Source organism: Thermoplasmata archaeon (assembly GCA_038729465.1).
GTDB lineage: Archaea > Thermoplasmatota > Thermoplasmata > Thermoplasmatales > ARK-15 > JAVRLB01.
Genome location: JAVYRZ010000004.1, coordinates 1 through 94,207, shown reverse-complemented (window position 1 = coordinate 94,207; position 94,207 = coordinate 1). Strand labels below are relative to the sequence as shown.

The window sequence follows — 94,207 nt, the reverse complement described above, 5'->3', positions numbered from 1 at the left end:
GAGATGAATGATACGAAAAAGTATCCCATACCACCTCTCTGTATGCATATAAGCCTTATCGTTTTCAAGTTCGTTCTTTCATGGCGTCAAATGCCTGTTCCATCTCTCCTCTATTGTTGTACATCTCATACACAATCTTTGGATCAGCATCCATGTTAGAAAGTATTGAAAACTTCCCCAACACGGATCTCTCTTCTTCTAAATCGATCTGTTTAAGATCACCATTTTCTATCTTTTTTATGATATTAGTCTCTTCTCTGCAATCATTGAAGTGTCCTCGTATATATACAGATATTTCCCGTTTATTTCATTCTTTACAGAATTTATACCACAGTCACGGTATATGAATGATCTGTTAAGTTTCATGGAATAGTCGATAATCTTGAAGTTTCTCTTTATTGCAACAATCATGTATATGCCCTTTCTCTCAGGCATATCATATGATGCCAGACCACGATCAGATATGATTATGCATTTTCTTATATCATACTCCCTGGAGATGTGCTTAAAGGCCTTATAATCCCTGACAGATCCAGGCTATACTTACAAACCGTTTTGGATCTTTTGTCACAAAGTAGATAAATGCACAGGCTTACGGTATTACCAGCATTTCATTGATTATTGCTGCTTTAGTTTGGATGATCTTACTTTTGTAGCTGCATATTTGCTTGCAGTAAAGAGAAATTAATTTTTTTATTTTTGTCAAAATTCACGGTTTGACTTGAATATTTTTAAATCTGCATTGTCAGAAAAAAGAGCTCTTAAAGTTAACTTTATATGTATTTATTGTTTTATGTTTTCATAATGGTAAATATCAGTACAAAAATAGCAAATATATACTTTTCAAACCCGGTGATTTTAGCATCTGGCATACTTGATGAAACTGGGGAGTCTATGTTAAGAGCTATCAAAAATGGAGCTGGAGGAATAGTGACAAAGTCTTTAGGATTAGACAAGAGGGATGGATATGATACTCCTAATATAGTAGAGATGAGCCAGGGATTATTAAATGCCATGGGGCTTCCTAACCCTGGAATTGATAATTTCAAGAATGAGATAGAGATTGCTAAATCTGGAAATGCACCAGTTATTGGCAGCATTTTTGGTACAGTGGAAGAGTTTTCAAAAGTAGCTAAAAAGATGGAATCCTATGGTGTTGATGCACTCGAGCTAAATGTTTCATGCCCCCATGCCAAAAAATACGGTTCTGAAATTGGAACAGATCCCAATCTCGTTGAAGAAGTATTACGTGACGTTAAAAAAGCAGTTAATATACCAGTATTTGTAAAGCTCACTCCGAATGTAAAAGATATAGTAGAGATCGCTAAAAGTGCTGATAAGGCAGATGGTTTGGTGCTCATAAACACTGTAAAGGGCATAGCCATTGATATTTATGCAAAAAAGCCGGTACTTTCTTATAAAATCGGGGGATATTCTGGTCCAGGAATAAAACCGATTGGCGTGCGCGCAGTCTATGATGTTGCGTCAGCTATGAAAATACCAATTATGGGTGTAGGCGGAATAATGAATGGAAAAGATGCAATAGAGTATCTATTGGCTGGTGCTTCTGCAGTTCAAATAGGCACTGCTCTATACTATTATGGTTATGATGTCTTCAGGATGATCAATAATGAGATAATAGAATATTTAAAATCTGAAAAATATGATAAAATTGACGAAATCATAGGACTGGCACTGAGGTAATAAAGATGTATGCGGTTACAAAAATAGAAGAAACAAAAAATGAAACTTTTAACATAAAGACGATTCGTTTCAAACTTGAAAATACAGTTTATCCAGGACAGTTTTTGATGGTATGGATACCTAGCATAAGGGAGATGCCTATGAGTCTTTCCTATGTCGGCGATTTGAAAGGCATAACTTTTAAAGTAGTTGGCAAAGGCACAGAAGCGTTATCAAAACTTACTGAAGGATCCAAGATATGGGTAAGAGGCCCTTACGGCAGAGGCTACAAAAAAGAGGATGGATACGCTTTGGCAATTGCTGGAGGTACAGGAATATCATCACTTGCACCTTTTCTGGAGACGGTTGAAAATTTTGATCTTTTGATAGGAGCCAAGTCTAAAAAAGATCTTTATTTTATTGAGAGGTTAAAAGGATTCGCACAAAACATCTACATTACTACAGAAGATGGTTCTGCTGGAGAAAAAGGGCTTTTGACAGATCTCTTACCGCGCTTACTAAAAAATAGCAAATACAGCAGAATTTATACATGTGGCCCGGAAATGATGGTGCGGGCGATCTTGAATTTGACAGATCTTAAAATTTCTGCAAGCCTTGAAAGATATATGAAATGTGGGGTTGGAATATGTGATTCCTGTACAATCAATGGTTATAGAGTATGTGTAGACGGGCCGGTATTTGAAGATCAACAGCTAAGAAATATGACAGAACTTGGTGAGTATACAAGAGAAAAGTCAGGGTTAAAGGTAAGATTATGAGCATAATTAATGCTAAAAACATAAACAAGTATTATGGTACATTTCAGGCATTGAAAAATGTGGATATAGAAGTCGATAAAGGCATATTTTGCATTATTGGTCCTAACGGGGCTGGAAAAAGTACGCTCATAAAAGTGCTTACAGGTCAGACTAAAGCTACGGGTACTGTTTCAGTAATGGGAATTGATCCGATCAAAGATCCTGTCAAGGTCAGAGAGAAAATTGGAATTGTGCCAGAAAGAGAGAGCGTTCCATCTTACTTAACGGTGATTGAGTATCTTGAGTTTGTGAGCAAGCTCAGAAAAAATCAAAACAATGGGCGAATAAGGGACTTAATACAGCAATTTGACCTGGAATCTCATGAAAATAATTTGTGCAGAGAGCTGTCACGTGGTATTACGCAGAGAGTAATGATAGCATCTGCGCTTATTCATGAACCAGAATTACTGTTTCTGGATGAGCCAATGATGGGCCTGGATCCTATTCAGCAGCGAAAATTCATAGAATTCTTAAATAGTTATAAAGAGAACAGGACTATATTTATAGCAACGCATATATTAGAAATTGCATCTAAAATTTGCGATCGTGTAGCAATTATTTACAATGGAGAAATAAAGAAAATTAGCAAAAATAATGGTGATCTGGAAACCTTATTTTTAGAGGTAATAAACAAATGATCCAGTATTTTCTGAAAGAAGAGTTCCGCAGGTTTTCATACACTATGAAAAAAAGTGCTATTTTTCTGACTACGATCTATTTTTTTGCTGCTGGTTTTATGGTGATTCTATTTAAAGATTTCATAATAAAATTAATTGGTTACAATTTTTTGTTTCAGGCATCTTTAATTTCTGTATTTTTGTTTGGTGTAGGAGTAGGGTCTTTCGGATTCATTGGCAATCAGTACTGGCAGATCAGAAACAAAGAATTTTATCTGGTAAGCACGCCAGAAACTCTACCTATTAGCTATAAATCTACATTTTTATTAAGCTATATTCGAGATTTCATTTACTATTCTTTCTTTAATTTTATCCCTTTGATTTTAGGGTTGTTTGCAGGATCAATATTCATAAAAACATCACTTTTTACATTATCTTCTATTTCCTTGTTTTTGTTTCTCTCTTTTTTAGAGGGGATGGCACTCTCGTTCTTACTTTCGATACTATTTTCAAAAAATAGGAAAGTTTTCTATGTTGTAAGCATTGTTATCACGATCTTGGTACTTGTGTCTTTGCGCTATAATGTTTTATTATCATTGCTTGTACCAGCTTATTTTTACAGTTATAATATGAGTGTTTCGCTTATATTTACAATCATCTATATATTGATATTTACTTTTAGTGGATATAGCATCACGCCTCGAGAATTCGAGATGAAGATGCACAGGTACAGACATGCTTTTGAAAGGTTTCAGTTTAAAATATTCAGGAAATATGCGGTATTAATGAGCAAAGAATTTATAGACATGCTTCGCGGAGACCTTTTTTTAAAGTTACTGTTCTCATATTATCTGCCAGTGCTTTTCATATCCTTGTTGATCACATTTTTGAATCTGTACATTATACACTTTGTTGGATTTTCAGCACTTTTTTTTGCCGTGACAATTTCTCTTTTTTCAGTTGTAATTTATTCATGGCTGGTGTCTCTTGACGATACTACCTACTATAATTACCTACCTGTTACCCAGGATAAATTGATCAATACGCACATAATATCATACATAATCCTGAGCTCAATAGTGTCTGTGCCCGTAATACTTTTCATTACACTTTATTTCAATGAACTGGCTCTTTTGATAGTAGTGCTGCTGATATTCTTTATAAATTCATTTTATCTGCTGACTGTAACAATATATTTTACAGGATTGAAAACCGGATCATTATTGTTCGATCCGTCAGTATTCGGTAAGTTTATGACATTCTCTATAACAGGGTCCATAATACTGGCAATACTTGGAAACATGAGCCTGATAAACATAAAATTCTTATTTTATTTACTTATTATACTGGCTGTACTGCTTATTTTATCATACGTATTTTACAATAAAAGCATAAAAAAATGGAGTGTTTTAGAATTTTAACCGTATTTTTCAAGCATCTTTTTTGGATTCATGTAATTGAAATACCAGTCATAAAGCCAATCATATTTTCCTTTAATAGTGCTCCAGTAAATGCTGCCAGAAAATTTTTTCATGTAATAGTATGATCTTTTAGGAACTATTTTTGCGGTCTCGGTGGTATAGTTTCCAATCACAAACGTTGCCTTTCTATCACCCACCTCGAACGGACAGTTTGTCCTCCCATCATACTTTGCATCAATTCCACTTAATCTTTTTGCCAGTACCTTAGCCTCCAGATGCGTGGTTGCTCCAGATTTTGCAGAGGGTATTGAAGCCACATCGCCAATGGCAAAAGCATCTTCAAATCCCTTAATATTTAATTTCTGCTTGTCTGTTGATATATATCCATCCTCAGTTACCAGATTTTCAGGCATTGCGTCCGTGCCGGTGAAAGGAGGGACAATCAGAGGTAAATCAAAATTAAGCGAGTCTCCTTCTAAAGAATTAAGTATTCTCTTTTCCATGTCTACTGTATCAAGATCAAATGGAGCAAGCAATTCGATGCCTTTTTCATGAAGGATAGGCTGTATCACGTCGTCCATGGGCTTTGCTGGATAGGCACCTGTGAAAGGAGAGAAAAAAAAGATCTTGGTTTTGTCCCTGATCTTTCTTTTTCGAAGATACTCTTCAATTAAAAATACAGCCTCCAGAGCGATCGGCGGGAACTTGTATATTGGGTATGATACTCCAACTACCAGTTTTCCTCCATTAAAACTATTCAGATTCTGCCAGAATTTCAGAGCTTGTTGTTCACTTGTGAATATATCTCCATATTTTTGTGACAGCGTGTCTAATCCAGTAACTTTTTCAGGGCTGGGCTTAGATCCTGAAGCTACTATTAATTTATCGTACTGATACTGCGCATTTTTGCTGTAAACGATTCTGTTGGCAAGATCGATTTTTATGATTTTCTCATTTTTATAGGTTGCGTTTTTTGGTAATAAATCTGAAATTGCCCTTGTGTTCTCTTTCTTTCCATATATTCCTGCATACATCCAGGACGGTTGATGGACATGTTTTGTGGATTCATCAAAGATCAATAGCTCATCTTTTAGATAATTTGCCATCAAAACACCGCCAACTCCTGCACCGACAACTATTATCTTAGCCATTTTCATAATCTCCTAAAGTTCTATCGCATAGCCAAAAAGATCCATCAGTCCCTTCATCTGTATGTCTTTGTTTACTTTGTGGTAATTAATGACAAAAGGATACTGTGCTTTATCTATTGCACAAGGAGATATCATATAATGAGCGCCGGTTTTCCATGCGTAATATACAGATGGCCAGCCAGCCCATGCACGAAAATCGTTCCAGTCTCGTTCATCAGCAAGTAGCCCTGCACCTGCACCACAACACAATGTTTCCGCTTTGTTGTATTTTGATTCTACAGTCTCTCTCACTACCGCTTTTAAAATATCTCGGGGCTCATTTACGAGATTACCGCCTCGAGCGTAGTTGCAAGGATCATGGTAATTGTAAAGATCATCGTTCTTGTTCTTGTCCAGCTTTATCTGACCTCTAGAAATGGCTTTTGCTACAAGCTGGTGTATATGATATGTTTGTATGCCATGCTTTGCAAGCTCGAATCTTGTATAGCTGTTTCCAGCTCTCCAGCCATGTCCACATTCGCCCCAGACCACCGCTTTCACGTTTTTAGCTACTGCCTCTTTCACTATTATGTCTGCCATCTCTCTCAGATACCGTTCTGATGAAAACAATCCAAAATTCGCGATCTCTGTTATTTTTGATGATATTGTATAATCTATTTTCTGGTTGTACAAGAATTTTATATATCCTTCCCCTGTATCAAGGTTTACAGTAACATCTGTTGAGGATGGTAAGAACAATATCTCCGCTTTCGGCTTATCGAGCATTATTGGAATATCCTTGCCAGTATTCTCTTTAAGTTCATCTTCCATAAAATGAACCGCGTTCGTTATCGCTTTCGTATTTAAACCCATGTTATTACCCACACGATACATCTGTGCAAGGGTATTTACCACATATTCTGGCTGAATTCCCATACCTGTCAATATGTCTCTTACGGTTCTCGTGATCTCAGATTGATCTATACCCTGCGGACAAAATGTACTACATCTTCTGCATTCTGTGCATTGATAGTAGTAGGTATATATTTTTTTAAGATCAACCTCAAGTTCTGGTCTCACTCGATCTAATTTCTTATATAATTTCCTTATAATTTCAGCTCTGCCTACTGGCGAATTGTTTTTATCTCCTGTGGCAATGAACATTGGACATTTATCAATGCATACACCGCAATGAGTACAGCTTTCCATAAAACCAACAAATGCCTTGCTGTTCTTTTTAAAGTTTTTAAGCTCATTTATAAAGTATGTTTCATCTCCCTGTTTTTTTGAAAATATCTTTGAAAGTTCTTCATCGTTTGCATACCTTTCTCTGTAATTGCCCGTTGTTTCAAGCTTATCTTGCTTGCTTAACCACTCTTCAGCTTTGCCACTAGGACTTTCTAGCATTATTGCTCTCTGTTTATAAATCTCAAAGTTTTTTTTCATTTGCCTCACCAGGATGGAATATTGTATAAAGTGTAGGGTTTGTGAAGAATGAGTACATGTGCATGAATTTACCAAGTGGGTAATATATCAGTATCGTACACGCTAACAGGAAATGAATTATAAATATTGGAACCATTGGCATTGGCGCAAATGAACCAGTAAACAAGCCTGCTATAAACGGTCCAACTTTATCATATGCAAAAGTGTCTGAAACTAAGAATCTCATTATAACACCGGAAAATCCAAAGGCGACTATCAGCAATAATGCAAAATAGTCTCCAGCAGTACTCAGATCTCGTAAGTATGGATTTGATAAGCGCCTGTAAAATAGATACAACCCCGTTATAATTAATAGTATGCCGAAAAAGTTGCCGGCATAAAATGCAAGGGTTTCTATCTCACTGGCAGGAATGCCTAATGCCACTATATATTTTTCAACAAACATATCAAAATGAGCGGCAATAATAATCCAAAGGCTCCAGTGAAATAGGGCTGCTACATATCTTGTTTTTCGATCATATTTTATGCTTGAAAAGAGAAATATTCTGCCAAGTATATTTTTTAATGCACTCCATGCAGTGTTTTGCCCGGGGTAGGTAAACAAATAGGGAAGCCCAAGATATGAACCATCTTTACCTTTCTTGGTAAATATCCATTTTACTAAGACATAAATGCTGCCTATGATAAATATTACAAAAGAAAAATAGAAAAGATAAATAAAAAAATAATCATAGCTATTCAAGACACTCACCTGGATCTACTGCCTGTTTGCACCATCTCTTAACGTGGTAAGTGCTCTCAGATCCAGGTCTTCCATGCTCTGTTCAAAGTACGGGATCTTTGTCTTTTCAAAGAATTTGTTCCATCCTATCCTATGTACCCAAGTAATGATGCGTTCTCCTTTTTTAGCATCATTTTTCCATGTATCTATTATGCGTCTTACTATTTTTACAGTTAGCTCATATCTTGGAGGATCATTAGGTAAGTATGGTACTACTATTCTTCCAAAATTTGTGCCACCGTTAGTTGAAGAGGCTTTACCCCCTATAACGATTGCATGACCATCAGTTTTCTCAGGAGTCTTGAATATTATCCCACCACAAGCACCTACACACAAACCACAGCCTATGCACAAGGATTCTCGAATCTCTATGGTCTTCTCTCCAGAAGGATTAGTCTTGAGCGCAATAGCTCCTACTGGGCAAATCATAGTAACCCCCAGTAAATCGCATGCTTTTACAGCATCTGTAATTATAGGAATCTCAGTATGTATCCCTATAATGCTTATGTCTGCAAGGAAAGATCCTCCACAGCTACTAGGACAGCCAGAAGATGAGACAGTAAGCTTAGCTGGTAACTCTTCTTGATTAAAGTATTTATAAATATCATCTGCTATAGATTTGGCTATAGAAGGAGCATCTGTAGCAGCTAAAGCGCAATGAAAATAGCCGGCACAGCTAGTAACATTCCATAACCTATTCCCCCAGCCACCAGTTGGAAAACCTATCTTTGACATTTCCTCTCTTATCTTATATGCATTTTCTTTGTTGTCTGTAAGAAACTCAATATTGAATGCATTTGTGAATCTCATTACTCCTTTAGAATATTTATCGGCTATAGCCGTGAATTTTCTGATAGTCTCAGTGCTATATCTGCAATTGGTGGTAGATGCTACCCTTATTGTATATATTTTATCTCCGGATTTGCTAACATGCTCTATGATTCCAGGTTCTAAAATATTGTGGGTGTGCCATTTACCAACATTTTTAGCAATATAATCTGGTATATAATTTGTATAAGGTCTTGGCGGTCCTTCTATCACTCCCATTTTATTCACCTCCAAATTCTGATTGTAAATCTTTTTTTATCTTTTCACGGTCCTCATCTGTGACACTGTAAAAAACATTGGTTCTTAGATCCTTCACTTGCTTAGGATCTACCTTTTCTTTCAATAACTTTATAAACTTTCTCATGCCAATTCTCGAAATCAGATCTCCTAATCTCTCTTTTTTTGCCGCATTTTCAGTGTAAACTGTAACGATCTTCTCTATGTAATCGAACACTTCATCCTCTGTTTTAACATCCAATAGAGCTTTTGCAGTAAAAGGACCAATCTTACCTCTCAGTTTTCCACCTACGAAAATCTTGTATTTTTTATCTTTTCCAGGTAATATTGCTCCAGGGATCTTTCGAACACATTCCATACATTGTATACAGTCTTCTGCTTTGATTTTTATTTTGTTACCTTCCAACTTTATAGCTTTTGTAGGGCATACTGCAATGAGATCATGCTGCAATTTTGGATCTTTAGACATTGCTTTATTGAGCTCTTCTTCGTTGATATCAGGAGCACCTTCCCATGAACCTATCACTGCAATATCTCCTTTTTGCGAAGCTCTGACACAGTCGTTAGGACAACCGGAAATCTTGAGCTTCATCTTATGTGGAAATGTTGGATACTTTGCATAATCATTAAATTTATCGTAGAAATCATCTCTCATCTTTAACGTATCGAAGTTTGCATATTCACACAGTGCGGGCCCAACACAGCATGTTGTATTTCTAAATGCATCTCCTGTTGAACCTACTTCCATGCCAGATGCTCTGAACTCTGTTGCGAAATCTTTAATTTTTTCTTTTGGAATACCTGGAATCTCAAGATCCGAGCTGGTGGTAAGTGCATGGACCATACTTACACCATATTTATCTGCAAAATCTGCAACGCTGTTTAACATCTTTGTTGTAACAAAGTTTCCAGACGGAATGTAAATACGCACTACATTTGCATTTTCACCAATATCAAGTCTGCTGGTAACTCTCATAAGAATTCCAGTGGGCACGCCGGGTACGGATACATACCCGCCAGTAGTCCATAAATCACGTTTCAAATATAGTGATGCACCATATAATGCCATTGGATATTTTGTTTTTAATGTTTCTTTAACATAACTGGGCCAAGGACCCTCTTCAAGCGATTTTAAAATTTTCTTACCTTCTACAACCTCTTTTGGTTCTTCAACCATATTTACACATCCCCCTTATATTGTTTAATCGTAAATTCTGTTACGACCGAATAGCCATGTTCTTTAGCAAAATCTATAATTTTTTCTTTCTCACTCTCTTCCACATTTACTTTAAATATGGGGATCTCTTCTTCTTTGGCTTCCACTCTCTGACATTTTCCTACAGTAGTCAAACAATTCGGACAAACTTGATCTCTAGTCATCAGATATCTAAGTCTCTTTTCTCGGACTGGACTTTTCAGATCTTCTTCAGAAAATGAATCTATTGTAAATCCACAGACTGGACATGCTACATATATCATATTTATACGCACCCCGTAGGTTTAGGAGCACCAGCTAACCTGCAGGCACCTTTTGCTGGGCCGGTAGGAAATAAAATATACAAAGTTTTAATATCTAAACCAGTGTTCTTTAAAAGCATCTTTATAGGTGGGCAACTATCAAACTGTAAAAAATAGCTCCTTAGATAGTTTATCACTTTTAAATGTTCATCGGTCACCTTTTCGATTCCTTCTTCTTTAGCTACTGCTAAAGCAAAAGCTTCACACCAATCAGCAGGATCCTTTATAAAACCATCTTCATCAATGGCTATTTTTTTCTCGGATCCATCCGGATTTTTCACAATTACATAATTTTCAGCCATTCTCTCACCTCATTTTTACTACTAATAGTAGTAATATAAAACAGTAATAAAAACATTTTGTTTTTTTATGACAATTTTTGTTATTTTATTTTAAAATATATCTTATTTAGTTTAAAAATTAAATTTTTAGATACATAAATAAATTATATTTTCTTATTTTAAAAAAAAGATATATATGTAATCCCTATTTAAGTTATTTTGATACTAATGAACCATATGGAATTGTTAAAAAATTTGAAAGAGTTTGGTATGACAGAGTATGAAGCAAAAGCGTATCAGACTATACTTACGATTAAAGAAGGTACAGCTTGGAGCATTTCTAAGTCTGGAAATATACCTCAATCCAAAATCTACGAAATTATGTCAAATTTAGAGAAAAAAGGATTTATTGAAAAAAGTGCTACCAAACCCCAGATATTTAGAGTAATTTATCCTAGCATCGCCCTAAAAAACTATATAGATCATTATTGTGAAGAGGCTAAAACTAAGCTAAAACATTTAAAAAAGATTGCTAGGGAAATAGAGAAAAGTATCGACGAAAAAGAGATAAAAAATGAAATTTCATTAATATGGACAATAAAAGGAAAGAATAATGTTTACAACAAGGCTACGTCTATGATTGCATCCACTGAAAGAGAATGCCTTATTGCAGGTCACAGGCCATTAGCAGCACTAAATTGCATCAAAACTCTAGGCAAGATTGCAGAAAATAAAGATATAAAGATTAGAGTTCTTGGTAATTTTTCTAAAAATTGTATAGATTTTATGAATAATACCGGAATCGAATACAAGATTGTAGATTCATTTTATGAATATATGCTGATAATTGATGAAAAAAATTTATTGCTAACATTTACACAACCGGACGGAGAGCTATTTGGAATCAACATACTTGCAAAAGAATCAATAATGGCTAATAAAAATCATTTTGAGCTTTTATGGAATGTTAAAACCTAATATCGATAATTTTTATTATATAAAAGACATAATAAGATATTTATAGTTATTTGCATTTACATTTATCATAAAAAATTAACTATAACCAAAATCAAAAATGAAAAAAAACTATTAAATGACGAAAAATATATGGTGAGTATATGAACTCAGAATATATTGATGTAGATACAAAATTTATCGATGAAATAATTAAGCATGGCGGCAAAGATGTAAAAAAATGTATGCAATGCGCAGAATGCTCCGTGGTATGTCCTTTGAGCCCTGATAATAATCCATTTCCAAGGAAAGAGATGATATGGGCACAGTGGGGGCTTAAAGATACTCTTCTCAAAGATCCGGATATCTGGCTATGCCATAATTGTGCTGATTGCTCTAAAGATTGTCCAAGAAATGCTAAACCTGGAAGTGTTTTGAATGCAGTCCGAGAGATAGCAATAGAAGAGAACTCCTGGCCGAGATTCGTTGCAAAGGGGATTAGTGAAAAAAAATATCTGCCTTTCTTTATACTATTTCCAGTTCTCTTTATAGCTCTATTAATCTATGGATTGGGATTGAAGATGCCGGCAGATGGAGCTATTTATTTCTCCAACTTTATACCATATATATACATAGATGTAATAGGTACAACAATTGGAGTGATCGTAGCATTAATTGCTTTGTTCAGTTTATGGAGATTCTGGAGAAGCTTGACTGCCGAGCAAAAAAACAAGATGAGCTTTTTCAGTTCTCTAATCTTGGTACTTAAAGATATCATTGCTCATTCTTGGTTTAAAAAATGTGAAACTAATCATGTAAGGTATTATGCTCATTTATTTACATTTTATGGCTTTATATTTTTACTGGTAGCTACTGCAACGGCTGCATTTGAGATACATTTTCTAGGAGTTCAGCACTCACTGATAGGTGGTCCTGCAAACATTATAGGGAATATAGGTGCAGTGGTAATTTTAACCGGTATAATAATAGTAATATACAATCATGTTTCAAACAAGGTCCCCAAGGAAAACACCTATTTTGACTGGCTCTTTATATTTCTATTATTTTTTACCGCGATCACCGGCGTAACAATGGAAATACTCAGACTTGATGGAAGTGTCTTTGCTTACTGGACTTACCTTGTTCATCTAACACTGATTTTCATGCTTATAGTCTACGCACCATATTCAAAATTTGCACATTTGATTTATAGGAGTATAGCAATGATATACACTAGATCAATCGGCAGAGTTCCTGCTATATAATTTTTTAAACTATTTACAAGATAAAAAAACTAATTTAGATAAATTTAATCAATAATTTATCTAATTTAACTCTTTATAAAAATAAATTACCGAAATTCGATAAATTTATATATATATTTTGAATCTATGTAAAGTAGGAGGAATATATATGAATGATATCGGTCATGGCGGTAAAAGAATAGTCGAAAATGTCTTAAAATCAGACAAGGCTGAAAATAAAGTTCAAGGATTAAGGAAAATACCAATCAGAGAACAGATTGCACATGAATGCATAAACCTCTCTTATGGGTTTTTCACACCTTTACAGGGTTTCATGGGCAATGAGGATCTAGATGGCGTAAGCAAAGAAAACACTTTGACTAACGGTGCGGTGTGGAGCATACCTATTGTCTTTGACTTATCCGATGAAGAGCTAAAAAAATACGATATAAAAGATGGAGAATCAGTAGTATTGTCATATCAAAATGAACCACTGGCAATTTTTGATATAGATGAGATATATAAATATGATAAAAAAGATCTTGCTAAAAATGTTTATGGAACAAGTGATATAAAACATCCAGGCGTGAAAAGAACTTTGGATTACAAAGATAATTTTATTGGCGGTAAAGTGACTCTTGTAAACGAACCCAAATTTAATGAACCATATGCATCGTTCTGGAAAACGCCATTACAACATCGAGAGCTGTTTAAGCAGAAAGGTTGGGAACATATAGTAGCGCATCAGACGAGAAATGTACCACATACAGGACATGAATGGCTAATGAAGCTTGCATGGTTTGCAGCAAATGAAGATCTAACTGTAGATACAATAAAGACTGGCGTGCTTGTAAACTGCATTATAGGAGAGAAGCGAAAAGGAGATTATATTGATGAAGCTATTTTGTTGACACATGAGATACTGAGGACTGCCGGATATTTTAGAGAAGACACTCATGCAGTTACATTTGCACTGTGGGATATGAGATATGCTGGACCCAGAGAAGCGCTATTCCATTCAGCATTAAGAACCAATATTGGTTGTACTCACCATATGTTCGGCAGAGACCATGCAGGAGTTGGAAATTATTATGGCCCTTATGATGCACATTATTTGCTTAAAAAATACAAGGATAAATTAGGAATTAAGGTACTATTTTTGATGGAGAACTGGTATTGCCCAGTGTGTTCAGAAGTAACTTCTTCAGCACTTTGTGCGCATAAAGAGCAGAGCCAAGCTTTCAGCGGCACTATGATTAGAAGTATTTTGATGGATGGAGTAAAACCCACTAAACTTGTATTCAGGCCAGAAGTATTTGACAAAGTTATGGAATGCTCAGAAAAATATGGATACGGTTCGCCTTTTGTAAACGATAATTATCTGGCCAACCGCAAATCGATATTTACTCTTGATCATATAAAAGTTGGAAAGGCTTAAAGAGGTGTTATAAAATGGATGAAATCAACGGAATACCAATATGGATTAATGAAGAGAGATTTGAAAAGTTAAAGGCTGCGGGATTGGCAGATTTAACCAAGGATGTACTTGCAGGGATGAGATCACTGTTGATAAAGTGTACATTGGCCCAGAAAGACAGGTTATTAAAAATGTATCCTAATGCCAAGTTTGATAGTGCCACCACTAAAACTATAGAATTGTTGCCAAAAGAAGCTAAAGACCAGCTATTCAATATATGCGTAAGAAAAAGATCCACGGGACCAGAAGTGGTTGAAGAATTTCTGTGCCAGGGCACACCCATGTGTGAAGTAATAAAAGAGAATGAAATGAAAGAATAAAATCAAATATCTTTTATTTTTTATTTTTACATAAATTTTAAAAAATTTTAATTTAATAGCAAAAATATGTTTTATTAATTTATATTTTTACATATTCTATTATTATATATCAAAAATCGTAAAAAAATTTTAATATAACGAAAACATATAGGTATTTAGTAAAAGAGGTGAATAATATGCCAACTTATGTAAACCCAGATAAATGTGATGGCTGTAAGGCGCTAGCAAGGACTGCTTGTCAGTACATCTGTCCGAATGATTTAATGATCTTGGACAAAGCGAAGATGAAAGCATATAATCAGGAACCTGATATGTGTTGGGAATGCTATTCCTGCGTAAAAACCTGCCCGCAGGATGCCATTGAAGTAAGAGGATATTCTGACTTTGTGCCACTAGGATCTTCCGTGACACCTAAGAGAGGAACTGACTCTATTTTGTGGCTGGTAAAGTTTAGAAACGGAAAAATTTTCAGATTTAAATTCCCGATAAGGACCAATGCTTGGGACTCTATAAATCCTTTTGAAGGCTTTGAAGAACCAACTCTGGAAAAATTAAAGTCGCTCGATTATGCAGGTGGAAGAGATTGCAAAGACCCAGCAAGATATACATTAAAGAAGAAGATGAAATAGGAGGAATTAAATATGGCAGTAGAAATTTATAGAAAAGTAGAAAATTACAAGCCAGAAGATATAAAAACTGAAGTAGTTGAAACTGATGTTTTGATTATAGGCGGTGGTATGTCCGGATGCGGAGCAGCTTATGAGGCAGCATACTGGGCCAAGGCCGCGGGCAAAAAAGTTACACTGGTAGAAAAAGCTGCAATTGAAAGAAGTGGGGCAGTAGCTCATGGGTTATCAGCCATAAACTGTTATTTAGGTCTGTCAGATAGGTCACAGTTTACAAATAACAAACCGATAACGCTTGAAGAATTCGTAAGATACGTTAATCTTGATATGATGGGGGTCTCCAGAGAGGATCTAGTAGCAGATTACGCAAGAAATGTTGATGACAGCGTACATCTTTTTGAAAAATGGGGATTGCCAATCTGGAAAGATGAGAATGGAAAATATATAAGAGAGGGCAGATGGCAGATAATGATCAATGGAGAGTCATACAAGCCAATAGTTGCAGAGGCTGCAAAAAAAGCGCTTGGTGATCAGAACATATATGAAAGGGTATTTTTGAGTCATCTGATAATGGACAAAAACGATCCACAAAAAGTAGCTGGTGCTATTGGATTCAGTGTGAGAGATCCTATATTCTACATATTTAAAGCTAAAACAGTTATATTAGCAACTGGAGGTGCCACTTCGTTATTCAGGCCTAAAAGCACTGCTGAGGGTATGGGAAGGATATGGTATGCAGTGTTTAACACCGGAAGCGGATATGCAATGGCTATAAATGCAGGGGCACATACCACACAGATGGAGCACAGATTTATACCCACAAGGTTTAAGGATGGTTATGGTCCTGTGGGTGCATGGTTCTTGCTGTTCAAGAGCAAGGCAACAAATACATATGATAAAGATTACACTGAAAATGTTGAAGCTATGGCAAAATATAAGCCATACGCTGATGCAACACCAACGCCAACACCACTTAGAAACCATCAGATGATTGAAGAGATGGTAAATGGAAGAGGCCCAATATGGATGAGAACAGAGTGGGCAATCGAGAAGTTAGCTACAGGAGACGCTAAAAAGACTAAGAAATTGCTTGATGAGGCGTGGGAAGATTTCTTGGATATGACAGTAGATCAGGCAATGCTTTGGGCTTCAACGAATACTGAGCCTGACAAAACGCCATCTGAAATCGCTGCAGCAGAGCCTTATTTGATGGGTTCACATTCGGGCTGTGCAGGATTATGGGTCTGCGGTCCTCAGGATCTGATGCCTGATGAATACAAAACATTGTTTCCCTTGCAGTACAATAGAATGACCACGATAAAGGGATTATTTGCCATAGGTGATAACGCAGGTGCTTCTCCACACAAATTCTCAAGCGGTTCTTTTACGGAAGGAAGAATTGCAGGTAAGGAAGCTGTAAGATATGTTGTTGAACAGGGAGATGGTGTAAGTATCGATGAAAATAGCGTCACAGAGCTCAAGAAGAAGATATTCCAGCCTATGGTTACGTATGAACAGTTCAAGAATGCTACTACTGCAGAAGAAATAAACCCAAATTTCCTATTCCCAAAACAGGCACTGTGGAGGTTACAGAAGATCATGGATGAATATGCAGGCGGAACGTCTACATGGTTCAGGATCAATGAAACCTATTTAAACATAGCTTTGAGCAAGATTCAAGTTCTAAAAGAGGATATGAACAAGCTAGCAGCTAGAAATTTGCATGAACTTTTAAGAACTTGGGAAATGTGGCACAGAGTTACTGTTGCAGAGGCACATGTACAGCATCTAAAGTTCAGGAAAGAGACCAGATGGCCTGGATATTACTACCGAACTGACTATCCAGATCTAGACGACAAAAACTGGAAATGCTTCAGTGTTGGAAGAAAAGACCCTGTCAGTGGAAACTGGGAGCTACAGAAAGTGCCGTATGTACAGGTGGCAGATTACACTCTCTAATCTTTTTTTTATTTTAGGGGATGTTAAAGCTTGAATACAGATATTGTAGTAATCGGTGGTGGAATTTCCGGCATAACCTCGGCAGTAGAGGCTGCGGAAACAGGGTATAACGTGATATTACTTGAAAAGAATCCATATTTAGGTGGAAGAGTAGTGCAACTCAACAAATATTTCCCAAAATTATGTCCACCTTATTGTGGTTTTGAAATACTTATTAAAAGGCTTAAAAACCTGAACAATCTTAAATACATTACGAATGCCAATGTAAAAAAAGTAGTAAACGTTAATGATAATTATACAGTAGATATATCTATATTGCCGCGTTTCGTTAATGATTTATGTACTTCATGTGGCAAATGTGTTGAGGTCTGTCCCGTATCTAGAAAAAATGATTTTAATTTTGGAATGGACACCACAAAAGCGATATATATTCCTCATGATCTAGCTTTTCCAGATCTATATGTTATAGATCCCAAATATTGCCTTGGAAAGGAATGTGCTAAATGCGTAAGTGCATGCCAATACAATGCCATAGATCTAGCCATGAAGGAGGAAAAAATACAAATTGATGCAAAATCTGTTATTGTATCTACTGGATGGGATCCTTATGACGCAAAAAAACTGGCACATCTCGGATTTGGGGAATATCAAAATGTTATTACAAATATCATGTTTGAAAGAATTGCATCACCTAATGGTCCTACAAAAGGAAAGATTATCAGGATATCTGATAACAAAGAACCAAAAAATATTGCAATAGTTCAATGTGCAGGCTCTAGAGATGAAAATTACTTGCCATACTGTTCGCAGATATGTTGTCTAGCATCAATGAAGCATGCTTTCTACATAAGGGAACAATATGCTGATGCGAACATAACAATATTCTATATTGATCTCAGGGCGTATGGTTTGTATGAACATTTCTTAGAGAAATTGCAAACTGACAAGAACGTCACATTTACGAAGGGAAAGGTTGCCAAGATTGAAGAAACGCCTAGCAAGAACCTAATTGTCCAGGTTGAAGATACAGCTAGCGGGATTAAAATAAAAAAGGAATTTGATTTGGTTATTTTAGCAACTGGTATGCAACCCAGTACAGTATCCAACAAAATTGATGGCTTAAAATATGATAATTTTGGGTTTGTCATAGAAGACGATATTTTTAATGTAGCTGGTGTAGCTAAAAAACCTGCAGACGTATCATCCAGTAACCAGGATGCAACGGCGGCAGTGCTTGGAGCTATGCAACACTTAAGAAAGGGTGAGTGAAGTGGCTAAAAAAGTTAGTGTATATATTTGCAGTGGCTGTGATATAGGCAAGAACCTGGATATTGAGGCACTTAAAAATATCGCTGAAAAAGAGTATAAAGTTCCAGTAAAAGTATATGATACTCTCTGTTCTGATTCCAAGCATATCAGAGATGATATAGATAATGGAATTAATACTGTTGTTATTGCAGCATGCTCTATGCGTGAAAAGCAGGATATTTTTAATTTTGGCAAGGATGTAATTACTGAGCGTGTAAATTTAAGAGAGGGAGTGGTATGGTCTCATGAAAAAAATGAGAATACACAGATGATGGCGGAGGATTATCTGAGAATGGGCATAGTGTCAGCCATAAAAAAAGATTTACCGGTGCCTGATATAGAAAATATTTCACGGGAGATACTGGTGGTTGGTGGAGGAATCACGGGCATTACTGCAGCATTGGAAATTGCTAAAGCAAACTATAAAGTTTACTTGATTGAAAAAGATATAAAGCTAGGTGGGAAAATCAGGGAATACAAAGAGATCCTGCCTGGTAAATTTCCATATAAGGAGCCTGTAGATGCTGCAAAATATATAGGCGAGAAAATAGGTAAATTAGAAAATGATCACAGAATAAAAGTATATACTTCAAGCGAAATAGACTCAATATCTGGTCAGCCTGGAATGTTTGATGTAACATTTAAGAATAATGGAGTAGTGGAAAATATCAGAGCCGGTGCAATAGTTTTAGCTACCGGATGGAAACCTTACGATGCCAGCAAGATTGATAAATATCAATATGGAAAGCAACCAGATATCATAACAAATCTAGAGCTTGAAAAAATGTTGAAAGATAATAACATCAAAACAGCCAGTAATAAAGATCCTAAAAACTTTGCATTTATATTGTGTGCAGGGCAGAGGGAAAAAGAGAATATACCTTACTGCTCTACTGTATGCTGTTTAAGCTCATTAAAAGAGGCACTGGAAATAAGAAAGAGTATAAAAGATTCAAAGGTGTACATTTTCTATAAGGATATTAGAACTCTCGGGATATATGAGGAATTTTATAAAAAAGTGCAGGAAGATGAAGGAATCTATTTAACCAAGGGTACTGTCGAAGAAATAGGCCGTGAAAACAGCAATTCAGAATTTTCAATATACGTAAAAGATACGCTTTTGGGCAAAGATATACGTGTAAAAGTAGACATTATAACGCTGGCTACAGGCATGCTATCCTCGTTATATGGTCTTTACACTGTAAAGGAAGAGTATCCTGATGCCGGTGCTCCAATTTATTCGCATATTCAATCAGTGCCAGTTGAGTCTGTAGAAGCTCTTAAGAGCGGTAAGCATATACTTAATCTACAGTATAGACAGGGCCCTGAATTGCCAACATTGAGAGACGGTTTTCCAGACTCTCATTATATATGCTTTCCATATGAAAGTAGAAGAACCGGCATATATGCTGCCGGTACTGTTCGATCTCCTATGACAGTCCTTAACTGCGAACTTGATGCAAAAGGCGCGGCTTTAAAGGCTATTCAGGCAGTAGAGGAAATATCTAGAGGTGAGATAACAGGCCAAACTAGAGTAGGAGATCTAGATCACCTTACAATTTCTATGCAAAGATGCACACAGTGCAGGAGATGTACTGAAGAGTGTCCATTTGGAGCTCTGAATGAAGATGACAAAACCTACCCACTCTATAATCCACTCCGGTGTAGGGCTTGCGGCGCCTGTCTAGGCGCCTGCCCTGCACAGGCAATCTCTTTTAAACAGTATTCAGTGGATGTGGTTTCAAGTACTATAAAATCTATAGTAGTTCCCGAAGAGGAGGATAAACCTAGAATATTGGTATTTGCCTGCGAGAATGATGCTTACCCCGCACTGGACATGGCGTCTAAGAACCGCATAAGTTACAGTGAATTTGTGAGAATAATACCGGTTAGATGTCTGGGGTCAGTAAATACCATTTTCATAGCTGACGCACTTTCCAAGGGAATCGATGGAATACTTTTAATGGGTTGCAAGTTTGGAGAAGATTATCAGTGCCACTTTATTAGAGGATCTGAACTGGCAAGCAAGAGAATTGAAAACATGCAAGAAACGTTTCAGAGACTTGCATTAGAGTCAGAAAGACTAAAACTAGAGCAGGTGGAAATATCAGACTGGAATAAGGTAGACAAGATCATAAATAATTTTGTAGAGTATATAAAATCGATCGGACCAAACCCATATAAAGGGCTATAAAAATTTTTTACTTATTTATATTTAAAATAATTTGAGATAAGCTCTAAAAATATTCGTATCTGAAATTAAATTCCTTGGCATTTTTGTTGGACTTACATTTTAATCAATGTAGGTAATATAATAGAAACTATGAGGAATATAAATACTACTGTGGATATCAATGTGAATAGTTTATCCTTTTCTTTTACGTAGATTCCAGTCTGAAGTAACACTCTGATAAAAGGACTTGCTATTAAAAACAAAATACCTAGCTGTATTATTGCGAAGGATTTTTCCTGTAATATTCCTGAAAAAACACTCAGAACAGATACAGGAAAAACATTTGTACCTTTTATCTGCCCCAGTAATAGGCAGATATTTGAGGAACCATATCCAGTACTGCAAAGTGTTATTAGTATTACTATTCCAGCAGTGATTACCATCGCAGACACTATAACGCTCCATTTCAAAAAAGAGCTCAAAACTTTTGCCTCAATTCTTTCCTCTTCTTTTATATTCACGTTCATTTTCATATACCTCCTATACCTTTTATTATCATGTCTACACCCATCGCAAACAAAATCGCCAAAAATATCACTCTTACAGTATTACTATTTATTTTCAACAAAATCCTGGCACCACCCACTGCTCCTATAAGAACTCCTATGGCCACAGGTGCGGCAATAAATGGATCTACATCTCCTCTCAAGAAATATATGCCTGCACTAGCCGCAGCAGTTATCCCTATCATAAAATTAGAGGTCGTGGTGGATACCTTGATAGGCAATTTCATGATCATATCTAGGCCAAGGACATTAAATGCTCCAGATCCTATACCCAGAAGTCCTGAAGCGATACCGGCAAAAAACATTACCAAGGATCCCTCTTTTACACGTTGAACTTTATATTTAATCTCTCTTTTTAACCTGGCATCATAATATTTAGAATGAAGTTTTAACTTATCTGCAAGTTTATCATCAACTACTACTGGATCCAAATTCTCTTTCTCTTTAATCTTTTTATACATTGCAAATATGGAAATAAACATAACTAAGCCAAACACCAAAAATAAATATTTTGGCTGAGTAAATCCTTCGATTACTGCGCCGATAATAGCCCCAGGGACAGTAAAAAGAACTAAAAAGGTGCCTATTCTTATATTTGATACTTTTTCTTTGACATAGGCGTATGCAGAACCGCTAGAAGTAGCTATCACCGCAATGATAGACGCTCCTATGGCATAATCAACATTAACATTTAGAAGTGCCGTTAAAAATGGTACAATTAATATTCCACCCCCTAAACCTGCCATAGCACCTAACATCCCTGCACAAACAGAAGTGATTAGTATCAATAAAAAATAGATCAACCCTATGCTGTACATAAATAAGATAATTGCAATTATCTATTTATAATTTTTTAAAATAGTAAAAAAATAATCGTTTTTAGATTTTTTATTAAATAATAAATTTTTAATTTAATATATTCATCATAAAAATTTTATTTTTGAAAATATTTAAATCATATATATCATACATTTCATTAATGTGTTTTTCATCTTTTATTTTTATGCTGTCCACTTTAAGTTAATATAAAAAGTAGAAAAAGATATTAAGGTCGCAATAATAATGAAATTTTGTATTAATAACATTATTTCATTCGATTGGTCTTTATAGATTTATGATCTACATAATGTTTATATATGATCAATCAGTATTGTTTTTTATGGACGACTATGAGGTTATAGAGCACGGCAAAAAGAAGGATAGTTATACTGAAAGATACACGATTGTAGCAATAAATTATAAAACACCATCTTATGCTAAAATAATATCCAGAGTAGATATTAAAAGAGGTACTATCATACAGATAGATGAGAAAGAGCATGTATTTTTAAATGGAGAAGAAATAGGGACAGTCATCGATTTTAAAACTGGAGACCAGATTAAAGTTGATACTGAGCACGATATAAAATATACTGGCGGCTATTCTATAGATGGTAAAACAGTTTTTCTGGACGAGCATTTTCCTAAGATCATTGAGGTGGATGGTAAGAAAGTAGACACGCGCATATCGATAGACAGACATCATGAGATTCCTGAAAAATGGTTATCTGATGACGCTTATGAATATCCATATGCTCATGAGATTGCGACTAAAATTGAGAAGGAGTATGTTGAATCACTTGGCGTGAAATGGGATGATTATTGCAGAGAAATTGACCGGCACTTAAGAGATGTGTATAAAAGAAAATTAAAAAATAGTCCCGAATCACTGGATCTTGCACCTTACTTATACTCTAGGGATAAAGAGGCATTAAAGGAGATAAGAGATAGCAAAGGAGATAAATAACATAAAAAATCTCAATATAAAGAATAAATAAAAATGGGTGGAACATGTCGGAAATAATAGTTTGTAGAGTTTATAGTTGCCAGAGAGACGGATATAGGATCCTGGTAGACAGGCTATGGCCAAGAGGAGTCAAAAAAGAGAATGTTAAATTAGATCTTTGGGCTAGAGGATTTGCGCCATCTGATTCTCTGAGAAAATGGTTTAACCATGATCCTGGAAAATGGGCTGAATTTTTGAGTAAATATGAGATTGAGCTTTTACACAATCCAGCATTTTCAGAATTTTTAAACAAGATTCTATCAAAAAAAGAGGATATCATTTTCTTATTTGGATCTAAAGAATTAACTTATAACAATGCAAATGCTCTAAAACAAATAATAGAAAAAATTGCGCGGTCAAAATCAGCATAGTTTTGATTTTTGCTATACTAACTTTTTAAATGTTGTAATATATATTTTATTAGAGTGAAACTCTGATTTCAAGCAAGCAAAATAAAATAAAAAACATAATCTTTAAAAAACCAACCTAGGTAATAATTTTATTCATTGAATAGAGTGCAATATTAGAAAAGTATTAAATATAAAATAACAATTAATGACCTGATGGCGGATAATATCATTACTTGGAAAATAATGTTTTTAGGCCCTAAAGGGGCTGGTAAAACTTCGATAATTAACAGGATAGTATATGATATATTTGCTGATGTTCCGAAAAAACTAGATAAGGGAGAATTCTTTCAAAAAAAGATGGATTGTGAAACTGTTGACGGGAAAATATTTTTGACATTATTAATTTCAGAGCAGGATTCTGATAATCTCTATTTACAGAAATTAAAAAACACAAAAGTTGGAATGATAGTAACTGATGTTACGAGTATAGAATCACTTCATGCAGCAGAAGAGATTGCAGATAAAATTATAAAAACGGTAGGAAACATAAATATTGTATTTTTAGGAAACAAATCTGACTCTAAATACCATTCTCTATTCTGGGAAGAAGATTTGAAAGCGCTAGCAAATAAATTTAAAGCTACTTATGCAATAGTTAGTGCTAAAAACGGGGATAATATTTTAAATACTTTAAAATGGATCTGTGAATCTATATACAATAAAGAAAGTAGGAAACTAATAGCATGACCACAGCATCTTTAAAAACTGACTTTATAATAATCACTAATAAGTCTGAGTCAAATAAATTATATAACAATGGCTTTTTAGGAACTTTTAATAAGAACAGGCTAAAATTATCATTAATAGAAGCATGTTATCTTCTAGAGAATAAAAAGTTAGAGCTAAAAGATAAAGATTTTATATCATTATTTCAGTATTCTGTTGCATTAGATCCAAGATTTGGAGCTGAGTATTATATATATCGTGATCTTAAAAACAAAGGGTATAAAATTAAGGTAAATAATACCTTTTTAGAAGTTTTGAAAAATGGCACAGTCCAGAGGGTCATAGCTTATGATTTAGGATCATTTGTAAAATTTGAAAAAATAGTGGAGCAAATTAATGAGTTTGGGAACCATATCATAGCAGTAATTGATGAGGATCTAGAGATCACATATTTTATGTTAAGCAACCCTGTTTTGAAAGGTGGTTTTAATAATAACATTAAAGATAGCTTATCTGGGACATTATTGGAGAAAAATGTAATATTAGAAAAGTCAAAAGAAATAGGTGCATTTGGTAAAAAGTCAGGGTTGCTTATTACTTTATCTTTATTAGAATCAGAATATCTTATAGAAAAAGGAATTTTAGTGTTGAATGGACTAAGCAATAACGAATTTTTTCATTATGCTAAAGAAAGAGATATTTTATTCGAGTTAAAGTATAAAGTGTACAAAAAAATGATGGATGATGGTTTATTTTTAAAGGCTGGATTTAAGTTTGGAGCAGATTTTAGAGCATATGGCAATAGCATAAAAGAACATGCAGAGTATCTCGTACATCTATTTTTCAGGGATGAAAAGATGGAAGATATTGCAAGAGGCGTAAGATTAGCGCACGGTGTAAATAAAAAACTGATACTTACGGATGGGAAAGAGTTTATACAGATTGACTGGTATCATCCATGATTATTCTATGTATATAGACGGTTTATTTGGAAGTGCATAATTTTTCTTGTTTTTAGGGTCATAATCACCGTTTATTACTAGCTTCAACCCGATCTCATTCTCAATGTATTTACTAGACTCTTTGAGCAGCTCAGGTTCGTCTATTTTCCTGTAACTTTTTAGTATGTTGCCGGAATAAAGTTTGTTTGCAAATAAAATATCTTCTTTGTTCTTAAGAGAACTCATAAGAATCTTTCTGTCTTCTTTCAAAGCAAGATCCAAGATATGTTGCCTGGCTTCGTTCAAAGTATATATATATACAGTATTTGATCTATTTTTTAGCAATTCTAATATATGCATAATGTCAGATAAAACAGATTCTACATATTCTACCTCATATTCTATATTTTTGTTTATTAATTTCTCGTTTGTTTCTGGGAAGAGCTGTAAAGATATGAAATTTTCATAGCCCAGCTTATGCCAGTATTCTTCGCATATATGAGGTATTACGGGAGACAAACTTATTAACCAATCTTCCATTATATTGCGTATTATTTTTCTTCTACTTTCTTTTCCTTTTCTTTTCTCGTAATATTTTATATCGATCATAAAATTGAAAAATATTTCTATGACCGCATCCCTGAACTTATATTGTGACATCTTTGCCTTTGCATCTTTCAGTTTAGAATAAAATCTAGATAATAGCCATAGATCTAACGAATCCATCTCTTTTATTTTATTTACTTCAACAGATTCATTAATAAGTTCTTCAAATCTTTCAAATTTTCTTTCTAACCCTTCAACTTCAGATTCTCTCCAGTCCATTTCACTATCTATATCTGTTGTAGATACGATATATAATCTATATAGATCGGCTGAATACTTATTTGATACTGAAGAGAGCGGCACCACATTTCCTTTAGATTTTGACATTTTAGCGCCTTCTCTTATTAGCACGCCAAGTATTCCTAATGCCTTAGGCCAGTAAACTTCTGGAAATATTGCAGCATGATTCATTATAAAAAATGTAAGATGATTGCTGATATGCGGAGTGCTTGTGACCCTGATATCGTTTGGATACCAGTATTTAAATGATTCTTTAATATTTTGCATCAATTCTGGTGCAACAGCTCCATCATACTCTGCATCCAAAAACAAGGATTCAAAAAATTCATAAGTGAGATCTTCGGGAGATATGTTATATTCTCTTATGTAATTGATTATGGTATATAAAACCATATATATCGTTGAGTCTGAAAGTGATTCAATAACCCAACCATCTTCAAATGGAAGATTTGTTCCTAATCCCCTTCTTCTGGCGCATGGTCTTTCTCTTAACCAATCAATTACTTCATTAAATTGTTGCTTATATTTTTCAGGATAAATATCCATCTTTGAAACTAAATTATGCGCCATGGTTTTTAACTTTTGATCTTTGTAGTCAATGAACCATTGCCCATGCACTATCGAAGCAATGACCTTATTGCCACCTCTGGTCATAGTTTTTCTGGACAGCTCGTAAAATAACATTGCATTTCCGGTTTCCAGTAGCCACTTCTGAACATTGTCTTTTATTTCAGAGATCTTCAACCCTTGAAATTGGCCACATTTTTCATTTAAAATGCCATTATAAAACTCATCTTTATAGATGATCTTCGTGGCTTCTTCCAGCTTTACATCATTTTGATCTTTAATATTCAGTTTTTTACATACTTCTTCGGCAGGGAACGTCTTATAATTTGGAAGATCAATTATTTTTATCGGTGTTATATTTAATTGCGCATAATTCTCGTTTTGCTTTAGATCTCTTAAAGCAATAAAGTCATAAGGTGCATGCGCAGGAACAGAGTATACTATGCCGGTTGCATTATCTGGGTCTACAAACTCTGCTGGCAATATTGGAACTGCTCTGTCAAGAATATCTAACTTTGCAGTTTTATCAATAAAATATGTGCCTTTTAATTTTTCTATGCTTTTCACATTTTCTATCTGATACTCTAGTTTTTCAAAAGCTTCTTTTGAAACAAAGTACAGCTTATCCGAGATGCGTACTTTAAAGTACTCTGAATTAGGATTAATCCATAGATTTGTTACCCCAAATACCGTTTCAGGTCTCAGGGTGCTGGCCAAAAGATATCCATCTTCAAAGCTGAATTTAATGCTTGTAAATTCAAGTATTGATACTTTGTCTGTATCTCCCTCCTTAATATCATCTTCTCCAACCGGATTCTGGTCTTTTATGCTAAATGTGATCGGATAATCTCCCTTCTTTATTAAATTTAAACTATAAAGCTTTTTAAATTGCCATTCTACAAATTTATTATATTGCTTTTCTGCAGTATGAAATTTTCTAGTCCAGTCAATAGATAATCCTAAACTTTTAAAATCTTCTTGAATTTTTTCAGCAAAATAAATTGCAACATTATATGGGGAAGCAAAATCATTTAAAATCTCTTTAATCTTTTCATCATCGTTTTCATATAGCTTCAAATATGATATATATAGATTTATTATTTCAGGATCTTTGTTTTTTATCATATCGGATATAGCGAGAATCGGAGTGCCAGAAACATGAAAGGCCATTGGAAACAAAACATTGTAACCCTGAGCCCGCTTAAACCTTGCAATTACATCTCCGACAGTATATGCTCTTCCATGCCCAATATGTAACGGGCCATTTGCATATGGATATGGGACAGTAATAAAAAACTTCTTTTTGTTTTTATCTAATTTAGGTTCAAATATCTTTTTAGAGTTCCATAGGTTCTGCCATTTCTTTTCAATATCACTATTCATCAGAACATATAAATTATCTTAACTAATAAATATTTTCTTGCACTAAAAATATTATCTATGCCAATCGGGTTATGCCAAAGTTCATTGAAAATCTTCAAGAGCCATTAAAAAAATCATCAAGTATCATTTGAAAACTGTTTCAATCAAGTAATTTTCGGAGAACCAATATATTATTGATAAACTTGAATTTTGAAAATAACTAAAGTGAATTAAAAAAGTCTTAATTAGGAAAATTTGATAAACACTTATCTTATATTGGAACTGTAAATGAAAGCGATCTCTCTATATTCTGGTGGGAAGGATAGCACTTTTGCGCTATATATGGCATTGCAACAGGGTATGAATATTGAAAAGCTTGTAGCTATACACCCAACAAACAAAGAATCAGTGATGTACCATGTGCCTAACATAGAGCATACTAAAACCATTGCAGAGGCTATTGGTATACCTCTGGACCTTTTTTACCTGAGCGATGATACAAATGATCTGGAAGAGATGCTTGGAAATTACGATGCGAAAATTGTGGTCAGCGGAGCAATAAAGTCAGAGTTTCAAAAAACTAAACTTGAACGAATTTGTACAAATCTAAATAAGATCTCTTATACTCCTCTATGGTATAAGGATGAGCGGTTACTAATCGAAGAGATAATAAAATCAGGATTTGAGGCATACATTTCGTCAGTTTCTGCAGAAGGGTTGGATATGGAGTTTTTAGGTGCTAAGTTTGATATGCAGCTATTGTCCAAGCTTGTTGAACTGAACAAAAAATACAGGATTAATATCTCTGGGGAGGGTGGAGAATATGAAAGCATTGTCCTTAATGCTCCGTTCTTTAAAAAAAGATTGATTGTGAAAGAATACACAAAAGAATGGTATGGAAGCTCCGGCATATTTAATATAAAAAAGTTAGAGATCTTAAAAGATTAGATTATTGAGGTCTCAATTTTGCAATATTTCTAATTAAATAATCATATTTTATATATGCTACAAGCAATAATATTGCGGCGATAAGATATATTATTACGATCAAGTTCCTGAATGATATCATAGCGAATATGAATGTTAAGATCATATAGATCATAGTTTTGTCTTTCGCATGTACATAATTACCCTTACTGATCAAAGGTGGAATGATATTTAAGCAGTTGTATCCAATGTATAGCACAATTGCAGACACTATCAGTTCCAACAATCCAGAAAAAAATACAGAAAAACCGGCAAAGAAGGAAAAAAGAGTTGTAAATATGCTACTTATCAATGTGAGAATGCTAAATATTATGCCTATTATCCCAAATATTATCAAAATATATCCCACAATCTTTGTTATCGATTTTATTGTCTCTATATCCGAACTAATGTAACTCTCTGGCTGATTCATACTCTCTGGATACATTTTTTCATCATTCTCTGATTTGGGCCAGTATTTCTTTGGCTATGTCTACCCTTATCTTTTTTCTCTGTATCATTGCCTGTGTTACCTTTTCGATCTCCTCACCCTTGGCTCCCGCCATAATTGCAATGTTGCGAGCATGTAGGCCCATATGCCCTCTCTGTATTCCCTCAGTTGCAAGTGCCCTTATCGCTGCAAAGTTTTGAGCCAGCCCCACACTGGCCAATACCTCTGAAAATTCCTGTGCTGTGTTCACATTGAGGATCTTTCTTGCAATCTTTGCTTTTGGATTCGAAGAAGTGGCACCTCCAATCACCCCTATGGCTATAGGAAGCTCAATAGTTCCAATCAGATCCCCATCCTCTGATGTTTCCCATTTTGTCAGCGAGTCATATCCTTTAAGCGCTGCATAGGCATGTGCTCCAGCCTCTACAGCTCTCCAATCATTTGAGGTTGCCACTATCACAGCATCTATCCCATTCATAATACCCTTATTATGTGTAGCGGCTCTGAAAGGATCGATCTCTGCAAAGTGGTAAGCACTTATTATGCCTTCTATTGCATTATCTCCCAGCTCTTGCCTTGCAAATAAGGCTTTTGCCCTAGCCAGTCTGTAAACAGCCAGATTGCTGAGTATCCTGAGATACACTTTACCGCCAGTTATTGACTCTAAATATGGTGCTACAGCCTCTGCCATTGTGTTAACGGCATTGGCACCCATCGCATCTCTTACATCCACGATCAGATGAACTATGACCATTGTTCCAACCGCGGAATCCAGTATTCTCACTTCTATATTTTTTGCACCACCACCCAGACTAAGAAGCATGGGATCCTGCTCATTCGCTATTTTGATAATCTCTTCTTTGTGTCTTATAACTTCAAATTTTGCAGAATAAGGGTCTTTAAGCTTTACAAGCTGAATCTGACCAATCATCAATGGTTCAGTAGCAGTTGCCTTAAAGCCACCTTTTACCCTGGCAAGCTTTGCAGCATTGCTGGCTGCTGCAACTACACTCGGCTCTTCTATCGCCATGGGTATCAAATACTCTTTTTCATTGATCAAAAAATTTGTAGCAATGCCTACCGGTATCTCAGTTAGGCCAACCACATTTTCAATCATTCTGTTTGCAACTTCAAGGTCCATAGTAGAACTGAATATTTTTAAATCTTCATCTGTGAGGTTCGCAAAATCTCTCAGTATCTTTAGTCGATCTGTTATCGATAAATTATAAAATCCAGAGATTTTAGAGGTTTTCATTTTAATGAATCACCCTGTCGCTATTAACACATCAAATATTATATACTTTGTCGTTATTTTTATATTTATGTTTCATAAAAGAGAGTCTTTGTTCGATGAAAATGAAATACTGGATTTTTTAGAAGTCAGTGAGAATATGAGCATTTTAGATGCCGGCTGTGGAGATGGTTTTTACACAAAAATGTTTGTAAAGAGATCGAAAAATGTAACCGCTATAGATTTATACAGCGATTTTTTTGAAGAGCTCAATAGCCTTGGTGTTAAAACATATAAAGCAGACATCTGCACTTTTGATCTTGGAACTTATGATCTTATTTTTCTTGCAAATGTATTTCATGACCTAGATTGTCAGGATAAGGTATTTGAAAAACTTTATAAGATATGTAATAACAGAGTGGCAATACTGGATTTTAAGTTAGATACTCCGTTTGGCCCTCCAGAAAGAATAAGGATCCCTAAAGAAAAGATGATCAATATGTTTGAAGGCAATAAATTTAAGTTGATTAAAGAAAAAGATCTGAAGTATCATTATTTTCTGATATTTAAAAAAGTTAATATAAGATAAAGCAATTCTCAGTTAGGTGAAGATATATGGTAGCAGATCTTTCAAAAATAAAGCCTATTTTACAGCAAACTGATAAGATGCAACAAAAAATGAAAGGTATTAAACATAAGCTTATGGTGATGAGTGGTAAAGGAGGAGTTGGTAAAACCACAGTTGCTGTAAACCTTGCAGTAGCACTGTCTAATAGAGGATATAAAGTTGGAATTTTAGATGCAGATATGCATGGCCCAAATGTCCCAAAAATGTTAGGCATACCTTCAACTACAAAACTGTATGGTTCAGATGAAGGCATTGATCCTATTTCTGTCTCTTCAACTCTAAAAATGGTCTCTATTGAATTAATACTACCCGACTCAGATACTCCAGTGATATGGAGAGGTTCATTAAAGCATAAGGCAATACAACAATTTTTAGAAGATGTAAACTGGGGCGAGTTAGATTATCTTATTGTTGATTTACCGCCGGGAACTGGCGACGAGCCGTTGAGTGTAGTGCAGTTGATAAAAGATGTAGACGGGGTCATAATAGTAATAACACCTCAGGAAGTAGCGTTAATAGATGCCAAAAAAGCAATCAATTTTGCAAGGCAGGTTAATGTAAAGGTTGTAGGATTAATAGAAAATATGAGCGGAGATGTGTTTGGAATAGGCGGTGGAGAGAAAGCGGCCAAGGATTTTAGCGTACCATTTTTAGGCAGAGTGCCGTTGAACAAGAAGATTGTAGAGTCTGGAGATAAAGGTATTCCGTTTATATTAGAACCTGTTGAAACAGACTATGTAAAAGAATTCAATACAATAACAGATAAGCTATTGAATAATATAGAAAATAAAAACTGAATACATGCAAAATTTTATTAATTTGTAAGTAAATACAGTTTTGTGGGAGTTCATTATGGAACTTAAAATGAGGATTAAAGATTTAAGAGACGTCGTAAACATGCTTTTGACCTTGGTTACTGAAGCTAAATTTGAATTTGCAGAAAAAGGTTTGGACGTTAAATGTGTTGATAGTGCTCATGTAGCTATGATAGTAGTAAACCTCGGAAAAGAGGCTTTCATAGAGTATAACTTTGAAGAAGATATCAGCATAGGCATAGATCTGGATAAAATTAAGGATTTCTTGAAACTTGCAGCACCTGACGACATTGTGTCTTTGAAATTAGATGATCGTAAGATTACATTTTCAGTCAGGAACTTAACAAGAAGTATGACAACAATTGATCCTTCAAATATCACATCTCCAAAAATTCCCTCACTAGGCTTACCGGCGAAAGTGACAGTATCTTCATCTCAGTTTGCTGAAGGATTGAGAGCGGGTGAAGCAGTTTCAGATAATATTACACTATACCTAACACCGAATGAGCTTGAGATTTATACTTCATCAGAAGAAGACACCTCAAAGATGGTTATCCCGAAAGATCTTTTGAAAGATTTACAATGCCAGGAAGAGGTTAAAAGTCTTTATCCTATAGACTATCTATTGAAATTTATAAGAGCGGTAGATTTTTCTGAGGATGTAACGATAAATTTAGGAAAAGATTACCCTGTAAAAATAGAGTTTACATTCAAGGACAATAAAGGAAATGGATTATTTTTGCTGGCTCCGAGAATTGAAGGTGATTAATCTATCCTGTAAACCTTTTTTTTATTAAAAACAATAGATTTAGTATCCCATCTCTAAATGTATTTAACTTTTTTTGACCTTTTCTAATGCCGTATTTAATAGGAATCTCAATAAATTTACCATTTTTTAAGGCCTCTACTTTAATTTCTTCAGAAAATGCCATTCCATCCGCATTTAAATTCATTTTTTTAAGCAATGATTTTTTAAATATCCACATTCCTGACTGGGAATCTTTTATTTTATGGAAATAAAGCATTAAAAACGCAAAATTCAAAATAGCATTTCCAAGCCTATGTGTTTTATCCATCTCTTCTAGACCACTCAATTTTGTAATTCGATCACAAGAAATAAAATCTACATCGTGAGAACGTAGATACTCTATCAAGACAGGTATCTCAGTAACAGGATATGTATCATCTCCGTCCAAAGTTACTATTATATCTCCATTTACCACAGAAAAACCAGTTTTATATGCTCTTCCATATCCCTTTCTCTCTTCTCTGATTATCTTAGCACCCAAGGAATTGGCAATTTCAGGGGTTTTATCTGAGGAGCTATCTACCACTATTATTTCATATTCTTCATTCATCTCTTTATGAATCTCGCTGATTACTAACCCTATACTTTTCTCTTCGTTTCTGGTAGGGATTACTATTGAGATCACTTAAATCCACCTTTTTTCACTTTACAATATAAATATCCAAGCATTGCTATAGCCAACCTAGATAACGGCACTAATTTAAAAGTTTTATTGTTGAACATTTTTTTTAAGTTATAGTTTCTCCATAAATTGCCATGTTTTAACGTAAGCTGTTTTCTACCATAACCGTTCCAAAACGCCTGTTTATAAAAAGAAATATAATTATCTCTGGTCTTGTTATATACAATTGCTCTTTCATCATAGTATAATTTTTTATTTTCATCGACTGCCCTAAAATTCAGGTCAATATCTTCGGCTGTAATAAATACCGGGTCAAAACCACCAATCTTTAAAAATAAGGATTTTTTATAACCTAAGTTACAGCTTGGAAAAGTAAGATCCACATTTTTATAATATAGTTTGACTCTCTCTAACTCTGCAAATTTTTTGTTTCCAGTCAAAATGGTATTTCCAGCAACTATTTCTTCCCCTTTTTCAAAATCTTCTCGTATATATTTTAGCCACAACGGATCTAAAATTACGTCTCCGTCTGTGAATATAACATAATCTGAACTTGAATTTGCTACTCCTATATTCCGTCCCTCTCCTCTGCTGCATTTTTTCTGGATTAGCTTTATATTATCATATCTTTCTGCATATTTTTTAATTACTTCTGTTGTCTTATCTGTGCTCATAGAATCTACTATAATAAGTTCCCAGGGAGGCTCTTGTAAAAGAGCAGATTCTATAAAATTTAAAATATTTTCTTCTTCGTTTTTAACGGTTGTGATTATAGATAATTTCACAGATATGTGAATTTAATAGTATATTATAATTTTTGCGTGAAATTCCTGGACACTGTTGATTTGCAACAATATTTATCTTTGTTTTATTGATCTATCCCCCTGCAGATATTGAATCACTTATTTTGTCATTAATGATTAAGTTAAGTTTTTCGTTAACTATGTTAACATCATTTAGAAGTTATCTCTTTCTTATGCTTAAATTTCGGGGGAAGTAAGTTTCTTTAAGATCTTGGAGATATCATTATGTGACATTTTTATTGATCTCTCTTTTAAATAATGCTCTATTGCCAGAGGTCCGCAGTTGGATATTTAAATCTTATAATAAGGACGGTCTTTTTTTGATCTTCTGATGTTTTATCTTTCTACATGGTTACTTTACTACTATTTTTCCACGTTTCTTGTATTTTTCATAGAGTATATTCAAAAATCTTATTTTACCTTTTCAATCTCTGTAGTGATAACGCTCTGAAATCTGTGCTTAATGATACAGACGATCTTACGTGAATTAAATTTGACCGTTAATTTATGGGAACATTGCTAGATCTAAATAATGATCTATCTATAGAAAATCATTTTAGATATCAAAATTTGAAATGAAAAGAGATAATATAAAATAGTAAATTGTATTTTAAATAAAATAGAAAGATATGGTCGTGAGTAAAGATGTATTCTAAAAATATTATTGACATTGAATCAAATGAAGTAGATATGGATGGAGCTAAAAATGCATATATTCAGTGGTTAATAACTAAGAAAGATGGGGCCAATACTTTTGCACTAAGGAGATTTGTACTTAAAAAAGGTGGATATATCCCTCCTCATCAACATCCATGGGAGCATGAAATATATATATTAAAAGGAAAAGGTACAGTTGCTGCAGGTAATGTTCAAAAAGATCTTAAAGAGGGAGATTTTGCATATATAGAACCCGACGTAGTTCACTGGTATAAAAACAATGACGATGGTGAATGGATATTTTTATGTGCAATTCCCTACAAAGAATAATTCCATTTGCAAATTTTGAAATCGGAGAGTTGTTAAAAATTGTACCATAAAGAGTATATATTGAAAATTTGATATCTTTCTAATGATTAAAAGAAGTCATAGGTTACTAAAATTTTACACTGATCATCATCCATCTTTTTTAAATTTAAGAGAGGTGGGATTATCCTGAATAAGCTTTTAATCGTATTGATAATATCTTTATTTATTGTGCCAGCATCGGTAAATGGCGCTGTTACCAACACTAATTCACAAAATATTGTGATAAATGCAACAAACTTCCAAATATTAATTTCTAAAAATATTCCAGAAATATCTGTTGTTTCAGACTCCAGTAATTATTCGATCACTTATACTGATATTTTACTGATGCAGAACAATAATCAAATAACTATGGATCGTTCATTATCTGGCTTATGGAAAATTTCTCAGATAAACAGCACGAATCAGCAATATGGTAAATATATTGAGATTATAATGAACAAATTATTGGAAATAAATGATTCCAGCAGTTTCAATATTACTTTTCAGTTTTTAATAGCAAGCAAACCATACAATAAAACTATCTCAAGCTTTACTGGTTTATATACTATCCCAGTAAACAATAGTACCTTAAACATTAATATACTAATAAATCAATCAGGGCAGATAAAAGCAAAGTACATTGTATTAAAACAGCAGTATTCAGGTTTTGAAAAAGGTCTCAAATGTGGGTATATGCAAAACAGAAATAAAATCTGGAGCAATGTAACTGGAAAGACCTCTTTATCAATATTTTCAGGAACTGAGGATTATATGTCTGTAGGGTTAGTTAATGAAAAAAATATTATAAATACCTATGGTTGGAGCAATTATCTATCCGGCAATGAAGCCCAAAATTTTAGCACATATTACAGTTTCAACAATAGTATATTAAACATATTTTTCTTTTATCCAAGCGTTTCTAGTATTGCACATGACCCAGAACTAAATTTGCCAGGATCCATTTTTAGTACAATTCATGCTGTTCTAAGCCAAGCTAGACAATTTATTCTGGATAATATTTACTCTTTAGTTACAGGAATGTTTATTGCAATAGTTATAATATCTATCGGATTTATAAGCATAAGAAAAAAAGATTAAGCACTATTTATCTGACAGCCACAAATCTACAAAAGAGTCTATAAGTTTGTCTATAAAGGTTCTCCTGTACCTAATAAGCACATTTGCTATTTTCTCTGGAGACTTGGAAAAATAGAGTTTTTCATCATTTTCTATTTTATACTCTATGATATTATAGTTCAATAATTTTTTTAGATAATATGCTAAAGATGCATTAGTAAGCTTTAGTTCTTTATTTATATCTTTAGCAGAAACTAATTTTTTTTCAAGTAAAATTATAACTATTCTTCTTGGTATATCCTGCCTTAATATCCCTAATATGTATCTCTCTTCGGGAGAATGGGTATTACTAGCATAATATCTCCGATATTTTCCATCGATCTTAGATACTATCAATTCAGATTTTTCAAGATTATGTAAATGATATTCAAGCACACCTATCTGTATATTTGTAATTCTAGACAATTCTCTAAAATGTATGCCTGGATTGTTAACTATGGTTTCGTAAATTTTCCTCTGGTATTCAAGTTCAAATCCCAACTTTATATTCACCTTTTAACAATTAGCATATACAAGATAAAAAGTATTAAAACATCAATAAGTGCATATAAATAAAGCGGTAGATTTATAGCACCAAAAATAGATATAAAATAGATGATAGGCTTTAATAAAAACATAGAAAATAAAATAATTGCAAAAATAAATATTTTTGACCGAACTCTAATAAATGAAGCAACAGACAGCACTAAAAAAAGAGAACCGAATACCAATATTATAGCCATTAAAATCGCATCTATATTCATTATAATTTCACCTGATCTTAATTAATTATTTTTATATAATTAACCTTTCTGTATTTTATAAATAGAAATATAAAAAATTAAAATAGTTTGTTCCTAGAATTTTTTAAATACATAGTGCAATATTATCACTACGGCAATAAGCGAAATTATTACAATCTCTGGATAATACTGTGAAATATTGCTGCTCTTAATTAGAGAAGTTGAAGGTAATCCTGGTAAAATTCCAAGATCCAATGCTTGTCCGTTTGTATAAGGTGCATTAACTGACGGAAGAGGTCTTACAGCTAATAAAGCATCGACAATAGTAGCATTTGTAACATTGCTATATCTTTCCAGTGCAAAAATAAATTCAGCACCGAAGGGGTTCAAGCCTCTTAAACTATAGTCAAAAAATATGTAGTTAGACTCGTTTGTTGTAGACCAATTAAACTTAGCAATTTGTCTATCATAAAAAATAAACGGCATTATGTAATTTTTCCAATACGAGCTAGTGAGCGAATATGTCTTTCCATTTATAAGATGAATTGTAATATTAGGATATGAAATATTGCTATTCACAGAGGTCACAGAATAAGGTGTATCAATATTTACCGGTGCAGCGGCTGAAGTAAATGTAGCTATGTTTACCACGATAAACAGAGCAATTATTAAAGTAACTAAGGCAGCTTTAATTGATAACATAGACCCTAAAATCAGTTGCTACTATTAATAATTTACTGTAACTTATGGCAAAGGTCCTTTAAATAAAAACATAATGAATTATACACTCATGTACAAGATGCCTAAATCATGAACCGATGTATCTTAAAGTTGCATAACTCTTGCATTATTCAATTTTTCTCTTAAAAGCCTCTATTTTTTAGGTGGATCTGCCCATTAATCATTCAAAAAATTAAAAATATATTTATAGTTGTTAAGTATACATTACTTTATTAAAGTAAACTTTAATGTGATCTTATATGATACATGTTTATTGTGGTAATGGAAAAGGCAAGACTACAGCTGCTTTTGGATTGGCTATGCGAGCAAAAGGCAGAGGTTTTAAAGTTTGCGTTGTACAATTTTTGAAAAATGAAGACTCTGGAGAAACAATCTCTGCTAAGGCTTTAGGAATTGAGGTATATCAATTTGGAAATCCATGGTTTGTCATAGATAGTCCCGCTGAAGCAGACTTTTTAATGGCTGAAAAAGGGTTTAAATTTGCGGTTGAAAAAATTTATTCAAAAAAATATGATTTAATAATACTGGACGAAATTAACGTTGCACTTTTTTATAAGCTGCTAAATGTTGATGATCTTTTAGAGGTATTAAATACATTACCATCAAATCTAGAACTGGTTTTAACTGGAAGATATGCTTCAGAAAAAGTTATTGATAAAGCAGATCTTGTAACAGAAATGAAAGAGATAAAACATTACTATAGTAAGGGAGTATTGGCAAGGATAGGAATAGAGAAATAATATTAAAAATAAACAGAAAAGGTATTTGTAAGGACGGTTCTATCATAACGCATTAAGTAATTTTGCATAATTTTCTTAAAGTCTCATTAGATTTGCTGAAACTTCTGAATTGTTCATTAAGTCCTAATACAAGATCACAAATTGACGGAAAATATTGATGTTCTAGTTTTCTTATAACTTCCCATACTCTTTCTATCGCATTAAGCTCTGGAAAATATGGTGATAGATATTCAAGTATTACATTATTATTTTCAAGAAATTTGTTTAGCGATGTTGCATGATGATACTTTGCATTATCTAGTATTATCTATATCTTTATTTTTTGGAGATATTTCCATAAGATAATCTCTGAATGTAATAGCGTTATAAGTGGTTGTTATCTTTGTCTGAACTGTCCATTTCTTGGATTTACTGATCCAAATACTCTGATACTGTTCCTTGTATGTTCTTGTAATATTTCTGGATCTCTATCCTCTGCTGTTAACAATATTCTGTATCTGGAGCCATGCTGGTTGAAGTGACATTCATCCAAATATAATAAGTTAGTATTTTCTGAGATCAGATCAAAGAGTTTTTTTAAAATTGTCTTTAAGATCTCTTTCTCCTTTTGCGATCATGGATCTGGATACAAAACTGTATGTAGGATATGGAACGAGCATGAAATCAGGGCGAGATGCGTATAATAAAGCGATGATAATGTTAAAAGCATTAGTTTTAAAAATAAACAGTGTGAGGTTGGATCAGTATTATTCAGGGCAGTCAATAATAGACGATTACTCAGAAGATACAACAAAGAAGAATGCAACAATACAGTCGAAGTAGAAAAGAGATGATCAACTATTTAATGGAAGATCCGTGTAAATATCCAAAAGAATAATTCAAGAGAGAGAATTCAGAAGCAGGATTTTCAGTAGATAAAAGAGAATTTGGCTGGGACATAAGTCAAAAAAGAGAAGATAGAATATCGACAGCACAAATATTCATAGGAACAAATCACAACATTTTTTTGATGAGAGAGTAAAAAGGACTTATGTCACATAATCGAGATCAGGATAAATATTATATATTATAAACGCTATTGTAAAACAACATGGGATATCGAAAATTAACACCTGCAGAAGAAAGAGTAATTATATACAAAGGAACCGAACCACCATATTCTGGAGAGTACGAAAATAATTTTAGGAAGGGAATATACAGATGCAGAAGATGTGGAGCACCATTGTATAGGTCGGATAGCAAATTTGATGCTGAATGTGGCTGGCCCAGTTTTGATGCTGAAATTCCTGGAGCGGTTAAAAGAGTGCCAGATCCTGACGGTATACGAACCGAAATTCAATGTGCAAACTGTGGCGCGCATCTCGGACATGTTTTTGAAGGTGAGAATTTCACAGAAAAAAATGTAAGACACTGCGTAAATTCTATATCTTTGATCTTTGAATCCGAGAAATAAAAAATATATTAGTAGTTAGGTTTTGCTTTTTCATACGCATATTTCAGGCTCTGATCGTCGACATGAGTATAAATCTGTGTTGTTGCAAGGCTTGAATGTCCTAGTATCTGCTGTATAAACCTAATATCTGCACCGTTTCTAAGGAGTGTTGTGGCAAAAGTGTGTCTAAGTACATGTGGAGTTACCTTCTTTGTAATACCGCATTTTGAAGCATATGTTCTGACAAGCCTTTCTACATGAGCGGATGAGATTTTTGTTTTTTTCTGGCTTGTAAAAAGATAATCTTTTACTGGTGTACGGATTGATATGTATTTTTTCAGAGCCTCCAGTGTCTTATCTTCCATGATTACGATTCTGTCCTTGTCTCCTTTTCCGTTCTGGACATGTATGACTTTTTCTGCAAAGTCAATGTCCGAAATTTTAAGGTTGCATAATTCGTTAACTCTGAGTCCAGTATATGCCAGAATGGTAAGAATTGCATAATCTCTCTGGTCGTGTCTAGCGGCCTCAAGCAATCTGGCAGTTTCGCTCAATGTTAGATACTTTGGGTTCTGTTTTGGTCTTCTAGGCACTGAAATGTTCATTGCAGTATCAAGCTTCAAGAATCTGTAAAAAGACTGAATAGCCTTTATTGCGGTATAAATGCTGTTTTTAGAATAGTATTTTTCAACTGCCATATACACTTTGTATTTTTCTATGTCTGCGCTGGTAACTTTTTCTGGATCTTTCTGTGTGTATTCAAGGAAATTTTTAACTATGTTCAGATACTCTCGAACCGTATTTTCACTTTTTTTGTCGCCTAGTAACGCATTTTTATATTTCTCTACCGCAACGTTTGTCATATTATTACCTTTTTATGTCAGCTAATTGTCAGATATAGCATAACTAACATATAAATGTTTTTAAAAAAAATGATGTTATAATGAAAAATATTTATTATGTTCTTTTCTCTATCCATGCATATATAATGGTGATCATATTTGCAAGATACTATTCTCTTATTGATTTCCGGACTGGTGCTTATTTTTATATCTACTGTAGTGTTTACCAACACTATTGAGCATATCGCAAGAAAAATGAGATGGTCGCATTCTTTCACGGGTGCAATCGTAGCTCCTCTTATAACCTCTTTTCCAGAGCTGACTGTTTTTGTAATAGCGGTGTTCATATACAGGGGCATCTCGGGCGATGAAATAGGCATAGGCACCATATTGGGAGAGCCTTTTATGGCATCTACCATCGCTTATACACTCGTTTTTGTCTCTATTATAATTGCCATGTTTTTCAATAAAAGGAAGAAGAGAGATTTAAAGATCGACAAAGTTCTGCGTATTCCATACGCTTTTATTGTAATACTGTTTCCACTGATTCTTATTCCCTACTTTTTCAATATATCAATACTCAAATACCTCTTTGCGGCATTGTTTTTGGGAAGTTATGGATATTATATGGTGCTAATGTACAGGAACAGAGCTGCAGAGCATGTCGAAGAAACTGGAACTTTGATGTTGAGCAGGGTTTTGGCACCCAACTTTGCACTGATTTTGCAACTTATTCTATCTATAGCGGGCATATATTTTGGATCTAGCATCCTGGTGCAGAGCATTGAACAGGTATCTGTTAACACAGGGCTCAGCGCCCTTGCCACTGCAATAATACTGGTTCCGGTTGGTACTGCCATACCCGAGACGCTTAGTGCAATGATCTGGGCATATAAAGGAAAAGATAACTTTGCAATATCTTCGCTCGTGGGAGAAAAGGTTCTGTACTCGACGTTTTATCCTGGCCTGGCACTTTTATTGGTGCCTTGGTTGCTTGACTATTATGCATACATAAGTGTTATAGCAACTACAACCATATCCCTGATATACCTGTACTACATAAACAAAGGGCGCATACCATCTTATGCGCTGTTGTTCGGGTTGATATTTTTTATAATATACATTTTCTTAGTATTTCCTTATCTATAAAAAAAATGATAGTTTCATCGCAAATGTAATATATAATATTGAAATAAATAGAATAACATAATATGAGATAAAGGAGCAAATAAAAATGGATCTGTTTGAGCAAAAAAGCATGGATAAAGTAGGAATAATATATGGAGATGTAGGCACAACACAGGTACAGTTTACGGTCGTGTCCAGCATAGATCAGGGAGAATACGTGCAGATTAAACATCAGACAGTAGGATGGGTACTGGGGAGAATAGATACTATTGAGAGAAAAACAGATTTATCCTCGGTCAAAGCGCTGGAGATGAACAATGGTGAAAAGGTGCCAATACAGGAAACGATAGTAGGAACTATAACGATTATAGGCTACAGGGATGATGCGGGGGTATTGCAGTATCCAAAAACTCCTTTTTTTGCAGGTGCCGAAGTATACAAAGCTCAGGATTCTGTTATAAAAAAAGTGATAGGAATAGATGCGATCAAGAAGACGGGCGCCTTTATTGGAAAACTTTACAATCATGACATTCCGATATATTTGGATATAAACAGCCTGATCCAAAAACATGTGAGCATTCTCTCAAAGACTGGCGGCGGAAAAAGTTACTTGACGGGCGTGATACTTGAAGAGCTTTTAAAGCATAATGTTACGGCGGTGGTAATTGATCCACATGGAGAGTACAGCAGCATTAAAAGTCCTTCTAAAAACTCAGAGCAGTTGAAAAAATATGATCTGGATCCCAAAGGATTTGATTCAGACCTGCTGATATTCAGCCCTGATACAACTGTAAACAGGGACTCTAAACCGTTAAAGTTTACGTTGTTTCAGATGACTTCTAGAGAGCTGTTAACTTTGATGAACCTTGCAGATTACAGACCTTATCTTGTACCGTTGCGAAAAGCTATAGACCGCCTGAAACTCTCTAAAATAGAGTATGGCGTAGAAGACATAATCCGTGTTCTGGAAGAGGAAGAAGAGTCTGCAACAGTGAATGTGCTGGTAAATGCGCTGACTTATCTTAACGAGATCGGTATATTCGAGAAGAAAGGCACGAAAATAGATGAGATTGTGCAAAAAGGAAAGCTATCGATCATAAATCTCAGGGGCGTACCTCCAGACATACAAGAGCTTGTTACACAGAGACTATCATTTGCCTTATTCGAGCTCAGAAAAAGAGACAAGATTCCGCCGTTAATGCTCGTAGTGGAAGAATGTCACAATTTTGTGCCGCAACAGGGCAAGGCACTTTCTTCAAAAATATTGAGGACCATTGCTTCAGAGGGACGCAAGTTCGGGCTTGGTCTGTGCCTGATCTCTCAGAGACCTGCCAAAGTAGACAAAAATGTGTTGAGCCAGTGCAATACGCAGATCATACTTAAGGTCACGAATCCGAACGATCTAAAAGCGATCGGAAGCTCAGTAGAAGGATTAACCAGAGGATCGCTCGAAGAGATTCAGAGATTGCCGGTAGGAGTTGCGCTGGTAATGGGAGGGAACCTGAATATGCCGCTATTTGTGGAGATAAGGCCTAGACAGAGCAAACATGGTGGAGAAAGTGTTAATATTGTAGGGTGAGCATGGTGAACAATAAAATAGAGAAAGAGAAACTTGAGCATTATCTGGATCTTACCAAGACCGCGCTGGAAAAAGTGAATGTTACTGCTCCGAAACCATCACATTTAAATCGTGTTTCGGATGACTTTTTAAACATGATCTGGTCTTATTATAAAGATGCCAAATATTTTTATGAGCATGGTGACTATGTGAACTCTTTTGCAGCAATAAATTATGCGTATGGATGGCTTGATGCCGGAGCTAGGCTTGGATTATTTGATGTATCTGGAGACCACAAACTCTTCACGCTCACAGAATAGCTTTAAAGCATCCTTTTTTTGTCTCGTATATCAATTTGCTTTCTTTCAATGCCTTGAAAATTTTTTCAATTTCTCTGCTTTCCATATCCTTTTCAAACAGCAGCTTTTCAAAGTCATCATATTGCCAGCAGTCTGGCAAAAACCAGTTTAATTCAGATAAGGTCCTCATTGCTATTTTCTGTTTTCTCTGCGTGTTAGATTCGATTTTCAGGTGAGTTAGCTCTTTTTTTATCTGGGGCCTGTACTGTTCATATATTCTGTCCAGGATATCTGTCAGATGTGCAGACACAGTCTGTTCTATGACCATATTATCCAATCCGTATCTTTTAAGGGAATTGACCATGCGTATTGCCTGCTCTCCCAATCCCCCATAAACGCTATCATTGAAGAATACGTTGTTTTCCATGCACTCTTTAATCTCAGGGATATTTTTCTCTATATTATACAGCATTTTGGCCCGGATCTCAAATATCTCTTTTGCACTTAACTCGCTCTGAACATTAGAAAAATGTTTTAATAATGCCATGTGTCCGATATCTAAAGAATATTCTTTTAGTTCAGTGAGCTCAAACTGCAAATCTTCATTCGAGACCAGCAACGGCTGGTCTATGTAGGTGATAATATCTTTCTGCATAGCTGATAGCTCATTAACATTTCCTGATTTTATGGTAGTAAAAGTGAACTCTAAAGAGTCAGTTCTAGATCTTAATATTCTGGATGTTTCATCTTCAGCCTTATGCTGATATTTGATGGGCATTGAAAATTTTTTGATTATTTTTTCACTTTCATCATATTGGTTCGTATAAGATATTATTCCAGATCTGAACAGTGGATGTATCACTGCTTCGATGTCTTTCACAGAATCTTTGATGTTCTGCACCGATGCCAGATTCGTAAAACGAGAAGTGCCAGGCTCGTAATTTATAAAATAGGCTCCAATCCCGCCGCTTTTATTATAATATAAAGGCGTGCTAATGTAAAATAACTTTAAGAACCTGTTTAATAGAGAGCTGTTCTTATCCACGTTTTCATCTATCATGTTGAGCAATCTGTGCTCGTCTATTGCCGGTTTTACCTCTTTAAATACAGTATCCAAGTTCAGAGGGTCCAGCTCGTTTATTAAAATAAAGCGACCAGGAATAGTTATGTAATTTGATAATTCATCAATGGTACCTTTCACTCTCACATAACTGTTTTTTAAAGTTCTGGCAATTGAATCTGGTATTAGTAACAGTATCGATATAGCATTTTGATCAAAGCTGGACACCAGCATTCTGACTTTATAGGTACCGTATATCTTAAAAAGAAAAGGTTCTAGCAAGTATCCTATTTTCTCGGTGTATGAAGACTTTAATAAAAATCCAGATCCTTCCCATTCTCTATTTAAAAAAAGTGTGTGTTTTTTTGTAAATTCATTATTTAATTGCCTGTTCAGCCTGTTTCCCCTGCTATAATAAAAATCATACATTTTTCCTCATCTATATTTGCTGTATCTAAACAACAGGTTTATCAAGCTTTCGGCCATGACATCTGTCAATATGCCTTCCTGCTTTTTTTTCAGTATGAACTCTTTTGCGTCATTTATTCCCAGTCTTGAGGCTTTTGCATATATAGATCCAGATATAGAGCCTCTCACGTTTTCGGGCAATGATTCTAGTACTTTATTAGTCAAATATGTAAATTCAGGAGTTTTGTGCATGTCCAATTTCCTGTTTTTTTTAGATACATTTCTTTTCTTATAATCTGTATTAACCATCACACTCCTTAAATTCATATTTGTTTTAAACTTTTCGGTTATTTTTTTCATAGTAGATGTTTCAAAATTCAATATTTTTAAGATCAATGCTCAGATACTTTTAAATATCGTTATATATTTTAATATCTGAAAAATGATAAAATTACAAAAAGGATCTGCTACCACGAAGCCCTTGCCTGAAGGATGTAGTTTATGTGCTTTAGGTGGTAAGATGGTTTTGTTTGTAACTGGATTATGTAGTCATCACTGTTATTACTGCCCGCTAAGTGATCAAAAAAAGAATCTCGACGTGATTTATGCAGATGAGATGCCCGTAAAAGAGGATAAAGATGTAATATATGAAGCAAAGATGATCAGCGCTTTAGGAACTGGCATAACCGGCGGCGATCCCTTAATAAAGCTTGATAGAACGTTGAGATATATCAATTTATTAAAAGATGAATTTGGAGAAAAGCATCATATTCATCTATACACTGTGACTGGCAGCAAAGACGCTTTTAAAAAATTGAAAGAAGCAGGTCTAGACGATCTAAGAATTCATGTTCCTGAGATTTACTGGACTCGATTAAAAGGCTCTGGTTATGCAAACATTCTCATGAACGCCGTAAACGCAGAGCTTAATGTTGGCATCGAAGTGCCAGTTATACCGCATAAAGAAAAAGAATTATTAACACTTATCAAGGTTGCAGAGTCATTAAATGTAAAATTTATAAATCTGAACGAGCTTGAGTTTTCAGACACAAACTGGCAGAGCATGAAACTTTTAAATTTTGAGACTAAATCTTATATTTCCACCGCAGTGAAAGACAGTGAAACTACGGCTTTAAAGGTGTTGAAAGAATCGGATACTGACATGATCGTTCATTACTGTTCTGCGGCATTTAAAGATGGGATACAGATGAAGAACCGGCTAAAAAGAAGGGCAAAGAACGTGGCAAAAGAATATGAGGTAATAACGAGTGATAGCACATTGCTTAGAGGCGAGATCTATACAGATAACCCTGAAAAATTAGCATTACGTTTGATAAAAAGATACGATGTACCTAAAACATTAATTGAGATCAGGTCTGATAAAATATACATAGCACCATGGATACTTGAAAAGATTGCAAAATATCTAGATGAACAGTGTTATATAACAGAAGTATATCCAACATGGGATCAGTTAGAAGTAGAGAAAATTAACATAAAAACCGAAAAATTATAAAATAAGCAAAGATATATAGTATCTTCAAAGGTGAAAATAATAAATGATTCGTTTTGGCATAGCTGGAATTCCCCTATCTTCAAAAGGCAGAACTTTGAGAGATGGCATTGAAGACGCTTATTTAATGGGATTAAGTGCTTTAGAAGTACAGTTTTTGAAAGTTAATATTTTCGAAAAAGAAGCATTTGAAGAGGCGGGATTGTATCCGAGAGAAGTAGTTCCAGATAAGAGGGAAGAGAGCAGAATTATAGTAAATATCAGCAGAGCTGATAAAAACGGGAATTTTGTGCCAATAGGCATAAACTCAAAGATTGAGGAAAATGACATCTTGCAGATTCTGCAGTGGAACCTGGCAAGAAGTTATGAAGAGCTCAGAGATTTAAAGACCCTGGCAAAAGAGCTGGATATAAAAATTAACATTCATACTCCCTATTATATGGATCTTATAAACAATCCAAACCTGATAGAGAGATCTATTAATTACATACTATGGTCTTCATATCTGGGTGATGAGCTAGGCGCTGAGATGGTGATCAGCAATATAGGATTATATGAAAAGCTAAAGAGCGCTGACGCTTTAAAAATTGTTGATATGAATATAAAGCAAATACGAAAGAGATTAAAAAAAGAAAAGATTAATTTAAAGCTGGGATTCGAGACTTCAGAAAAGAAAGAGGTATTTGGAGCACTGGATGAGCTTGTTACGCTTAGCAGTAATAACAGCGGCGTGTTGCCCATTATAAATTTTGCAAAGCTATTTGCAAGGCAAGACTACACATTAAAAGAAAAGGAAGAATTTGAAACAATATTGGACATGGTAAAACCATACTATAAAAATGAGCTTTATTTTCAATTTGCAGGCATTGAGTTTACGGCAAATAACGATATCCGAATTTCGCCGGTCAAAAAAGGAGACTTGAAATTCGAGGCTCTTGCAGATCTGTTAGTGAATGAGGACAGAGAGATTACGATAATCTCGAATTCACCATTGATAGAGCATGACGCCCAGTATATGAGAATAATATACGAACGTAAGCTGGGCGATTTATTGCAGAAAAAGGTGAAAAAATGATATTTAACACTGCTGAAAATTATATATTAGATCATTTACGAGAAACGATGGATCATATTGAAAAAGAAAAGATAGATTCAACTGTAAATATGATTTTGGAGACAAACCATGTGTTTGTGTACGGTGCTGGCAGGTCAGGCATAATCAGCAAAGCTTTTGCTATGAGGCTAGTACAACTGGGCATTACAGCATATTTTATCGGAGAAACTATTACTCCGATAGTATCAGACCGGGATTTGACCATACTGATTTCAAATCAGGGAACTACCAAGTCCACGTTGCTGGTTGCACAGGTATGCAAAAAAGTAAAATCCAAGATCATAGTGATAACAGGCAACGACAATGCGCCGCTATTAAAATATGCAAATCTATCATTTATATTAAAAGTAAAAAAAGATAATCCAGAGCTGGCACCTTTAGGTACACTATTTGAATTGAACACGTTGCTATTTTTTGACAGTTTGGTTGCTCAGCTTATGTCTGTAATGAATGAAACAGAAAAGAGCATGAGGTCCAGGCATGCTATATGGGTTTAGAAGGATGAAAAATGAAGATCAATGAGATATTTTATTCAATACAAGGAGAAGGTGTACACATCGGGATACCGATGGTTTTTGTACGTTTTACAGGCTGCAATTTAAGATGTGAGTGGTGCGATACAAAGTATGCATTTTTTGAAGGTTCGCAAATGAGTGTGGAAGAAGTGATGAAAGAGATAAAAAAGCACAAGGTTCGATGGGTCTGCATAACAGGTGGAGAGCCTTTATTGCAAGAAGATGTGTATACATTGATATACCAGCTTTTAAAAGAAGAGTATAATATACTTATCCAGACAAACGGATCAATATCATTAATAGACATTCCTTGTGAAGATACAATATTTATAAATATGGATATTAAGACGCCCTCTTCAAAGATGCAGGACAAGCTTTTAGATTCAAATCTTGAAATTTTGGGAAAGAAAGACAGCATCAAATTTGTGATTGCGGATGAAGAAGATTATAAATACATGAAACAGTTTTTAAAAGAGCATGAGATAGAAAGTGAAGTGATCTTGCAGCCAGAGGGTAACAAAAACTATAAAGAGCTCGTGGAAAAAGTATTAAAAGACCGGTTGAATGTAAGAGTATTGCCACAGCTTCATAAATTGATATGGGGTGATAAGCATGGAGTTTGAAAATAAAGAGGGAATATTAGCAGTTCAGATATCACGAGATGCGGTAACAGAGTATTTGAAAGAACATAGGGTGAAAGTTCCAGAGAATGTTCCAGACAAGTTTAAAATGAAAACTGGCGTGTTTACCACGATCTCCAGCTATCCGTCAAAAGAGCTGAGGGGATGCATTGGCTTTCCAGAGCCTATTTATCCGTTAATAGAGGCATTAGTAAAGTCTGCCATTTACGCAGCCACCGAAGATCCCAGGTTCATGCCTGTGGAGTATGATGAGCTTGATCATCTAGTTTTTGAGGTGTCGTTGCTGACGCCTCCGTCATTGATTAGTATCAATGATCCTGAAGACTATTTTAACATCATAAAAATAGGGCAAGACGGCCTTATTGCAGAATTGGGTGGAATGCGTGGCTTATTGTTGCCACAGGTGCCTGTTGAGAACTCTTGGGATATAAAGACATATCTTATTGAAACATGTCTTAAAGCAGGGTTAAGCCCAAGTTGCTGGAAAAACAAAAATGTCAGATTTTATAAGTTTTCAGGGACTATATTTGAAGAAACAGAACCGAAAGGAACCATTGTAAAAAAGAGGATCTGATCATGGATTATATACTGGACGGAAAGATCTCGAAAGATGGAAACATAATTGATGTTAACATAGGCATTGAAGATGGAAAGATAAAAGAGATCAAAAAAAATATAACAGGTTCAAAAACGATAAAGATTGAAGGATTGATCATTCCCTCAATGCTGGACCTGCATGTTCATTTTAGAGAGCCTGGCTATACATATAAAGAGGACTTTGAGACTGGCTCTCTAAGTGCGTTGTTTGGCGGCGTGAGTTTTGTAATGGATATGCCAAACACTAAACCTGTTACTGACAACAAAGAATCTTTCGAAGAGAAAAAACGGTTAGCGTCTGCAAAGTCATACATAGATTTTGGATTGTTCGCAGCAGTGTCTGAAAAGTATAATGAATATTTTGTTAAAGATGTTCCTGCATTCAAGCTGTATATGTCTGAAACTACAGGAATAAACCCCGAAAATTTGGATCTGTTGTTAGATAACGCCTCAAAAATAGCTGCTGAAAAGATCATATTTGTGCATTCTGAGCTAAAATCAGAGTTTTTGCAAGGCACTGCAAAAAATCTGAAAGAGCATAGCATGATCAGATCGGAAATCAGCGAGATCAATGCTGTTCGCTTACTGATCTCAAGAAACTTGAAAAACATGCATATCACACATGTAAGCAGTCCTGACACCATACCTTATGCGATCAGTGCAGATTACAGCACTGACGTCACACCCCATCATCTGTTTTTGGACTATTCTTCAGATCTAAATGCATATGCAAAAACAAATCCGCCAGTAAGATCAAAACATACTGCTGGCCAGCTATGGAATATGCTTATAGCAGGCAGCATTGACTTTGTAGCATCAGATCATGCTCCGCATACTATCGAGGAAAAAGAAAAAGAATTTGAATATGCACCGTCGGGAGTTCCGAACGTAGAGACCACTCTGCCATTGTTTTTAGAGCGTTACAGGAGAGGAGAGATCACGATAGAACGCTTAATTGATGTGCTTTCAAGAGCTCCTGCAAAATTGTTAAATATTAAAAAAGGTAGCATTGAGCCAGGATTTGATGCAGATTTAATTGCGTTCAAGATCTCTGACACGAAGAAAATAGATGCTAGAAAACTGCATTATAAATGCGGATGGAGCCCTTATGAAAAACTGTCTGCCATTTTTCCGCACACGGTCATAGTAAGAGGAGAATTCAAGATTGAGAACTTTGAGCTGGAAGCTAGTGCAGGCTCTGGCAAATACTATTACGAGGATCACGATAATATTTAAGTATAGGAAAAATATATAGTAGACAATAAAGGAGTAATGCAGATGGTATCGAAAGTAATAACCTCAAACTTTGAGATGATCGGGCAACAGCTTGACTCTATTTTAAAGAGAATAGAAAAGCTAGAAAAAGATCAGGCTGAAGCAATGGTCATTATAAAGAACCTAGAGGGAAGCATTGCTTTCTTAAGTGTTTTATCAGCAAAATTAAACACTAATTCTTATGAAATTACATCTCAGATCGAGGATAAGATAGATGCTATATACAAAGACATTAATGCAGAAAAAGAGAGAATAATAAATGAGTTTGGCACTCTCATTTCTTCAAAGTTTGAAGATCTGGAAGAGAATTTAAATTTAAACGAGGAACCTTCAAAAGAAGATATTGATCAGACTAAATTAAAGGATTTAACACCAGAGTATGATAATTCTAAAGATTCTACCAGTAGGAAAAACATAAAAAGAAAGAGAAAAGATTGAAATATTATCTTGATTTTACCTGTTTTTAAAGAGCGGAGGTTGCCGAGCCAGGTTAAAGGCGACAGACTCAAGATCTGTTTCTGTAGGGATCCGCCGGTTCGAATCCGGCCCTCCGCACTAGAGCATATATTTTTTGTAAAGTTATTTTTCAGAACAGTCTCTAAAACAGTGTGCATTGCCAAGATTTAAAATAAAATTTTAAATAGAATGAACAGATTAATATCAATATGATAGCGAAAGATGCGTATTTGGTAAAATTTGCAAATGAAATTTTTTCAGCAGGAGATTTTGCTCTATTCTCTCTGAACTTTATAAAAAACGATGAATATCACTCATCTATTTATCAGATCGACAGCTATGGAAATACTCAGCAACTAACATATGGAGAACATGAGAAGAACGCGAAATTTATAGATGGCAGGCTTTTTTATATAAGACATGAGAAAGAGAGAGATACTCTAATGGAGCTTTCAGCAATGAAAGAGCCGAGAGAGATTGTATCATTTCATAAGATAAAAGATTATTTGTTGATCAAAGGGAACATGTTTGTAATTGGCCTGGAAGATTCAGATAACAGCCTTCCATTCGCTGCAGACAAGATAAAATACAGGTACAATGCACGCGGGCTCATAAGAAAAAATTACGCTCTCTACACTGTGGGAAAAGAGGTTAAGAAAATTTATTCTGGCCGCTTTGATGTAAATGCAATAGCCTCAAACAATAATAGAATACTCATCGAAACAACTGAAAACATGGATGACTACGATGTTAGCGATTTATACGAAATAGACAACGATGGAATCGTAATAAAAAGGATAACGGAAGAACCTGCGTCAATAAATGGATTTGCAGTTTCCGAGCATGGAAGAATTGCTTTTTCCGGACATTACGGCATTGAGCCGTGGAAAGTAAGTAAGATAATATTTCCTGAAGAAAAAACAGAACTGATGGTGGGCAATGATGCTGATAACTCAATAATCAGTGATTCATTTTCAAGTTCTAGATACAAGGTCAAATTTTACGGAGATACTCTTTATGCAATTGGGCATGAAAGATCGTCTTCGTTTGTATTTCGCATAGGCGAAAAGATTGAAAAACTGACCCCAGATCATGAAAACATCATTGATTTTGATGTTAACAAAAATCTAGCATATATCTATTCCACGCATAAAAAACCATCTATTGTTAACTTTGTGAGAGAATATGATATAAACGAAAATATTAAAGGAGCAGTACCCGATACGATCAATGTTGATGAAGGAGAAGAATTTGCGCTAATACGATCTCCTGATTCACCATCCATCCTTTTTATACATGGGGGTCCGCATAGTGCATATGGACATACTTATTTTATAGAGTTTCAGTATTTTTATGAAAACGGATACAACATATTATTTGCAAATCCGCCTGGAAGCACAGGTTATGGACAAGAATATGAAAAAGCATGTGTTGGAGACTGGGGTGGAAATGATTTGAAGTTCTTGCAAAAGTTTCTGAAAACAGTAAAGGAAAAATACAAATTAACTGGAAAGATTGGTGTGACAGGTGGATCATATGGTGGGTTCATGACTAACTGGATCGTAACGCATGATAATGAGTTTGACTGCGCTATTTCAGAACGCTCTATTTCCAATCTTTTTAGCATGGTTGGAACAAGCGACATAGGGTTCTGGTTCAATGCAATGGAGCTAGGAATAAAAGATCCATACGAAAAGAGTTCTGTTGAAAAATTGATGGCATATTCGCCGATAATGTATATAAAAAATGTAAAGACTCCAACTATGCTTATTACAGGTGAAGAAGATTACAGATGCCCGATTGAGCAGGCAGAACAGTTTTTTGTGGCTTTAAAACTGAACAATGTTGATACAGAACTTGTGAGATATATGGGAGACAACCACGAGCATGCCAGAGCAGGAGTTCCAAAAAACATGGTTGATAGATTGGAGAGAAAGCTTGCATGGTTTGATAAATATTTAAAAAACTGATCTAACTGGATTTCCTGTGCCTCTAATGTAAATCATTATCTTCTGCTACACTAACAATACGATAAGTCAATATTTAGTTTACTTATAGATATACTTAAATAGCAAACTAAAATGCTGGTGGTGTAGTAAGAAAAAGTTTTCAGAATATTTTCAAGAAGATATAAAAAAAATCAAATCACGATCAGTGGGGCTGATCGGGTTCGAACCGACGACCAGCGGGTTATGAGCCCGTCGCTCTACCTAGCTAAGCTACAGCCCCAGAGCTCTAGGTCTATAATGTACCTAGAATATTTAATATTTTCCGATTTTCATCAAAAATATTTATCTTAATTGCAAAGTTATATATTCAAGCCCGTTCATAATAAATTGTTTGATCTGTTAACATTGATCTTATAAGTTTCTCACGTTCTAGATAAATTAAGTGCGCTATTGTTTCTCCAACTGCAAAATATTTCTGTGTTTCTGGAAAAGATTTCCAGCCTCCAGCCTTCAAGTTCCATGATATAGATCCTGCAATTTCATATGCTGTTTTTTTCCCTTCTTTTATAGCTAACAGTATTTCATCAAGCCTGATTTTATGATGATTTTTAATTTCATTTATTCTTTTTCTGTGATCAAATCCCAATTTTCCATGTCCTGGTAAAACCAATTCTATATCCAGATCATATATTTTATCCAGGCTTTCAAGATAATTTTTCAGCGAGTTGTCCAAAGAAGGCCACCATGTAATGTTAGGAGTTATATCAAAAAGAAGGTGATCTCCTGAAAATAGCATTTTTTTGTCTGGCTCATACAGGCACATATGCCCTGGTGAATGGCCGGGGGTAAGCACTGCCTCTAACCTAAAGGTGCCATAGTTTAGGATATCTTTATCATTCAGTGCTTTAAAGTTTATTTTTTTAAATTCATCACTTATCGGATACGTTTTAACAAACATGTTATTTAGAATTTTAAATGCACTATTTAGCTCACTTTCAGGAAAACCGTTTTTATCCATGTATTTATTGATTTCCAGCCAGTATGTAGAACTGTTTGCATATTCAAACACAATTTTATGTTCAACATTACTCAAATACACAGTGGCTGTTGCTGCCAATTTGCTGATTAAACCAATATGATCTGAATGCATGTGAGTTATAAAAAAATCGGTATTATCCAGTTTTACATCAAGCTCATCCAAGGCTTTAATCATTGCTTCATAACATTCTTTTAGATTTAGGCCAGTATCGATTACCAATGATCTTTTAGCTCCCTTGATCAAATAAGAATTCACGAATCTGAGAGGACTATCTGGTAACGGAATCTGAATCTTGAATAGCTCTGGTTTTATTTCTTCAATATTATTGTTGTATTCTTTTTTAAGAACCATCTCTTTTCGTAATCCAGACATTATATTTAATCATTTGTACACAAGAACAAAAGAGAATTTTAATATACTTGAGTTAATCATTATTGTTTATGGAAAAAGCCCAACTTAAAAAAAATGTTTTGGATAACGTTGCAGTAAATGATATAGCCCAGATTAGAGACTTGATGTTAAAATTGCAGAGCGAAGGAAAAAAAGTATACAGATTAGAGTCTGGTGATCCATCTTTCAATGTTTCAGATAATATAAGCAATGCTATTAAAGAGGCTTTGATTACCGGCAAGACCCATTATACAGAGTCTGCAGGTATTCCAGAGCTTAGAGAATATATTTCAATTAAATTAAGAAAAAAGAACAAGATAAAAAATGCAATTTCAGACAATGTCTTAGTTACGAGCGGGGGTACGAATGCGCTTTATATCATATTCAGATCTCTGTTATCCAGAGGCGACAAAGTAATAGTTCCAGACCCTATGTGGTCTGATATTGGAGAAATAATAAAACTTGCTGGCGGAAAGCCAATAAGCATCTCGATCGATCACTATAAAGATTTGGAAAATATTTCAGAACTTGAAAATATCCGTGCTATATTCATCAGTTCTCCTCACAATCCTACTGGCAAAGTGTTTAAGATTGAAGAACTGAAAAAAATTGCCAGATTTGCGGCTGAAAAAAACAGTTTTATCGTGAGCGATGAAGCATATGAAGACATAATATTCGATAATAATAAACATATTAGCCCGGCTTCAATTTATCCAGACACAATCTCAATTTTTTCAATGTCAAAAAGTTATGCTATGAGTGGCTTGAGAATAGGATATATCTATTTGGACCACGATCAGCTGATAGAGCGTGCAAGAAAAATGCTCAGATACACAGTCAATGGTGTAGCTTCGATTGTACAGTATGGTGCACTTGCAGCTTTAAGCAGTTCACAGGATGAGATTGAGAAGATGAGAAAAGAGTACCAAAAGCGGAGAGATATACTTTACGATGCTGTAAAAAATTCAAGATACTTTAATCCTATATTACCCGAAGGTACATTTTATCTGTGGGCACGCATCAAGAGATATCCTAAAGGCATTAAAAACTCATGGGAATTTTCAAGATCTATTCTTGAAAAAGAGAAAATAGGCACTGTACCAGGTTCTGTGTTTGGCAAAAATGGAGAGAATCATATCCGATTTTCGTTTAGTGCAGATACAATGCATATCATTGAAGCATCAAAATTGATAAAAAGAGAGTTATAAGCTTTCAGTCTCTATATTGTTTATTTTCTCTATGCAAACTTGTTTTTATTCTTTACGTTTGATTGCTTAATCAAATGCGTGAGAATGATTTTCATTGCTTCAGAAGATCCGAGTCCCAATGTAGATGCATGTGCGTCTCTAGCAAACCTTTCTATAACAGTACCACGTAAGTATCCAAATCCGCCAGAAACATGAAGACTATTTTCTACACTTTTCATCAATGCCTCAGTTACAAAAAGCTTTGTAGCAGTGCTTTCTATGCTTATAGGCTTTTTCATATCCATCAACATTGCAGTGTTGTAAACAAGAAGCCTTGATGCTTCAAGATTAGTTAATATCTCTGATATATAATTCTGTATATACTGATAATTTATGATCGACAATCCATTACTTTCTCTGTTATTTGCAAATCTAACAGATTCTTCAAAAATTCTCTGCATCATGCCAAGCGATCCTGCAGACAATGTTACCCTTGCTCTTTCAAGCACTGTAGAAAAGATCTTTAGTCCCATGTTTTCAGTGCCAATTATAGATCTTTCAGTGATTGGAGAGTTATTATAATAGAGCGAAGAAATTGCAGTACCTCTCATACCAGTCATATGAATCTTAGGTCCAATTCTAAAATTCGGCGTATTTTTTTCAACCAGAAATGCAGATATTCCTCTCTCTCTCAGTTCCGGTGCTGTTTTTGCAAATACAATAAAATAGTCCGCAACCAGAGCATTTGTGATAAAATTCTTAGAGCCTGTCAGATAATATGTATCATTAACTTTTTTTGCAGTGCTTCTGATACCTCCCACGTCTGTTCCTCCAACAGGCTCTGTAAATGCAAATGCTGGTATTTTTTCCCCTGCTACAATTTCTTTCAACGTTTTCTTCTGATTCTCATTGCCAAAGAAGAGAATCGTGTTTTCGTATAAACTTTTCAATTCCATCAGTATGGCAGTGTTAGAGTCCACGCGCGCAATTTCTTCAGTTGCAATAATTTCTTTGATCTTGCTCGGGTCAGTACCTCCATATTCTTCTGGTATGCCTAATCCTAATATTCCTTCCTCCGCCAATGCCTTGTGAGATTCAACCGGAAACTCTTCGTTTTCATCCCATCTGCTTGCGTTTTTTTGAATATTTTCTTCACAGAATTTCCTGATCTTTATACGAAAATCTTCAAGCTCATTAGAAATAAAAGATATCATATAATAATTCATTGTGTTTCCAATATTTAAATATATTGACTTTTCACCAGACTATCGGCAGATTTTTAAATATCTCTAATTTATAACACTTATACTATAGATAGGATTTTTAGAAAACTTATTGAGAAACCTGCGAATGTGATTTCAGAGCATACAAAGATCAATAAACACTCTAAAAAAATCTCTTTAACAAAAATTTTTTTAATCTTAACAACAATAAATAGATTAAATATGCCTAATATTACTATAAAAAAGAATGTGAATATATCTAAATTTCTAAACAACATACAAATAGACCTATCATATCTTTGCGAAATTATCCTATTTTTTAATCTATCTTTATTTAATTGTTCATAATTTTTAGGTATAAAGCAAATTTTTAAAAATCGTTAGACCTAATCTTTCGAAAAATTGTAGTTAACCTCTCTACTTTTTTTACAGACCGTTATAAAGCCTGGTATATTACCATTCTTGATGACAGGATCTGGAAATTCTTAACTTATATATATAAAATATTATGAGCTTAATTATAAAGACAAAAATAATTCATAATATAAAGCAACACTACTCAGCAATGAAAAATAATAATCTATAAATAGCAGAATGAGTTTTATCGACTTATGGGCAAATCAAACATTTTCGGTAAGAAAGCAGTGTTATCTATTTTAGTTGCTGCGGTAGCTATAATAGGGTTTACCGGCTTTTTGAACATAGTTAATGCACAGAGTTCTAACACGATAATATCATATAGTGTAACAGGTACACCTAACTGGACTGCACCTGGTACGGAATCGTATTGGAAAAACATTCCGTGGACACCAATCTCTTTAATAGAGTCTGTGCAGGGGGGCGGTCATACACCTCAAATCAGTGTGAAATCTGCGCATACTAATACTGACATATACATGCTAATTACTTGGCAGGATAGCAATCCATCATATTTAGGCTCTTCTGCATTTGGATTTAATACAGTTGCAATTCTTGAAGGTAAAAACAGTACAGGTACCTATTATATAGATAACCCTAACAGAACCCAGGAACAGCAGGCTGTTGAAAACGGTACATTAGTAGGACTTTTTCACAATGCGACATACTATTATCCAGATAGAATGGCAATTATGTGGAGCCTTGGTGCAACTTCTGACTGTATGAATCTAGGCGCTAACGGCGGTTCTCTATCCACTGGAGCAGCCAATATTTGGGAATGGGAATTTGGATCTACAGACAACTCTTCAAAAGATCCTGCCTGGAATTTGTGGACAAATACTACTGCAACAGGAACAAACACAACTCCGACGCATAGTTTCGCTTTGAATCTGTACTCAAATCAAACTAATCTGTACCAGGTAGGCATTGGAGGAAACACCTATGCAAGCTGGTATAATCCGGTGCCTGAAACTGTAAATGTAGATCCATATATTGTCTGGACTGCTGCAAACTATTCAAACGGTAACTGGACAGTCGAGTATGCAAGATCTTTCACAACTCCTTCGCAGCTCTCAAGCTATGAGGTTCAGTTTGGTCAGGGGAAAACATACAGTGTTGCATTTGCCATATGGCAAGGATATCAAGGAGAATCTGCATTTGTAAAAAGCATAGCACCATCCTTTTATTCACTTAGTATATCTTCTTCATCACCTTCTAGCACTAGTAGTTTTATATTACCTATCACAACCATATTGATAGCAATGATAATCATAGTAATTCTAATAGGCACTGCAATTATAGCACTAATATACAAAAATCCTGCACATAAAAAATAAACACTTTAATTTTATTTTTTTGAAAATAGTGCGGTTATCAAAATAATAATAGCAAATATGGCCGCAACACTAAAAACAAACAAATACGAGAATTTGTCAGGTAATATTATTGGTAAAGCGTAAATATTAAAGTTATAATAATATGTATAATTTGAAAGTATGTACCCTGCAATCGTTCCTCCAACCACTCCCCCTGCAGTTCTTGCTATCATGTTCATGCCAGTTGCCGAGGGTATTATTTCCCTCGAAACAGAAGTTGTAAGAAGATTTATGGAAGAGACGAGATCTATTGCCAGTCCTGAGGAGATGAATAACTCCCAAACTATTATTAATATTAGATTATTATTGAAAACTCCGAGAAGTGAATATCCAGCAAATATAAGCATTGACCCAAAAATTAAAAAAAACCGCTTGCTAATTTTATTAAGATTAAATCCTACGACTGGAGATATAATAAGCATTATCACAGAATAAGGCAATATAATAAGTCCCGCTTGCAAATAGTTTAAATTAAAACCAAAGATACCGGGATTAGTAAGTTTTAATATAATCGGCTGATAAAACTCAAACTGTGTAACTCCTATAAAAAAAGCTGTGATGTTTGCGATCATTACTTCTCTACTTTTAAGAATATCCAGTCTTACAATCGGATTTGTAGATATCCATTCAATCATTATGAACAATATGAATATGACTAAAGAAAGTGCCATATACCATTGTGCAGAACTAAATGGAAGAGTTAGAGAATATACAAAAAAGAACAATGTAATACCCAATGTAACTATGCCGGGCATATCGATTTTAATATTTTTGTCATTGTAATCTTTCGGAATATACATTAAAACAAAGACCAGGTCCAATATTACAAAAGGAACAATAGTGTGATAAGACCATTGCCAGTTTGACAAATAATCTATCATCGCTCCGCCGATTATTCCCATGCTAGCTCCCAGTGCAAACATAGAACTTAAAACGCCCTGTGCCAAGCCGACATTATGTTTATCAAACTGGTCTGAAATAATAGAATAAGAGATAGGAAATACCCCTGCTCCAATGCCCTGAATGCCCCTCAAGATTATCAGATTAGTATAAAAAACTTGGAATCCGCTTAGAGAAACAGAAATTAAATAAATCAAAATGGAGAGTAACAATATAACTTTTCTGCCATATCTTTCGCTCAACTTAGCTAACAATGCCATGGTAGTCGCAGCTACTAAGAGATACGAAGTGATTATCCATGCTAAACTGGAAGAGCTAATAGAATAATTCAACTCAGCCAGGATCTGTGGTAGTGCTGGAATCATCATAGCTTCAGTGTACATGATTAAAAATGAAGTAAAACTTAGTATGAGGAGTATTCGCTTCTCTTTAGAGTTCATCATCTGTACTAAATACTATTTATTTAATATAATTTTTGAATATTCTTTATTATCATGCTAGATTTCCCAATCTTAGACTGAATTTGCTTTTTCTAGCAGTGATCTATGCTCTGAAGGCTTAAAAAACATCATACATCATCTATAGCTTAGGCTTTTTGACAATACTGGCAAAACTTAATATTTGCCGTAACAATAGGGTCTAATGTGATATTTTTATACATGAATGCAACACCTTCTGGATCTGCGGAAAATTTGTCTACTATACTAATTGTATTTGCAATATTCGTGTTGATAGTAACAAGAAGAGTGTATAGAGGCATAAGAGGCAGGGCATACAGTGCGAGACGAGTGCTTACCCTTCCTGTTTTATATATTCTCATTACCATCGCGTTCATAGTGCCAAGTGCCATTTTAGAGCCATTTTTCTTCATTACTTTTATCTTTATTATTGGAGGGCTTATATTAGGCATCAGGTTTGGGGAGAAAGTTTCATTTTTTTACAAAAACGGCACGCTATATTATAAGCGATCCACTTTCATTCTTTTTTTCTGGCTAATTTCATTTATAGTGCGTATTACTATGGAATTTTTGTTACCTTCTACTTTTATTATAGATATAAGTATTGACTCAATACTTGCCTTAACTTCTGGATTATTAATAGGAGAGGCTATTCACATTATAACTAGCAAAAATAGGTTTTTAGAGAATGATAAAATGGAAATCTTATGATTTATACTTTGAGATAGTATTTATAGAGTGTGCATGCGCAAATCTTAAATATTTTAATTAAATAGGTATTGTGAAGGTAATAAGAATGATAGGAAATATAATGGATTGGCTGATTTTGATAGTAGTAATATTGGTACTGTTCGGCGGCGCAAAAAAGATACCAGAGTTCGCAAAATCGCTGGGAAGGGCCATGGGCGAGTTTAAGCGTGGCCAGATGGAAGTTGAAGAAGAGATCAAAAAAAGCATAGAGTCTAAAAACAAAGATAACGAATCAGAAACAAAAAAATAAGCCATTTTCTAATTAGTTGAGTTTCATGGAGTTTAAGGATATTATTGAAAACTATAAAATTTTAGTCTCTTTTTTAAAACGTATTTTATTGGTTTTTTTCATATTTTTTGTATCTGTGCTTTTCCTTAGTTACAAGATATACAGGTTTAACAACATAAACATCTACTATCCTTATCCCGATTTTTTTCACAGCTTTTCTATTTCATTTTTTATATACATTAAAGATACTACTCTTTCCCATGGCCTGATCTTAATCAATATTAATCCATTTGATCTGATATTTGTTGATATCTATTCTGGGCTTGCTCTTGCTTTAATATTTTCAGTTCCATTTATCTTGTATTTTGCTATTAAGTATCTGTCTCCGGCCCTGTACAAAAAAGAGAAAAAGGCAATATTATACATCATTCTCCCTTCGATAATCCTATTTTTGCTAGGTGCTTCCTTTGCATACTACATTATTTTGCCGTTGTTATTCAAGGTGGTATTGATTTTCGCTTCAGATCTAAATGTTATACCTACGATGAGCGTGCTTGGATTTTTTACGCTCGTAGTAAAAATCATAATTCTGACAGGGTTATCATTTGAAATGCCTGTCATAATTGTATTTTTGTCATACATAGGATTAGTAAGTCCCCAAACATGGCTTAAAAACTGGAAGTATGCCGTAGTAGTTTCTTTTTTTATAGCCTTGCTAGTTTCACCGGGAGCAACAGGTGGAATAATTGAGACTATGATCGGGCTGATTCTCTCAGGGCTCTACATTGCGGGAGCTTTGATATCAAAGATCGTGTATAAGAAATAATCGTAAACATTTACAGTGTTTTTGACAGTTCTTGCCTTAATTCTCTGATTTTAGGCTTGCTATTTAAGGCAATTAAGTCATATCTTTCAAAGTCCAGATAAGGTCTGTAAAGACTAAAAATCTCTTTTTTGAATCGGTTCTGGAAATAAGGCAAATAGGTAATATATTCTTTTGCGCTTTTCATTAGCGTATCAGCTGGCAAAATTTTGTTTATTATGTCTATGCTTTCAGATAAGTACAATTGCTCAGAAATCATTTTATAATATTTGTTTTTTCCATAAATTAAAGAAAACAGGGTAGGAGTGCCGATTATATGTGGCAGATCAAACCATAACCCTGGAAATCCAACTTTCACGTTTTTCTTGCTGATTATAATATCCGAGAGTAAAACCAGTTCTAATCCCGCGTCAACAGCAGTGCCATTTATTATAGAGACCACCAGCTTTGGGGTAGAGAGCAACGTTGTAGCGATGCTATGCCCTATATTTAATATCATTTGGATCTCTTCACTGTTCTCAAACCTGTTTTCACAAAAATTAAGACCCAAAGAAAATGTGTTTTTGGATCCTGTTATAACAATATAATCTATATGCTGGTCTGTAATGCTAACACTTAACGCACTCAATATCTCGGATAATAGTTCTATATCCATATCGTTATTGGTTCCGTTGTCCAGTGCCATAATTCCAATCCTGTCTTCGGTCCAGATTTGCAATTTTTTAAATTCTTTATACATAATATTTACCTTTTACCAAAAAACGAGAATAGAAACAGGTTTTCTGCAGTCAATATAAATTCAAGGCCTAGTGCAACTCCAAATGCACTATAGTCAGATCTTGAAAAAGCATAATAGATCACACCTACAAGAATTATCTGTATTATTAATACCAATGAAGCTATGATCATGATTTTTTTTGTTGTTTTTTCAGAAAGTATCATTGTTTAATATCCCCTCCTCTAATAGATCTCCTCAGCGTTTCTACTTTTTTAATAAATTCAAAGAGTAAATATGTAGTAAACACCGTAAAAACAGACAGCACAATAATTCCGATCAAGTAGATAAAATTAAAGCCCTCTGCAAAAATTGTTGTGAGATTAAAAATCTCACCCATGAATATAGTATCTAACATGACCAGAAAAGCAAAGAATAAAAACAAGATCATAGCTGGATGTCTTTTCATTCTCATGCGCCTCCCGCAACCTTTATAGCACTCTTTTTTCGATATCTATAATATAAAACATAAACTATCAGGATATCATAAGCTCCAATACCCACGCTTATCGGTACCCAGGTTGTTGCCGGCACTGCGACCCCAGGCTGTAAATAAGCCCAGATTGTAAACAATATCATATACTGCATAAAAGTGGTAACAATAGCAATGAATAATGGCCTGTCTCTTGGATGTCTGCTGGAAGACCGATCTAAAAACGGCACTAGTATCAAGAACAATATTATTATTAATAAAATATATACGATATTTGTGCTTATATACTGAAAATCTACTATTTTAAAGAATGCAGCAAGGTACCATTCTGGCATTGGAACTATAGATATGCCAGATCCTACCGGCGGTGGCAATGTCAGAGGCTCCAGTGCTGACCAGATCAATACGGTACCGTACAACAGCAAAGCTGTTCCTAGAGAATATGCCAGAAACACCGGAAACCATGCTATTTTTTTGTGTTCTATCTTCTCACTTTTTGATTCGCTAGATAATGGAGGTGCAGCCTCATTTTTCTCATATAGATAAAAATGCAATCCGAACAGAAGTAATAATATAGCAGGTAAAATCAAGACATGAAAAGCAAGGAATCTAGATAGCTCTGAGCTTATAGTTCCATTACCAGAGAGTATTGAAGACAAAGTGTTGCCTATGTAAGGTATAATACCAGCCATGCCTATTCCCACATCGGTTGCATCCTTGGATATTTCGGTATATGGCAAAAAATAACCTGTGAAACCCATCAAAATAGTAATTATTGACATTAGTATACCCACTATCCATGTAAGTTCACGTGGTTTTTTATAATCTCCAAGATAATAGTTTCTGAAAAAGTGTACAAACATCAAAAATATCATGGCATAAGCCATGTATTGATGTGAAGTTAATAGCAAATTTCCAAATGCCACCTTAGTTAATATATTATTGGATGAAGTCCAAGCCAGATTATTTATAGTCCCATTCGAACTTACATAGTAATAAGGGGTATAATACATAAGCAAAAGCATTCCAGTTAAGGCCAGATAAAAGAACGCTGCGGCAACCAGCGCTCCTATCCAGTAGCTAATATTCAGGGAGTAATCAGGCATACCTTTTAATGGTATATCAGATATGTGTCCTCTAGTATCCAGCCAATTCCATACTCTATCAATAATCTTCATTTGCATATCACCATTTTTAAAATTAACCCATTGTAGTAACAATTGTGTTTTTGTCAGTAGGTGGCGATCCTCCAGTCAAGTCATCTTGATGTCCGTATATGACTGGGCCGCTCATCTTTGTAGCTTCCAGTGTATCAGTAACTGAATTATAGGATAATATGCACGTTGGCAATGGATGCACTGTAGGGCCCCTAATAATTTTAGCACCGTTGGCCGGGTCGTAAGTGCTTCCATGGCAGCTGCACATAATATAGGTATTATACCCCATAATAGTGGGAGATCCTGGCGGATAAAATTTTATGCTTGGCGGTACGCATCCGAGATGCTGGCAAATTGCGCTATAAGCAACAATATTATTATTTGGGCCCACTCCATTAGGCACCGATTTTCCTAGATTCAAGAGAAAAGTCGGTTCATTTAATAGTGGATAATTAAACAGTGTTATTATTGGATTATTTTCAGGAATAGAGCTTGCTTTAATTGGATTGCCACTGGTATCGACCAGGGTTAGCGTTGGAAAAGAGGTAAGGCCTACAGATGGGGCAATTAAATAAGATAGTGCCGGCGCAAATCCGCCTGCAGCCACTACAACAGATCCAATACCTACAATTTTCAAAAACTTTCTGCGAGATTCATCGATTTTATCATTACTCATTCTTTAAATCACCTGAATATTTTTTCTATTTCAAATTGTATAGCTTATCCTTATCACATTTTTTAGGGTATAGATATTAATGCGGAACCGTAGTGGTTTTAATCATTCTGATGCAGACATAGTATTGTCAAAGTTTCAGATTCTTCCACTTTTATATCTATTGTCTTAACGGTCGAAACTATACATCTCTTATACTGAGTGATTTTCTCCCCCCAGTTTTCTCAGGGAGCTTCCCACTTCAACGGTTGCTGGCAGATTCTCCATGGTCATGAATCATGCTTATTCTGAGGTACTTTATCCTAAAGTATCTGGCTTTAAGGATGAAGGTATGCATGGAGCAATTTGCTATCCGCCCACATTCATTTATGTCTTTTGGCGGACAAAAATACAATAACAAGAGCATTATATTAAGTTTTCGTTGCTTACCTATATTGTGAAGAGGTATTTTCCAATTTACATTCGTAATGCGATAAAAAGATTAGAAAAGTTTTAAAAATATTTTAATTCGCGTAGCTGATAACTATAAAAGTATTAACTATATTTAAGTTCATGTAATAAAAATACAGTAACTGCTATTATTACGCAAATAATAGCTATAATACCCCATAGCAGCATAAACTGGCGTATAAATAAAGATAACAGATATTCATAAAAAACCGGAGAAAACGGTCCTATAACACCGTTAATCATGGAAAAACCGCCAAAATATTCGCCTCTTTTGTCCATTGGTGCTATTTTTCCGATAATGCTGCTCATGGCAGGTGAGATAGTATTTTCTCCAAAAGTGAGAAATATTACATCTAAAATCAGCAGATAGAAATTATCAGTTATGCCGATCACAAAAAATGAAGAAGCATATATGATCATACCTAATGATATTCTGTTCATCTCGCTCACGTTCTTCAAAATAGTGTTTATAGGAAGCTGGAATATGATAACAGTCAATCCATTTACTGCAAACAACAATCCGATTTGCCAGCTAGAAAAATAATATGCTCTTGAGAAGAATTGATTCAAAATGTATTCCCATGGCCCTACTGCAAATGAAGACATAGCTAACAAGAAACCAATGATAATAAACAGTTTATCTTCATAAGGAAAGGATATGGTTCTTCTCTTAACGTTTTCAGGTTTTCTGGGGGGTAGCGTTTCGTTCACGAATCTTACATATAAAAACAGCTCTGCGATGGTTCCGATGGCTGGTATGATAGTAACATAAGAATAGTTGAAAATCACCACCAGCCCTCCCAGTGCAGGACCTATTGAAAATCCGATATTCGCAGCGATCCTGACGAGACTGTATGCGTTTATTCTATCTTTTTCAGCAGTAGTATCTGTGACCATTACTGTGTCTGTGATTCCCTGAATGCTGCTCAGAGGTCCAATGCTAATAAAAGCAGCAAATATGAGAAATATAGAATAATTAAAATAGATGCTTGCTGAAATCGTAGAATATACGATCATTAACAGTGGTGGCAAAAGAACTGCCATTTTCTTTCTGCCAAACCGGTCTATCAGATTTCCACCATAAATGCTGGTTGGTATTGTAAATGCGGAGGATATGAAAAATAGCACTCCCACTGTAAAAAAAGAGACGTCTCTAATGGTGATCAAGTATATCGGTATAAATATCCAGCCTCCAGATCTGCCCATCACGCGCAGAAGCTCAGAAATAGAGATCGCTAAAAGTGTTCGATTCTTTCTTAAATTAGCAACGTTTGCCAGAAGTGATGAAACTTTAAAATTACTCATTTTATGCGGAGGAAATATATAGATAGATATAATAAATTTATTTAAAAAAACGATTAAAACTCAAGTTTTTGATAAAAATTATTTTTGTATATTCTGATAAGTGTAACTCCGCTCAACGATATCAAAGCCCATAGTATGATTATATAATCCGAGTAGACCATCGGTTCTGAAAAATCATTGAAAGAATAGTAGAATGACAGTGCTAGAAATATTGTAGATATTGCAGGCAAAATATAAAATATTTTATTATAGAGCTCAGTTTTTATGTAAAATAAAGATATGTTAGTAAATATATGCACAATAATATAGCTTAAGCTGACTATTGTTGCTAAAATAACAAATCCATAAAAATAGCCTAGCAGGTATGATGCAAGTAGTGAAGATGTAACTGAAAATACCAGAATCAGTGCTAGAAATTTAGATTTATTGTTTAAGATAGAAATGGTAGAGAAAGGAATAATATTTTCGTCTTTGATCTTCACATACGCACTGCTAAAAGCGTTTAAATATGATACTGCTAGATTTAAAGAGCTCAAAAGCGTGAAAAACAGAAACAAAGAAAATATTATGATACCAAATCTCTGATAGATATAAGTAACAATAATATAAGGATTAGAGCTGTATGCACTTATATTATTTGCACCAAGGAAAATAATCATAGAAAATGATGCAAGCACCATTACCAGTCCAGAAAGAGTATAAGATATGATCAATGACCTGGGTATATTCTTCTTGGATTCCACGGTGTTTTCAGAGATAAAAATAGCAGAGCCGCTTCCTGCAAATATCAGGATACCGTATACTGTACCGTTCCAAAACCCGCTAATGTTAAAACTGTTAAAAAGTGGGGGTATAACAGGCTTGTAGAATATGAACATCAGGCTGATTGCAAAAATAAATAATAGTTCCAAGATTCCGCCAATTAAAATATATTTGATTGAGGTTTTAATGCCTTTTGAAACTAGCAGAACAACAATAGCTATGAATATTACCATGATCAAGGGTCTAAAAAAATAAACATTGTATCCGGACATTGATATTGCAGTAGCAGAAAAATTGGCTACAAAGAGCGCAATATTTGGCAATATAAACAGACCGTAAAGGATATAGAATAATGTTACAAACAGTCCTGGCAGTTTTCCCAGTGTTTTTCCCACATACGAGAAATAGCCGCCATTCGTTGAGTACTTTTTAGAGAACTTATAGGATGTATAAATTGTAGTATAAGATATAAGAAAAGAGAGCAACACAACTATTGGCAAGTCCACACCCGAAAAAACAATAATCACAGAAAAAAGTGCTACAAAATTTAACATTGGTCCTATCGATGTGAAAGATTGCATTATGGCTCCGCCCATATTTACGGTTCTGTCCATGCTCTTGCATGAGCTCGCTCATATTTAAAATTTATTTGAGCTATTTAAAATAAATTTGTATGGAAACATTTATTAAAGATGTTAAAATGTAGCAAATTATTGAACCTGATAGATAACATTTTAGAGCATATTACGAGCGGTGAAATAAAAAATTATGATGACCTAGAAAAATATAAGATGAAGTTATCTAAAGAGTTCAAGGTTAACCTGCCTAAAAACAGTGACATAATCGCACTTATTCCTGAAGAGGCGCGAGAGCGATTTTATCCATTTTTAAAGAAAAAGCCAACACGCACATTGTCAGGTGTTGCGATCATTGCAGCGATGAGCTCTCCGAGCCCTTGTCCGCATGGAAAGTGTATCTATTGCCCTGGGGGAGTGGAATTTGACACTGCACAATCCTATACAGGAAAAGAGCCGGCAGCATTAAGAGCGATACAGAACAATTATGATCCATACCGGCAGACAATGATGCGAATGCGGCAGCTTGAAAATATAGGGCATTCAACCTCAAAGATCGACGTTATAGTAATGGGTGGTACGTTTACAGCAAGGACCACTGCATATCAAGAATATTTTGTAAAAGGGATCTACGATGCTTTAAACGGTATGCAATCAGAATCTCTCGAAGAAGCAATACAGAAAAACGAGATTGCAGAACATCGTGCGATCGGGTTGACTGTAGAAACTAGGCCTGACTGGTTCAACATTTCGCAGATAGACGAGTCATTAAAATTAGGTGTAACAAGAGTAGAATTGGGTGTGCAAACGGTTTTTGATGATGTTTTAAAATTTGTGAATCGCGGGCATGGGCAGACTGAAATTATAGAGTCTACACAACTTTCAAAAGATGCAGGGCTCAAAGTTGCGTATCACATGATGCCTGGCTTGCCAGGAATGGATCTTGACCGAGATCTTGCGTCTTTTAAGACCGTTTTTGAAAACGATGCATACAAACCTGACATGCTGAAAATATATCCAACTTTAGTGATCAAAAACACAGGATTATACGAGTTATGGAAAAATAAAGAATATGAACCATACTACAATAACGATGTAGTAGAGCTCATGATCAGGGTTATGAAGATAATACCTCGATGGGTGAGGATACAGAGGATACAGAGAGACATACCTGTGCAGTTGATAGAAGCAGGAGTAACAAGAAGTGACATAAGAGCATTGATACAAGACACAATGAGAAGGCGCGGAGAAAAGTGCAATTGTATAAGATGCAGAGAAATTGGTTACAAGATTCGAGAAAACGAGATCAAAAAAGACCAGATGATCGAGTTAAAAGAAGAGCAGTATACTGCATCTGGTGGAATTGAAAGATTCATAAGCATTGAAGACACAAACAACGATGCACTCATAGGTTATTTAAGGCTGAGAAAACCTTCGACAAAAGCGCACAGACTAGAGCTTTCTGACAGTGCTATAGTGAGAGAGTTAAAAGTTGTTGGTCCAGAGGTACCTTTAAACTATGATTTTAGTTTTGGATATCAGCACCAGGGATATGGTAAGGCACTTATGACCCGTGCCGAACAGGTCACGGCAGACTGGGGCTTTAAATACTTATTGGTAAACAGCGGAGTGGGTGCACGAAATTATTATCGAAAACTTGGTTATGAGCTATACGGTCCTTTTATGCGCAAGCTCTTAAAATAACAAAATTAAAATATCAAAATTCTATAACTTGATTATATGTATCCTCCGTGCATCAAAATAAATGAAAAGCTTATTCCAGAGGTAAGAAAACGTGTTTCAAAGAGTCTTGTAGAGAAGGGGTACTCTCAAACCCAGATCTCCGAGATCTTGCATGTAACACAGCCGATGGTAAACAAATATTTAAAAGAAGAGCTTGACAAAGATTATCTTTTTAACGAATTAAACGTCTTTTCAGAGAACATGGTAGACAGAATTGTCAACAAGTATTCTGAATCGGAGACCGTAGACTATTTTTGTGATTTTTGCATGGGTCTTAGAGAATCAGGTAGGTTCTGCAACATTCACTATATCAGCACGTGCGATCACTGTTTCAAGTTCAGAAACGTTGCCGTACTTGGTGAAAAGAAAGAGAATATAGAGCTATTGAAGAAAGCGATACATTTATTGTCGAGCATGGACGTATCTTCAATAACTCCAGAGGTAAGAATGAACCTTGCCTACGCGACCAAAGATGCATCCACAAAAAGCGATGTTGCAGCGATACCAGGAAGGATCACGGTAATAAACGGCAAGATCCGGTCATGGGAAGAACCTGATTACGGATCAAGCAAGCATTTGTCAGAATTATTATTGAGCAGAGTAAAACAGACTAGTTATAGGGCGGTGATGAACATTAAATTTGACTCAGAGATCATGAAAAAATTAAAAAAGTTGAGGTATAAGATCGAAATAGTGGATCGGAGTAAAATAAAAGACCTTTCAAAATACGCGGCGAATAATGGATATGAAGTTCTCGTAGACCCAGGAATGTTTGGAATAGAGCCTGCAACCTACATATTTGGCAAGGATCCGATCGAAGTTGCAAAAAAAGTTATTTCCATCATAGAGATGAAAGCATGAATATTTTGGTCACCTTTCCAGCACCACGCGAGAAATTTGAAAAATTGAAAGAGCTAGGAAACGTATATTTTATGGAAGATATCAACGATCAAAATTTTCTGAACGATATCGATATAATATTTGTATACCGTTGGCACGCAGAATTGGCGAATATTAATATCAATAAAATGAAGAATTTGAAGATAATTCAGTCTTTGCTTGCGGGAGTGGACAACATTCCTTTTTCTCAGATATCTGACAAGATTGTTTTAAAAAACTCTGGCGCTTCATCGGATGTGATCGCAGAGCATGTTTTTGCGCTAATTCTTGCAAAAACCAGAAATATCATATTCCATAATTCAAGCATGCGCACTGGCAAATTTGAGCAGCTTATGCCCGCTATAAGTCTGAGAGGAAAAGTTATTGGGATATTAGGATATGGAAGCATAGGAAAAGAGATTGCAAAAATTGCAAGGGCATTTAACATGCATGTGTTTGGAATATCGAGACATAGGTATCCAGAGCTGGATTTCAATGGCACGCTTGAAGATCTGGATTATGTGTTAAAGAGCTCTGACATTGTGGTGATATCATTGCCTTTAAACAAGTATACTAAAAACATTATAGACAAGAATAAATTGAACCTGATGAAGCATAATGCAATACTAGTAAACATTGCCAGAGGCAATATCATCAACGAAAAAGACCTGTTTGAGTTCTTGAGTGAACACAGGGAATTCACGGCGTGTCTGGATGTTTGGTGGCACTATCCACGTAATGAAACATTCAAACAGGATTATCCGTTCGAGAGTCTTGAAAACGTGATCATGACCCCTCATGTTTCTGGCATCTATGAAGGATATCTTGACCGGATGATCGAGAATGGAATAGAGAGCATATTCAGATTTCTAAACGGCTCTGTGGAAAATGTTGTGGATGTGAAAGATTACATCTAAATACTTTGACAATTTTTTAATAGTATGGAACAGTATTAAAAAATGTTTTTTAAAAAATGAAAAAAATAAAATATTATATTAAATATATGCTAAATGGTGAAAATTTTGGAAATAGATTATCAGTTGATCAGAAATATGACTAAAGAGTTTGTACAGAAGAACATAGTTCCAAACATAAAAAAAATAGAGAAAGAGCGAGCATCGAAAGAGTTTTTGAAAAAATTAGGAGAGCAAGGATTCATGGGTGTGACTGTGCCGCAGCAATATGGTGGCTCAGGGCTAGACATACTTAGTTACGCGATCATACTGGAAGAGATCAGCAAGGCCTCGCCTTCAATATGTGTAATAATGGACGTTCATGACGGGCTGGTTGAATATCCGATAATCGTAAATGGTACCGAAGAGCAAAAAAGCAAGTATCTTCCGCGTTTGTCGACTGGAGAGATGATAGGTGCGTACGCTCTGACCGAGCCTGCTGCAGGCTCTGATGTAGCAGGAATGCAATCTCGTGCAACCTCTGATGGAGACTATTATTATATTTCTGGTACCAAGACGTTCATTACCAATGCCGGCATTGCAGATCTGTTTGTCACGTTTGCCAGAACCAGTGTGGGGCCGAGAAGATCAGACGGTATCACTGCGTTTCTGGTTGAGAGAAACAGTGAAAACATAGAGGTAGGGCCGGACTTTGAAAAGATGGGTATCCGGGGCTCTTATACAAATGAGATAACGATGAACAATGTGAAAGTGCACAAGTCGCAGATATTAGGAAAAGAGGGAGATGGGTTCAAGATCGCGATGGCAGCGCTGAACATGGGTAGAATAGGTATCGGATCACAGGCGCTTGGCATTGCAGAAGCAATGCTAGAAAAGATGATTTCATACTCGATGGAGCGTCAGGCTTTTGAAAAGCATCTGTCTGAAATGGAGGCTATTCAGTTTGATATTGCAGAAATTGCAACAAAAATTGAAGCTGCAAAACTTTTGGTATACAGAGCTGCAGAGTTGTATGACCAGAAAAAAGATGTGCGAAAAGAGGCAAGCATGGCAAAATATTACGCGAGCTCAGTGGCCGTAGAAGCGAGCAGGCTGGCAGTGCAGATCTATGGTGGTTATGGATACATTGAAGATTTTGACATAGAGCGATATTACAGGGACGCAAAAGTGACCGAGATCTACGAAGGTACTAGCGAGATACAGAAACTGGTCATTGCAAGAGAGCTTCTGAAATAGCTACTCATCAACTACTTTTTTGGCGATTGTGTACGGGTCAGCTTTTTTGGCGCTTAGCTCATTCAGGTACTGGTTCAGGTCTTTGCTTTGCAATGCCAGCTCTACCTTTTCTCGGATCAGCTCTTCTATAGCAAAGTTCAGTTCTCGTTTTGCTTTATCAGAATTTGATACTGTAAATTTTTGGTGCTTTTCAATCTCTTTAAACAGATCGTCAATACCCTCTTTCTGCCTTGCAACCGTTGGCAACACCACTTTTTTCCAGCCTTTCTGCGGAAGCAGAATCAAAGAGTTCTGTATGTCTTTTATCGCGATCATAGCCCCTTCCAGCTCTGCCTTGTTTATTACAAATATATCCCCTATCTCCATCATTCCTGCCTTGATCGCTTGTATTTCGTCACCCAGCCCCGGCGCCAATACTACTACCGTCGTGTCTGCCAGGTTCATGATCTCAAAATCGCTCTGCCCGGCTCCGACAGTTTCAATAATTATATAGTCAAACCCTGCCGCATCAAGGATCTTTGTTGCATCCCATATAGACCTTGTTAACCCGCCCCGCATGCCCCTTGAAGCCATGCTGCGCATATATATTCCATACTTATCCAGTGATTCTTGCATTCTTATTCTGTTTCCGAGTATCGATCCGCCAGAGTACGGGCTCGATGCGTCAATTGCCAGTATTGCAACCTTGTACCCAAACTTTGATATCTGCTCGCCCAAAGCTCCTATAAGTGTGCTTTTTCCACATCCTGGCGGCCCTGTTATTCCTATTAAATGTGCAGATCCTGTGTGCGGATATATCTGCTTTATTAACTCTTTTGCCTCTTCTTTTGCAAATGCGTTTTCTACCAGTGATATTCCTTTCGATATCTTGACTGTATCCATATTAAGTATTCCGTCCGCCAGTTCTCTGAGTTTCTTGTTCAATTTTCCACATCCTTGTACTTTCTAATTTCCAGCGCTCTCTTTTTTACATGCTCTATTATCGTGCTTAGAGATGTGCCAGGACCATAGTTTCCGGTTATACCCATCTTCTCGAGTTTTGCCCGGTCTCTAATGGGTATGGTTCCTCCTCCTACAATAGCAATGTCATTTATACCTTTTTGTTTCAAAAGCTTTGCAACCTTGCCAAATGCTGTGAGATGCGCGCCGTTTAACAGGCTCAAGGCAATGATATCCACATCCTCATTTATTGCAGTGTCCACAACCTGCTCTGGCGTTGGCAGCAATCCTGCATATATCACTTCCATTCCCGCATCTCTAAATGCCTTGGCAAGCACCAATGCGCCCCTATCATGTCCGTCTATGCCCGGCTTGGCTAACAGTATCTTTATAGGCCTATTTTTATATGAATTCTGGTTCTTTCCACCCACCATATAGATCCCTTCCTACATTTGATATCTCTTCCAGTGTTGCGTATTCTTCCACTGCCTTCAATATGTAAGGCATAACATTTTCTTTATCGTCGATCAGCGCATTTCTGTACTCTTCTAGCGCCTTTAACACACGATCTTTGTTTCTGCTTTTCTTTACTTCTTTCAACCGCTCAAGCTGAACTTTCTGTGGCTTTTTGTCAATTTTCAAGATGTTTATCTGCTTTTCTTCCTCTTCCTGATACTTGTTCACTCCCACCATTATCTCATCTAGGCTCTCCAGTCTTTTCTGACGCTCGTACGCTGTTCTGGATATCTCTTTCTGCAAATATCCTGCTTTTATCGCAGCCAGCACGCCGCCAATCTTTTCAATCTCGTCAAAATACCGGTAAGCTTGCTCTTCCATCTGGTCTGTGAGCCATTCTATATAATAAGAACCACCCAATGGATCGACAGTGTCTATAACTCCAGTTTCTTCAGCAATTATCTGCTGTGTCCTGAGCGCTATTTTCACAGCTTGCTCTGTAGGCAGAGCCAGCGCTTCATCAAATGAATTTGTATGCAGGCTTTGCGTGCCACCGATCACAGCTGCAAGCGCTTCTATAGTAGTTCTAATTATGTTGTTCATCGGCTGCTGCCATGTTAACGTATATCCCGAGGTCTGTGTATGAAATCGCAACAGCAAAGTCCTCTCTTTTTTAGCACCATACTTCTCTCGAAGTACCTGCGCCCATATTCTTCTGGCCGCCCTGAACTTTGCAATCTCTTCAAAAAAGTTAATTGAAGAATTGAAAAAAAACGAGAGCCTAGGTGCAAACGAGTCCACATTCAACCCGGCCTTTATGCCCATGTCTACATAATAAAAACCGTCTGCAAGCGTAAAAGCTAGCTCTTGCAAAGCGCTGGCTCCTGCCTCTCTTATATGATAGCCAGAGATGCTTATATAGTTCCATTTAGGCATGTTTTTAGTGCTATAAGTCATCATGTCCCTTATCATCCGCAAATGAACCTCTGGAGGATACATCCACTCTTTCTGGGCTATGTATTCTTTCAATATGTCTGTCTGCACAGTTCCTGCAAGCTTAGCAATAGGTACATTCTGTTTTTTTGCAACAGCTATGTACATTGCGGTCAATATAGCTGCAGGAGCATTGATCGTCATTGACGTGCTCACTTTATCAAGGTGAATGCCATTGAAGATCACCTCCATATCCTTCAATGATGTAACGTTAACTCCACATTTTCCAATCTCTCCATCGGCCCTCTTGTTGTCACAATCATAGCCGTAAAGTGTAGGCTCGTCAAAAGCAATGCTTAATCCGGTTTCACCGTGCCTGATAAGATACTTTAATCTTTTATTAGTGTCCTCAGGTGTTCCAAATCCTGAAAACATGCGCATAGTCCATAACTTGCCTCGGTACATGTTTGGGTATATGCCGCGCGTGTAAGGATATTGTCCAGGCATACCTGATATTTCATCCAGTTTGTCTGGCAGGTCCTCTTTCGTGTACACCTCTTTAATCTTTATTCCAGAAGTGTTCTGATACTCTTTTTCCTTATATTGCGTCTGCCTGTTCCAAGGGTCCAGATACTTTTCTTTCCATGACCTGTATATATGTTCTTTATGTACATTTCTTTTTTTAATCTCATCCGCTTTTTCTGCCCAGTAATTTTCTATACTGTCATACATAACTAAATACAATGGTTTTTCCTATATTTAAATATTATCTGCACCCTTTAAAAATACAGTTAACTGTTTAATATTTTTGCCTCTTTGCCGGTTTTGATCTTAAAAGACATCACTGTGCCGGTTAACCTGCCTGCAAAAGAAAAGAAATAGACTAGCTCCAATCCCATTATTATACCCATTAATGCAATCAAATACTGTGCTATAAAACCCCCGATAAGTGATCCTGCAAAGGTCACAATCCCGATAATCATATTATAAAATCCGATATACTGAGCCCTGTACTCTATCGGTGCAATGTCCATCAAATATGCCAGAAACGCAATTGTGGATATAGCAGAACCCACTCCAGAAACTATGTTCAGCAAATACAGGTCAAATACATTGTTTGCAAACGCATACACTAATGGAACAGGTAAAAATAAAATTCTGCTCAATATTATTGGAACTTTGGTGCCGGATCGATCTACAATCTTCCCGAATCTACGGACTGTGAGCACAGTTGCTGCTAGAGAAACAATGTTTATTATCCCAACCTCATAATATGATGCGTTCAAAACTCTGACGGTAGTTATATAAAACAGTGGCCAACTTATAGACATTCCAAAATTAAATATTGCCTGAGATATCAAAAAATATTTAAAATCTTTATTTGTTCTGACCAGCTCTTTAAAGCTGAATCGTTTAGTATTCTTGGTAACAGATACTGTATCTTTCTCTTTAAAGATTATCAAGGATGCTGCTACACCGAGTATTCCTGCAAATAGAAATGGTATATAATAAATTGTATAGTTGTGGATTGGCACCAGATATGTGTAAGCTATAAATATAGCACCTGATGCTAGCATTGCAATATTTCCCAACAATGCAAAGTTACTGTACATCAATCCTCTTCGGTTCTGATGAGCAACATCCGTCATTTTTGCGTTCCATGCAGGTGTTAACATTGCACTCATTACCGATTGTATCAGAATGAGAGTGATAAATAATACTGGATCAGTCTCACCAATCATAAAAAAGAACATTATCGAGCTTATCAAGTTTGCAAGAACTATAAAAATAATGCGCTTATGCATTTGATCGGATAATCGCCCAAAATGAAGCTGAAAAACGTTCGGAAAAACATTTTGCACACCTTGCAATATGCCTAGCTCTGACGAACTGAAATTCAGGCTTGCAGCATAATATGGCAGAAACGGGGACGCAATGCCACTGCTCATGTTTGAAATAACCTGAAACCAGTACAGTTTTTTCAGTGAATCATCTGAACTGGATGGATCTCTGCGCATTATCTTTTGCTCGCTTACTGTTTGAGATTTTAAGCCATCTAAATTCAGTTTGCAAAAGCTTTGAGTTAATGTAACTTATACTTTTATGTTTTCTGAGCATAAATCAAGTGAAAGAAATGAAGCTAATAAACATTATTGCTGTTTTGTGCCCTCGTACTGTTTATCTTGCACACTTCGCTAAAAACGCATCCACAATATTTTTGCCTGTACAGACCCAGAGATTTCGCTATTTCCTGACCCTCTTTGTAATGATCTCTGAAATCTTCATAATAAAACGCAATATTGTATTTTAGTGCCATTTTCTCTCCAAATTCCTTGACTAACTCATGTTTTTGATACGGTGCATAAAGCAATGTCGTGCTAAATGCATCAAAACCATGATCCTTTGCGTATCTGGCAACTTTTGCCAGCCTCTGTACATAACAGAACTTGCATCTGTTTGCTTCATCTATCTCGTTTATTGCAGTTACTTTTTTCAGCCAGTCCTGCATATTGTATTCTTCATCATATATAATATGCACTTTCTCCAAATACTCAAACTTTTTCAGTGTTTCTAAGCGCCTTAAATATTCACTGTATGGCTGTATGTTAGGATTGTACCAGTATCCTGTCAATTCATGCTGTTTTCTTAGGGCCCTGGAAGGATACGAAAAACATGGAGCGCAACAAATGTGCATCAATATTTTCATTTGAACTCAGGATCTCTCTTTTCTAAAAAAGCACTTATTCCCTCTTTGGTGTTAGGTTTGGGAATGAGTTTCGCAAATTCTGCTATTTCTGTCTTGGAAGAGCTTTTATTTAACAGTCTCTTATATGCAGCCACTGCATCTGGGTTCTTTCTGGACATAATGTTTGCTATATTAACAGATTCTTTTATAGGATCGTCAACAATCATATTTACAATGCCCAGGCTTTTAGCTTCTTCAGCTGTCAATACTGTCCCTAGAAATATCAGTTCTCTGGCCTTTCCTAACCCAACATATTTAGGCAATCTGATACTTCCGCCCCAACCGGTTACTACACCCACATTGATCTCAGTCTGCCCTAGCTTTGCAGATTTTGTTGCTATCCTGAGATCTGTAGCCATGGCCAATTCTAGACCTCCTCCAAATGCATAACCGTTTATTGCTGAAATGAATAACTGACTGGATCGTTCCATCAAGTTCATAATCTTATGCCCTAATTCTGAAAAAGATCTAGCTTCTTCTAAGCCAAAGTTTCTTACTGCTGAAAGATCTGCTCCTGCACAAAAACTCTTACCTATTCCTGTAATTATTACAGTTCTAATCTTCTTATTTTTACTTATTGCTGATATGGTCTTGTATAAATTACTCAGATGCTCCATGTCTATCGCGTTTAGTTTATCTTCCCTCTCTATGTGCACTATCGCATATTTTTCAAATAATTCTGTACGTATGCTCATATCTATTCACTAACTTGAAATCTACAAATTGCTATTTAAACATATCTTAATCTCTCTTGATCAGTGATAAGATATATTTACGCTCTCTCTTCATACTTATCAATCCCACAACAACACTTATAAGACCTCCAGTCATGGATAACAATAACAGAATATGCCCCACCGTGCCAATTGTGGTTAAAAACACGGAAATGCTAAAAAATAGCCCTATAACTGCACCTCCTATACTGTATACAAAAAACAGAAGTGTTGTTGTACCGGTGTCTATTCTCCTTCTTAACGCTATTTTCTCTTCTAGCTCTTCATATTTTTTATGCAACTGATAAAACTCTTTTAAAATAGCATCATTGTTCTGATCTACAATCTCAATGATTCGTCTGTTCGTTTCTTTTAAATTGTTTATTAAAATATCTAACGATGGTAAATCCTGTATATTGTTCCTTTTTTCAATAATCGTCTTGATGGTATCTGAGATAGAAAACATAATTGAACATTATTTCCGATAAGATAAATTTATCTATTTATGCAAAAATATTGCAAAATTTTATTTAGCCTCAATGATTTTCCTTCTAAAGTGGTATAATTTGAAAGACTCAACAGATGATGCTCCCCCAATATTCACTAAAGTTTCAAATGCTTTTAAGAATAATTGGATTCTCTTTGACACTTCGTTAGCCCACTTTCTAAACGATGGATTAAGTTTTTTCCCTGCCTATCTGGCTGCGATTATTGCCAGCAATTACAATTATTCATATCTCCAAGTAGCATTTATTATCATTGCTTACCAATTTATGGGTGCCTTAATAAGCCCTTTTGTCGGGGCATATATTGATTCTGTAAAGAAAAAAGGTGTGTTGATGGCTCTGGGACTGATTTTTTTTGCAGTTTCATATCTATTGATCGTTGCACCATATCCAAAAGATATTGCTATATATGGATTTATCATTGCTATGGCAGTTGTAGGAATATTCTCTACGTTTTATCATCCGATAGGATCAATGATCCTGAACCTGAAATATAAAAATAGAGCAGGAACAGTGCTGGGAATAAACGGAATTGGAGGGAGTCTAGGTAGAACCCTTGCACCCGGCATTTTTCTGGCGTATATGCTGTTTACAAAAGACTATAAAACAGCATTGATATTAATGATGATTTCTTTTGCAGCTGTTGGAGCATACCTTCTTTATGATTTAAGAAAAGATATATTTTTTGTAGAGAAAAAAGTGAAAGGTAAAATGAGATATAGTACTCCTATCCTTATCTTGTTGATCGTGATAATTTTAAGGTCGATTGCACTTAATGGCGGAGTGGTAATGATTCCTACTTACTTTACCAAGAGCTTGAAATACAATGAGGTTCTTGTAGGAATAATAATAATGATTGCCTATGCTTCTGCGATTTTCGGACAGCCCCTACTTGGTTATTTCTCTGACCGGTTTGGAAGAAGACTGATGATCTTTTCTACTGCAGCAATTTTTGGAGTATCTGTGATAGCAATGGTTTATGAAACCGGCATCGTTCCCATAACGATTACATTGATAATTACCTATTTTGTGGGATTGACTGGTTTTCCGCTCATAATGAGCATTGTGGGAGATCTCTCAGATGTCTCGTCACTGGCAGAAATGTCAGCGCTTATATTCGGGCTTGGCGGTGGAATAGGAGCTGGAATTGGCACATTTTTCTTGGGATTTCTATCAGATCAGTATGGCAGTAGATTCGGGTTTATAGTAATTGGAGCGATTGCCATAATCTCTTCACTTATTGTATTTTTGATACCTAAAAAGAAAAAATAAGTATGTTATTTAATGAGATGCTTTTGTATAACTTTGAAAGTGATCTGGTTCTTAAATATCAAGCATGACTGTTCAACCACATATTTGAGCTACTCCTCAGCTAAAGCATCGAAGCTTCCTGCTTCAAAGACCGATCTCTGTCAGTACGGATATATTTCATACTAGCAGGATGTTGCAATTTCAATATGCGCACTTTGCTGATTAGTTATGTCTGTTATTATCTTTATATCCTTCATATTAGATCTTTTTCTATTGACGGAAGTCTGTGTATCGCCTCTCTGAAGATCGGAGAATTGCTGCTTTTCTCAAACTTAACAATATTTAAATCAAGACAAATTTTAAGGGTGATAAAGAATTTAGATCACTAGCAAAACAAGTAAATTATTAAATTTTAAAATAAAAAAAATAAAAAAGTAGTGAAAGTTTATATGTGAAGCAGATAGTGTGCAACCATTATGACTATAAATAGAATGGATATCGTATTCACAACTTTGATGAGCGGGTTTATAGCCGGGCCTGCAGTATCTTTTGTTGCATCACCGACAGTATCTCCAACAACGGCAGCCTTGTGTGCATCAGAGCCTTTTCCACCATAGTTTCCTTTCTCTATGTATTTCTTTGCGTTATCCCATGCGCCACCGCCTACTGTCATCATTATTGCGAGCGGGAAACCGGATAATATAACACCTAACAGCATACCGCCTAGTGCTAACGGACCAAGTATGAATCCTACAAAAATTGGAGATAACACTGCAATAATTGCTGGAACAATTAGCTGGTGCAACGCTTCTTTTGTAACTATATCTACTGCCTTGCCGTAATCAGGTTTTTCTGTTCCTTCAAGTATTCCTTTTTTCTCTTTAAACTGTCTCCTTACCTCTACTACGATGGCAGAAGCTGCTTCTCCTACAGCGTTCATTAGAAATGATGTAAAGAGGAATGGTAAAATTGCACCTATTAATAACCCTGAAACTACAAGTGGATTGTCGATCTCAAATGATGTAATACCATAGTTTGCAACTATTGTTTTGAATGCAGCAAATAATATCAACGCTCCTAGCGCAGCACTGCCTATCGCATATCCTTTTGTTACTGCTTTGGTAGTATTACCAACTGCATCTAAAGGATCTGTAACCTCGTTTCTGGTCTTTTCATCAAATCCTGCCATTTCAGCAATACCGCCTGCATTGTCGGTGATAGGACCGTAAGAATCAATCGATATTATCATGCCCGTGCCGGATAAAAGACTTGCTGTTGCAACCGCAATACCATATAAGCCCATTGCGCTTGAGTTGCCGAACGACATGTATGTGATGGAATATGAAATTATTATACCTGCTACTATTACTATAGCCGGAATAAATGTAGCCTGAAGCCCATTGCCCAGTCCTGTAATAATATTTGTTCCTGCTCCTGTAGTAGATGCTTTTGCTATTTTTGCAACCGGTTTAAATCGTTCAGAAGTGTAGTATTCAGATACATATACCATGATAAGCATTATGATTATACCTATCAATGTATCCACGAATATGGCTATATTACTGTTCATCAAGGTATAATCTATAAAGTAAAATCCTATGGCTGAAATGATTACTGTTACTATCAATCCTTTGTACAAAGCAATCATTATTCTCTGATTCTCTCCTTTTTTAATAAAGAACGTTCCGATGATAGTAGCCAGTATCGCTACGCCTCCAACTGCCAGTGGAAATAGCACACCGTTGCTCTTCATATTTATGCCACCATATGTCCCACTTATTAGAAATGCGAGCAACATTGAAGATACTGCTGTTACCACATAAGTCTCGAACAGGTCCGCGCCCATGCCTGCGCAGTCTCCTACATTATCTCCTACATTATCTGCAATAACTGCTGGATTTCTAGGATCATCTTCAGGTATTCCCACCTCAACCTTGCCTATAAGATCTGCTCCCACATCAGCACCTTTAGTGAAAATTCCACCACCAACTCTTGCAAAGAGGCTGATTAAGGACGCACCAAATATATACCCTACCATCAGAAGAGGACTGCCGTACCATATATAAAAAACTATCAATCCCAGCAAAGACAAAGAAACGACGCTGAGACCTGTGACGCTTCCACCTCTGAATGCAATTTTTAGGGCTGGGTTTAAACCCTGTTTTGCTCTTATAGCAGTTCTTACATTAGTTCTAACAGATATGTTCATTCCTATTAAACCTGCAACCGCAGAGCCTGTTGCTCCTACCACAAATCCCAATGCTACTTTCCATGCTTCATTAGTACCAGCCTGGAAGTAATATGCTATAAAAATAAGTATAGCCAGTATTGCAGCAAATATGAAAACGGTAGTATACTGCCTCTTCATATATGCTTCCGATCCCTCTTTTATAGCATTAGAGATCTCCTGTGCTTTCTTGTCCTCAACTGGGATTCTCAATAATAGAATACTCTGGACAGCTGCGTAAAGAAGTCCAATCAAAGATGCCACTAGTATGAAAATTTCCCACAACTGTATTTCGGTGACCATTGTAAATCACAAAAAGAGTAATAATTACAAACCATAAAAATCTTTCCGTTTATATAAAGTGTCAATTTTTTATCAAATTAATCTATAACATTCATAATATAGTTTTTATTTAGCGAATTAGCAAAATATTTTTTTAAATTGTGTAATAACAGATATAAATGCTAGAAAATACTGAAACAAGATAGTTTTAGTTTTTTTAAACAATAACTATTATGATGATAATAGATTATTTAAAATTTTATTTATAAAATATGTTCATCTTTTGAATAATTTCAATAAGCTATGGAATTATATTATACTTCTTTATAAGTTCGCGCTTGAGCCTTTCAGCATTCGGTCTCAAGATGTTCAAATATTCCTCTATCATTTTCATATAATTCAATATTTTTTGAATGTGTTCTGACTCTCGTTCATTAACTGGCAGAGTTTCTATATATGAAAGCATCGGAATGAGATAATTTTCATAAATATTCTGTCTTCTCTTTTCGAATAGATCGATAATATTTAGGTTGGCACGATATGACACAGTGTGATCTTCCTTGATTTTCTCTACAAGCCCGTTCTCTTTAAGAGTATTTAAAAGAGAATATAGTCTCGGAATGCTATACCTCGTATGTTTTTTAAGTTGCTGGATAGTCAAGGGAGTTTCAGAAACTGCCAACGCTGCATATAATATAGACCCCGCTTCACATAATCCCAGTGTATTCAGGATTTTTATAAAGTATTTATCTAATTCTTTAGCCATATTTTCATACCAGTATATTGTTCGTGTTTAAAAAATTTTTCGAACAGTGTATCAATTTTTTAAAGATAAACCCATGATCTTATACCAAACTCTTTTAATAATAATTATGTAAAATATTCGTTGATTATTATTCAAATTTCATTAAATCAATAACGTATATATGGACTGAAAACTACTTAATTTACTAAGTTTTCAAAGTATATTTACTGGCCATATTGATAACTACACAAAAATTATTAATTGCTCTACTCTTCCTGTTTTGACAACGATTTAGATGAAAACGATATTTATAAAAAAAGAACTTTTAATCAGTTATCAATGAAGTGTTGAGAAAATTCTCAAATACAAAAATTTTAATAGCTAATATATATTCAACGAGCTAATGAGCTATCCCAAACAGATTAGAGCTTTAAAATGGTTTTCTGGCAGGCTATCTGGCAGAGACTTTGAGAGACCAATATACGGATCGTACAAAGTATTGCACAACTGTAATTTGCAGTGCAGTTTTTGTAATGTTTGGAACAATCCTGTAAAACCGTTGACTACAGAACAGGCATATAAAGTAATAGACAGACTTGCAGATTCTACAGTTACAGTTTTATCGCTAGAAGGTGGAGAACCACTATTAAGAAAAGACATACTAGATCTAATAAAATATGCCAGTGATAGATCTTTTTATTTATTTGTGACAACAAATGGTCTGTTGTTAGACAAAGCGCCTCTTAACGAGTTCGCAAAGTATCTGGATTTCTTGCATATTTCAATAGACGAAGGACATGGAAATCTATATTTATTAGATAAATTGAAAAGCTATACCGATCAAGGCCTTAAAGTAACTGTTCAAACTGTCGTAACTAAAAATGATGTAAATAAACTCAGGGAAAAAGTGGAAAAAGTAGTTGCCGCTAATGCAAGAATTCTGATCATGCCTGCAGTTACATTTGAAAATATGGAATATGTTACACCTGACGCAAAGGAGATTCATGATGTGCTGTTGGATCTTAAAAAAGAGTACAAGGGTCATATAGTGACCAGCATGGCATTTATTAATGCTATTGTTTCTGATTATACATGTCATTCATATGGCTTGATGATCGAAGCTAATGGAGATATAGTATACCCATGCAGTGTTATAGGTAAAAAAATAGGAAATATCGTAGAGACAGATCTTGAAGAGATACTTAGCAGCAAAGAAGCAGAAACTGCGAGAAATGTCATGAACCATTGCAACAGGCATTGTTTATTATATCTGCATGCCGAGACATCAAATTTTCTCACTTTACAAAATCTTGCATCTTTTATAAAAGATACTGTAGAAGGATATTACGTATAACTTAGTTTGGTAATATGCATAGAATTTCAAGTTTCGCACAGTATATTTTTGCATAATTTTTTTATACTCTGTATCACTGCTGGAATATTATGTATAATTACAATGCAGAAGTTGAATGGATAGAAGGCCGAAGGACAATGATCAATATAAAAGATTTTCACCTGGAAGTAGACTCTCCGCCTGAATTCAACGGTCCTGCTGATAAATTGACCCCTGAAGAGCTTATGCCCGGTATTCTAGCATCTTGTTTACTGACCACTTTTTTAGAATTTAAGGATCGGATGAACATTCATTTATACAAATGGAGCAGTAAAGTAGATGCAGTGTTGGGGCCTTCACCTGAAAAAGGTTTTAGGTTTGAATCGATACATGTACATATACTTTTAAAGGTGAATGCCGAGGACAAAGAGAAAATTCCAAGAGCAATAGAACTCGCACAAAAATATTGTTTTATTTCCAGAGCCGTAAGAAATAATATTGAAGAAAAAGTAGATTTTGAATTTGTAGATTAAAACGGTGAATAAAAGAGAGTTTAAAATACAGAGTGTATTTTTTAAAATAAAAAAATCCTACATTTAACTACCATAATGATCAGTAGCTGAATAGACTTAATGTTTCAGATTCTATTTTTCCTTTTCTAATTTTTTCTTCAAGTCCTCTAGCTCTTCCCTGATCTTCTTATCCAGCGGATTCTTTTTAGCTTTTTCTTCTAGTTCAGATATCTTGTTCTCTAAATTTTTTCTCTTTCTGTTTAAATCTTTTTTACTGAGTCCCATATTTATATCCTTAGAGGTAAATACTCAAATTACTATATTTAATTTTTCATTAGAACTTTGGCGATAATATCCAGTTGTATAAATAATGTTTTTTACTCAAATTTTTATGTATAATACATATTTTGTGTTAGTTATTTATCTTATACTAAAAACAATTAAAAAGATCTGCCCTGTCCTTGCTCAGATTAAAAAATGATCAAAACGTCAATTTCCACCATAGCATTAGAAATGGGTTTAGTTTCTAAATCTCTAATACTCAGTTTTATAAAAAGCGCGGCATATCAATTTTTAGGTAATATCCTATTCTTGAACTTAATTTTTCTACCTTCTTGGTTTTTCACTATGTTATGATTTCTGCCTCTTAACATCCACCTTTGAAAGTTATCATCTCGTTGATGCTTAAAATTTGTGGGTGCAGCCCAATATCCTCTATGCAAATGTCTCTGGAATTGCTTTTCTCATTATGTTTTATACTCTATTTTATACATTGCACTTCTGCTATTTATTTTTCTAACAGCTTTTCAGAGAATATAGTTACATTGCTAAGTTGCTCATTATCTATCTTTATGCCTATACCATGTTCGTTATAGGGATATATTCTGCCATTTTCCATCTTAAATGGATTAACAACGATATCTCTAGAAAAATATCTGCTGTTGGGAGAAGTATCACCAGGATAATCTATTAGGTCAGTCGATGCTAATGCAATATTAAATGCACGTCCAATCCCTGTTTCCAACATGCCACCAACCCAGGCATGACCATCATGCTCTCTAGCTGTTTTTGCTATAAGAAGCGAATTATAAAGTCCTCCAACACGTCCAGGTTTAATGTTTATTATATCCGTTGCACCTATTTCAAATGCCTTGACTGCGTTTTCATAACTGGTGATAGACTCGTCAAGGCAAATTGGTGTGCTAATATTCTTTTTGAGTATAGCGTGATCTATGATATCATCATGAGAAAGAGGTTGCTCAAGATAGACCAGATTAAACCGATCCAGGCTCTTTAGGAGATCTAAATCAGAGAGTGTATAATCTGCGTTTGCATCGGCACTGAGCGGTATCTCTGGATAAGTATCCCTTATCGCATTTAAAATGCTAAGCTCTTTGCCATGTGCTATTTTTACTTTGATTCTTTTATATCCTGCCTTTAACGCATTTTCTACGTTGTCCAACATCAGTGCGGGATCATCCATGCCGATAGATATACCTACGTCTGCGTAATTTTTAGATTTGTAGAGCATTTGGTACAATGGAACTTTTTCTTTTTTAGCTTTATAGTCCCAGAGCAACATCTCTATTGCTGCCTTGGCCATATTATGCCCCTTTACCTTACTGGCTCGTTTTATAAATGTTTCAGGCTCTGGAAGGTCAGAGATGAGTTTTAAAAGGTGATCTTTTATTATATGCATAGCCGTAAAATTATCTTCATAGCTATAATACGGATTTTCATCGGTCACACACTCAGAGTATGCTTTTATGTTGGAATCTGTTAATTCGAAGATAAGTGCTACTTTGTACACTGTTGTGTCGAAGCTCGTGGTGAATGAACTTAACAGTGGCATTTGGATTTTATATAATTTAATAGTTGCCATATTCAAAAACTCCTGTTATTAATAAAAAAAGTAGAGACATACTATTATATATTATTTTCTAACAGATTTATGAAGCAAATTAGCTTTAATAGATAAAAGAGGCAAGGATAAAAGAGTAACATAAGGTAAATATACGAGTTTAATAATAATGTTTATTATGGATAAAATAGTTAAAAAAATATATGAATATTCTAAAGAATTAATGGATAATAAGCTTGATGAAAAAAGCATTGAAGAAATAAAAAAAAGAATTGCAGACTCTATAATAGTATCTTTTGGATCCAAAGATTCACAGCCTTTAAAGATAGAAAAAGAATCTTTATTGCCCTCGAAAGGGTCCTTAAATTCTAGAATTTATTTTACAGATACCTATGCATCAGCTGAAACTGCTGCTTTTATTAATGGATCTATGACTAGATACTTAGATTATAATGACACATATTTATCTAAAGAAGCACTGCATCCTTCAGATAACATACCACCAATATTTGCAATTTCTGAATCTTTAGATATAGACGGTTTGCAGACTATTCTTGCTATTGGAGTGGCATATCAGGTTATTGGAGCTCTAGCGGATGCTGTTTCAATCAGAGATCGTGGCTGGGATCATGTGACATATATATCTATTTCCTCCGCTGCCGGCATTGCTTCTTTAATGAAACTTGATTCAAATAAATTTGAAAATACCATAAATTTGAGTATTAACAATAATATTAGCATGAGGCAAACAAGAGCGGGAGAACTTAGCATGTGGAAAGGTTGCACGGCCGCAAACGCAAGCAGAAACAGCGTATTTGCCGCCTTGATAGCAAAAAATGGATTTACCGGGCCTTCTCCGATATTTGAGGGGGAGATGGGTTTCTTTAAACAGGTTTCAGGAGAGTTTGATTTAAGTTTAAGAGATAATAGAATACTAAGGACCATGATCAAAAATTACCCTGTAGAGTACCATGCTATGAGCGCTGCTGAAGCAGCTGTAAATTTAAAAGATAAACTTGTTGAAAACATAAAAAGCATAGAGGTTGAAACCTTTAGAGTTGCACATAATATAATTGTCAAAGATCCAGAAAAGTTAAGACCTAAGACTAAAGAGACCGCGGATCATAGTATGCCTTACATAATTGGATATGCATTGAATTATGGTTCTCCAAACTTAGACACTTATTCAGATAAATTTCTAAAAGATAAAAAGATATTAAACTTAATTGACAAAATGCATTTTGTGATAACAGATAAATTTGATAAAATGTATCCAGAGTACCTGCCAGTAAAAATAAAGATCACCACTGATTCTGATGAATATGTAGAAGAAATTCATGCACCAAAAGGGCATTATAAGAATCCATATAGCTGGGATGATCTTAGAATAAAAGGTAATCTGGTAATGGGAGAAGATAATTCTAAAATGCTTGTAGACTTTGTAAAACAGTTTGATAAAAAGAGTGTTAAAGAGCTTATGGATGTGATTGAAAATGTCAATATTAAGAGATAATGTTAATTTAGGGCCAGATATCTTCAGTGAATATCTAAAAAGTGAGTTTATTGTAGCTCCAGGAGTTTACGACGGAATTTCTGCAATAATAGCAGAAAAAGCTGGATTTAAGGTACTTTACTTGTCAGGATCAGGAGTAGCTGCAAGAATGGGGTTACCAGATCTAGGTATTACAACTTTGACAGAAGTGGTAGAAGAGGCACAAAAAATTATAAACGTAACTAAAGCGCCTTTAATAGTAGATGTTGACACAGGTTTTGGAGAAGTTTTAAATGTAGTAAGAACTGTGAGGTTACTTGAAAGCGCTGGTGTTTCTGCAATTCATTTAGAAGATCAGAGCATTCCTAAAAAATGTGGTCATTTATCTGGAAAGAGATTGATCTCCGAAGATGAGATGGTACTTAAAATCAAGGCCTCTGTAAAAGCTAGAAAAAACACAAATTTTAAGATTATAGCCAGGACTGATGCCAGGGCTGTGGAAGGTTTAGAAAAGGCCATTGAACGTGCAAAAAGCTATGTCTCTGCAGGGGCAGATATAATATTTCCAGAAGCGCTAGAATCGAAAGAAGAGTTTGAATTATTTGCCAAAGAACTAGATATCCCATTATTAGCAAATATGACAGAGTATGGCAAAAGCCCATTATTGAGTGCTAAAGAATTAAAAGATATGGGTTTTAAAATTGTGATATTTCCACTCACTGCTTTTCGCGCATCACTAACAAAAATCAAAGATATTTATGCTAAGCTTTACAGAGAAGGCACTCAGCGTAATTTTATGTCTGATATTATGCATAGAAAAGAATTCTATGAGATTATTGATTATGATTCTTATGAAACAGAAGATTCAATTCTATATAAATCTAGCAAAGAATAAAATTGCATAATTTTGCAATATTAATAAATTATAATGAAAAATTGTTCAGTAATTTTTAAATAATTTCTTTGCATGACTGATAGATGATGATAAAGATAGTTTTAGGATTTGATGAATCAAGAGGTGCAGTGTCAGCGGCAGAATATATAAAACGATTGAATATAAGTTCAGTATTAGCAGTAATAGTATTTCCAAACAATTTAAAACTTCCATTAACTTTAAATACTTTCAGTGGGCCTAAAGTATTTGAAAGCATTCCAGATCTTCTTTCAGAGTTCAAAAACATACTAGAAAATATTTATTCAGATAAAAACATAAAGGTGGAAGTTAAAAATATTTACACAACTGCATCTAATCCAGGCGTTGATCTTATTAAGATTGCAAATGAAGAGCATGCCGATTTAATTGTCAGCGGATCTCGTGGACTTGGTAAAATTGGAGCACTATTTTTAGGAAGCGTCAGCAATTACTTAATTCAAAATAGTAACATACCGGTGCTTGTCGTAACATCAAAGTGAAATATCACTCCGCGAGCTTACGCTTTGTGTTTCACCTTGCAAGCCTCGCTTCAATAGCAATATACCCGCCTTAACATCTCTATCTAAGATCAGACTATGGTTTGATAGCTTAATGCTTACTCATTTTCTTTGCTGTATATAGATAAAATAGTTACGATCACTTTTCTGTTTATGATTATTGACGTGTTCATGCCTGGAAGCTTTATGTTTAAATTGTCAAACACTGCAGTGCTTTTAGTACCTTCTATAGCTTCGATAACGCTCTCAATTATAGATTGTTCTTCTGTCATATCATGATCGATACAAGCACTAAGATTTAAGTTTTGTATCCTCAGCACATTTTTTTATGCAACTCCAATTTGTAAGCAAAGTTTAATAATAGTTTTAGCTATATTCTATCTGGTTTCAAACTTTCTGAATTATTTTGTAATTAAAAAGAGATGAGTATTATGAACAACAAGACGTTATACGGAATAATCGCAATTATCGTAGTGATAATTCTGATTGTATCTATAATAGCAATTGTCCAGCCCCAAAAATCATCAGCGCCCACCCTGTCTATCACTAGTAGCACAACCTTTACAACGGTTGGACAATCCATATCTTTTATAGCATTTACCTCCTCTGGTGTCTCTACAAACAGCGTTTTGATCAATTTTGGAGATGGATCCACAGCCACTGCTAACTATTCTTCGAGCGCGAGCGGATACATTTCATCACACACATATACTGTTCCTGGAAAATATCTCGTCACTGCGTATGCCACCATTAACGGCGTTAAAGTAAATAATCTGGCAAGCATACTTGCCATCACGGTCACTTCAAACACTGTATCTCCAGCACTGGCCAGCGAGATCACAGAGCCCGTAATAATATGTAGTTCTCAGATCTTTACAAACACGACTGTAGTAAACATGTCCGCATCGTCGCTCCAGCCTCCTACAGCAACAAACTGGACTATCGGTTATTATATCTGGAACTTTGGAAACGGAGCTACAAGAACAGATTATGCAGTTTTGAACAATACTTCAGGTTCGTTCATGCCTGACAACATATCTTATACATATCCTGCTGCAGGTACCTATGCCATCACGTTAAGCGTGATCACGTTCAATGCTACTAACTATGCCAGCTCAAATTACACTTTAAACGGTAATAGTTATCTCTATTATCCAATTTCAGATCTTTCTACAGTACTGTCAAGCGGACTATATCAAAATAACAGTTATGAATACACGATTTTAATAGTGCCAGCTGGAACTGTGGCAAAGCTTTCTAAAAGCGTAGCTGCAAATACCAACGCTAACGAGATAATAAATGCAGAGCTAGTTCCAGGCGGCCCATATTCATTTGATCCGGATATTGACTACGAGATGGTGGGCGGGGAAGTGATCTTGAACGTTTATGAGACTTTGCTGGCATATAATGGCTCATCGGTCAACGTATCAAACATCTTTCCTATGGTAGCTTCCAAGATACCCACAGTAGCAAACGGCGGTATATCTTCAAACTATCTAAACTATACATTCTATATACGAAGTGGTCTGAAATTCTCGAATGGCGACCCTCTGACTGCATGGGATGTCTATGTGAGCTATGTAAGAGCACTGTTGTTTGTTCAAGGCTCTCCCGGAACTCCAGGATGGGTCATTGCTTCCGATCTTTTGCCAGGCGGAGGCTTTGCAAATAACGCAACATCGTATCAGAACATCACTCACGCAATCACGTACAGCAATCAGAGTCAGAGCATTACATTCCATCTTATGCAGCCAAATCCCGCATTTTTAGAGTATCTTTCAGACCTGTACTATTCTGCCATTTTGGACTGGAACTGGCTGGTAGCACATGGTGCGGGTATTGCATTTAATGCTGCAGGCTTTGCAAATTACACTCAGTATGGAAATGAGGTAGATTACAATACCTATATTCAATATAATGCCATGGGTTCAGGACCATACAAAATATTAGATTATGTGATGGGGCAGTCTATAACTCTAGTGCCAAATTCTTACTACACGCCCATTCCAGGCATTCCCGGGTATAACCATAAAGCCAACGACACGATACAGATAGAATGGATCAAAGATCCGGAAACCGAGCTGTTGATGTTGAAAGGCGGACTGGCAGACATATATTACGGACTGCCAAATTACTATTATTCAACCATTGCCAGAGAAGAGGCAATGGGAAATATAAAAATATACTCATTTCCAACAATGAGCCTGTATTGTTTTACAATCAATCCGGACATTGACGAATCTCTGCTTTCTACGCTTGGCTCCAACTTTCACATACCCCAATATTATTTTGCTAATCTGGACGTAAGACGTGCATTTGCAGACTCGTTTAATTACCAGGTCTATCTGAACAACCTGGTCGGTAATAAAGAATATGGTGCAAACTTCTCTTCTGGATATGTAGGGTTTATCCCTAAGGGCATGCCTGGCTATCAAACACCGCAACAGATGGCTGCTGCAGGAGTGGTTCTGCCAACCTATAATCTCACGCTTGCAAAACATTATCTGGAGGAATCTGGGGAATACAATATAAGCATCAACATACCTGCTATAGTATATGCTGGAGATCCAGTAGATTTTTCAGCAGCAGCAATGTGGGGCCAAGCACTGAAATCTATAGACCCAAACATAGTAATGACACCGATGTACATGACCTTCTCGGAGATCATGGGTTATGACGTTCCGTTTGAAGATCCCACGCCTATCGCTATGTCTGGATTTGTTCCCGATTATCCGTTTCCATCAGACTATATACAACCATGGCAGATAAACGGCACTAACGTCTCCATGATCGGATTGGACTACTCTATTTTGAACTATAACCAGACTTCGCAAGTGTTACAGATGGAACAGGATGTTGCTAGTGCACAGAGCTGCCAAAACATAACAGAATCTTTAAAATACTATGATGCTGCAGAAGACGTAGTTGTAAACCTTACCGCGTTCGTATACACTCAGCAAGTTAACTGGTTCTGGTACTATTCCCCCTCTTTGAAAGGTGTACAGTATGAAGAAGGGCCCATACTTGGCGGTGCTGGCGCTACACTATATATATACCTTTCTAAATAAATTTTTTTATTTACTTTTTTTTCGCTTTAATCGGATTTTAGAACCGGTACCAGAATCTCTTCTTAAAGCATAGAGATATAAAATATGGGAAATGAGACAGAAAAAATATAAATAGTGTGCAACGATGCAAGAACATGACGAATGAAAAAGAGCACAGATCCAAAAAAGCATTTGATAAAGGATTAGAGTTGTTTAATAAAGAAAATTATGAGAAAGCGATTGAGAAGTTTGATGAGGTTATATCTCTGGATTACATGGACGTTACAAGTCATATATTTAGAGCTAGGACATTGTTGATACTGGAGGAATATGAAAAGTTAGAAAAAGAGCTGAAAGAGATAGAATCGATTAGTCCTAACGATCTGAATCTTTTAATTTTGAAAAGTCGATATTATAACAAAATTGAAGAGTATGATAGAGCATTGAAAGAATCTGAAAATGCAGAGAGAATATATCCAAGAGACGCACTTGTCAGGTTCGAGAAATCTATAGTGCTGGAGAACATGAACAGGCTTGAAGAGGCATTAAATGAGATAAATCTAGCCATTAATTTTG

At 35.3% G+C, this 94,207-nt stretch carries 95 protein-coding genes and 2 tRNA genes; 54 read left to right on the top strand and 43 right to left on the bottom strand.

Annotated features, from left to right (window positions below):
* Window positions 1–237: 237 nt before the first annotated feature.
* Window positions 238–435 carry a hypothetical protein gene (locus QXQ25_02460; protein MEM0160569.1) on the bottom strand — a complete coding sequence of 66 codons (198 nt, stop codon included), beginning with the start codon at window positions 433–435 and terminating at the stop codon, window positions 238–240.
* 369 nt (window positions 436–804) lie between these two features.
* Here QXQ25_02460 and QXQ25_02455 point away from each other — a divergent pair, with 369 nt between their 5' ends.
* The 4 genes from QXQ25_02455 to QXQ25_02440 are packed head-to-tail and all read left to right on the top strand — an operon-like array spanning window position 805 to window position 4,539.
* Complete coding sequence (locus QXQ25_02455; GenBank protein MEM0160568.1) at window positions 805–1,704, top strand: dihydroorotate dehydrogenase; 900 nt, start codon at window positions 805–807, stop codon at window positions 1,702–1,704.
* A gap of 5 nt (window positions 1,705–1,709) precedes the next feature.
* A complete protein-coding gene (locus tag QXQ25_02450) occupies window positions 1,710–2,462 on the top strand; it encodes a dihydroorotate dehydrogenase electron transfer subunit (protein MEM0160567.1) in 753 nt (250 codons plus the stop codon).
* The gene (locus QXQ25_02445; GenBank protein MEM0160566.1) at window positions 2,459–3,139 is read left to right on the top strand and encodes an ABC transporter ATP-binding protein; all 681 of its coding nucleotides are present in this window, start codon (window positions 2,459–2,461) and stop codon (window positions 3,137–3,139) included. The genes QXQ25_02450 and QXQ25_02445 overlap by 4 nt, the downstream gene beginning before the upstream one ends.
* A complete protein-coding gene (locus QXQ25_02440; GenBank protein MEM0160565.1) occupies window positions 3,136–4,539 on the top strand; it encodes a hypothetical protein in 1,404 nt (467 codons plus the stop codon). The genes QXQ25_02445 and QXQ25_02440 overlap by 4 nt, the downstream gene beginning before the upstream one ends.
* On the opposite strand, the gene QXQ25_02435 is transcribed toward QXQ25_02440, so the two are convergent.
* From QXQ25_02435 to QXQ25_02405, 7 genes are read right to left on the bottom strand one after another with little or no spacing between them, the layout of a single operon-like run.
* Window positions 4,536–5,690: an FAD/NAD(P)-binding oxidoreductase gene (locus QXQ25_02435; protein MEM0160564.1), complete on the bottom strand. Its 1,155-nt coding sequence runs from the start codon at window positions 5,688–5,690 to the stop codon at window positions 4,536–4,538. The two genes, QXQ25_02440 and QXQ25_02435, sit on opposite strands and share 4 nt — an antisense overlap.
* Before the next feature lie 12 nt (window positions 5,691–5,702).
* Window positions 5,703–7,115: a 4Fe-4S dicluster domain-containing protein gene (locus tag QXQ25_02430; protein ID MEM0160563.1), complete on the bottom strand. Its 1,413-nt coding sequence runs from the start codon at window positions 7,113–7,115 to the stop codon at window positions 5,703–5,705.
* A complete protein-coding gene (locus QXQ25_02425; protein ID MEM0160562.1) occupies window positions 7,099–7,857 on the bottom strand; it encodes a respiratory nitrate reductase subunit gamma in 759 nt (252 codons plus the stop codon). Before QXQ25_02425 ends, QXQ25_02430 begins: the two co-directional genes overlap by 17 nt.
* Window positions 7,858–7,872: 15 nt before the next feature.
* On the bottom strand, window positions 7,873–8,943 hold the full coding sequence (gene dsrB / locus QXQ25_02420) for a dissimilatory-type sulfite reductase subunit beta (protein MEM0160561.1): 1,071 nt from the start codon (window positions 8,941–8,943) through the stop codon (window positions 7,873–7,875).
* 1 nt (window position 8,944) lies between these two features.
* Entirely contained in the window at window positions 8,945–10,138 is a 1,194-nt protein-coding gene (locus tag QXQ25_02415; protein MEM0160560.1) for a hypothetical protein, read from the bottom strand.
* A 2-nt stretch (window positions 10,139–10,140) separates the two neighbouring features.
* Window positions 10,141–10,440, bottom strand: a complete 300-nt coding sequence (locus QXQ25_02410; protein MEM0160559.1) for a hypothetical protein — start codon at window positions 10,438–10,440, stop codon at window positions 10,141–10,143.
* Window positions 10,441–10,442: 2 nt separating this feature from the next.
* The gene (locus tag QXQ25_02405; GenBank protein ID MEM0160558.1) at window positions 10,443–10,781 is read right to left on the bottom strand and encodes a TusE/DsrC/DsvC family sulfur relay protein; all 339 of its coding nucleotides are present in this window, start codon (window positions 10,779–10,781) and stop codon (window positions 10,443–10,445) included.
* 207 nt (window positions 10,782–10,988) lie between these two features.
* On the opposite strand from QXQ25_02405, the gene QXQ25_02400 reads away from it, so the two are divergent.
* The 8 genes from QXQ25_02400 to QXQ25_02365 all read left to right on the top strand — a co-directional run bounded on the left by QXQ25_02400 (window position 10,989) and on the right by QXQ25_02365 (window position 20,842).
* On the top strand, window positions 10,989–11,738 hold the full coding sequence (locus QXQ25_02400; protein ID MEM0160557.1) for a helix-turn-helix domain-containing protein: 750 nt from the start codon (window positions 10,989–10,991) through the stop codon (window positions 11,736–11,738).
* 140 nt (window positions 11,739–11,878) lie between these two features.
* Window positions 11,879–12,979: a quinone-interacting membrane-bound oxidoreductase complex subunit QmoC gene (gene qmoC, locus QXQ25_02395; protein ID MEM0160556.1), complete on the top strand. Its 1,101-nt coding sequence runs from the start codon at window positions 11,879–11,881 to the stop codon at window positions 12,977–12,979.
* Window positions 12,980–13,127: 148 nt separating this feature from the next.
* Window positions 13,128–14,396, top strand: a complete 1,269-nt coding sequence (gene sat / locus QXQ25_02390; protein ID MEM0160555.1) for a sulfate adenylyltransferase — start codon at window positions 13,128–13,130, stop codon at window positions 14,394–14,396.
* Window positions 14,397–14,410: 14 nt separating this feature from the next.
* On the top strand, window positions 14,411–14,755 hold the full coding sequence (locus tag QXQ25_02385) for a hypothetical protein (protein MEM0160554.1): 345 nt from the start codon (window positions 14,411–14,413) through the stop codon (window positions 14,753–14,755).
* 176 nt (window positions 14,756–14,931) lie between these two features.
* Complete coding sequence (gene aprB / locus QXQ25_02380; GenBank protein MEM0160553.1) at window positions 14,932–15,384, top strand: adenylyl-sulfate reductase subunit beta; 453 nt, start codon at window positions 14,932–14,934, stop codon at window positions 15,382–15,384.
* A 12-nt stretch (window positions 15,385–15,396) separates the two neighbouring features.
* On the top strand, window positions 15,397–17,340 hold the full coding sequence (gene aprA / locus QXQ25_02375) for an adenylyl-sulfate reductase subunit alpha (protein ID MEM0160552.1): 1,944 nt from the start codon (window positions 15,397–15,399) through the stop codon (window positions 17,338–17,340).
* 30 nt (window positions 17,341–17,370) lie between these two features.
* Window positions 17,371–18,609, top strand: a complete 1,239-nt coding sequence (locus QXQ25_02370) for a CoB--CoM heterodisulfide reductase iron-sulfur subunit A family protein (protein MEM0160551.1) — start codon at window positions 17,371–17,373, stop codon at window positions 18,607–18,609.
* 1 nt (window position 18,610) lies between these two features.
* Window positions 18,611–20,842, top strand: a complete 2,232-nt coding sequence (locus QXQ25_02365; GenBank protein ID MEM0160550.1) for a hydrogenase iron-sulfur subunit — start codon at window positions 18,611–18,613, stop codon at window positions 20,840–20,842.
* Between the two features lie 92 nt (window positions 20,843–20,934).
* On the opposite strand, the gene QXQ25_02360 is transcribed toward QXQ25_02365, so the two are convergent.
* Window positions 20,935–21,348, bottom strand: coding sequence for a DUF1634 domain-containing protein (locus tag QXQ25_02360; protein ID MEM0160549.1), 414 nt, complete (start codon window positions 21,346–21,348; stop codon window positions 20,935–20,937).
* A gap of 2 nt (window positions 21,349–21,350) precedes the next feature.
* On the bottom strand, window positions 21,351–22,205 hold the full coding sequence (locus QXQ25_02355; protein MEM0160548.1) for a sulfite exporter TauE/SafE family protein: 855 nt from the start codon (window positions 22,203–22,205) through the stop codon (window positions 21,351–21,353).
* Window positions 22,206–22,546: 341 nt separating this feature from the next.
* On the opposite strand from QXQ25_02355, the gene QXQ25_02350 reads away from it, so the two are divergent.
* From QXQ25_02350 to endA, 4 genes are all read left to right on the top strand, one after another.
* A complete protein-coding gene (locus QXQ25_02350; protein MEM0160547.1) occupies window positions 22,547–23,173 on the top strand; it encodes a hypothetical protein in 627 nt (208 codons plus the stop codon).
* A gap of 44 nt (window positions 23,174–23,217) precedes the next feature.
* The gene (locus tag QXQ25_02345) at window positions 23,218–23,583 is read left to right on the top strand and encodes a DUF488 family protein (protein ID MEM0160546.1); all 366 of its coding nucleotides are present in this window, start codon (window positions 23,218–23,220) and stop codon (window positions 23,581–23,583) included.
* A 192-nt stretch (window positions 23,584–23,775) separates the two neighbouring features.
* On the top strand, window positions 23,776–24,309 hold the full coding sequence (locus QXQ25_02340) for a hypothetical protein (GenBank protein ID MEM0160545.1): 534 nt from the start codon (window positions 23,776–23,778) through the stop codon (window positions 24,307–24,309).
* Window positions 24,306–25,250, top strand: coding sequence for a tRNA-intron lyase (gene endA / locus QXQ25_02335; protein ID MEM0160544.1), 945 nt, complete (start codon window positions 24,306–24,308; stop codon window positions 25,248–25,250). Before QXQ25_02340 ends, endA begins: the two co-directional genes overlap by 4 nt.
* Here endA and leuS read toward each other — a convergent pair whose 3' ends face one another.
* The gene (leuS, locus tag QXQ25_02330; GenBank protein MEM0160543.1) at window positions 25,251–28,025 is read right to left on the bottom strand and encodes a leucine--tRNA ligase; all 2,775 of its coding nucleotides are present in this window, start codon (window positions 28,023–28,025) and stop codon (window positions 25,251–25,253) included.
* A gap of 267 nt (window positions 28,026–28,292) precedes the next feature.
* Here leuS and QXQ25_02325 point away from each other — a divergent pair, with 267 nt between their 5' ends.
* A complete protein-coding gene (locus QXQ25_02325) occupies window positions 28,293–28,952 on the top strand; it encodes a diphthine--ammonia ligase (protein ID MEM0160542.1) in 660 nt (219 codons plus the stop codon).
* Between the two features lies 1 nt (window position 28,953).
* On the opposite strand, the gene QXQ25_02320 is transcribed toward QXQ25_02325, so the two are convergent.
* Window positions 28,954–29,403, bottom strand: coding sequence for a hypothetical protein (locus QXQ25_02320; GenBank protein ID MEM0160541.1), 450 nt, complete (start codon window positions 29,401–29,403; stop codon window positions 28,954–28,956).
* A gap of 22 nt (window positions 29,404–29,425) precedes the next feature.
* Window positions 29,426–30,676, bottom strand: coding sequence for a hydroxymethylglutaryl-CoA reductase, degradative (locus QXQ25_02315; protein MEM0160540.1), 1,251 nt, complete (start codon window positions 30,674–30,676; stop codon window positions 29,426–29,428).
* Window positions 30,677–30,743: 67 nt separating this feature from the next.
* On the opposite strand from QXQ25_02315, the gene QXQ25_02310 reads away from it, so the two are divergent.
* The 3 genes from QXQ25_02310 to QXQ25_02300 are packed head-to-tail and all read left to right on the top strand — an operon-like array spanning window position 30,744 to window position 32,864.
* Entirely contained in the window at window positions 30,744–31,241 is a 498-nt protein-coding gene (locus QXQ25_02310) for a class I SAM-dependent methyltransferase (protein MEM0160539.1), read from the top strand.
* Window positions 31,242–31,267: 26 nt separating this feature from the next.
* Window positions 31,268–32,077 carry an Mrp/NBP35 family ATP-binding protein gene (locus QXQ25_02305; protein MEM0160538.1) on the top strand — a complete coding sequence of 270 codons (810 nt, stop codon included), beginning with the start codon at window positions 31,268–31,270 and terminating at the stop codon, window positions 32,075–32,077.
* A gap of 55 nt (window positions 32,078–32,132) precedes the next feature.
* Window positions 32,133–32,864 (top strand): DNA polymerase sliding clamp, encoded by a 732-nt coding sequence (locus QXQ25_02300; protein ID MEM0160537.1) that lies wholly within the window; start codon window positions 32,133–32,135, stop codon window positions 32,862–32,864.
* Between the two features lies 1 nt (window position 32,865).
* On the opposite strand, the gene QXQ25_02295 is transcribed toward QXQ25_02300, so the two are convergent.
* Both QXQ25_02295 and QXQ25_02290 read right to left on the bottom strand, forming a co-directional pair.
* The gene (locus QXQ25_02295) at window positions 32,866–33,528 is read right to left on the bottom strand and encodes a glycosyltransferase family 2 protein (GenBank protein ID MEM0160536.1); all 663 of its coding nucleotides are present in this window, start codon (window positions 33,526–33,528) and stop codon (window positions 32,866–32,868) included.
* A complete protein-coding gene (locus QXQ25_02290; protein ID MEM0160535.1) occupies window positions 33,525–34,310 on the bottom strand; it encodes a glycosyltransferase in 786 nt (261 codons plus the stop codon). The genes QXQ25_02295 and QXQ25_02290 overlap by 4 nt, the downstream gene beginning before the upstream one ends.
* Before the next feature lie 663 nt (window positions 34,311–34,973).
* Between QXQ25_02290 and QXQ25_02285 the strand changes: the two genes are divergently transcribed.
* Complete coding sequence (locus tag QXQ25_02285; protein MEM0160534.1) at window positions 34,974–35,315, top strand: cupin domain-containing protein; 342 nt, start codon at window positions 34,974–34,976, stop codon at window positions 35,313–35,315.
* 207 nt (window positions 35,316–35,522) lie between these two features.
* A complete protein-coding gene (locus tag QXQ25_02280; protein ID MEM0160533.1) occupies window positions 35,523–36,434 on the top strand; it encodes a hypothetical protein in 912 nt (303 codons plus the stop codon).
* Window positions 36,435–36,437: 3 nt separating this feature from the next.
* Here QXQ25_02280 and QXQ25_02275 read toward each other — a convergent pair whose 3' ends face one another.
* Both QXQ25_02275 and QXQ25_02270 read right to left on the bottom strand, forming a co-directional pair.
* Window positions 36,438–36,965 carry a winged helix-turn-helix transcriptional regulator gene (locus tag QXQ25_02275; protein MEM0160532.1) on the bottom strand — a complete coding sequence of 176 codons (528 nt, stop codon included), beginning with the start codon at window positions 36,963–36,965 and terminating at the stop codon, window positions 36,438–36,440.
* Between the two features lie 344 nt (window positions 36,966–37,309).
* Window positions 37,310–37,897 carry a hypothetical protein gene (locus tag QXQ25_02270; protein MEM0160531.1) on the bottom strand — a complete coding sequence of 196 codons (588 nt, stop codon included), beginning with the start codon at window positions 37,895–37,897 and terminating at the stop codon, window positions 37,310–37,312.
* Between the two features lie 278 nt (window positions 37,898–38,175).
* On the opposite strand from QXQ25_02270, the gene QXQ25_02265 reads away from it, so the two are divergent.
* The 3 genes from QXQ25_02265 to QXQ25_02255 all read left to right on the top strand — a co-directional run bounded on the left by QXQ25_02265 (window position 38,176) and on the right by QXQ25_02255 (window position 40,129).
* Window positions 38,176–38,676 (top strand): cob(I)yrinic acid a,c-diamide adenosyltransferase, encoded by a 501-nt coding sequence (locus QXQ25_02265; protein ID MEM0160530.1) that lies wholly within the window; start codon window positions 38,176–38,178, stop codon window positions 38,674–38,676.
* A 615-nt stretch (window positions 38,677–39,291) separates the two neighbouring features.
* Window positions 39,292–39,498, top strand: a complete 207-nt coding sequence (locus QXQ25_02260) for a hypothetical protein (protein MEM0160529.1) — start codon at window positions 39,292–39,294, stop codon at window positions 39,496–39,498.
* Between the two features lie 268 nt (window positions 39,499–39,766).
* Window positions 39,767–40,129 (top strand): methionine-R-sulfoxide reductase, encoded by a 363-nt coding sequence (locus QXQ25_02255; protein ID MEM0160528.1) that lies wholly within the window; start codon window positions 39,767–39,769, stop codon window positions 40,127–40,129.
* Window positions 40,130–40,137: 8 nt separating this feature from the next.
* Here the strand turns inward: QXQ25_02255 and QXQ25_02250 are convergent, their stop codons facing one another.
* Window positions 40,138–40,971, bottom strand: a complete 834-nt coding sequence (locus tag QXQ25_02250; protein MEM0160527.1) for a tyrosine-type recombinase/integrase — start codon at window positions 40,969–40,971, stop codon at window positions 40,138–40,140.
* Between the two features lie 138 nt (window positions 40,972–41,109).
* On the opposite strand from QXQ25_02250, the gene QXQ25_02245 reads away from it, so the two are divergent.
* The 3 genes from QXQ25_02245 to QXQ25_02235 all read left to right on the top strand — a co-directional run bounded on the left by QXQ25_02245 (window position 41,110) and on the right by QXQ25_02235 (window position 43,956).
* Window positions 41,110–42,099 carry a sodium:calcium antiporter gene (locus QXQ25_02245; protein ID MEM0160526.1) on the top strand — a complete coding sequence of 330 codons (990 nt, stop codon included), beginning with the start codon at window positions 41,110–41,112 and terminating at the stop codon, window positions 42,097–42,099.
* Between the two features lie 85 nt (window positions 42,100–42,184).
* Window positions 42,185–43,657, top strand: a complete 1,473-nt coding sequence (locus QXQ25_02240; protein ID MEM0160525.1) for an ATP-binding protein — start codon at window positions 42,185–42,187, stop codon at window positions 43,655–43,657.
* Window positions 43,658–43,659: 2 nt separating this feature from the next.
* Complete coding sequence (locus tag QXQ25_02235) at window positions 43,660–43,956, top strand: DUF357 domain-containing protein (GenBank protein MEM0160524.1); 297 nt, start codon at window positions 43,660–43,662, stop codon at window positions 43,954–43,956.
* On the opposite strand, the gene QXQ25_02230 is transcribed toward QXQ25_02235, so the two are convergent.
* Together QXQ25_02230 and QXQ25_02225 are read right to left on the bottom strand one after the other, a co-directional pair.
* Window positions 43,946–45,424: a hypothetical protein gene (locus QXQ25_02230; GenBank protein MEM0160523.1), complete on the bottom strand. Its 1,479-nt coding sequence runs from the start codon at window positions 45,422–45,424 to the stop codon at window positions 43,946–43,948. The two genes, QXQ25_02235 and QXQ25_02230, sit on opposite strands and share 11 nt — an antisense overlap.
* Before the next feature lie 6 nt (window positions 45,425–45,430).
* The gene (locus QXQ25_02225) at window positions 45,431–45,712 is read right to left on the bottom strand and encodes a hypothetical protein (protein MEM0160522.1); all 282 of its coding nucleotides are present in this window, start codon (window positions 45,710–45,712) and stop codon (window positions 45,431–45,433) included.
* Window positions 45,713–45,845: 133 nt separating this feature from the next.
* Here QXQ25_02225 and QXQ25_02220 point away from each other — a divergent pair, with 133 nt between their 5' ends.
* The 9 genes from QXQ25_02220 to QXQ25_02180 all read left to right on the top strand — a co-directional run bounded on the left by QXQ25_02220 (window position 45,846) and on the right by QXQ25_02180 (window position 53,484).
* On the top strand, window positions 45,846–46,919 hold the full coding sequence (locus QXQ25_02220) for a radical SAM protein (GenBank protein ID MEM0160521.1): 1,074 nt from the start codon (window positions 45,846–45,848) through the stop codon (window positions 46,917–46,919).
* A gap of 43 nt (window positions 46,920–46,962) precedes the next feature.
* Window positions 46,963–47,991: an AP endonuclease gene (locus QXQ25_02215; GenBank protein ID MEM0160520.1), complete on the top strand. Its 1,029-nt coding sequence runs from the start codon at window positions 46,963–46,965 to the stop codon at window positions 47,989–47,991.
* The gene (locus QXQ25_02210; protein MEM0160519.1) at window positions 47,988–48,527 is read left to right on the top strand and encodes an SIS domain-containing protein; all 540 of its coding nucleotides are present in this window, start codon (window positions 47,988–47,990) and stop codon (window positions 48,525–48,527) included. The genes QXQ25_02215 and QXQ25_02210 overlap by 4 nt, the downstream gene beginning before the upstream one ends.
* A gap of 11 nt (window positions 48,528–48,538) precedes the next feature.
* Window positions 48,539–49,168 carry a radical SAM protein gene (locus tag QXQ25_02205; GenBank protein MEM0160518.1) on the top strand — a complete coding sequence of 210 codons (630 nt, stop codon included), beginning with the start codon at window positions 48,539–48,541 and terminating at the stop codon, window positions 49,166–49,168.
* The gene (locus tag QXQ25_02200) at window positions 49,158–49,760 is read left to right on the top strand and encodes a TIGR00296 family protein (GenBank protein MEM0160517.1); all 603 of its coding nucleotides are present in this window, start codon (window positions 49,158–49,160) and stop codon (window positions 49,758–49,760) included. The genes QXQ25_02205 and QXQ25_02200 overlap by 11 nt, the downstream gene beginning before the upstream one ends.
* Window positions 49,761–49,762: 2 nt before the next feature.
* Window positions 49,763–51,019, top strand: a complete 1,257-nt coding sequence (gene pyrC, locus QXQ25_02195; protein MEM0160516.1) for a dihydroorotase — start codon at window positions 49,763–49,765, stop codon at window positions 51,017–51,019.
* A gap of 42 nt (window positions 51,020–51,061) precedes the next feature.
* Complete coding sequence (locus QXQ25_02190; protein MEM0160515.1) at window positions 51,062–51,496, top strand: hypothetical protein; 435 nt, start codon at window positions 51,062–51,064, stop codon at window positions 51,494–51,496.
* A 32-nt stretch (window positions 51,497–51,528) separates the two neighbouring features.
* A tRNA-Leu gene (locus QXQ25_02185) sits at window positions 51,529–51,613 on the top strand.
* A gap of 110 nt (window positions 51,614–51,723) precedes the next feature.
* Complete coding sequence (locus QXQ25_02180) at window positions 51,724–53,484, top strand: S9 family peptidase (GenBank protein MEM0160514.1); 1,761 nt, start codon at window positions 51,724–51,726, stop codon at window positions 53,482–53,484.
* 185 nt (window positions 53,485–53,669) lie between these two features.
* Here QXQ25_02180 and QXQ25_02175 read toward each other — a convergent pair.
* Window positions 53,670–53,743: transfer RNA gene (locus tag QXQ25_02175), tRNA-Ile, on the bottom strand.
* 87 nt (window positions 53,744–53,830) lie between these two features.
* Window positions 53,831–54,853: an MBL fold metallo-hydrolase gene (locus QXQ25_02170; protein MEM0160513.1), complete on the bottom strand. Its 1,023-nt coding sequence runs from the start codon at window positions 54,851–54,853 to the stop codon at window positions 53,831–53,833.
* An 89-nt stretch (window positions 54,854–54,942) separates the two neighbouring features.
* On the opposite strand from QXQ25_02170, the gene QXQ25_02165 reads away from it, so the two are divergent.
* Window positions 54,943–56,100, top strand: coding sequence for a pyridoxal phosphate-dependent aminotransferase (locus QXQ25_02165; protein ID MEM0160512.1), 1,158 nt, complete (start codon window positions 54,943–54,945; stop codon window positions 56,098–56,100).
* 29 nt (window positions 56,101–56,129) lie between these two features.
* Here the strand turns inward: QXQ25_02165 and QXQ25_02160 are convergent, their stop codons facing one another.
* Window positions 56,130–57,293: an acyl-CoA dehydrogenase family protein gene (locus QXQ25_02160; GenBank protein ID MEM0160511.1), complete on the bottom strand. Its 1,164-nt coding sequence runs from the start codon at window positions 57,291–57,293 to the stop codon at window positions 56,130–56,132.
* Window positions 57,294–57,913: 620 nt separating this feature from the next.
* Between QXQ25_02160 and QXQ25_02155 the strand changes: the two genes are divergently transcribed.
* A complete protein-coding gene (locus tag QXQ25_02155; protein MEM0160510.1) occupies window positions 57,914–59,056 on the top strand; it encodes an ethylbenzene dehydrogenase-related protein in 1,143 nt (380 codons plus the stop codon).
* A gap of 11 nt (window positions 59,057–59,067) precedes the next feature.
* Here QXQ25_02155 and QXQ25_02150 read toward each other — a convergent pair whose 3' ends face one another.
* Window positions 59,068–60,438, bottom strand: coding sequence for an MFS transporter (locus tag QXQ25_02150; GenBank protein ID MEM0160509.1), 1,371 nt, complete (start codon window positions 60,436–60,438; stop codon window positions 59,068–59,070).
* Window positions 60,439–60,639: 201 nt separating this feature from the next.
* On the opposite strand from QXQ25_02150, the gene QXQ25_02145 reads away from it, so the two are divergent.
* The 3 genes from QXQ25_02145 to QXQ25_02135 all read left to right on the top strand — a co-directional run bounded on the left by QXQ25_02145 (window position 60,640) and on the right by QXQ25_02135 (window position 62,258).
* Window positions 60,640–61,164 (top strand): hypothetical protein, encoded by a 525-nt coding sequence (locus QXQ25_02145; GenBank protein MEM0160508.1) that lies wholly within the window; start codon window positions 60,640–60,642, stop codon window positions 61,162–61,164.
* Window positions 61,165–61,234: 70 nt separating this feature from the next.
* Window positions 61,235–61,453 carry a twin-arginine translocase TatA/TatE family subunit gene (locus QXQ25_02140; protein ID MEM0160507.1) on the top strand — a complete coding sequence of 73 codons (219 nt, stop codon included), beginning with the start codon at window positions 61,235–61,237 and terminating at the stop codon, window positions 61,451–61,453.
* 25 nt (window positions 61,454–61,478) lie between these two features.
* The gene (locus tag QXQ25_02135) at window positions 61,479–62,258 is read left to right on the top strand and encodes a twin-arginine translocase subunit TatC (GenBank protein MEM0160506.1); all 780 of its coding nucleotides are present in this window, start codon (window positions 61,479–61,481) and stop codon (window positions 62,256–62,258) included.
* 10 nt (window positions 62,259–62,268) lie between these two features.
* Here the strand turns inward: QXQ25_02135 and QXQ25_02130 are convergent, their stop codons facing one another.
* The 7 genes from QXQ25_02130 to QXQ25_02100 all read right to left on the bottom strand — a co-directional run bounded on the left by QXQ25_02130 (window position 62,269) and on the right by QXQ25_02100 (window position 68,424).
* Complete coding sequence (locus QXQ25_02130) at window positions 62,269–62,994, bottom strand: enoyl-CoA hydratase/isomerase family protein (GenBank protein ID MEM0160505.1); 726 nt, start codon at window positions 62,992–62,994, stop codon at window positions 62,269–62,271.
* A gap of 5 nt (window positions 62,995–62,999) precedes the next feature.
* Window positions 63,000–63,197: a hypothetical protein gene (locus tag QXQ25_02125; GenBank protein ID MEM0160504.1), complete on the bottom strand. Its 198-nt coding sequence runs from the start codon at window positions 63,195–63,197 to the stop codon at window positions 63,000–63,002.
* Window positions 63,194–63,439 (bottom strand): hypothetical protein, encoded by a 246-nt coding sequence (locus QXQ25_02120; GenBank protein MEM0160503.1) that lies wholly within the window; start codon window positions 63,437–63,439, stop codon window positions 63,194–63,196. Before QXQ25_02120 ends, QXQ25_02125 begins: the two co-directional genes overlap by 4 nt.
* A 2-nt stretch (window positions 63,440–63,441) precedes the next feature.
* The gene (locus QXQ25_02115; protein MEM0160502.1) at window positions 63,442–64,641 is read right to left on the bottom strand and encodes a cytochrome bc complex cytochrome b subunit; all 1,200 of its coding nucleotides are present in this window, start codon (window positions 64,639–64,641) and stop codon (window positions 63,442–63,444) included.
* Between the two features lie 22 nt (window positions 64,642–64,663).
* Window positions 64,664–65,296: a Rieske 2Fe-2S domain-containing protein gene (locus QXQ25_02110; protein ID MEM0160501.1), complete on the bottom strand. Its 633-nt coding sequence runs from the start codon at window positions 65,294–65,296 to the stop codon at window positions 64,664–64,666.
* A 531-nt stretch (window positions 65,297–65,827) separates the two neighbouring features.
* Entirely contained in the window at window positions 65,828–67,048 is a 1,221-nt protein-coding gene (locus QXQ25_02105) for an MFS transporter (protein MEM0160500.1), read from the bottom strand.
* A gap of 53 nt (window positions 67,049–67,101) precedes the next feature.
* Window positions 67,102–68,424, bottom strand: coding sequence for an APC family permease (locus tag QXQ25_02100; protein ID MEM0160499.1), 1,323 nt, complete (start codon window positions 68,422–68,424; stop codon window positions 67,102–67,104).
* A 99-nt stretch (window positions 68,425–68,523) separates the two neighbouring features.
* Here QXQ25_02100 and QXQ25_02095 point away from each other — a divergent pair, with 99 nt between their 5' ends.
* The 4 genes from QXQ25_02095 (at window position 68,524) to QXQ25_02080 (ending at window position 73,157) form a co-directional block, all read left to right on the top strand.
* Window positions 68,524–70,089, top strand: coding sequence for a tRNA uridine(34) 5-carboxymethylaminomethyl modification radical SAM/GNAT enzyme Elp3 (locus QXQ25_02095; GenBank protein MEM0160498.1), 1,566 nt, complete (start codon window positions 68,524–68,526; stop codon window positions 70,087–70,089).
* Window positions 70,090–70,125: 36 nt separating this feature from the next.
* Window positions 70,126–70,989: a thiamine-phosphate synthase family protein gene (locus tag QXQ25_02090; GenBank protein ID MEM0160497.1), complete on the top strand. Its 864-nt coding sequence runs from the start codon at window positions 70,126–70,128 to the stop codon at window positions 70,987–70,989.
* Window positions 70,986–71,924: a 2-hydroxyacid dehydrogenase gene (locus QXQ25_02085; GenBank protein MEM0160496.1), complete on the top strand. Its 939-nt coding sequence runs from the start codon at window positions 70,986–70,988 to the stop codon at window positions 71,922–71,924. Before QXQ25_02090 ends, QXQ25_02085 begins: the two co-directional genes overlap by 4 nt.
* A gap of 105 nt (window positions 71,925–72,029) precedes the next feature.
* On the top strand, window positions 72,030–73,157 hold the full coding sequence (locus tag QXQ25_02080) for an acyl-CoA dehydrogenase family protein (GenBank protein ID MEM0160495.1): 1,128 nt from the start codon (window positions 72,030–72,032) through the stop codon (window positions 73,155–73,157).
* Here QXQ25_02080 and meaB read toward each other — a convergent pair whose 3' ends face one another.
* The 7 genes from meaB to QXQ25_02045 form a co-directional block, all read right to left on the bottom strand.
* The gene (gene meaB / locus QXQ25_02075; GenBank protein MEM0160494.1) at window positions 73,158–74,081 is read right to left on the bottom strand and encodes a methylmalonyl Co-A mutase-associated GTPase MeaB; all 924 of its coding nucleotides are present in this window, start codon (window positions 74,079–74,081) and stop codon (window positions 73,158–73,160) included.
* On the bottom strand, window positions 74,078–74,530 hold the full coding sequence (locus tag QXQ25_02070) for a cobalamin B12-binding domain-containing protein (protein ID MEM0160493.1): 453 nt from the start codon (window positions 74,528–74,530) through the stop codon (window positions 74,078–74,080). Before QXQ25_02070 ends, meaB begins: the two co-directional genes overlap by 4 nt.
* The gene (locus QXQ25_02065) at window positions 74,499–76,217 is read right to left on the bottom strand and encodes a methylmalonyl-CoA mutase family protein (GenBank protein ID MEM0160492.1); all 1,719 of its coding nucleotides are present in this window, start codon (window positions 76,215–76,217) and stop codon (window positions 74,499–74,501) included. Before QXQ25_02065 ends, QXQ25_02070 begins: the two co-directional genes overlap by 32 nt.
* Window positions 76,218–76,276: 59 nt before the next feature.
* Complete coding sequence (locus QXQ25_02060) at window positions 76,277–77,503, bottom strand: MFS transporter (GenBank protein ID MEM0160491.1); 1,227 nt, start codon at window positions 77,501–77,503, stop codon at window positions 76,277–76,279.
* Between the two features lie 122 nt (window positions 77,504–77,625).
* Window positions 77,626–78,192 (bottom strand): epoxyqueuosine reductase QueH, encoded by a 567-nt coding sequence (locus tag QXQ25_02055; protein ID MEM0160490.1) that lies wholly within the window; start codon window positions 78,190–78,192, stop codon window positions 77,626–77,628.
* Window positions 78,189–78,926, bottom strand: coding sequence for an enoyl-CoA hydratase/isomerase family protein (locus QXQ25_02050; GenBank protein ID MEM0160489.1), 738 nt, complete (start codon window positions 78,924–78,926; stop codon window positions 78,189–78,191). The genes QXQ25_02055 and QXQ25_02050 overlap by 4 nt, the downstream gene beginning before the upstream one ends.
* Window positions 78,927–78,972: 46 nt before the next feature.
* Window positions 78,973–79,410 carry a hypothetical protein gene (locus tag QXQ25_02045; GenBank protein ID MEM0160488.1) on the bottom strand — a complete coding sequence of 146 codons (438 nt, stop codon included), beginning with the start codon at window positions 79,408–79,410 and terminating at the stop codon, window positions 78,973–78,975.
* 100 nt (window positions 79,411–79,510) lie between these two features.
* Here QXQ25_02045 and QXQ25_02040 point away from each other — a divergent pair, with 100 nt between their 5' ends.
* Window positions 79,511–80,722 (top strand): MFS transporter, encoded by a 1,212-nt coding sequence (locus tag QXQ25_02040; protein MEM0160487.1) that lies wholly within the window; start codon window positions 79,511–79,513, stop codon window positions 80,720–80,722.
* A 424-nt stretch (window positions 80,723–81,146) separates the two neighbouring features.
* On the opposite strand, the gene QXQ25_02035 is transcribed toward QXQ25_02040, so the two are convergent.
* Complete coding sequence (locus QXQ25_02035; protein ID MEM0160486.1) at window positions 81,147–83,231, bottom strand: sodium-translocating pyrophosphatase; 2,085 nt, start codon at window positions 83,229–83,231, stop codon at window positions 81,147–81,149.
* A gap of 280 nt (window positions 83,232–83,511) precedes the next feature.
* Window positions 83,512–83,976, bottom strand: coding sequence for a helix-turn-helix domain-containing protein (locus tag QXQ25_02030; GenBank protein MEM0160485.1), 465 nt, complete (start codon window positions 83,974–83,976; stop codon window positions 83,512–83,514).
* A 382-nt stretch (window positions 83,977–84,358) separates the two neighbouring features.
* On the opposite strand from QXQ25_02030, the gene QXQ25_02025 reads away from it, so the two are divergent.
* Together QXQ25_02025 and QXQ25_02020 are read left to right on the top strand one after the other, a co-directional pair.
* Window positions 84,359–85,309, top strand: coding sequence for a radical SAM protein (locus QXQ25_02025; protein MEM0160484.1), 951 nt, complete (start codon window positions 84,359–84,361; stop codon window positions 85,307–85,309).
* A gap of 89 nt (window positions 85,310–85,398) precedes the next feature.
* The gene (locus QXQ25_02020; protein ID MEM0160483.1) at window positions 85,399–85,821 is read left to right on the top strand and encodes an OsmC family protein; all 423 of its coding nucleotides are present in this window, start codon (window positions 85,399–85,401) and stop codon (window positions 85,819–85,821) included.
* A 111-nt stretch (window positions 85,822–85,932) separates the two neighbouring features.
* Here QXQ25_02020 and QXQ25_02015 read toward each other — a convergent pair whose 3' ends face one another.
* Both QXQ25_02015 and menC read right to left on the bottom strand, forming a co-directional pair.
* Window positions 85,933–86,085: a hypothetical protein gene (locus tag QXQ25_02015; protein ID MEM0160482.1), complete on the bottom strand. Its 153-nt coding sequence runs from the start codon at window positions 86,083–86,085 to the stop codon at window positions 85,933–85,935.
* Window positions 86,086–86,587: 502 nt separating this feature from the next.
* Complete coding sequence (gene menC, locus QXQ25_02010) at window positions 86,588–87,682, bottom strand: o-succinylbenzoate synthase (protein MEM0160481.1); 1,095 nt, start codon at window positions 87,680–87,682, stop codon at window positions 86,588–86,590.
* Between the two features lie 157 nt (window positions 87,683–87,839).
* Here menC and QXQ25_02005 point away from each other — a divergent pair, with 157 nt between their 5' ends.
* The 3 genes from QXQ25_02005 (at window position 87,840) to QXQ25_01995 (ending at window position 90,566) form a co-directional block, all read left to right on the top strand.
* Window positions 87,840–89,174, top strand: a complete 1,335-nt coding sequence (locus QXQ25_02005; GenBank protein MEM0160480.1) for an MmgE/PrpD family protein — start codon at window positions 87,840–87,842, stop codon at window positions 89,172–89,174.
* Complete coding sequence (prpB, locus tag QXQ25_02000) at window positions 89,155–90,048, top strand: methylisocitrate lyase (protein ID MEM0160479.1); 894 nt, start codon at window positions 89,155–89,157, stop codon at window positions 90,046–90,048. Before QXQ25_02005 ends, prpB begins: the two co-directional genes overlap by 20 nt.
* 83 nt (window positions 90,049–90,131) lie before the next feature.
* The gene (locus QXQ25_01995; protein MEM0160478.1) at window positions 90,132–90,566 is read left to right on the top strand and encodes a universal stress protein; all 435 of its coding nucleotides are present in this window, start codon (window positions 90,132–90,134) and stop codon (window positions 90,564–90,566) included.
* Window positions 90,567–90,682: 116 nt separating this feature from the next.
* Here the strand turns inward: QXQ25_01995 and QXQ25_01990 are convergent, their stop codons facing one another.
* Window positions 90,683–90,856: a hypothetical protein gene (locus QXQ25_01990; GenBank protein ID MEM0160477.1), complete on the bottom strand. Its 174-nt coding sequence runs from the start codon at window positions 90,854–90,856 to the stop codon at window positions 90,683–90,685.
* Between the two features lie 159 nt (window positions 90,857–91,015).
* Here QXQ25_01990 and QXQ25_01985 point away from each other — a divergent pair, with 159 nt between their 5' ends.
* Window positions 91,016–93,652: an ABC transporter substrate-binding protein gene (locus QXQ25_01985; GenBank protein ID MEM0160476.1), complete on the top strand. Its 2,637-nt coding sequence runs from the start codon at window positions 91,016–91,018 to the stop codon at window positions 93,650–93,652.
* A gap of 134 nt (window positions 93,653–93,786) precedes the next feature.
* Window positions 93,787–94,207, top strand: a 421-nt coding sequence (locus QXQ25_01980; protein ID MEM0160475.1) for a hypothetical protein, incomplete at its 3' end; no start/stop codon positions are given.

Excerpts from the sequence above, each read along its gene's own strand:
- QXQ25_02460 (MEM0160569.1), bottom strand. The coding sequence starts at position 435 with ATGCCTGAGAGAAAGGGCATATACATGATTGTTGCAATAAAGAGAAAC.
- QXQ25_02455 (MEM0160568.1), top strand. The coding sequence starts at position 805 with ATGGTAAATATCAGTACAAAAATAGCAAATATATACTTTTCAAACCCG.
- QXQ25_02450 (MEM0160567.1), top strand. The coding sequence starts at position 1,710 with ATGTATGCGGTTACAAAAATAGAAGAAACAAAAAATGAAACTTTTAAC.
- QXQ25_02445 (MEM0160566.1), top strand. The coding sequence starts at position 2,459 with ATGAGCATAATTAATGCTAAAAACATAAACAAGTATTATGGTACATTT.
- QXQ25_02440 (MEM0160565.1), top strand. The coding sequence starts at position 3,136 with ATGATCCAGTATTTTCTGAAAGAAGAGTTCCGCAGGTTTTCATACACT.
- QXQ25_02435 (MEM0160564.1), bottom strand. The coding sequence starts at position 5,690 with ATGGCTAAGATAATAGTTGTCGGTGCAGGAGTTGGCGGTGTTTTGATG.
- QXQ25_02430 (MEM0160563.1), bottom strand. The coding sequence starts at position 7,115 with ATGAAAAAAAACTTTGAGATTTATAAACAGAGAGCAATAATGCTAGAA.
- dsrB (MEM0160561.1), bottom strand. The coding sequence starts at position 8,943 with ATGGGAGTGATAGAAGGACCGCCAAGACCTTATACAAATTATATACCA.
- QXQ25_02415 (MEM0160560.1), bottom strand. The coding sequence starts at position 10,138 with ATGGTTGAAGAACCAAAAGAGGTTGTAGAAGGTAAGAAAATTTTAAAA.
- QXQ25_02410 (MEM0160559.1), bottom strand. The coding sequence starts at position 10,440 with ATGATATATGTAGCATGTCCAGTCTGTGGATTTACAATAGATTCATTT.
- QXQ25_02405 (MEM0160558.1), bottom strand. The coding sequence starts at position 10,781 with ATGGCTGAAAATTATGTAATTGTGAAAAATCCGGATGGATCCGAGAAA.
- QXQ25_02400 (MEM0160557.1), top strand. The coding sequence starts at position 10,989 with ATGAACCATATGGAATTGTTAAAAAATTTGAAAGAGTTTGGTATGACA.
- qmoC (MEM0160556.1), top strand. The coding sequence starts at position 11,879 with ATGAACTCAGAATATATTGATGTAGATACAAAATTTATCGATGAAATA.
- sat (MEM0160555.1), top strand. The coding sequence starts at position 13,128 with ATGAATGATATCGGTCATGGCGGTAAAAGAATAGTCGAAAATGTCTTA.
- QXQ25_02385 (MEM0160554.1), top strand. The coding sequence starts at position 14,411 with ATGGATGAAATCAACGGAATACCAATATGGATTAATGAAGAGAGATTT.
- aprB (MEM0160553.1), top strand. The coding sequence starts at position 14,932 with ATGCCAACTTATGTAAACCCAGATAAATGTGATGGCTGTAAGGCGCTA.
- aprA (MEM0160552.1), top strand. The coding sequence starts at position 15,397 with ATGGCAGTAGAAATTTATAGAAAAGTAGAAAATTACAAGCCAGAAGAT.
- QXQ25_02360 (MEM0160549.1), bottom strand. The coding sequence starts at position 21,348 with ATGAACGTGAATATAAAAGAAGAGGAAAGAATTGAGGCAAAAGTTTTG.
- QXQ25_02355 (MEM0160548.1), bottom strand. The coding sequence starts at position 22,205 with ATGTACAGCATAGGGTTGATCTATTTTTTATTGATACTAATCACTTCT.
- QXQ25_02350 (MEM0160547.1), top strand. The coding sequence starts at position 22,547 with ATGGACGACTATGAGGTTATAGAGCACGGCAAAAAGAAGGATAGTTAT.
- QXQ25_02345 (MEM0160546.1), top strand. The coding sequence starts at position 23,218 with ATGTCGGAAATAATAGTTTGTAGAGTTTATAGTTGCCAGAGAGACGGA.
- QXQ25_02340 (MEM0160545.1), top strand. The coding sequence starts at position 23,776 with ATGGCGGATAATATCATTACTTGGAAAATAATGTTTTTAGGCCCTAAA.
- endA (MEM0160544.1), top strand. The coding sequence starts at position 24,306 with ATGACCACAGCATCTTTAAAAACTGACTTTATAATAATCACTAATAAG.
- leuS (MEM0160543.1), bottom strand. The coding sequence starts at position 28,025 with ATGAATAGTGATATTGAAAAGAAATGGCAGAACCTATGGAACTCTAAA.
- QXQ25_02325 (MEM0160542.1), top strand. The coding sequence starts at position 28,293 with ATGAAAGCGATCTCTCTATATTCTGGTGGGAAGGATAGCACTTTTGCG.
- QXQ25_02320 (MEM0160541.1), bottom strand. The coding sequence starts at position 29,403 with ATGAATCAGCCAGAGAGTTACATTAGTTCGGATATAGAGACAATAAAA.
- QXQ25_02315 (MEM0160540.1), bottom strand. The coding sequence starts at position 30,676 with ATGAAAACCTCTAAAATCTCTGGATTTTATAATTTATCGATAACAGAT.
- QXQ25_02310 (MEM0160539.1), top strand. The coding sequence starts at position 30,744 with ATGTTTCATAAAAGAGAGTCTTTGTTCGATGAAAATGAAATACTGGAT.
- QXQ25_02305 (MEM0160538.1), top strand. The coding sequence starts at position 31,268 with ATGGTAGCAGATCTTTCAAAAATAAAGCCTATTTTACAGCAAACTGAT.
- QXQ25_02300 (MEM0160537.1), top strand. The coding sequence starts at position 32,133 with ATGGAACTTAAAATGAGGATTAAAGATTTAAGAGACGTCGTAAACATG.
- QXQ25_02285 (MEM0160534.1), top strand. The coding sequence starts at position 34,974 with ATGTATTCTAAAAATATTATTGACATTGAATCAAATGAAGTAGATATG.
- QXQ25_02270 (MEM0160531.1), bottom strand. The coding sequence starts at position 37,897 with ATGTTATCAATTAAAGCTGCCTTAGTTACTTTAATAATTGCTCTGTTT.
- QXQ25_02265 (MEM0160530.1), top strand. The coding sequence starts at position 38,176 with ATGATACATGTTTATTGTGGTAATGGAAAAGGCAAGACTACAGCTGCT.
- QXQ25_02260 (MEM0160529.1), top strand. The coding sequence starts at position 39,292 with ATGGATCTGGATACAAAACTGTATGTAGGATATGGAACGAGCATGAAA.
- QXQ25_02255 (MEM0160528.1), top strand. The coding sequence starts at position 39,767 with ATGGGATATCGAAAATTAACACCTGCAGAAGAAAGAGTAATTATATAC.
- QXQ25_02250 (MEM0160527.1), bottom strand. The coding sequence starts at position 40,971 with ATGACAAACGTTGCGGTAGAGAAATATAAAAATGCGTTACTAGGCGAC.
- QXQ25_02240 (MEM0160525.1), top strand. The coding sequence starts at position 42,185 with ATGGATCTGTTTGAGCAAAAAAGCATGGATAAAGTAGGAATAATATAT.
- QXQ25_02235 (MEM0160524.1), top strand. The coding sequence starts at position 43,660 with ATGGTGAACAATAAAATAGAGAAAGAGAAACTTGAGCATTATCTGGAT.
- QXQ25_02230 (MEM0160523.1), bottom strand. The coding sequence starts at position 45,424 with ATGTATGATTTTTATTATAGCAGGGGAAACAGGCTGAACAGGCAATTA.
- QXQ25_02225 (MEM0160522.1), bottom strand. The coding sequence starts at position 45,712 with ATGGTTAATACAGATTATAAGAAAAGAAATGTATCTAAAAAAAACAGG.
- QXQ25_02220 (MEM0160521.1), top strand. The coding sequence starts at position 45,846 with ATGATAAAATTACAAAAAGGATCTGCTACCACGAAGCCCTTGCCTGAA.
- QXQ25_02215 (MEM0160520.1), top strand. The coding sequence starts at position 46,963 with ATGATTCGTTTTGGCATAGCTGGAATTCCCCTATCTTCAAAAGGCAGA.
- QXQ25_02210 (MEM0160519.1), top strand. The coding sequence starts at position 47,988 with ATGATATTTAACACTGCTGAAAATTATATATTAGATCATTTACGAGAA.
- QXQ25_02205 (MEM0160518.1), top strand. The coding sequence starts at position 48,539 with ATGAAGATCAATGAGATATTTTATTCAATACAAGGAGAAGGTGTACAC.
- QXQ25_02200 (MEM0160517.1), top strand. The coding sequence starts at position 49,158 with ATGGAGTTTGAAAATAAAGAGGGAATATTAGCAGTTCAGATATCACGA.
- pyrC (MEM0160516.1), top strand. The coding sequence starts at position 49,763 with ATGGATTATATACTGGACGGAAAGATCTCGAAAGATGGAAACATAATT.
- QXQ25_02190 (MEM0160515.1), top strand. The coding sequence starts at position 51,062 with ATGGTATCGAAAGTAATAACCTCAAACTTTGAGATGATCGGGCAACAG.
- QXQ25_02180 (MEM0160514.1), top strand. The coding sequence starts at position 51,724 with ATGATAGCGAAAGATGCGTATTTGGTAAAATTTGCAAATGAAATTTTT.
- QXQ25_02170 (MEM0160513.1), bottom strand. The coding sequence starts at position 54,853 with ATGGTTCTTAAAAAAGAATACAACAATAATATTGAAGAAATAAAACCA.
- QXQ25_02165 (MEM0160512.1), top strand. The coding sequence starts at position 54,943 with ATGGAAAAAGCCCAACTTAAAAAAAATGTTTTGGATAACGTTGCAGTA.
- QXQ25_02160 (MEM0160511.1), bottom strand. The coding sequence starts at position 57,293 with ATGATATCTTTTATTTCTAATGAGCTTGAAGATTTTCGTATAAAGATC.
- QXQ25_02155 (MEM0160510.1), top strand. The coding sequence starts at position 57,914 with ATGGGCAAATCAAACATTTTCGGTAAGAAAGCAGTGTTATCTATTTTA.
- QXQ25_02150 (MEM0160509.1), bottom strand. The coding sequence starts at position 60,438 with ATGATGAACTCTAAAGAGAAGCGAATACTCCTCATACTAAGTTTTACT.
- QXQ25_02135 (MEM0160506.1), top strand. The coding sequence starts at position 61,479 with ATGGAGTTTAAGGATATTATTGAAAACTATAAAATTTTAGTCTCTTTT.
- QXQ25_02130 (MEM0160505.1), bottom strand. The coding sequence starts at position 62,994 with ATGTATAAAGAATTTAAAAAATTGCAAATCTGGACCGAAGACAGGATT.
- QXQ25_02125 (MEM0160504.1), bottom strand. The coding sequence starts at position 63,197 with ATGATACTTTCTGAAAAAACAACAAAAAAAATCATGATCATAGCTTCA.
- QXQ25_02120 (MEM0160503.1), bottom strand. The coding sequence starts at position 63,439 with ATGAAAAGACATCCAGCTATGATCTTGTTTTTATTCTTTGCTTTTCTG.
- QXQ25_02115 (MEM0160502.1), bottom strand. The coding sequence starts at position 64,641 with ATGAAGATTATTGATAGAGTATGGAATTGGCTGGATACTAGAGGACAC.
- QXQ25_02110 (MEM0160501.1), bottom strand. The coding sequence starts at position 65,296 with ATGAGTAATGATAAAATCGATGAATCTCGCAGAAAGTTTTTGAAAATT.
- QXQ25_02105 (MEM0160500.1), bottom strand. The coding sequence starts at position 67,048 with ATGAGTAATTTTAAAGTTTCATCACTTCTGGCAAACGTTGCTAATTTA.
- QXQ25_02100 (MEM0160499.1), bottom strand. The coding sequence starts at position 68,424 with ATGGACAGAACCGTAAATATGGGCGGAGCCATAATGCAATCTTTCACA.
- QXQ25_02090 (MEM0160497.1), top strand. The coding sequence starts at position 70,126 with ATGTATCCTCCGTGCATCAAAATAAATGAAAAGCTTATTCCAGAGGTA.
- QXQ25_02085 (MEM0160496.1), top strand. The coding sequence starts at position 70,986 with ATGAATATTTTGGTCACCTTTCCAGCACCACGCGAGAAATTTGAAAAA.
- QXQ25_02070 (MEM0160493.1), bottom strand. The coding sequence starts at position 74,530 with ATGGTGGGTGGAAAGAACCAGAATTCATATAAAAATAGGCCTATAAAG.
- QXQ25_02065 (MEM0160492.1), bottom strand. The coding sequence starts at position 76,217 with ATGTATGACAGTATAGAAAATTACTGGGCAGAAAAAGCGGATGAGATT.
- QXQ25_02060 (MEM0160491.1), bottom strand. The coding sequence starts at position 77,503 with ATGCGCAGAGATCCATCCAGTTCAGATGATTCACTGAAAAAACTGTAC.
- QXQ25_02055 (MEM0160490.1), bottom strand. The coding sequence starts at position 78,192 with ATGAAAATATTGATGCACATTTGTTGCGCTCCATGTTTTTCGTATCCT.
- QXQ25_02050 (MEM0160489.1), bottom strand. The coding sequence starts at position 78,926 with ATGAGCATACGTACAGAATTATTTGAAAAATATGCGATAGTGCACATA.
- QXQ25_02045 (MEM0160488.1), bottom strand. The coding sequence starts at position 79,410 with ATGTTTTCTATCTCAGATACCATCAAGACGATTATTGAAAAAAGGAAC.
- QXQ25_02035 (MEM0160486.1), bottom strand. The coding sequence starts at position 83,231 with ATGGTCACCGAAATACAGTTGTGGGAAATTTTCATACTAGTGGCATCT.
- QXQ25_02030 (MEM0160485.1), bottom strand. The coding sequence starts at position 83,976 with ATGGCTAAAGAATTAGATAAATACTTTATAAAAATCCTGAATACACTG.
- QXQ25_02025 (MEM0160484.1), top strand. The coding sequence starts at position 84,359 with ATGAGCTATCCCAAACAGATTAGAGCTTTAAAATGGTTTTCTGGCAGG.
- QXQ25_02020 (MEM0160483.1), top strand. The coding sequence starts at position 85,399 with ATGTATAATTACAATGCAGAAGTTGAATGGATAGAAGGCCGAAGGACA.
- QXQ25_02015 (MEM0160482.1), bottom strand. The coding sequence starts at position 86,085 with ATGGGACTCAGTAAAAAAGATTTAAACAGAAAGAGAAAAAATTTAGAG.
- menC (MEM0160481.1), bottom strand. The coding sequence starts at position 87,682 with ATGGCAACTATTAAATTATATAAAATCCAAATGCCACTGTTAAGTTCA.
- QXQ25_02005 (MEM0160480.1), top strand. The coding sequence starts at position 87,840 with ATGGATAAAATAGTTAAAAAAATATATGAATATTCTAAAGAATTAATG.
- prpB (MEM0160479.1), top strand. The coding sequence starts at position 89,155 with ATGTCAATATTAAGAGATAATGTTAATTTAGGGCCAGATATCTTCAGT.
- QXQ25_01995 (MEM0160478.1), top strand. The coding sequence starts at position 90,132 with ATGATGATAAAGATAGTTTTAGGATTTGATGAATCAAGAGGTGCAGTG.
- QXQ25_01990 (MEM0160477.1), bottom strand. The coding sequence starts at position 90,856 with ATGACAGAAGAACAATCTATAATTGAGAGCGTTATCGAAGCTATAGAA.
- QXQ25_01985 (MEM0160476.1), top strand. The coding sequence starts at position 91,016 with ATGAACAACAAGACGTTATACGGAATAATCGCAATTATCGTAGTGATA.